Source organism: Bradyrhizobium sp. Arg237L (assembly GCF_029990105.1).
In the GTDB taxonomy this organism is placed as follows: domain Bacteria; phylum Pseudomonadota; class Alphaproteobacteria; order Rhizobiales; family Xanthobacteraceae; genus Bradyrhizobium.
In genome coordinates, this window is sequence record NZ_JAQMIL010000011.1 from 1 (window position 1) to 115,343 (window position 115,343).

General features: G+C 61.0%; 101 protein-coding genes and 3 pseudogenes (1 of these 104 running past the window's edge). 43 read left to right on the forward strand and 61 right to left on the reverse strand.

Annotated elements, in window-relative coordinates; genetic code table 11:
- Positions 1-423: 423 nt before the first annotated feature.
- From OZ411_RS08880 to OZ411_RS08930, 11 genes are all read right to left on the reverse strand, one after another.
- Positions 424-576 carry a hypothetical protein gene (locus tag OZ411_RS08880; protein ID WP_165421099.1) on the reverse strand — a complete coding sequence of 51 codons (153 nt, stop codon included), beginning with the start codon at positions 574-576 and terminating at the stop codon, positions 424-426.
- 165 nt (positions 577-741) lie between these two features.
- The gene (locus OZ411_RS08885; RefSeq protein ID WP_282527632.1) at positions 742-2,208 is read right to left on the reverse strand and encodes an NAD(P)/FAD-dependent oxidoreductase; all 1,467 of its coding nucleotides are present in this window, start codon (positions 2,206-2,208) and stop codon (positions 742-744) included.
- A 129-nt stretch (positions 2,209-2,337) separates the two neighbouring features.
- A complete protein-coding gene (ahcY, locus tag OZ411_RS08890) occupies positions 2,338-3,768 on the reverse strand; it encodes an adenosylhomocysteinase (protein ID WP_282527633.1) in 1,431 nt (476 codons plus the stop codon).
- Positions 3,769-3,858: 90 nt separating this feature from the next.
- A complete protein-coding gene (gene metK, locus OZ411_RS08895) occupies positions 3,859-5,055 on the reverse strand; it encodes a methionine adenosyltransferase (RefSeq protein ID WP_282527634.1) in 1,197 nt (398 codons plus the stop codon).
- 60 nt (positions 5,056-5,115) lie between these two features.
- Complete coding sequence (locus OZ411_RS08900; RefSeq protein WP_282527635.1) at positions 5,116-6,471, reverse strand: hypothetical protein; 1,356 nt, start codon at positions 6,469-6,471, stop codon at positions 5,116-5,118.
- Positions 6,472-6,721: 250 nt separating this feature from the next.
- Positions 6,722-7,840 carry a cobalamin-independent methionine synthase II family protein gene (locus OZ411_RS08905; protein WP_282527636.1) on the reverse strand — a complete coding sequence of 373 codons (1,119 nt, stop codon included), beginning with the start codon at positions 7,838-7,840 and terminating at the stop codon, positions 6,722-6,724.
- A gap of 24 nt (positions 7,841-7,864) precedes the next feature.
- Entirely contained in the window at positions 7,865-8,581 is a 717-nt protein-coding gene (locus tag OZ411_RS08910) for an ABC transporter ATP-binding protein (protein ID WP_282527637.1), read from the reverse strand.
- Positions 8,574-9,326, reverse strand: a complete 753-nt coding sequence (locus OZ411_RS08915; RefSeq protein WP_282527638.1) for an ABC transporter ATP-binding protein — start codon at positions 9,324-9,326, stop codon at positions 8,574-8,576. Before OZ411_RS08915 ends, OZ411_RS08910 begins: the two co-directional genes overlap by 8 nt.
- A complete protein-coding gene (locus OZ411_RS08920) occupies positions 9,323-10,354 on the reverse strand; it encodes a branched-chain amino acid ABC transporter permease (protein WP_282527639.1) in 1,032 nt (343 codons plus the stop codon). Before OZ411_RS08920 ends, OZ411_RS08915 begins: the two co-directional genes overlap by 4 nt.
- A 7-nt stretch (positions 10,355-10,361) precedes the next feature.
- Positions 10,362-11,231, reverse strand: coding sequence for a branched-chain amino acid ABC transporter permease (locus tag OZ411_RS08925; protein WP_282527640.1), 870 nt, complete (start codon positions 11,229-11,231; stop codon positions 10,362-10,364).
- 133 nt (positions 11,232-11,364) lie between these two features.
- Positions 11,365-12,537: an ABC transporter substrate-binding protein gene (locus OZ411_RS08930; RefSeq protein ID WP_282527641.1), complete on the reverse strand. Its 1,173-nt coding sequence runs from the start codon at positions 12,535-12,537 to the stop codon at positions 11,365-11,367.
- Positions 12,538-12,835: 298 nt separating this feature from the next.
- Between OZ411_RS08930 and OZ411_RS08935 the strand changes: the two genes are divergently transcribed.
- The gene (locus tag OZ411_RS08935) at positions 12,836-13,114 is read left to right on the forward strand and encodes a hypothetical protein (protein ID WP_282527642.1); all 279 of its coding nucleotides are present in this window, start codon (positions 12,836-12,838) and stop codon (positions 13,112-13,114) included.
- A gap of 22 nt (positions 13,115-13,136) precedes the next feature.
- Here OZ411_RS08935 and purU read toward each other — a convergent pair whose 3' ends face one another.
- Entirely contained in the window at positions 13,137-14,000 is an 864-nt protein-coding gene (purU, locus tag OZ411_RS08940) for a formyltetrahydrofolate deformylase (protein ID WP_130578667.1), read from the reverse strand.
- A gap of 154 nt (positions 14,001-14,154) precedes the next feature.
- Between purU and OZ411_RS08945 the strand changes: the two genes are divergently transcribed.
- The gene (locus tag OZ411_RS08945; protein WP_282527643.1) at positions 14,155-14,997 is read left to right on the forward strand and encodes a uroporphyrinogen-III synthase; all 843 of its coding nucleotides are present in this window, start codon (positions 14,155-14,157) and stop codon (positions 14,995-14,997) included.
- Between the two features lie 106 nt (positions 14,998-15,103).
- Here the strand turns inward: OZ411_RS08945 and OZ411_RS08950 are convergent, their stop codons facing one another.
- From OZ411_RS08950 to OZ411_RS08960, 3 genes are all read right to left on the reverse strand, one after another.
- A complete protein-coding gene (locus tag OZ411_RS08950) occupies positions 15,104-16,060 on the reverse strand; it encodes a GDP-L-fucose synthase (RefSeq protein WP_282527644.1) in 957 nt (318 codons plus the stop codon).
- The gene (gene gmd / locus OZ411_RS08955) at positions 16,041-17,126 is read right to left on the reverse strand and encodes a GDP-mannose 4,6-dehydratase (RefSeq protein WP_282527645.1); all 1,086 of its coding nucleotides are present in this window, start codon (positions 17,124-17,126) and stop codon (positions 16,041-16,043) included. Before gmd ends, OZ411_RS08950 begins: the two co-directional genes overlap by 20 nt.
- Before the next feature lie 146 nt (positions 17,127-17,272).
- Positions 17,273-17,947, reverse strand: a complete 675-nt coding sequence (locus tag OZ411_RS08960) for a Crp/Fnr family transcriptional regulator (RefSeq protein WP_282527732.1) — start codon at positions 17,945-17,947, stop codon at positions 17,273-17,275.
- Positions 17,948-18,280: 333 nt separating this feature from the next.
- Here OZ411_RS08960 and OZ411_RS08965 point away from each other — a divergent pair, with 333 nt between their 5' ends.
- The 6 genes from OZ411_RS08965 (at position 18,281) to OZ411_RS08990 (ending at position 25,525) form a co-directional block, all read left to right on the forward strand.
- Positions 18,281-19,102: an ABC transporter ATP-binding protein gene (locus OZ411_RS08965; RefSeq protein WP_282527646.1), complete on the forward strand. Its 822-nt coding sequence runs from the start codon at positions 18,281-18,283 to the stop codon at positions 19,100-19,102.
- Positions 19,099-21,027: a long-chain fatty acid--CoA ligase gene (locus tag OZ411_RS08970; RefSeq protein WP_282527647.1), complete on the forward strand. Its 1,929-nt coding sequence runs from the start codon at positions 19,099-19,101 to the stop codon at positions 21,025-21,027. Before OZ411_RS08965 ends, OZ411_RS08970 begins: the two co-directional genes overlap by 4 nt.
- A 223-nt stretch (positions 21,028-21,250) precedes the next feature.
- Complete coding sequence (locus tag OZ411_RS08975; RefSeq protein WP_282527648.1) at positions 21,251-22,144, forward strand: branched-chain amino acid ABC transporter permease; 894 nt, start codon at positions 21,251-21,253, stop codon at positions 22,142-22,144.
- Between the two features lie 2 nt (positions 22,145-22,146).
- On the forward strand, positions 22,147-23,220 hold the full coding sequence (locus OZ411_RS08980) for a branched-chain amino acid ABC transporter permease (RefSeq protein ID WP_282527649.1): 1,074 nt from the start codon (positions 22,147-22,149) through the stop codon (positions 23,218-23,220).
- 51 nt (positions 23,221-23,271) lie between these two features.
- A complete protein-coding gene (locus tag OZ411_RS08985; RefSeq protein ID WP_282527650.1) occupies positions 23,272-24,555 on the forward strand; it encodes an ABC transporter substrate-binding protein in 1,284 nt (427 codons plus the stop codon).
- 130 nt (positions 24,556-24,685) lie between these two features.
- Entirely contained in the window at positions 24,686-25,525 is an 840-nt protein-coding gene (locus OZ411_RS08990; RefSeq protein ID WP_165421098.1) for an ABC transporter ATP-binding protein, read from the forward strand.
- Between the two features lie 14 nt (positions 25,526-25,539).
- On the opposite strand, the gene OZ411_RS08995 is transcribed toward OZ411_RS08990, so the two are convergent.
- The gene (locus OZ411_RS08995; protein WP_282527651.1) at positions 25,540-26,697 is read right to left on the reverse strand and encodes an AGE family epimerase/isomerase; all 1,158 of its coding nucleotides are present in this window, start codon (positions 26,695-26,697) and stop codon (positions 25,540-25,542) included.
- A gap of 93 nt (positions 26,698-26,790) precedes the next feature.
- On the opposite strand from OZ411_RS08995, the gene OZ411_RS09000 reads away from it, so the two are divergent.
- Entirely contained in the window at positions 26,791-28,017 is a 1,227-nt protein-coding gene (locus OZ411_RS09000; RefSeq protein ID WP_282527652.1) for an AMP-binding protein, read from the forward strand.
- Positions 28,018-28,109: 92 nt separating this feature from the next.
- Positions 28,110-28,658 (forward strand): HAD family hydrolase, encoded by a 549-nt coding sequence (locus OZ411_RS09005; RefSeq protein WP_282527653.1) that lies wholly within the window; start codon positions 28,110-28,112, stop codon positions 28,656-28,658.
- Here the strand turns inward: OZ411_RS09005 and OZ411_RS09010 are convergent.
- The 4 genes and pseudogenes from OZ411_RS09010 to OZ411_RS09025 form a co-directional block, all read right to left on the reverse strand.
- Positions 28,655-29,317, reverse strand: coding sequence for an N-acetyltransferase (locus tag OZ411_RS09010; protein WP_282527654.1), 663 nt, complete (start codon positions 29,315-29,317; stop codon positions 28,655-28,657). The genes OZ411_RS09005 and OZ411_RS09010 overlap by 4 nt on opposite strands.
- Before the next feature lie 200 nt (positions 29,318-29,517).
- Positions 29,518-29,685 (reverse strand): annotated as a pseudogene (locus OZ411_RS09015) (UDP-glucuronate 5-epimerase); the annotation flags it as partial.
- 162 nt (positions 29,686-29,847) lie between these two features.
- On the reverse strand, positions 29,848-30,633 hold the full coding sequence (locus OZ411_RS09020; RefSeq protein ID WP_282527655.1) for a class I SAM-dependent methyltransferase: 786 nt from the start codon (positions 30,631-30,633) through the stop codon (positions 29,848-29,850).
- Positions 30,634-30,759: 126 nt separating this feature from the next.
- Positions 30,760-33,129, reverse strand: coding sequence for a hypothetical protein (locus OZ411_RS09025; protein ID WP_130578652.1), 2,370 nt, complete (start codon positions 33,127-33,129; stop codon positions 30,760-30,762).
- 455 nt (positions 33,130-33,584) lie between these two features.
- On the opposite strand from OZ411_RS09025, the gene OZ411_RS09030 reads away from it, so the two are divergent.
- The 6 genes from OZ411_RS09030 (at position 33,585) to OZ411_RS09055 (ending at position 38,699) form a co-directional block, all read left to right on the forward strand.
- Positions 33,585-33,914, forward strand: coding sequence for a hypothetical protein (locus OZ411_RS09030; RefSeq protein ID WP_282527656.1), 330 nt, complete (start codon positions 33,585-33,587; stop codon positions 33,912-33,914).
- A gap of 313 nt (positions 33,915-34,227) precedes the next feature.
- Positions 34,228-34,995 carry a glucose-1-phosphate cytidylyltransferase gene (rfbF, locus tag OZ411_RS09035; protein WP_130578651.1) on the forward strand — a complete coding sequence of 256 codons (768 nt, stop codon included), beginning with the start codon at positions 34,228-34,230 and terminating at the stop codon, positions 34,993-34,995.
- Between the two features lie 2 nt (positions 34,996-34,997).
- On the forward strand, positions 34,998-36,080 hold the full coding sequence (rfbG, locus tag OZ411_RS09040) for a CDP-glucose 4,6-dehydratase (protein WP_282527657.1): 1,083 nt from the start codon (positions 34,998-35,000) through the stop codon (positions 36,078-36,080).
- Positions 36,077-36,628, forward strand: coding sequence for a dTDP-4-dehydrorhamnose 3,5-epimerase family protein (locus OZ411_RS09045; protein WP_282527658.1), 552 nt, complete (start codon positions 36,077-36,079; stop codon positions 36,626-36,628). Before rfbG ends, OZ411_RS09045 begins: the two co-directional genes overlap by 4 nt.
- Positions 36,625-37,851, forward strand: coding sequence for a class I SAM-dependent methyltransferase (locus OZ411_RS09050; RefSeq protein ID WP_282527659.1), 1,227 nt, complete (start codon positions 36,625-36,627; stop codon positions 37,849-37,851). The genes OZ411_RS09045 and OZ411_RS09050 overlap by 4 nt, the downstream gene beginning before the upstream one ends.
- Positions 37,848-38,699 carry an NAD-dependent epimerase/dehydratase family protein gene (locus tag OZ411_RS09055; RefSeq protein ID WP_282527660.1) on the forward strand — a complete coding sequence of 284 codons (852 nt, stop codon included), beginning with the start codon at positions 37,848-37,850 and terminating at the stop codon, positions 38,697-38,699. Before OZ411_RS09050 ends, OZ411_RS09055 begins: the two co-directional genes overlap by 4 nt.
- Before the next feature lie 3 nt (positions 38,700-38,702).
- Here the strand turns inward: OZ411_RS09055 and OZ411_RS09060 are convergent, their stop codons facing one another.
- The 11 genes and pseudogenes from OZ411_RS09060 to OZ411_RS09110 all read right to left on the reverse strand — a co-directional run.
- Entirely contained in the window at positions 38,703-39,437 is a 735-nt protein-coding gene (locus OZ411_RS09060; protein WP_282527661.1) for an SDR family NAD(P)-dependent oxidoreductase, read from the reverse strand.
- A complete protein-coding gene (locus OZ411_RS09065; protein ID WP_282527733.1) occupies positions 39,434-40,789 on the reverse strand; it encodes an FAD-binding oxidoreductase in 1,356 nt (451 codons plus the stop codon). Before OZ411_RS09065 ends, OZ411_RS09060 begins: the two co-directional genes overlap by 4 nt.
- Before the next feature lie 11 nt (positions 40,790-40,800).
- The gene (locus OZ411_RS09070; protein ID WP_282527662.1) at positions 40,801-41,748 is read right to left on the reverse strand and encodes a glycosyltransferase family 2 protein; all 948 of its coding nucleotides are present in this window, start codon (positions 41,746-41,748) and stop codon (positions 40,801-40,803) included.
- 332 nt (positions 41,749-42,080) lie between these two features.
- Positions 42,081-47,651, reverse strand: a complete 5,571-nt coding sequence (locus tag OZ411_RS09075; protein ID WP_282527663.1) for a glycosyltransferase — start codon at positions 47,649-47,651, stop codon at positions 42,081-42,083.
- Positions 47,644-49,011, reverse strand: a complete 1,368-nt coding sequence (locus tag OZ411_RS09080; RefSeq protein ID WP_282527664.1) for an ABC transporter ATP-binding protein — start codon at positions 49,009-49,011, stop codon at positions 47,644-47,646. The genes OZ411_RS09075 and OZ411_RS09080 overlap by 8 nt, the downstream gene beginning before the upstream one ends.
- Positions 49,001-49,819, reverse strand: a complete 819-nt coding sequence (locus OZ411_RS09085; RefSeq protein ID WP_130579469.1) for an ABC transporter permease — start codon at positions 49,817-49,819, stop codon at positions 49,001-49,003. The genes OZ411_RS09080 and OZ411_RS09085 overlap by 11 nt, the downstream gene beginning before the upstream one ends.
- A gap of 561 nt (positions 49,820-50,380) precedes the next feature.
- On the reverse strand, positions 50,381-51,508 hold the full coding sequence (locus OZ411_RS09090; protein ID WP_245476272.1) for a hypothetical protein: 1,128 nt from the start codon (positions 51,506-51,508) through the stop codon (positions 50,381-50,383).
- Positions 51,471-52,340, reverse strand: a complete 870-nt coding sequence (gene rfbA, locus OZ411_RS09095; RefSeq protein ID WP_130579470.1) for a glucose-1-phosphate thymidylyltransferase RfbA — start codon at positions 52,338-52,340, stop codon at positions 51,471-51,473. The genes OZ411_RS09090 and rfbA overlap by 38 nt, the downstream gene beginning before the upstream one ends.
- 513 nt (positions 52,341-52,853) lie before the next feature.
- Positions 52,854-53,900, reverse strand: coding sequence for a dTDP-glucose 4,6-dehydratase (gene rfbB / locus OZ411_RS09100; protein ID WP_282527665.1), 1,047 nt, complete (start codon positions 53,898-53,900; stop codon positions 52,854-52,856).
- Positions 53,901-54,491, reverse strand: a complete 591-nt coding sequence (gene rfbC / locus OZ411_RS09105; RefSeq protein WP_282527666.1) for a dTDP-4-dehydrorhamnose 3,5-epimerase — start codon at positions 54,489-54,491, stop codon at positions 53,901-53,903.
- 223 nt (positions 54,492-54,714) lie between these two features.
- Positions 54,715-55,317, reverse strand: a pseudogene (locus OZ411_RS09110) (integrase core domain-containing protein); the annotation flags it as partial.
- Positions 55,318-55,412: 95 nt separating this feature from the next.
- On the opposite strand from OZ411_RS09110, the pseudogene OZ411_RS09115 reads away from it, so the two are divergent.
- Positions 55,413-55,774, forward strand: a pseudogene (locus OZ411_RS09115) (transposase); the annotation flags it as partial.
- Between the two features lie 267 nt (positions 55,775-56,041).
- Here the strand turns inward: OZ411_RS09115 and OZ411_RS09120 are convergent.
- Positions 56,042-56,977, reverse strand: a complete 936-nt coding sequence (locus OZ411_RS09120; protein ID WP_130579474.1) for a glycosyltransferase family 2 protein — start codon at positions 56,975-56,977, stop codon at positions 56,042-56,044.
- Between the two features lie 953 nt (positions 56,978-57,930).
- On the opposite strand from OZ411_RS09120, the gene OZ411_RS09125 reads away from it, so the two are divergent.
- From OZ411_RS09125 to OZ411_RS09150, 6 genes are all read left to right on the forward strand, one after another.
- A complete protein-coding gene (locus tag OZ411_RS09125) occupies positions 57,931-59,160 on the forward strand; it encodes a hypothetical protein (RefSeq protein ID WP_282527667.1) in 1,230 nt (409 codons plus the stop codon).
- Between the two features lie 66 nt (positions 59,161-59,226).
- Positions 59,227-60,405 (forward strand): glycosyltransferase, encoded by a 1,179-nt coding sequence (locus OZ411_RS09130; protein WP_282527668.1) that lies wholly within the window; start codon positions 59,227-59,229, stop codon positions 60,403-60,405.
- 118 nt (positions 60,406-60,523) lie between these two features.
- On the forward strand, positions 60,524-60,970 hold the full coding sequence (locus OZ411_RS09135) for a hypothetical protein (protein ID WP_130579477.1): 447 nt from the start codon (positions 60,524-60,526) through the stop codon (positions 60,968-60,970).
- The gene (locus OZ411_RS09140; RefSeq protein ID WP_282527669.1) at positions 60,967-62,088 is read left to right on the forward strand and encodes a DegT/DnrJ/EryC1/StrS family aminotransferase; all 1,122 of its coding nucleotides are present in this window, start codon (positions 60,967-60,969) and stop codon (positions 62,086-62,088) included. The genes OZ411_RS09135 and OZ411_RS09140 overlap by 4 nt, the downstream gene beginning before the upstream one ends.
- Positions 62,085-62,858 (forward strand): class I SAM-dependent methyltransferase, encoded by a 774-nt coding sequence (locus tag OZ411_RS09145; RefSeq protein WP_282527670.1) that lies wholly within the window; start codon positions 62,085-62,087, stop codon positions 62,856-62,858. The genes OZ411_RS09140 and OZ411_RS09145 overlap by 4 nt, the downstream gene beginning before the upstream one ends.
- Entirely contained in the window at positions 62,855-64,072 is a 1,218-nt protein-coding gene (locus OZ411_RS09150; protein WP_282527671.1) for a glycosyltransferase, read from the forward strand. The genes OZ411_RS09145 and OZ411_RS09150 overlap by 4 nt, the downstream gene beginning before the upstream one ends.
- A 15-nt stretch (positions 64,073-64,087) precedes the next feature.
- On the opposite strand, the gene OZ411_RS09155 is transcribed toward OZ411_RS09150, so the two are convergent.
- Complete coding sequence (locus tag OZ411_RS09155) at positions 64,088-65,545, reverse strand: polysaccharide biosynthesis C-terminal domain-containing protein (RefSeq protein ID WP_282527672.1); 1,458 nt, start codon at positions 65,543-65,545, stop codon at positions 64,088-64,090.
- A gap of 440 nt (positions 65,546-65,985) precedes the next feature.
- Between OZ411_RS09155 and OZ411_RS09160 the strand changes: the two genes are divergently transcribed.
- Positions 65,986-67,179: a CoA transferase gene (locus OZ411_RS09160; protein WP_282527673.1), complete on the forward strand. Its 1,194-nt coding sequence runs from the start codon at positions 65,986-65,988 to the stop codon at positions 67,177-67,179.
- Positions 67,180-67,183: 4 nt separating this feature from the next.
- Here the strand turns inward: OZ411_RS09160 and OZ411_RS09165 are convergent, their stop codons facing one another.
- The 4 genes from OZ411_RS09165 to OZ411_RS09180 all read right to left on the reverse strand — a co-directional run bounded on the left by OZ411_RS09165 (position 67,184) and on the right by OZ411_RS09180 (position 71,301).
- Positions 67,184-68,695 (reverse strand): tripartite tricarboxylate transporter permease, encoded by a 1,512-nt coding sequence (locus OZ411_RS09165; RefSeq protein ID WP_282527674.1) that lies wholly within the window; start codon positions 68,693-68,695, stop codon positions 67,184-67,186.
- 22 nt (positions 68,696-68,717) lie between these two features.
- Positions 68,718-69,260, reverse strand: a complete 543-nt coding sequence (locus OZ411_RS09170) for a tripartite tricarboxylate transporter TctB family protein (RefSeq protein ID WP_282527675.1) — start codon at positions 69,258-69,260, stop codon at positions 68,718-68,720.
- Between the two features lie 68 nt (positions 69,261-69,328).
- Positions 69,329-70,429 carry an S-methyl-5-thioribose-1-phosphate isomerase gene (mtnA, locus tag OZ411_RS09175; RefSeq protein ID WP_282527676.1) on the reverse strand — a complete coding sequence of 367 codons (1,101 nt, stop codon included), beginning with the start codon at positions 70,427-70,429 and terminating at the stop codon, positions 69,329-69,331.
- Positions 70,426-71,301 carry an S-methyl-5'-thioadenosine phosphorylase gene (locus tag OZ411_RS09180; protein ID WP_282527677.1) on the reverse strand — a complete coding sequence of 292 codons (876 nt, stop codon included), beginning with the start codon at positions 71,299-71,301 and terminating at the stop codon, positions 70,426-70,428. Before OZ411_RS09180 ends, mtnA begins: the two co-directional genes overlap by 4 nt.
- Before the next feature lie 99 nt (positions 71,302-71,400).
- Here OZ411_RS09180 and OZ411_RS09185 point away from each other — a divergent pair, with 99 nt between their 5' ends.
- The gene (locus OZ411_RS09185) at positions 71,401-72,042 is read left to right on the forward strand and encodes a class II aldolase/adducin family protein (RefSeq protein WP_282527678.1); all 642 of its coding nucleotides are present in this window, start codon (positions 71,401-71,403) and stop codon (positions 72,040-72,042) included.
- 30 nt (positions 72,043-72,072) lie between these two features.
- Here the strand turns inward: OZ411_RS09185 and OZ411_RS09190 are convergent, their stop codons facing one another.
- The 3 genes from OZ411_RS09190 to OZ411_RS09200 all read right to left on the reverse strand — a co-directional run bounded on the left by OZ411_RS09190 (position 72,073) and on the right by OZ411_RS09200 (position 75,319).
- On the reverse strand, positions 72,073-73,014 hold the full coding sequence (locus OZ411_RS09190) for a tripartite tricarboxylate transporter substrate-binding protein (protein ID WP_130577105.1): 942 nt from the start codon (positions 73,012-73,014) through the stop codon (positions 72,073-72,075).
- A 278-nt stretch (positions 73,015-73,292) separates the two neighbouring features.
- Complete coding sequence (locus OZ411_RS09195) at positions 73,293-74,090, reverse strand: enoyl-CoA hydratase/isomerase family protein (protein ID WP_282527679.1); 798 nt, start codon at positions 74,088-74,090, stop codon at positions 73,293-73,295.
- 29 nt (positions 74,091-74,119) lie between these two features.
- Positions 74,120-75,319 carry an aminotransferase class V-fold PLP-dependent enzyme gene (locus OZ411_RS09200; RefSeq protein ID WP_282527680.1) on the reverse strand — a complete coding sequence of 400 codons (1,200 nt, stop codon included), beginning with the start codon at positions 75,317-75,319 and terminating at the stop codon, positions 74,120-74,122.
- Between the two features lie 178 nt (positions 75,320-75,497).
- Between OZ411_RS09200 and OZ411_RS09205 the strand changes: the two genes are divergently transcribed.
- A complete protein-coding gene (locus OZ411_RS09205; RefSeq protein WP_282527681.1) occupies positions 75,498-78,497 on the forward strand; it encodes an FAD-binding and (Fe-S)-binding domain-containing protein in 3,000 nt (999 codons plus the stop codon).
- Positions 78,490-78,918: a heme-binding protein gene (locus OZ411_RS09210; RefSeq protein ID WP_130577091.1), complete on the forward strand. Its 429-nt coding sequence runs from the start codon at positions 78,490-78,492 to the stop codon at positions 78,916-78,918. Before OZ411_RS09205 ends, OZ411_RS09210 begins: the two co-directional genes overlap by 8 nt.
- A 46-nt stretch (positions 78,919-78,964) precedes the next feature.
- Here the strand turns inward: OZ411_RS09210 and OZ411_RS09215 are convergent, their stop codons facing one another.
- The 8 genes from OZ411_RS09215 to OZ411_RS09250 all read right to left on the reverse strand — a co-directional run bounded on the left by OZ411_RS09215 (position 78,965) and on the right by OZ411_RS09250 (position 86,684).
- Complete coding sequence (locus tag OZ411_RS09215; protein ID WP_282527682.1) at positions 78,965-79,747, reverse strand: enoyl-CoA hydratase/isomerase family protein; 783 nt, start codon at positions 79,745-79,747, stop codon at positions 78,965-78,967.
- Between the two features lie 68 nt (positions 79,748-79,815).
- The gene (locus OZ411_RS09220; RefSeq protein ID WP_282527683.1) at positions 79,816-81,912 is read right to left on the reverse strand and encodes a molybdopterin oxidoreductase family protein; all 2,097 of its coding nucleotides are present in this window, start codon (positions 81,910-81,912) and stop codon (positions 79,816-79,818) included.
- A 116-nt stretch (positions 81,913-82,028) separates the two neighbouring features.
- Positions 82,029-82,298, reverse strand: coding sequence for a hypothetical protein (locus OZ411_RS09225; protein ID WP_282527684.1), 270 nt, complete (start codon positions 82,296-82,298; stop codon positions 82,029-82,031).
- A 118-nt stretch (positions 82,299-82,416) separates the two neighbouring features.
- Positions 82,417-83,151, reverse strand: coding sequence for a Crp/Fnr family transcriptional regulator (locus OZ411_RS09230; protein ID WP_130577104.1), 735 nt, complete (start codon positions 83,149-83,151; stop codon positions 82,417-82,419).
- Positions 83,152-83,479: 328 nt separating this feature from the next.
- Positions 83,480-84,028, reverse strand: a complete 549-nt coding sequence (locus OZ411_RS09235) for a flavin reductase family protein (protein ID WP_130577087.1) — start codon at positions 84,026-84,028, stop codon at positions 83,480-83,482.
- Positions 84,029-84,038: 10 nt separating this feature from the next.
- Complete coding sequence (locus tag OZ411_RS09240; RefSeq protein ID WP_207234382.1) at positions 84,039-85,196, reverse strand: acyl-CoA dehydrogenase family protein; 1,158 nt, start codon at positions 85,194-85,196, stop codon at positions 84,039-84,041.
- A 305-nt stretch (positions 85,197-85,501) separates the two neighbouring features.
- Positions 85,502-86,464, reverse strand: coding sequence for a phage terminase large subunit (locus OZ411_RS09245; RefSeq protein WP_349016991.1), 963 nt, complete (start codon positions 86,462-86,464; stop codon positions 85,502-85,504).
- Positions 86,427-86,684, reverse strand: coding sequence for a hypothetical protein (locus OZ411_RS09250; protein ID WP_282527685.1), 258 nt, complete (start codon positions 86,682-86,684; stop codon positions 86,427-86,429). Before OZ411_RS09250 ends, OZ411_RS09245 begins: the two co-directional genes overlap by 38 nt.
- Before the next feature lie 1,067 nt (positions 86,685-87,751).
- Here OZ411_RS09250 and OZ411_RS09260 point away from each other — a divergent pair.
- Positions 87,752-88,012, forward strand: coding sequence for a hypothetical protein (locus tag OZ411_RS09260; RefSeq protein WP_282527687.1), 261 nt, complete (start codon positions 87,752-87,754; stop codon positions 88,010-88,012).
- A gap of 165 nt (positions 88,013-88,177) precedes the next feature.
- Positions 88,178-88,363, forward strand: a complete 186-nt coding sequence (locus OZ411_RS09265) for a hypothetical protein (RefSeq protein WP_028164894.1) — start codon at positions 88,178-88,180, stop codon at positions 88,361-88,363.
- Between the two features lie 27 nt (positions 88,364-88,390).
- Here OZ411_RS09265 and OZ411_RS09270 read toward each other — a convergent pair whose 3' ends face one another.
- From OZ411_RS09270 to OZ411_RS09280, 3 genes are all read right to left on the reverse strand, one after another.
- Complete coding sequence (locus OZ411_RS09270) at positions 88,391-88,615, reverse strand: hypothetical protein (RefSeq protein ID WP_245474541.1); 225 nt, start codon at positions 88,613-88,615, stop codon at positions 88,391-88,393.
- Between the two features lie 99 nt (positions 88,616-88,714).
- Positions 88,715-89,848 carry an alpha-hydroxy acid oxidase gene (locus OZ411_RS09275; RefSeq protein ID WP_130577080.1) on the reverse strand — a complete coding sequence of 378 codons (1,134 nt, stop codon included), beginning with the start codon at positions 89,846-89,848 and terminating at the stop codon, positions 88,715-88,717.
- Positions 89,849-89,993: 145 nt separating this feature from the next.
- The gene (locus OZ411_RS09280) at positions 89,994-91,013 is read right to left on the reverse strand and encodes an AraC family transcriptional regulator (RefSeq protein ID WP_282527688.1); all 1,020 of its coding nucleotides are present in this window, start codon (positions 91,011-91,013) and stop codon (positions 89,994-89,996) included.
- Between the two features lie 62 nt (positions 91,014-91,075).
- Here OZ411_RS09280 and OZ411_RS09285 point away from each other — a divergent pair, with 62 nt between their 5' ends.
- The 5 genes from OZ411_RS09285 (at position 91,076) to OZ411_RS09305 (ending at position 94,455) form a co-directional block, all read left to right on the forward strand.
- Positions 91,076-91,789: a hypothetical protein gene (locus OZ411_RS09285; RefSeq protein WP_282527689.1), complete on the forward strand. Its 714-nt coding sequence runs from the start codon at positions 91,076-91,078 to the stop codon at positions 91,787-91,789.
- Entirely contained in the window at positions 91,789-93,081 is a 1,293-nt protein-coding gene (locus tag OZ411_RS09290) for an MFS transporter (protein ID WP_282527690.1), read from the forward strand. Before OZ411_RS09285 ends, OZ411_RS09290 begins: the two co-directional genes overlap by 1 nt.
- 40 nt (positions 93,082-93,121) lie before the next feature.
- On the forward strand, positions 93,122-93,862 hold the full coding sequence (locus tag OZ411_RS09295; protein WP_282527691.1) for a YqcI/YcgG family protein: 741 nt from the start codon (positions 93,122-93,124) through the stop codon (positions 93,860-93,862).
- Positions 93,859-94,179, forward strand: a complete 321-nt coding sequence (locus OZ411_RS09300) for a cupin domain-containing protein (protein WP_130223626.1) — start codon at positions 93,859-93,861, stop codon at positions 94,177-94,179. The genes OZ411_RS09295 and OZ411_RS09300 overlap by 4 nt, the downstream gene beginning before the upstream one ends.
- A gap of 117 nt (positions 94,180-94,296) precedes the next feature.
- Positions 94,297-94,455, forward strand: coding sequence for a hypothetical protein (locus tag OZ411_RS09305; protein WP_282527692.1), 159 nt, complete (start codon positions 94,297-94,299; stop codon positions 94,453-94,455).
- Between the two features lie 96 nt (positions 94,456-94,551).
- Here OZ411_RS09305 and OZ411_RS09310 read toward each other — a convergent pair whose 3' ends face one another.
- Both OZ411_RS09310 and OZ411_RS09315 read right to left on the reverse strand, forming a co-directional pair.
- Positions 94,552-95,814: a CoA transferase gene (locus OZ411_RS09310; protein ID WP_282527693.1), complete on the reverse strand. Its 1,263-nt coding sequence runs from the start codon at positions 95,812-95,814 to the stop codon at positions 94,552-94,554.
- Positions 95,815-96,016: 202 nt separating this feature from the next.
- Complete coding sequence (locus OZ411_RS09315) at positions 96,017-97,069, reverse strand: hypothetical protein (RefSeq protein WP_282527694.1); 1,053 nt, start codon at positions 97,067-97,069, stop codon at positions 96,017-96,019.
- 275 nt (positions 97,070-97,344) lie between these two features.
- Here OZ411_RS09315 and bamA point away from each other — a divergent pair, with 275 nt between their 5' ends.
- Positions 97,345-99,657 (forward strand): outer membrane protein assembly factor BamA, encoded by a 2,313-nt coding sequence (gene bamA / locus OZ411_RS09320; RefSeq protein WP_282527734.1) that lies wholly within the window; start codon positions 97,345-97,347, stop codon positions 99,655-99,657.
- Here bamA and OZ411_RS09325 read toward each other — a convergent pair.
- Both OZ411_RS09325 and OZ411_RS09330 read right to left on the reverse strand, forming a co-directional pair.
- Positions 99,638-100,213: a hypothetical protein gene (locus OZ411_RS09325; RefSeq protein WP_282527695.1), complete on the reverse strand. Its 576-nt coding sequence runs from the start codon at positions 100,211-100,213 to the stop codon at positions 99,638-99,640. The two genes, bamA and OZ411_RS09325, sit on opposite strands and share 20 nt — an antisense overlap.
- Positions 100,214-100,311: 98 nt before the next feature.
- A complete protein-coding gene (locus OZ411_RS09330) occupies positions 100,312-100,845 on the reverse strand; it encodes a GcrA family cell cycle regulator (RefSeq protein WP_282527696.1) in 534 nt (177 codons plus the stop codon).
- Between the two features lie 133 nt (positions 100,846-100,978).
- Here OZ411_RS09330 and OZ411_RS09335 point away from each other — a divergent pair, with 133 nt between their 5' ends.
- The 3 genes from OZ411_RS09335 (at position 100,979) to OZ411_RS09345 (ending at position 103,333) form a co-directional block, all read left to right on the forward strand.
- Complete coding sequence (locus OZ411_RS09335; protein ID WP_130577070.1) at positions 100,979-101,617, forward strand: S24 family peptidase; 639 nt, start codon at positions 100,979-100,981, stop codon at positions 101,615-101,617.
- Between the two features lie 109 nt (positions 101,618-101,726).
- The gene (locus OZ411_RS09340; RefSeq protein WP_130577102.1) at positions 101,727-102,002 is read left to right on the forward strand and encodes a hypothetical protein; all 276 of its coding nucleotides are present in this window, start codon (positions 101,727-101,729) and stop codon (positions 102,000-102,002) included.
- Positions 102,003-102,178: 176 nt separating this feature from the next.
- A complete protein-coding gene (locus tag OZ411_RS09345; protein WP_282527697.1) occupies positions 102,179-103,333 on the forward strand; it encodes an OpgC domain-containing protein in 1,155 nt (384 codons plus the stop codon).
- A 24-nt stretch (positions 103,334-103,357) separates the two neighbouring features.
- Here OZ411_RS09345 and cyoD read toward each other — a convergent pair whose 3' ends face one another.
- The 5 genes from cyoD to OZ411_RS09370 all read right to left on the reverse strand — a co-directional run bounded on the left by cyoD (position 103,358) and on the right by OZ411_RS09370 (position 108,808).
- Positions 103,358-103,747: a cytochrome o ubiquinol oxidase subunit IV gene (gene cyoD, locus OZ411_RS09350; RefSeq protein WP_282527698.1), complete on the reverse strand. Its 390-nt coding sequence runs from the start codon at positions 103,745-103,747 to the stop codon at positions 103,358-103,360.
- Entirely contained in the window at positions 103,744-104,394 is a 651-nt protein-coding gene (locus tag OZ411_RS09355; RefSeq protein WP_130577067.1) for a cytochrome (ubi)quinol oxidase subunit III, read from the reverse strand. Before OZ411_RS09355 ends, cyoD begins: the two co-directional genes overlap by 4 nt.
- Positions 104,395-104,397: 3 nt before the next feature.
- On the reverse strand, positions 104,398-106,395 hold the full coding sequence (gene cyoB, locus OZ411_RS09360) for a cytochrome o ubiquinol oxidase subunit I (RefSeq protein ID WP_282527699.1): 1,998 nt from the start codon (positions 106,393-106,395) through the stop codon (positions 104,398-104,400).
- Positions 106,385-107,218 (reverse strand): cytochrome ubiquinol oxidase subunit II, encoded by an 834-nt coding sequence (locus tag OZ411_RS09365; RefSeq protein ID WP_282527700.1) that lies wholly within the window; start codon positions 107,216-107,218, stop codon positions 106,385-106,387. The genes cyoB and OZ411_RS09365 overlap by 11 nt, the downstream gene beginning before the upstream one ends.
- Before the next feature lie 288 nt (positions 107,219-107,506).
- Entirely contained in the window at positions 107,507-108,808 is a 1,302-nt protein-coding gene (locus tag OZ411_RS09370) for a glycoside hydrolase family 3 N-terminal domain-containing protein (RefSeq protein ID WP_282527701.1), read from the reverse strand.
- A 186-nt stretch (positions 108,809-108,994) separates the two neighbouring features.
- On the opposite strand from OZ411_RS09370, the gene OZ411_RS09375 reads away from it, so the two are divergent.
- Genes OZ411_RS09375 through OZ411_RS09385 form a run of 3 tightly spaced genes read left to right on the forward strand, consistent with a single transcriptional unit; the run spans position 108,995 to position 112,799 of the window.
- Complete coding sequence (locus tag OZ411_RS09375) at positions 108,995-110,485, forward strand: DUF4173 domain-containing protein (protein WP_282527702.1); 1,491 nt, start codon at positions 108,995-108,997, stop codon at positions 110,483-110,485.
- A gap of 20 nt (positions 110,486-110,505) precedes the next feature.
- A complete protein-coding gene (locus tag OZ411_RS09380) occupies positions 110,506-111,210 on the forward strand; it encodes a response regulator transcription factor (protein WP_282527703.1) in 705 nt (234 codons plus the stop codon).
- Entirely contained in the window at positions 111,207-112,799 is a 1,593-nt protein-coding gene (locus tag OZ411_RS09385; RefSeq protein ID WP_282527704.1) for an ATP-binding protein, read from the forward strand. Before OZ411_RS09380 ends, OZ411_RS09385 begins: the two co-directional genes overlap by 4 nt.
- 9 nt (positions 112,800-112,808) lie before the next feature.
- Here the strand turns inward: OZ411_RS09385 and OZ411_RS09390 are convergent, their stop codons facing one another.
- Positions 112,809-114,041, reverse strand: a complete 1,233-nt coding sequence (locus OZ411_RS09390; RefSeq protein WP_282527705.1) for an acetyl-CoA C-acetyltransferase — start codon at positions 114,039-114,041, stop codon at positions 112,809-112,811.
- 188 nt (positions 114,042-114,229) lie between these two features.
- On the opposite strand from OZ411_RS09390, the gene dctP reads away from it, so the two are divergent.
- Positions 114,230-115,261, forward strand: a complete 1,032-nt coding sequence (gene dctP / locus OZ411_RS09395; protein WP_282527706.1) for a TRAP transporter substrate-binding protein DctP — start codon at positions 114,230-114,232, stop codon at positions 115,259-115,261.
- A gap of 29 nt (positions 115,262-115,290) precedes the next feature.
- Positions 115,291-115,343, forward strand: the 5' portion of a protein-coding gene (locus OZ411_RS09400) for a TRAP transporter small permease (protein ID WP_130577058.1). The gene runs 496 nt beyond the window's last position; 53 of the gene's 549 nt are visible here — the first part of the coding sequence; the start codon lies at positions 115,291-115,293; its stop codon lies beyond the right edge, outside the window.

Sequence of the window (115,343 nt, forward strand, 5' to 3'; positions counted from 1 at the left end):
CATCGCGCAGGGAAAGCCGGAATGCTTCGGTTGAACCTGTGGTCCTACCCCCGTGCTTTTTGTTGCACGGGGCCCATGGGTGCAACCGGCACCCGGCTTTCCCTGCGCCCTCTGTTCAATGAGAGGGCGAAAAACGACGCAAAGCTCGGACGCAACGCGCCGCGAGAACGCGAACTCACATCCCCTCCGTTGTTTGAAATTCAAATCCGAACCCATCCCCGTCATTGCGAGCGCAGCGAAGCAATCCATCGCGCCGCGTGTGGAGGCATGGATTGCTTCGCTGCGCTCGCAATGACGTCGAGAGAGCATGCCAAGCGCGCGGGTGCGTAGGATGGGTAGAGCGGAGCGAAACCCATCATTCACGCCGCTTGCACCATCGCGATGGGTTTCGCTTCGCTCTACCCATCCTACGGGACTGCACCGTCAGGCGCGCATCGCCTGCAGGCCCTTGAAGGTCAGGCGCTTGGGGTCCTTGATGCCGGCGAGGTAGAGGCGGCGGATGAAGGCAACGGCGGCGTCGCGGTCGCAATCGGTCAGCGCCACGAGGGCATCGACGGCAATTCGCTGGGCGTCCATGGGCTTCCTCTTGCTATCAGCAGCCACAGGCCGTGCAGCGTAGGGCATCTCGGTTAATCCGGCGTTAACCGTCGCGGCAGAATGGCTGATTCGGCAGGAAGCCCGAATCCGCAAAACTACCCATGGGACGTTAAGGCGCAGGTTTCGCGAGAACAGCGAGGATTGTCACGAATACTGCATCACGCCGTCATCCACCTTGCCATAGCGCAGGGAGACGATGTCGAGCGCATAGTTCTGGTAGAGCCGCCACGGCCGCTTCGAGCCCTGCTTGGGCAGTTTGGCGATCGAGCGCTGGACATAGCCGGATGAGAAATCCAGCGCCGGCAGCGCCTCGATCGAGGGATCGAGATTGTGCGCCACGCATTGCCTGAAGCCGTGCCGGTCCATGTAGTTGATCAGACGGCAGGCATATTCGCAGGAGAGGTCGCATTTCAGCGTCCAGGACGCGTTGGTGTAGCCGAGCGTCGCAGCGAGGTTCGGCACATCCGAATACATCATGCCCTTATAGCTCAGCGTATTCGCGAAATCGACCTTGCGGCCATCGACGCTGACCTCGACGCCGCCGAGCACCTGCAGGATCAGGCCGGTGGCGGTGATGATGATGTCAGCCGGAAGCTCGCTGCCGTCCTCCAGGCGAATCCCGTTCCTGATGAAGGTGTCGATCCGGCTGGTGACGACGGAGGCGCGCTTCTCGCGGATCGACTTGAACAGGTCGCCGTCAGGCACAAGGCAGAGCCGCTGCTCCCAGGGATTGTAGCGCGGCGTGAAATGCGTGCCGATGTCGTAATCCGGACCGAGCGCCATCTTGATGCCGCCGAGGATGAGCTCTTTGGCGCGTTCCGGCTTGCGGCGGCAGAGCTGGAAGAAATACATGCCGAGCAGCACGTTGCGCCAGCGGATCAGATGATAGGCGAGCTTGGCCGAGAGATTGCGCCTGAGCTTGTTGGCGAGCGCATCCTCCGCCGGACGCGCCACCACATAAGTCGGCGAGCGCTGCAGCATGGTGACATGCGCGGCCGTCTTGGCGAGCTCCGGCACCAGCGTCACCGCGGTTGCCCCCGAGCCAATCACGACGACGCGCTTGCCGGCATAGTCGAGATGCTCGGGCCATTTCTGCGGATGAACGATCTGGCCCTCGAAGTCGGCGGCACCAGCAAATTCCGGCGTGTAGCCTTCCTCGTATTTGTAATAGCCCGAGCACATGAAGAGGAAATTGCAGGTGAAGCGCACGATCTCGGCCGCGCCCTCGCCTGCCCTGCGCTCCGCCTCGACGGTCCAGCGCACCTGTTCGGACGACCACGAGACGCGCTTGACGCGATGGTTGAAGCGGATCTTGCGGTCGATCCCGTTCTGCGCCGCGGTCTCCCGCACATAGTTCAGGATCCGCGGCCCGTCGGCGATCGCCTTCGGTTCGGTCCAGGGGCGGAACGAGTAGCCGAGCGTGTACATGTCGCTGTCGGAGCGGATGCCGGGATAGCGGAACAGATCCCAGGTGCCGCCGATGCAGTCGCGGCCCTCGAGGATGACGTAGCTTTTGGTCGGGCACTTCTGCTGCAGGTGATAGCCCGCGCCGATGCCGGACAGCCCGGCGCCGACGATCAGAACATCGAAATGCTCGATTGCCTCGGTCATGACCTTCTCCCTGCCGAAGTATTGAGCAGGCGGGAACCAATTTGCAACTCGCTTCGGTTGGCCGCACCAAAGAAAAAGGCCCCGGACTGCGCCGGGGCCTTCCAATATCTCGCTGAGGAGAACTGGGGGTCAGTAGCGGTAGTGATCCGACTTGTACGGCCCTTCCGTCTTGACGCCGATATAGTCGGCCTGGTCCTTGCGCAGTTCGGTCAGCTTGACGCCGATCTTGGCGAGGTGCAGGCGGGCGACCTTCTCATCCAGCGACTTCGGCAGCACGTAGACCTTCTTCTCGTACTTGCCGTCCTTGTTGTTGGCGAACAGCTCGATCTGCGCCAGCGTCTGGTTGGTGAAGGAGGCCGACATCACGAAGGACGGATGGCCCATGGCGTTGCCGAGGTTCACCAGGCGGCCTTCTGACAGCAGGATGATGCGGTGCTTGTCGGCGAATTCGATCTCGTCGACCTGCGGCTTGATGTTGGTCCATTTCAGATTGCGCAGGGACGCGATCTGGATCTCGTTGTCGAAGTGGCCGATGTTGCAGACGATGGCGCGATCCTTCATCGCGCGCATGTGTTCGATGGTGATGATGTCCTTGTTGCCGGTGGCGGTGACGAAGATGTCGGCGCGCGGCGCGGCATCTTCCATGGTCACGACCTCATAGCCCTCCATCGCCGCCTGCAGCGCGCAGATCGGATCGATCTCGGAGACCATCACGCGGCAGCCGGCCTGGCGCAGCGAAGCGGCCGAGCCCTTGCCGACGTCGCCGAAGCCCGCGACCATCGCGACCTTGCCCGACAGCATCACGTCGGTGCCGCGGCGGATACCGTCGACCAAGGACTCCCGGCAGCCATAGAGGTTGTCGAACTTCGACTTGGTGACACTGTCGTTGACGTTGATGGCGGGGAACAGCAGCGTGCCCTTGTTCGCCATCTCATAGAGGCGGTGCACGCCCGTCGTCGTCTCCTCGGAGACGCCCTTGATGTTCTTGGCGATCTCGGCGAACCAGCCCTTCGGCTTCTCCTTCAGCAGCCGCTTGATCAGCGCGTAGAAGATCTCTTCTTCCTCAGAGGCGGGCTTGTCGAGGAACGCAGTGTCGCCCTGCTCGGCGCGGTAGCCGGCATGCACCAGCATGGTGGCGTCGCCGCCGTCGTCGAGGATCATGTTGGGCGTGCCGCCGCCGTGCCAGTCGAACAGCTTGGCGGTGTAGTCCCAGTATTCGGTGAGCGTCTCGCCCTTCACTGCGAACACCGGAATGCCAGCCGCAGCGATCGCGGCCGCGGCGTGGTCCTGGGTCGAATAGATGTTGCAGGAGACCCAGCGGATGTCGGCGCCGAGCGCGGCCAGCGTCTCGATCAGGACTGCGGTCTGGATCGTCATGTGCAGGGAGCCGGCAATACGCGCGCCCTTCAGGGGCTGCTTGGGGCCGAACTCCTCGCGTGTCGCCATCAGGCCGGGCATCTCGGTTTCTGCGAGCGAGATTTCCTTGCGGCCGAAGTCGGCGAGCGAGATGTCCTTGACGATGTAGTCGGTGAAGGCAGGCTTCTTGGCGGCGGCGGTCATGCGATTGATCCCTCAAAAAGCGTATTCCGAAAAGCGATCTCAGCTTTCCGGAATACGCGACACGGTTACGGACAACAATTACGGAGAAAGTCAGACTGCGCGCTTGAGCGGCTCGACGAGATCGGTCTTCTCCCAGGAGAAGCCGCCCTCATTGTCGGGCGTGCGGCCGAAATGGCCGTAAGCCGAGGTCCGCGCGTAGATCGGACGGTTGAGGTCGAGATGGCTGCGGATGCCGCGCGGGGTCAGGTCCATCGCCTGCGCCACCGCCTTCTCGAGTCTGTCCTCCGGCAGCTTACCTGTGCCATGGGTGTCGATGTAGATCGACAGCGGCCGCGCCACGCCGATCGCGTAAGCGAGCTGCAGCGTGCAGCGGTCGGCGAGACCGGCCGCGACGATGTTCTTGGCCACATAGCGCGCGGCATAGGCGGCCGAGCGGTCGACCTTGGTCGGGTCCTTGCCGGAGAAAGCGCCGCCGCCATGCGGGGCCGCGCCGCCATAGGTGTCGACGATGATCTTGCGGCCGGTGAGGCCGGAATCGCCGTCGGGCCCGCCGATGAAGAACTTGCCGGTCGGGTTGATGTGCCAGATGGTCTTGCCGTTGATCCAGTCCTTCGGCAACGCCTCGCGCACATAGGGCTCGACGATGTCGCGAACCTGAGTGGAGGAGAGGTCCTCGACCAGATGCTGGTGCGAGACCACGATCTCACGCACGCCGACCGGCTTGCCGTTCTCGTACTGCACGGTCACCTGGCTCTTGGAGTCCGGCCCCAGGACCTTCTCGCGGCCCGAGTGGCGCGCTTCGGAAATCAGCCGCAGGATCTTGTGGGCGTAGAAGATCGGCGCCGGCATCAGGTCAGGCGTCTCATTGGTGGCGTAACCGAACATGATGCCCTGGTCGCCCGCGCCCTCTTCCTTCTTCTCGCCCGGCTGCAGCGCGTCGACGCCCTGTGCGATATCGGCCGACTGCGGATGCAAGAGGATCTCGATGTCGCAGGTCTTCCAGTGGAAGCCTTCCTGCTCGTAGCCGATGTCCTTGATCGCCTCGCGGACAGTGCTTTCGATCTGGTCGTTGGTCACCGACTGCGGCCCGCGGGTTTCGCCGGCGATCACCACCTTGTTGGTGGTGGCGAGCGTTTCGCAGGCAGCGCGGATCTGCCACGGGTCGATCCCGGCTTTCGGGCCTTCCCGGTAGAACAGGTCAACGATCTCGTCGGAAATCCGGTCGCAGACCTTGTCGGGATGACCCTCCGAGACCGACTCGCTGGTGAACAGGTAAGACGCGCGCATCTAGCAAACCCCTTTTTTCGTCGAGCTCCGACGTTCGTTCCTGAATGTGTCCCTGGAATGTCAGTCTCTACGACGCGAGATGACGTAGGATTCGTCGTAAAACCACAGCCCATTGTGCTTGCGCAGCACTTCGCGGGTAGCCTCCAGAGTTCGGCCGCTTTCCGTCATCTCGGTCAACCGGTCATCCTCGATCTGGGCGACATACACTGCCGCGTTCCACGCTGCAAAAGCCGTCGAGGTTCCGATCGACCCGGTGACCTCGTTCGGCAAGGCTTCCATATCATAACGGAAGATCGAACGGTTATCGGCGTAAGCGTTAAAGTTAAGGTCGCGCCCGGCCGATCCGAGTTCGTACTTGACCGCGCGCAATATCTCATGGCGGCTGACGGCGAAAGGATTTTCTCCGGGCCACACTGCCTGAATAATTTCCAGGCCCGGATCGTGGCCATGGGAGTGGATACCGATCAAGCGCCCACCGGCGCGCAAGGCCCGCGCCAGCGGCGCGATGATGCGCTTGGCGCGGAAATTCACAGACGATTTTGCCCGGTATGGCTGGGATGCGATGACGAGGTCGAAATTGGCCTCCGTCTTGCCGGCCCGCGGAATGATCGAATCGAGCAGGAACCTTTGGTCCTCCCGATAGAGCGCCAAAACCACCGGGCGCTCATAGATGGGCATCCCGGATCGTGGGCTGACGCTGGCCCGCCAATTCTGCTCAAGAAATGGGCCAAGTTCCGCGATTTGGGCCTCGAATTCGCCCGACGATGCCCCCCGCAGCGCCACTTCATGCCAGAGCGTGCCGGCGGCGGCCGCGGGCGATTTCGGGGTCAGCCAGGGCGCCTCCGCGTAATACATGTTGGTCAGCACGAAGACGGTAGCGGGGTGTTCGAACAGCCGGTCCGGCACCTTGTCCAGGGTCAGCCGGACGTCCTCCAGGCTCAATTCCTTGCCGGCGACGTAGAACGGCATATGCGGAAAGCGGCTATGCATGGAGCGCAGAACTCGCGCCAGCACAGTACCGTCGCCGATACCCGCGTCGAATACCCGCAGCGCCGGCGGCCGGGGATGGAGGGCGGACAGTTCCAGCGCGACGCGCTGCGCGATCACCCGCTTCTCGCCGCAGGTGTGGACAAACAGCAGGTATCTCTGCCGGTTCTCGAAAAAGCGGAAGTTTTGCCGCGGATCGCGCTTTTCGGGCGGCACCACCAGGCCGCGCGGCGGCGCCACCCCGCCGGGCGTGGAGGTGGCGATGAAGGCCTGGATACGGTCCAGCGTGTCGATGGTGATCCGCTTACCCTCCCGCAGCCGGTGCACCAGCTTGCCGTCATTCACGGCGCGGCGGCCGAACGTCGTCTCGGCCATATCCGCCCGGCGGCAGAAGTCGGTGATCTGGCTGAGGATCTCGTCGTTCTTCATTGGGCCAGGACGGTGGGACCGCTGTGGGCAGGGAGTGGACGGTGGACACCCCTATCACCATCTGCCCACTACTTGAAGCCCTCTCCTCCTCTCAATCAAAGCGAGCATGAATGAACAACACTACCGACCACCGCGCGCGGCGACTTGTCGGCCGCAGCCGACGAGCGAAGGCGGAAGCAACCCATCTTCCTTCGCGCTTACGTGGAGATGGATTGCTTCGTCGCTTCGCTATTTCGCAATGACGGCGAGGTTATCTGCCCCACACCTCTTCGGCGACTTCCACTGCGAGCCTGAGCTTCGCCCACTGCTCTTCTTCGGAAAGGACGTTGCCTTCCTCGGTCGAGGCGAAGCCGCATTGCGGCGAGAGAGCAAGCTGGTCGAGCGGCGCGAATTTCGAAGCCTCCTCCAGGCGTCGCTTGATGGCGTCCTTGCTCTCGAGTTCGCCGAACTTGGAAGTAATGACGCCGACCACCACGACCTTGTTGCCCTTCGGCAGATAGCGCAGCGGCTCGAAACCGCCGGCACGATCGGAATCATATTCGAGGAAATAGCCGTCGTAGTTGGTGCCGCCGAGCAGCGTTTGCGCCACCGGCTCGTAGCCACCAGAGGAGATCCAGGTGGAGCGGAAATTGCCGCGGCAGACATGGGTCGAGATCACCATGTCGGACGGACGGTCCGCGATCGCGTAGTTGATGACGCGGGCGTAGATCTCCTGCAACCCATCGGGATTGTCGCCGCGCTCACGCGCCTTCTGCAATTCCTCCTGCGAGCAGAGATAGGCCCATACCGTGTCATCGAACTGCAGATAGCGGCAGCCGGCGTCGTAAAACGCCTTCACGGCCTTGCGGTAGGTCTTGCCGAGGTCCTCGAAGAACGGCTCAAGCTCGGGATAGACCTCCTTCGAGATCAGCTTGCGGCCACCGCGGAAGTGCAGCACCGACGGCGCCGGGATCGTCATCTTCGCAGTGACGTGAGCCTGGTCGGCGTATTTCTTCAGAAACCTGAAGTGATCGAGCATCGGGTGGTTGTCGGGGAAATCCAATTTGTCGATCACGCGGATCGCGTCATGACGCGTCTGCACGCCCGCGAACTGGATGCCGGCGTCCGGGTGGAACAGTTCGCAGCCGGTCAGCTTGGCGAGAAAATCGAAGTGCCACCAGGAGCGGCGGAATTCACCGTCGGTCGCGAGCTTCAGGCCAGTGGAGGCCTGGCGGTGTATGACCTTCTCGATCTCGATGTCCTCGATCTTGCGCAGATCCTCGGGCGTGATCTCGCCCTTTTCAAGCTTGGCGCGGGCCTCCTTGATCTTCGGTGGCCGCAGCAGGCTGCCGACCTCGTCGGCGCGGAAAGGAGGTTTTGTTCGTTGCATGGTTTCGACTCCCTAGGGACGGAACTAATGCGCTTTGGCGCCGGAGACCCCAAGATGCCGCTCGAGCACCGTGGGATCGGCCTTCAAGGTATCGCTTGCCGCATCGTGCACGATTGTGCCGCGTTCCAATATCACGACGCGGTCGGCGAGCCCCAGAACCTTTTGCGCGTGCTGTTCTACGATGATCGAGCAGATACCACCAGAGCGGGTGATCGTGCCGAGCGCCTTCAGCAATTCCTCAACGATGATCGGCGCCAGCCCTTCCGTCGGCTCGTCGAGCAGCAGCACCTTCGGATTCAGCGTCAGCGCACGCCCGATCGCCAGCATCTGCTGCTCGCCACCGGAGAGCTGGTTGCCGAAATTGTTGCGGCGTTCTTCGAGCCGCGGAAACATCCGGTAGATTTGCTCGACTGTCCACGGTCCCGGCTGGGCCACTGCGGTCATGTTCTCCTCGACCGTGAGGGAGCGAAAGATATTGCGTTCCTGCGGTACCCAGCCGACGCCAGCGCGGGCCCGCTGGTCTGGGCGCAATGCCGTGATGTCTTGCCCACCCAACGACACGGTGCCGCCGAAACGGCGGGTGACGCCGACGATGGAATTGATCAGCGTGGTCTTGCCGGTGCCGTTGCGCCCGAGCAGCGCCAGCACCTGGCCTTCGGGGAGCGACAGCGTCATGCCCGGCAGCACCACCGCCTCGCCATAACCGGCACGCAGGCCCTCGATCGCGAGCAGGTCAGGCATTGGCTGCCTCGCCGAGATAGACCGCCTTCACCTGCGGGTCGCGCGCTACGGCATCCGGCGGACCTTCGGTCAATAGCGCACCATTGACCAGCACCGAGATGCGGTCGGCGAAGGAGAATACGAGATCCATGTCGTGCTCGATCAGGAGCACGGTCACCTCGCGCGGCAGCGCCGCGACTGCGGCCAGGATGTCGTGGCGCTCGATTTCGGGTACGCCGGCCGCCGGCTCGTCGAGCAGCAGCACGCGGGGTCTGGCGGCGATCGCGACCGCGATCTCGAGCAGGCGCTGCTTGCCATAGGGCAAAGTGACGGTGAGCTCGTTCATGACGTCGAGCAAATGAAACCGCGTGAGGATATCCGCGATCTCGGCATTGACGTCTGCCCGCGTCCCCATCCGCCGCCACCAGTCGCCACCGCGGCCCATCCGTTCGGAGACCGCGAGCCCAATGGTCTCGAGCGGCGTGAGATCGGGATAGAGCTGATTGATCTGGAACGTACGCGACAGGCCGCGCAGCACGCGCCTGTGCACCGGCAGGCTGGTGATGTCGTTGCCTTCGAGCAGGATGCGGCCGGCATTGGGCCGCAGCACCCCGGTGAGCAGGTTGATCACCGTGGTCTTGCCGGCCCCGTTCGGCCCGATCAAAGCGTGGCGGGCGCCCTGCTCGATCCGAAGCGAAAGCTCGCGCGTGACACGCAAGCCGCCGAAGGATTTATCCAATCCCCTGGTTTCCAGCGCGATCGTCATGACGGGTCGCTCTCAGGGACCACGACAACGGCCCGGCGGCCGGCAAATTGCCGGATGATGAGGTTCGGCAGCCAAAGCACCCAGCGATGGATGCGGGCGCGGCCGACCAGAACGATCGCGACCAGCACCAGCCCGATCCAGAACAGCCAATATTGCGGCGTGATGGTCGAAAACAGCTCCTGCAGCATCTTGAACACGACGGCACCGATCAGCCCGCCATAGAGATAGCCGGTTCCGCCGATGACAAGCATCAGCATTAAATCAGCCGAACGCTCGAACGAGAACACGTCGAGCGAGGCGAGCGCCGTCGTCTGTGTGAACAGCGCGCCGGCGATGCCGGCATAGAACGCCGAGACGGTGTAGATCGCGATCAATCGGCGATTGACGGGAATGCCGATCGCGGCGGCGCGCAGCGGGTTGTTCCGGATCGCCCGCAGCGACAGGCCGAACGGCGAATGCACGATCCGCCGGGCGAGCAGGAACAGGAGGAACAGCACGATCAGCGAATAGAAAAAACCAGTCTTGCCGAAGATGTCGAACGTGAAGCGGCCGAGGATCGGCTGCATCTCGATGCCCTGCAATCCGTCGGTGCCGCCGGTGATATCGGAGAAGCGTTCGGCGAGCGCTTCCAGGAGCAGCGCGATGCCGAGCGTCACCATCAGCCGGGTCAGATCGACGCCGCGGATGACAAGGAAGCTCGTGAAGAAGCCCAGTACCATCGCAGCAAAACCTGCGACCACGAGCGCAAGCACAGGCTCGCTGATGATGCCATGCAGCGCCAGCAGCCCTGCGGAATAGGCGCCGACGCCGAAGAACGCGGCATGCCCGAGCGAGACGATGCCGGCATAGCCGAGGATCAGGTCGAGCGACAGCGCGAACAAAGCGAGCCGCACGATGTCGGTCATGATCAGGTAGCGGGATGGAAACAGGAAGCCACAGGCGACGACCACGATCCAGAACGCAATCTCGCCCGGCCGCCAGCGGGCACTGGCAACCGCATGCGTGGAGACGTCAGGAAGCGTGGTCATCGCGCCCTCAACGCGCGGCCGTGCGGCCGAACAGGCCGTTCGGACGCCAGATCAGGATCACGATCATGATGGTGTAGATCACGAAGGGTCCCATCTTCGGGACATAATACTTGCCGGCGACATCGCCGATGCCGAGCAAGAGCGAGGCCAGGAATGGCCCGGTGATCGAGGAGGAGCCGCCCACCGTCACCACGATCAGAAAGTAGATCATGAATTTGAGCGGGAAATACGGATCGAGACCGAGGATCTCCGCGCTCAACGCGCCGCCGAGCCCGGCCAGCCCACAACCGAAGGCGAAGGTAAACGCAAACACCTGCGGCACATTGATGCCGAGCCCGATCGCGGCGCGGGGATCATCGACCGCTGCGCGCAGGCGGCTGCCGAAGCGCGTGCGCGCCAGGATCAATTGCAGCGCGACCGTGAGGAAACCGCAGATCACGATGATCATCAGCCGGTAGCGGCCGATGCCGACCCCGAACAAATCGAACTGCCCCTCGAGGGCCGCCGGCAATTTGATGAAGACCCGCGTCGAACCCATGATGTAGTCGACCGCTGCGACCGACATGAAGACAAGGCCGATCGAGAACAGCACCTGGTCAAGATGGCTGCGCGCATAGAGATGACGGTACAGCGCTCGCTCCAGGACCACGCCAATCGCAGCACTCGCGACGAAGGCAAGCGGCAGCGCCACAAAGAACGGCCAGCCGGAATTGTTCACCAGCACCGCGCAGATGTAGCCGCCGGCCATCGCGAAGGCGCCGTGCGCGAGGTTGACGAAGTTCATCAGCCCGAGCGTCACCGCGAGCCCGCAAGCGAGCACGAACAGCAGCATGCCGTAGGCGACCCCGTCGAACAGGATGGTGAAGAGACTGGTCATTGGAGGTCGGAGAACTCTAACAGGAACTCGTCATTCCGGGGCACGCGAAGCGTGAACCCGGAATCTTGCTCAGTAACCTCGGGATTCCGGGTTCGCTGGCTTCGCCAGCGCCCCGGAATGACAGCGGGGAGCGTCACTTCTTGGTCTTGCCGGGGTCCTTGACGGCCTCGAACGTAGCGAACTCCACATTGTAGAGTTCGCCGTCGACCTTCTCGACCTTGCGGATATAGATGTTCTGGACGATGTCGCGTGTCTCGGGGTCGATCGAGATCGGCCCCCGCGGGCTCTCCCACTTCATTCCCTTCATCGCCGCGATCAGCTTGTCGCCGGTCGCGTCGCCGCCAGTCTTCTTCAGGGCTTCATAGATCAGATGGATGCCATCATAGCCGCCGACCGCCATGAAGCCGGGCCGGTTGTTGAACGCCTTCTTGTAGGCGGCCACGAATTCCTTGTTGGTCTGCGAGGGATGCGCGGCGGAATAGAGATGCGCGGTGACCGCGCCGAGCGCGGCGTCGCCCATGTTGTTGAGGAGATCGTCGTCCATGACGTCGCCGGGCCCGATCACCGTGATGCCGCTCTTGTCCAGCCCGCGCTCGGCATATTGCTTCATGAAATTGCCGCCCTGCCCGGCCGGCACGAACACGAACATGGCGTCCGGCTTGGAATCCTTCATCCGTTGCAGGAATGGCGCGAAGTCGGGATTGGCGAGCGGCACCTTCACCTCTTCGACGATCTCGCCGCCGCCGGCCACGAAATGCTCCTTGAAGGAAGCGAGCGCGTCATTGCCGGGCGCGTAATCCGAGGTCAGGGTCGCCACCTTCTTGATGCCGTTCTTGACCGCCCAGTCGCCGATGATGGTGGAAGACTGCGGCAGCGTGAAGCTGGTGCGGACGATATAGGGCGAGCGCTCGGTGATGATGGAGGTGCCGGCCGCCATCACGATTTCCGGAACTTTCGCCTGCGTCGCCAGGGGCGCCGCAGCGAGCGCGGCCGGGGTGACGCCGAAACCGGCAATGATGTTCACTTTCTCGTTGACGATCAGCTCCTGGGCGAGCCGCTTGGTGTTGTCGGGAACCGCGGCGTCGTCCCTCAGGATGATCTCGATCTTCTTGCCAGCGACCGTGTCCCCCTTCTGCTGCATATAGAGCTTGATCGCGTTGTCGATCTGCTTGCCGGTCGAGGCCTGTCCGCCGGTCATCGGCACGATCAGGCCGATCTTGACCGTTTCCTCCGCCTGGGCGGGCACGACTGCCGCTGCGGCGGCAATGGCGCCTGCAGCCAGCAACAATTGACGGCGAATGAACATGAACGCTTCTCCCCCTCATCGTTCTTGCGGATCGAACGGCCCTTGCCTCACCATAGCCCAGATTGTTCGGCGGTGTAGCGCGGCGAAAGGCGTTGTCCGGCACCGGTTTGTCAAGCCAACGTAAGGATGGTGCCGGCGCAATGACCGCCAGGAGCTGCCGATAGCTTAAGGTTCTATAATACCTCCAACAAGACCTGATAAGGCTATCTTACCATTTCGAAACTAGGGTCCGCTGACCCGCGCCAACGGTTGGCGCAGTTCGGTCCAAATCTTCAAGCCCACGACACCCTGCATTGCGATGCCAACCAGCGCCCGCCCTCTCGCAACCCTCTTCGCCCTAGCTCTGACAGGCTGTGCCTTGGGCGGATGCGGTACCGTCAACGAGAAGCTGTCTGCCGGCACGGCGGACCTCATTCCGGCCTGGGCGGGCGGGCTGCCCGCGGACGCCCCACCCCGGCCCGGCACCGCCAAATATGACGAATTCATGCGCGAGCGGGAACGCAAGCGGATGATGCCGGCTGCCGAGCGCGGCGACGATAACAAGCCGGCACCGACCTCGCAGGACACCGCTCATTGAGGACGGGCGAGCGCCACTCCGCTCAGTCGACGAACACCACCGTCTTGCGTCCGTTGGGGATCACGCGGTCCTCGAGATGGTAGCGGATCGCGCGGGCCAGCACCCGGCGCTCGATATCCCGGCCCTTGCGGACGAGGTCGTCGGGCGTATCGCGGTGGCTGATGCGCTCGACGTCCTGGTCGATGATCGGCCCTTCGTCGAGGTCACCGGTGACGTAATGGGCAGTGGCGCCGATCAATTTGACGCCGCGCTCATGGGCCTGGTGGTAGGGGCGCGCGCCCTTGAAGCCCGGCAGGAACGAATGGTGGATATTCATGCAACGGCCCGCGAGCTTGGCCGACAGCTCGTCCGACAGGATCTGCATGTAGCGTGCGAGCACGACGAGGTCGGCGCTCGTGTCCTCGGCGAGCTTCCAGAGCGCGGCTTCCTGCTCGCGTTTGGTCTCCCTGGTCACAGGCAGGTAGTGGAACGGGATTTCACCGAAATCGAGATGGCTGTAGGTCTCGCGCGGATGGTTGGAGACGATCGCGGTCGGGATCATCTGCAATTCGCCGGTGCGCCAGCGATAGAGGATATCGACCAGGCAGTGATCGGATTTGGAGACTAGCAGCATCACACGGCGGCGACTTGCGCGGTCGCGCATCTGCCAAACCATGCCGAAACGCTCGGCGATTGCGGTAAAGCCGGTCTGCAGCGCCGACAATTCGACCGCGAGGTCGGCGGCGGTGAACACCACCCGCATGAAGAATTTCTTGGTTTCGATATCGTCGAACTGCTGGGCGTCCAGGATGTTCTGACCATTATGCGCGAGAAAGGTCGAGACCGCCGAGACGATACCGGGACGGTCGGGGCAGGACAGAGTCAGGACAAATTGGGGGTCGGACATGGCGATGGATCGAGACTTGGCCGATGACGGCTTGATTGACTAAGGCTTGGGCTGCCGCAGGAACGGCTGATTTGCGGGCCCTGCTCTACCACCGCCGTCGCCCTTGCGCCAATCCCGCGGCAGGGGCCAAATTAAACTCTACGAGAGGCACATCATGGCTGACCGGCTGAACGGCTACCGCATCCTGATCCTGGAGACGCGCGAGGAGGCGCAATTCTCCCGCCTGCTCGCCGAACAGGGCGCCGACGTGCTGCAATGTCCGATGTTCGCGATCCACGATGCGCCGGATCCGGCGCCGATCGAGGCCTGGATCAAGCGTTGTATCGAAAACCCCTTCGACGATCTGGTGCTGATGACCGGCGAGGGCCTGCGGCGCTTGATGAAGGTCGTGCGCCGCGTCGGCGTCGAGCAGGAGTTCATTGCAGCGCTGACCAAGGCCCGCAAATTCGCCCGTGGCCCAAAGCCCGGCCGTGCGTTGCGCGAAATCGGGCTCGAGCCGCAGGTGACGACGGAGAAACCGACCTCGGAGGGCGTCATCGAGATGCTGTCCCGGATCGATCTGAAGGGCCATCGCCTCGGCCTCCAGCTCTATCCGGACAAGGATCACGGCGCGTTGATCGGCGCGATCGAAGCCCAGGGCGCGGAGGTCGATACCGTGCTGCCCTATGTCTACGATCCCAAGGCGGCCGACGCCAACATCGTCGTCGCCATCGACGAGATGGCGGAGGGCCGGATCGATGCGATCGCGCTGACCAACCTGGGCCAGGTGCGCCGGCTGTTCGAAGCCGCGCAGGCGCGCGGCTATGAGGACAGGCTGCGTCAGGGCCTTGACCGAACCTCGATCGCCTCAGTGGGGCCGGCGGTCTCCGGCGAGCTCGCCTCACACGGCCTGCGCACCGATATCGCGCCGGCGAACGACGCTTACTTCATGAAGCCGCTGATCTCGGCGATGGCGGTGGCACTGGCGAAGCAGCCGCCGCGGATGGGGACGAAATAATTCACTCTCCGCGTCATTGCGAGCGCAGCGAAGCAATCCATCTCGCCACTTGTGGAGGCATGGATTGCTTCGCTGCGCTCGCAATGACGAGTGGTAGGGCTGGGTGCTATTCCGCGGCCTGCTGGCTTTCGCTGAGATAACCCTGATAGGCGAGCCCGATGCCGTCTTCTAGCGATGTCTTCGCTTGCCAGCCAAGTGCGGCCAGCCGGCTGACGTCGAGCAATTTGCGCGGCGTGCCGTCGGGCCGCGAGGTGTCATAGCTGATCTCGCCGTTATAGCCGACCGCGGCCGCGACGACGCGGGCGAATTCCGCGATCGTGATGTCCTTGCCGGTGCCGATATTGACCAGGCCGCTGTCGGAATAGACCTTCATCAGGTGGATGCAGGCGTCAGCGAGATCGTCGACATAGAGGAATTCGCGCCGCGGCGTGCCGGTGCCCCAGACCACGACATTCTTCGTCCCGGACGCTTTCGCCTCATGGAAACGGCGGATCAAGGCCGCGACGACGTGGCTGTATTCGGGGTGATAATTATCACCGCGACCATAAAGATTGGTCGGCATCACGCTGATGAAATCCGCGCCGTACTGGCTACGATAGGTTTCCGTCATCTTGATGCCCGCGATCTTGGCAATCGCGTAGGGCTCGTTGGTCGGCTCCAGCGGCCCGGTCAGCACCGAGTCCTCGCGCAGCGGCTGTGGCGCCAGGCGAGGATAGATGCAGGAGGAGCCGAAGAACATCAGCTTCTCGGTTCCGTTGACGTGAGCCGCGTGGATCACGTTGGTTGCGATCGCCAGATTGTCGTAGAGGAACTCGGCGCGCAGCAGGTCGTTGGCGGCGATGCCACCGACTTTCGCCGCCGCCAGGAACACCGCCTGCGGCCGCCTGGCGGCAAACCACCGGTTGACCGCGGCCTGGTCGCGCAGATCGACCTCGCCGCGCGGCGCCGTCAGAAGCTCGACATCCTCCTGTGCAAGCCGTCGCACCAGCGACGAGCCGACCATGCCGCGATGGCCGGCGACAAAGACCGTCTTGCCTTTCAGCTCAAACGGCTTGCTTGCCATTGGCGGCCTCCTGCCTGGCCTCGGCGAGGTCGCTCGCCACCATCTCCTTCACGAGCTGGGCAAAGCTGGTCTTCGGCTTCCAGCCGAGCTTCTCGCGCGCCTTGCTGGCGTCGCCGATCAAGAGGTCGACCTCGGTCGGCCGGAAATAAGTCGGGTCGATACGGACCACGGTCTTGCCGGATTTTGTGTCGACCCCGATCTCGTCAACGCCCTTCCCGCGCCACTCGATTCCGCGCCCGACTTCGGCAAACGCAAGTTCCACGAATTCGCGCACCGAGCGCGTCTCGCCAGTCGCCAGCACGAAATCGTCAGGCGCATCCGCCTGCAGGATACTGTGCATGCCCTCGACATAATCCCGCGCATGACCCCAGTCGCGCTTGGCCTCGAGATTGCCGAGATAGAGCGTCTCCTCGAGTCCGACCTCGATGCGGGTGACGCCGCGGGTGATCTTGCGGGTGACGAAGGTCTCGCCGCGAATCGGGCTCTCATGGTTGAACAGGATGCCGTTCGAAGCATACATGCCGTAGGCCTCGCGGTAGTTCACCGTGATCCAGTAGCCGTAAAGCTTTGCCACGCCATAAGGCGAACGCGGATAGAATGGCGTGGTTTCTTTCTGCGGCACTTCCTGGACCAGGCCGTAAAGCTCCGATGTGGAGGCCTGATAGAACCGCGTCTCCTTCTCCATGCCGAGGATGCGGATCGCCTCCAAGAGGCGCAGCACGCCGATGGCATCGGCATTCGCCGTATATTCCGGGCTTTCGAAACTGACCCCGACATGGCTTTGCGCGGCGAGGTTATAGATCTCGGTCGGCCTGATCTGCTGCATCAGCCGGATCAGGTTGGTCGAGTCCGTCATATCGCCATAATGCAGCAGGAACGGCACGTTGCCGACATGGGGATCCTGATAGAGATGATCGACGCGCGCCGTATTGAACGACGACGAGCGACGCTTGATGCCATGGACGGTGTAGCCAAGGCCGAGCAGATATTCAGCGAGGTAAGCGCCGTCCTGACCGGTGGCGCCCGTGATCAGCGCGACACGTCGCTTGGAGTCCTGAACCGCCATATCCTCTCCGAGGGCACGGAACTGCGCCGGGTTGCGAATGGCCCGGTCTGTAGCATCCGTCCTCCGCGAAGTCTAATGCCATAACCATTTGGAATCAGGCCGTTAGCCTCGAGCTTTCGGGCAGACACGGCGCCGGGCCGGCTGGACTATTCGCCGTAGTGGCGGAGACGTTCGAGGTCGACAATGGTCACGCCGCCATATTCCAGCCGCAGGAGGCCCTCCTTCTCCAGCCGCTTCAGGCACTGGTTCGCATTCTGCCGCGAGATGCCGGAAAGCGCCCCGATTTCCTCCTGCGTGATCTCGAGATGGCGCGACAGCTCGGGGTAGAGAATTGGGTTGAACAGGGAGGCGATGGATCGCGCCAGCCGCGCGGTCGCATCCAGGGTACGGCCATATTCCAGGAGCGCAATGAACTGGCCAAGCCGCTCGTTGAGCTGCGCCACCAGGAAACGGTTGAACGCCACACTGTTCTCGAACAGCCAGACGAAGGTCTTGCGGTCCATCATGGCCAGCCGCGTGTCGCGCAGCGCCACCACGTCGTAACGCCGCGCTTCGTTCTTCAGCACCGACCCCTCGCCGAACCAGGCGCCGGCAGTCAGTCCGGCGAAGCTTGCGGCCTTGCCGCCGCGGGAGACGATGCCCATCCGCGCCAGCCCCGTGACCACGCCGGTCCAGTAGTCAAAACGGTCGCCGCGCATGAAGATGAATTTATTGGCGCCATAGGATTTCTCGGTGATGCCGCTGCGCGCGACCTCGATCTCGCGGTCGTCCAGCTCACGCGACCAGGCCGCGATGCGCTTCAGGTAATCGGCAGCAATCATGATCTCGTTGACTGTCGTCCGTCTCGCCATGCTGCACCGCAACAACACGCAGGCCGAACGAAATTTGCCGGCCAATTGTCGGGCACAAGACATTTCACCGTACCGCTTTGCCCTATGGAGGGCCACCGGCGCAATGTCATCTGCACGACACGCGTGGAAGCACGAACGGGCAAGGTGCCGGGTGCGGCGTTACCGCGCATGAGCGGTCGCGTTCGCAAGCGGAACGAGGCACCATTAGTCGGATGGCTTAGCCGGAACGGCCGATGTAAGATTATCGCTGTCTTTGCAACAAGAGACAAAGAGCGCGTGAAGCGCCGCTTCTGGAGGGAATAGGTGGATTACACGTTGGAGGTGCGCGGGGTGTCGCTGCGCTTTGGTGGCGTCCGCGCGCTGACCGAAGTGAGCTTTGGCGTCAAGCCCGGCGAATTGTTCTCCATCATCGGCCCGAACGGCGCCGGCAAGACCTCGATCGTCAACTGCATTTCCGGCCGCTACAAGCCGACCGAAGGCCAGCTTTTCTATCGTGGCAAGGATATCACGGGCCTCAATCCGAACGCCCGGCCCTCGCTCGGCATCGGCCGCACCTTCCAGAATCTCGCGCTGTTCCACCACATGAGCGTGCTCGACAACATCATGGTCGGCCGCCATCACCTGCTGAAGAATAATTTCATCACCGGAGCGCTGTACTGGCTGACCGGCGCGCGGCGCGAGGAGCTCGATCATCGCCGCAAGGTCGAGGAGATCATCGATTTCCTCGACCTGCAATCGGTGCGCAAGGCAACCGCCGGCACGCTTCCCTACGGCCTGCGCAAGCGCGTGGAACTTGCCCGCGCGATGGCGCTCGAACCGCAGTTGATCCTGCTGGACGAGCCGATGGCCGGCATGAACTTCGAAGAGAAGGAGGACATGACGCGCTACATCGTCGATCTCAACGAAGAGTTCGGCATGACCGTCGTGATGATCGAGCACGATATGGGCGTGGTGATGGACATCTCCCACCGCGTCATGGTGCTCGATTTCGGCCGCAAGATCGCCGAGGGCGATTCTGCGACCGTGCTCGCCGATCCCCACGTCAAGCGCGCCTATCTCGGCGAAGAGGACGAGGCGCTGGTCGATCCCGACGACGTGCCACTGCCGCGGGAGAGCGCGGCATGATGGATTACGCCGGGCGCGCCGCACAGGCCGACACCTTTCCCAAGATGCTGCGGCTGAATGCCAGGGAAAATGGCCGCGAGATCGCGCTGCGCGAGAAGGATCTTGGTCTGTGGCGTGAATTCACCTGGAACGACTACCAGGCCCGCGTGCGGGAATTCGCGCTCGGCATGATCGAACTGGGTCTTGGCCGCGCTGACGTCATCGGCATCATCGGCGACAATCGCCCGGACTGGGTCGCCGCCGAGATCGCCAGCCACGCAATCGGCGGCATGAGTCTTGGGCTTTATCGCGACGTGCTGGATGAGGAGGCGGCTTATCTCCTGAACTATGGCGAGGCGAAGCTCGTATTCGCCGAGGATGAGGAGCAGGTCGACAAGCTGCTGGGGCTGGCCGACCGCGCGCCGCACCTGAAGCACATCATCTATTCCGATCCGCGCGGCATGCGGAAATATGACGATCCACGCCTGATGGAGGCAAGCAAGCTCGCCGGCCTCGGCCGCGAGCGCGCGGCGCGTGAGCCCGGCCTCTACGACACGCTGGTCGATGCCACCAAAGGCGAAGACGTCGCGATCCTCTGCACGACGTCAGGCACGACAGCCAATCCGAAGCTGGCGATGCTCGCCGCGGGCCGCGTGCTCAAGCACTGCGCGACCTATCTCTTCTTCGATCCGAAGGGACCTGACGACGAATATGTGTCGGTGCTGCCGCTGCCCTGGATCATGGAGCAGGTCTACGCGCTCGGCAAAGGTCTGCTCTGCCGGATGAAGGTCAACTTCGTCGAAGAGCCCGACACCATGATGCACGATTTCCGCGAGATCGCGCCGACCTTCGTGCTGTTCGCGCCGCGGGTATGGGAGGCAATCGCGGCAGACGTGCGCGCCGACGTGATGGACTCGTCGCCGTTGAAGCAAAGGCTCTACGAGCTCGGTATGAAAACCGGGCTTGCGGCGCTCGAGCAAGGCAAGCGCTCGGTGGTCGCGGACCAGCTTCTGTTCCGTGCACTCCGCGACCGGCTCGGGTTCACGCGACTGCGATCGGCGGCCACCGGCGGCGCCGCGCTCGGCCCCGACACCTTCAAATTCTTCCGGGCAATGGGCGTGCCGCTGCGTACGCTCTATGGCCAGACCGAGCTGCTCGGCGCCTATACGCTGCATCCGCCCGGCGAAGTCGATCCCGATACCACGGGCATCGCGATGGCCGAGACGATCGAGATCCGCGTCGACAACCCTGATGTCAACGGCGTCGGCGAGATCGTGGTGCGCCACCCCAACATGTTCTTAGGGTATTACAAGAACCCAGAGGCGTCTGTGGCAGACATCCAGGATGGCTGGATGCGCTCCGGCGATGCCGGCTATTTCAACGATAGCAACCAGCTCGTGGTGATCGACCGCATCAAGGACCTTGCCGAGACCTCGCGTGGCGATCGCTTCTCGCCGCAGTATATCGAGAACAAGCTGAAGTTCTCGCCCTACATTGCGGAAGCGGTGGTGCTCGGTGCCGGCCGCGACGCGCTCGCCTCGATGATCTGCATCCGCTACTCCATCATCTCGAAATGGGCCGAGAAGAGCCGAATCTCGTTCACGACTTATAGCGACCTCTCCTCGCGTCCCGAGGTCTATGCGCTGTTGCGGAAGGAAGTCGAGACCGTCAACGCCTCGCTGCCACCGGCCCAGCGCATCTCCCGCTTCCTGCTGCTCTACAAGGAACTCGACGCCGACGACGGCGAACTGACCCGCACCCGGAAAGTGCGCCGCGGCGTCATCAACGAGAAATACGCCCAGATCATCGACGCGATTTATCGCGGCGACACCAACATTCCGGTCGATACCGTGATCCGTTTCCAGGATGGCACCACCCAGCGCGTGCGGACCACGCTGAAGGTGGTGGACATGGTGGGCGCGGCGACTGCGGAGGCCGCGGAATGAGCTATCTGCAACAGCAAGGCGCGATGCGAGTTGTGGTGCCCTCTCCCCTTGTGGGAGAGGGCCCCTCCGCCAGCAGACAAGGCCTCCATAGGGTGAGGGGTTCCCTCCCCGCACTCCCGATGCGGAGGCGAGCCCTCACCCGGCGTCGCTTCGCGACGCCACCCTCTCCCACAGGGGGAGAGGGTGCAGCGGCGTTCCCCTCTTTCGTTAGTCGCCAATCAACATGAACACCCAATTCCTGCTCCAGCTCCTCATCAACGGCCTCGTGGTCGGTACGCTTTACGGCGTGGTCGCGATGTCGTTCGTGCTGATCTACAAGGCGACCCAGGTCGTGAATTTCGCGCAAGGCGAACTGCTGCTCATCGGCGCCTGGGTGTGCTGGGCGCTGCTCGCCAAATACCAGGTGCCGTTCTGGCTGGGCATGCCGCTCACGCTGGTGTTCATGTTCATCTTCGGCATCGCAATTCAGATCGTGATCCTGCGGCCAATGATCGGCGAACCGATCATCTCCGTCATCATGGTGACGATCGGGCTCTCCACGGTGTTCCAGGCCGCGCTGAAATGGATGTTCGGCGTCAACCCGCAGCCGTTCCCCCGCGTATTCCAGAGCCAATCGGTCCACCTGTTCGGCCTCCAGATCCAGACCGTCTACGTGATGAGTCTCGTGGTTTCGATCGCGATGATGATCGGCATGGCCTGGTTCTTCCGCGCCTCCAAATACGGCCTGGCGATGCGGGCCACCGCCTTCAACCAGCAGGTCGCACAGTCGCTTGGCATTTCCGTGAAAAGCGTGTTCGCGATGGCCTGGGCGATTTCGGCGACCGTGTCGGCGGTCGCGGGCGTCGTCGTCGCCGTCGTCAACGGCGTCTCTTCCGGTCTCTCCGCCTATGGCATCAAGGTATTTCCGGCGGCGATCCTCGGCGGGCTCGATTCGGTCGGCGGCGCCGTGCTCGGCGGCATCATCATCGGGCTGCTCGAGAATGTCGCGCAATATGTCGACAGCCAGTACCTGCACTGGGGTAATCTCTACGAGATCGCGCCGTTCTACGTCTTGATCATCATCCTGATGATCAAGCCCTACGGCCTCTTCGGCACCAAGGATATTGAGCGGGTCTGACCATGGCGACGCGTTCCCTGATTCCCTCCGGCGACTTCCGTACGACGTACGGGGCCGACACCACGATCTTTCCGACCATCACCAGCCGCAATTTCGCGATCGCCGGCATCGTGCTGGCCTGCCTCGCGCCTTACGTCTTCGCGAACTACTGGCTCAGCATCTCGATCCAGATCGGCATCTTCGCGATTGCGGCACTCGGCCTCAACGTGCTGGTCGGCTTCACCGGGCAGATCTCGATCGGCCACGCGGCGTTCTTCCTGCTTGGCGCCTTCACTTCGGCCTATATCTCGAACAACGCGCCGATCCCGGTATTCTTCGCCATTCCACTTGCGGGTCTCGTCACCGCGCTGGTCGGCCTGATCTTCGGCGTGCCGGCGGCGCGGCTCAAGGGGCTTTATCTCGCGATCGCGACGCTCGCCGCACAATACATCCTGCTCGATTTCTTCTCCCGCGCCGAATGGTTCTCCGGCGGCTCGGTGCCGGCGAGCGCCGAGCCATTTTCGATCTTCGGCTACACGCTGCGCGGCGACCGCCAGTATTTTTATGTCGTGCTGGCTTACGTGGTCGTCAGCTATCTTCTGGTCACCAATTTGATGCGCACGCGCGATGGACGCGCGTTGATTGCGATCCGCGACCATTATCTTTCCGCCGAGATCATGGGCATCAACCTCACCAAATACCGAACGCTGTCGTTCGGCATTGCCGCATTCTTCGCGGGCATCGCCGGCGCGCTCTATGCGCACTATCAGCTTGTCGTCTCGCAGGAAGGTTTCGGCATCGAGCGCTCCGTGCTGTTCCTGGCCATGGTCATCATCGGCGGCACGGGCTCAGTGGTGGGCACGCTGATGGGCACAGCCTTCGTGGTGCTGCTGCCGGAGGCAATGGAGTGGCTCAGCCTGCAATTGAAGGGAAGCGCGATAGACAGGGCGCTGGAGCTCAACAACAACATCACGTTTCTGCGCGAGATCGCGATCGGGCTGATCATCATCGCGTTCCTGATGTTCGAGCCGGACGGGCTTGCGCATCGCTGGCGGCAGATCAAGGCATATTGGAAACTCTACCCGTTCTCACATTGAGGTCGGGGCAAAGACTTACAAACGCATCAACGAATAACAGGAGGAAAGACCATGACGATTAGATCTCTTTTGAGCACGGCTTCGCTGGCGCTGCTGATCGGCGGCGCATCCGTGGCCGCGCAGGCCCAGATCGCGATCGGCCACCTCGCCGACTATTCCGGCGGCACCTCGGACGTCGGCACGCCCTACGGCCAGGCCGTCGCCGACACCTTTGCCTGGGTCAACAAGAACGGCGGCATCGGCGGCAAGAAGCTCAATGTCGATACCAACGACTACGGCTATCAGGTGCCGCGCGCGATCGCGCTTTACAAGAAATGGTCGGCGCCCGACAGCAAGGTCGCGGCGATCATGGGCTGGGGCACCGCCGATACGGAAGCGCTGACCGGTTTCCTCGCCCAGGACAAGATCCCCGATATTTCCGGCTCCTATGCGGCAGCGTTGACCGATCCGGAAGGCACCAGCGGCAAGGCCAAGCCCGCGCCCTATAATTTCTTCTATGGTCCGAGCTATTCTGACTCGCTGCGCGCCATGCTGATGTGGGCAGCGGACGATTGGAAAGCCAAGGGCAAGCCGGGCAAGCCCAAATTCGTCCATATGGGCGCCAACCATCCCTATCCGAACGCGCCGAAGGCGGCCGGCGAAGCCATGGCCACCGAGCTCGGCTTCGAGGTGCTGCCGCCGCTGGTGTTCGCGCTCACCCCCGGCGACTACTCGGCGCAATGCCTCAGCCTGAAGAGCTCCGGCGCTAACTACGCCTATCTCGGCAATACGGCGGCCTCCAACATCTCCGTGCTGAAGGCCTGCAAAGCGGCAGGCGCCGACGTACAGTTCCTCGGCAACGTCTGGGGCATGGATGAGAACGCGGCCAAGACCGCCGGCGATGCCGCCGACGGCGTGATCTTCCCACTGCGCACCGCGGTCGGCTGGGGCGGCGATGCGCCCGGCATGAAGACGGTGATGGAAATCTCCAAAATGTCGGATCCTTCCGGCAAGATCTACCGTCCCGTGCACTATATCGCAGCCGTCTGCTCCGCGCTCTACATGAAGGAGGCGATCGAGTGGGCCAACAAGAACGGCGGTGCGACCGGTGAGAACGTCGCGAAGGGCTTTTATCAGAAGAAAGACTGGGTGCCGGCAGGCATGGAAGGCGTCTGCAACGCCTCGACCTGGACCGAAAAGGATCATCGCCCGACCACGAAGGTCGATCTCTACCGCTCCAAGGTCACGGGCTCGACCGACGGCGATCTCAACGACCTCATGGCCAAAGGCACGATCAAGCTCGAGAAGGTCAAGACCGTCGAACTGCCACGCAAGCCGGAATGGCTGGGGTGGTGAGGGAGCGGTCCGTCCCACGCACACGAATTGTCATGCGCGGGCCTGACCCGCGCATCCATCAAGAAACAACGCTTTTCGAGCGATGGATTGCCGGGTCAAGCCCGGCAATGACATCCGAGGGCATTACGAGATGACCCAAACCGTCGAAGCAACTCACCCGGCACCGAGCGCGGTCCCCGCGCCGCCCCTCCTCAGTGTCAACAACATCGAGGTGGTCTACGACGACGTCATCCTGGTGCTGCGAGGCCTGAGCCTCGAAGTGCCCAAGGGTTCGATCGTAGCGCTGCTGGGGGCCAACGGTGCGGGCAAGTCGACCACGCTGAAGGCGATCTCGGGGCTGCTCAAGACCGAAGACGGCGAGGTGACGCGCGGCGAGATCATCTTCGACGGCGAGCGCATCAACGGCATCGATCCCGACAAGATCGTCCGCCGCGGCATCTTTCAGGTGATGGAGGGACGCCGCATCATCGCCGACATGACGTCGCTGGAGAATTTGCGGCTCGGCGCCTTCACCCGCAGCGACGGCGAGGTCAATGCCGACATCGACATGGTCTTCAACTATTTCCCGCGCCTGAAGGAGCGTACGGGGCTGGCCGGCTATCTCTCCGGCGGCGAACAGCAGATGCTGGCGATTGGCCGCGCGCTGATGGCGCGCCCGAAGATGATCCTGATGGACGAGCCGTCCATGGGACTGTCGCCGCTGCTGGTCAAGGAAGTGTTCGCCATCATCAAGGAGATCAACCGCGACCTCGGTGTCACCATCCTCCTGGTCGAGCAGAATGCGCGGGCGGCGCTGTCGGTGGCGAGCCACGGCTACATCATGGAACAGGGCAAGGTGGTGCTCGACGGAACCGCCGACGAATTGCGCGACAACGAGGACGTCAAGGAATTCTACCTCGGCGGCGCCGGCGACCAGCGCAAGAGTTTCAAGAACCTCAAGAGCTTCAAGCGGCGGAAGCGGTGGCTGTGAGCGTAGCCGGGTGCCTATTGCAGCACCTGCTCCGCTTCCGTAACCGCGCAAAGAACATGATAGAACGAAGACGCAGGGATGGTGTCGACCAGCGACTTGCCGTCGCGGTCGAACTGATCGTACCAGCCGCCCGCAACAGGGTGGCTCAGATAATGCCGCTCAAGGCGCGCCAATGCGGCGCGCGCCTCGTCGGCGGCACCCGCCTCGCCGGCTTCAGCTTGCGCAATCCAGGCCTTTGCGATCTCGCTCTGCGGCCACAGGCGCCGAGAGTGACGCCGGATACGGCCCTCAACATTGCCCTCATCGGTGAGGCAACCGGTCGCCTCGTCGCGGTAGCGCAGCGCCGACGCCAGCAATTCACCGCGATAGCGTCCCGTCGGGCAGCCCGTGATGCGCTCAAAACCCTTCAACAGCCAGACCCATTCGGCCAGGTGCCCGGGTTCGACGCTGATGGGCGAAATCCTCGACCAGTCGTCTTCAAAATATTCGCCGAGCACCTGGGTCTGCTTGTCATAGAGATTGGCAAGAAACAGCGCAAAGAACTCGCCGGCGCGCTGCTGAAACGCCAGATCATGTGTTGCATCGAATACGGCGATCATCGCCTCGAACAGATGCATCTGCGGATTTTGCCGCCGCGGCAGGGACGCCGGCGTCCCCTCGAGAAAGCCGCCATTCGGCGAGCGCAGGTGCCCATCGAGATAGGCGAGCAGCGCATCGATCTCCGAGCGCACCTGCGCGTCGCGATCAAGCCCGTAAACGGTGGCGAGCGCGAGCAGCACGAAGGCGTGGTCGTAGGTGTCGCGCCGCGCATCGAGCACCCCGCCGTCGGCCGTCAACCTGTGGACAAAGCCCGGCCGGCCGTCCGGCGCCTTCGCCTTCGTCAACAGGTGATCGAGCCCCTTCAGAGCGATCTCACGGCCTTCCGCGTACCAGCCCATCTGCGCGGCTTTGGCGTAGCAGTAGATCTGCCGGGCCTGAACGAATATGCGCCGCGGCGCGAGCCGATCGGCGCGGCCGTCGGGATCGAGCCGGTCGACGAAGCCCCCTGCCGCATCGTCCCAGCCTTCTGTGCACCACAACGGCAGACAGTGATCGATGACGCGACGCTTCAACCTGCCGACGACATCGGCATCGGAAGGGCCGCTCGCTGCGGCGGTCTGCATATCTGCCATTGCATTTCCCGGAGCATCGCCAGTTCGGCGGGAAGCCGTCTGATAGCACGTCGAAGGCGGAGCGCAATTGGCGCGAACCCGTGAGGATGACCCATGACGGATCACTATGACGCCCGCGAAACCCGCGATCCCGCCCAGCGCGAGGCGGAACTCTTCGCCCGCCTGCCGGAGGTCCTGCGGCGGGCCATGGCGGCTCCGGCCTATGCCGAGCGCCTCGAAGGCGTCGATCCTGCCACCATCACCAGCCGCGCCGCGCTGGCGCGCCTGCCGGTGCTGCGCAAGTCGGAACTCCCGGCCCTGCACAAGGCCGCCCCGCCCTTCGGCGGCCTCGTTGCCGGGCCGCCAGGATCGTTTGCGCGCCTGTTCACGTCACCGGGACCGATCTTCGAGCCTGAGGCCGCCCAGGCCGACGCCTGGCGCGGGGCGCGGGCGCTGTTCGCGGCAGGCTTTCGTCCGGGCGACGTGGTGCTCAACACCTTCAGCTACCACCTCACCCCCGGCGGCTTCATCTTCGATACCTCCGCCCGCGCGCTCGGCTGCGCCGTGATCCCGGCGGGCCCCGGGAATACCGAGCAGCAATTCGAGCTGATCGAGGCCTACCGGCCGATCGGCTACAGTGGCACGCCCGATTTCCTGAAGATCCTGCTCGATGCAGCCGAGAGCGCCAGCCGCGATGTTTCCTCGATCAAGCGCGCGCTGGTGTCGGGGGCGGCTTTTCCGAAATCGCTGCAGGAGGAGATCAAGTTGCGCGGCATCGACGCCTATCAGGCATTCGGCACTGCCGATCTGGGCATGGTCGCGTTCGAGACCGAGGCCCGCGACGGCATGGTGGTCAACGAGGACCTGATCCTCGAGATCGTCAGGCCCGGCACCGGCGCCCCCGTGGCGGAGGGTGACGTCGGCGAGATGGTGGTCACCTCCCTCGACCCGCACCACCCCTGGATCCGCCTCGCACTTGGCGACCTTACCGCGGCCCTGCCCGGGGCAAGCCCGTGCGGGCGTACCAATATGCGCATCAAGGGCTGGATGGGGCGCGCCGATCAGACGACAAAGGTCAAAGGCATGTTCGTGCGCCCCGAACAGATCGCCGAGATCGGCAAACGCCATCCGGAGCTCGGGCGGCTGCGCCTGGTCGTGACACGTTCCGGCGAGACCGACGTGATGACGCTGAAGGCAGAAACAGCCGCGGCGAGCACAGCCTTTCAGAGCGAGCTCGCAGCGACCTTGCGGACGGTGACCAAGCTTGGCGGCAATGTCGAACTGGTCGGCGCCGGCGCGCTGCCGAACGACGGCAAAGTGATATCGGACGAAAGGAGTTGATAGAGACTTCGAGGAAATATGGACTTGCGACAAGTTATCGGCAAGAAAACTCTGATTGGCGTTAGGCACTGAGCATCGATAGGCAGAATTGGATGGCCGCAAGAAGACCAGCAGTCTTTTTCGATCGTGACGGAGTGCTGAACGATGATACCGGCTATGTATTCGAGATCGGCAAGTTGAAATGGATAGAGGGCGCACGCGAGGCAGTAAAAGCCGTCAATGATGCGGGATACTTCGCCTTTGTGATCACCAACCAGTCGGGCGTCGCCAGAGGGCTATACGACGAAACTCAAGTGACCGCGTTACATGAGTGGATGGCAGCCGAGTTGGCGAAGATCGGAGCCCGTATAGATGCGTTCGAATATTGCCCATATCATCCTGAAGCTACGATAGAACGCTATCGTCAGATCAGTGACCGACGCAAGCCTGCACCGGGCATGATAACCGATCTATTGAAGCGCTTCCCGATTGACATCGACCGGAGCATTCTTGTCGGGGACAAGCCTACCGATCTAGAGGCGGCGCGCGCCGCCGGGCTGAAAGGATACTTGTTTTCAGGTCAGAATTTGGAGCGGTTCGTGAAACCGCTCCTGCAATCGAAAAAGACCAAAGCTGATCAAGATGACGGACGAGACGCCTAGCGGACCTCCATGCGGATCAGGCGTTGGCCCAGCTCATATTTGAGGATGTCCTTAGGGCCAGGGTGTCGTACCAGTTCCGAGCCGTTCAGAACATAGAGGTCATCGGTATGCTTGCAGCGCCATTCGCCCTGACCGCTTAGCGGCAGATCGATCTTCTCGCCAAACGCACTCACCCAGCCGACCTGCCGCGCAGGCGTTCCCACCATCATTGACCAATCCTTCGAGCTCTTGGTCAGCGTTGCGCCTGCAGCGAGGAAAGTGCCGACGCCACAGGTAATATCGGGAACCACGGTGGAGTTTGCGCCAAGCGTGGTGCCAGTTTTCACCAGCGTCTTCTTGAAGACAGCATGGCGGTTGACCGCGGCACGGGGAAAGGAGATGTGGGTAAACACCATGTACGGCGCACAGAACACGAAATCCTCGAGCTCGACATGCGAGAAGATCGAGACCGAATTGCCAAGCCGGCACGCATTGCCGACGATGGCATTGCGCTCGACATAGGTGTTTTGGCCGAGGCTGCAGTTCTCGCCGATCACCGCACCTGGCGCGACGTGGGAGAAATACCAGACCCTGGTGAACTTGCCGACCTTCGCCCCCTCCTCGACCACGGCGCTCGGATGGATAAAGGGTTGTGGATCATCTGATTCCGGCGTCCTCATGCAGGATGCTTCTCCTCCCTGGCGCGTTCACAGCACCCCATAGTCGCTGCTGATGCGCCCCTTGACCGCTCCATCCTATATTAAGAAAATCCTTTGCGGATCAAGGCGGAAGTGCAGAAAACCGGCTGAACCCCGAGCCATCTATCCCGATCTTCTGATTAAGACGGATCCCGGACAGGTGAACGGGGGGCAGTCCTCGCTCAGACCTTGCGATATTCGCGATACCAGTTCACGAATCGTTCGATGCCACCCTCAATCGTGGTCGCAGGCTTGAACCCGATGTCGCGCGCGAGATCGTCGATATCGGCGTAGGTCGCGGGCACATCGCCCGGCTGCATCGGCAGCATTTCCTTCGTTGCCGTCCGGCCTTTTCTCAGCCGGCTCGTGGTTGGAATCTCTTTGGGGGGTAGCTCCAATTGGACCGTGAGAATGAGCACCCACACGAGTGTGGAACAAAGGTTTTCTAATAGCGGTGCCGGAAACGGTGTCGGCACCGCTTCGATGAGCAATATGACTGCGTAGCGTCTTGATTAGCGCTTGCGCCGTAGAATAGTCGCGTCTTGCCCTCCCTTTGGAATATCGAAGTATCCGGACCATTGACCAGGAAGAACATCACCAACGACCTCCAGTCCGGACGAAGCTACAAGCGCTTGCATCTCGGTGTCTATATAGGCGACGGCGCCCATTGGCGATTTTGGATCGTTGATCAAACAGCCTTCTTCTAGGACGTGCTCGAAACGAAGATTGAACGGCGTGAGATTGACCGTTCTTGCCTTCGCGAGGATTTCGTCGTTCACGATAAACCACGTCGCAAAGGCGGTGCCGGTGGGCTTCAACACGCGGGCAAATTCGCGCAGATAGTGCGCGATATCCACCTTCCTCATGTGCGTAAAGACCGACCATAGGATAATTCGATCGATGGAGGCATCTGGCGGTGGAAGCCTCACGTCGGTCGTTCTCATCGTGCCACCAGGATTATGAAGCTGGTCGCCAATATCGAAATGGACAAATTTGAAGTTTGGATGCCTTACAGTGATGTTGTCGCTGCACCACCGGATCGAATCCTTAACGATATCAACGCCGATATAGCTGCCCTTCGCGCTGAGGACATTTGTAAGCGGGATCGCGTCCCGTCCGATGCCGCAACCGATCTCTAGAACAGCATGATCTGGATCGATCGGGGTGTGCTCTTTGAGAGCGGCCATATGGAATTCGCACATCGGCTCAAACGTGTCAGGGCCCCCTCCGGTAAGGTTCATCAGGCGGATTGGAATGTCATAGCCAAAATGGCGCGTTATTGGCTCTCTTAGCGACATTAGGATCCCCTCGTTACCCAGACCATGATGTCTAGCAGCCTAACCTGATTGTAAGCAAGTCGCCCTTCGGACCGGCTTGGCGCCGCCTATCGATGCGGTTGGACCTATCGTTTTCGGCACAAGCACTTAATCGCCATAAGCTCGAAAATCGAGGTCCTGGGCGGTCTCAGAACTCTTCCAGGCGGCTATCAGTCCCTGGCCGACCGGTTCATAGGACAATTGCAGCAAGGTCTTTCCGCCGCTGATTTGAATGATCGGTTCGAAGGTGAACATGGCATAGTTGTTGTCGCGCACAAGTGCGGCGTTCAACCGTGACTTGCCCAGAACGTTCCCGTTGTCGTCGAGCACTGAAAGGGTCAAGAGCCCCTTGTTGATTTGTCCGTAGGTGGATAGACGAACGTCAATTGCTCGGATGGTGTGAGCCGGAGTGGGAATTTCCGCGGTGATCGTGGTCCGAATGAGGGATGGGACACCTTTCCGCCCATCAGCGAAAGTCGAAACAAATCGCGAAGACGCCGGTTGGCACGGAGTACCCTCGTCGCAGTCTATCTTCTCCCAGGACACGGAGAAGGGCTCGTTGTAGTCGCTAAGGTTCTCGCTCTCGAAGCGGATCGCAACGACCTTCGGTCCTTCCCAATCGAGGCCACCGAGGAATTTATAGAGCGTGGAATAATTCTCAAAGAGCGGAGCTATCCAGACGCCGGTCATCAGGTGCGGCGGCATCAGCCGATATCTTTGCTCGGTGCCGTCCGAAAGGATGTAGACGAGGTGTATCGGGCTGAGGCGGAAGAGTGCCTCTTTGAGTTTCGAGGAAAGAGATTTGGTGAGATCAACCTTGACCCGCAGAATTGCCGAGGTCGGCGTCGGAGGCAAATAAATCGTTTTGTTCCAGCGCGCCAGTTCCGACTTGAAAGGCGTCGGCTCGCTAAAACCTCGCTCCGCGTCCGAGAGGCGTTCCAGCAAGCCAACCTGAAGTTTTGAAGGGTCATTCTCCACGAACACTGTTCGATAGTGTCGCATCACCTGCAGGAACGCGATCGGATCATCGAAAAGTTGGTGACGGTCGTCGACTCCGGCGATCGAGTCTCTCGGATGATGCATGATCAGAAAGCTTGGCGCGTTTGGACCCCGCAAAAAATCGGCGTTGAGGCTATCGAGATGTTCCGTAAAGGCATTGAAATGCTGAAAAACCGGCTTGAGGCGCCAGTTCAGTTGGGGATTGGCAGCCACAAGGCTGAGTTCATAGGAATATGCGTCGACCGTCTTTTTGCCGATGCGATTCAGAGTATCGGCCTCGAGCCGAGAACCCGCCAATTGTGAGTCTGAGACCTGCCGGAGGTACAATCGATACTGCGAATAGTGACGGAGGTGAGCCAACGGCTCCAGCCCGCCAGCAATTCTAGGCGTGAACTTGAGATTAGCATTGTCAAGTGCTGTTGCGGCCAGGAGTGTGATGGCAGTCGCCCCGAGGATGCCGATCGTAGGTCGGTAGAAGGCAAGGGTGAACCAACCATTTATTGTGTTACTCGCCGAGGCTGGCGATTTGCTCAGATGCAAGATCGAGACGCAGAACGTCGAGAACGCCAGGATGATAACGAGCGCGAAAACGTGAGCGTCGTATCGAACGACGCCATGTTTCCAGGCGATGGCGACCAATGGAATTATGGTTGCCAGCGCATGCAAGTTGCGCCAGCGGGGCAGCAGTCCAGCGAAGATCGCGAGCAGCGCCATAGCCGACAAGAACAGGCTTAAGCTTAGTCTCTCGTTTGCTCGAGAGGCGCTCATTGACGCGGTATATCCGGCGGACAATTGCAGTGAGTTGTAGAAATATGAGGAAATTCCTTCGACGGATCCACTGAGGATAATCCAGGCGACACAGAAACTCACCGCGGTTGATATGATTGCGACAGCGGCGCGTCGAGAGATCTGGCGAATTGAGGTGAACGGTACCAGCGTGCTTGCGATTATGGCACCGAGGCAGCTGACGCCAATCGTCACCTTCATCAAGAGCCCGACAGCAGCTATCAGTCCGCAGCATGCGATGATCGGGGTCCTAAACCGAGGTTCTTCATACCCCAGAAATAACAGCAGCATGACGAAGCACGACGGCAGTCTTTCGATATCGATGTAGCCGGATACAACTGCGCCGAGGGCAAGTCCCAGGATCGCGCTCCAGGCCTGTGTACGGCTGACGACGAAGTAGCTCATTGCCGCCGCAAAAGCTGAATACACGATGGTCCAGAAGACGTACCCCACCGTGAAATTGCTGCCGACGTCTTCGATTGCGAGGAGAAATCCGAGCGGTCCGTAGGTATAGATGATATCGGTTCCAAACCGCGCCCCGGTGGAAGCCCCGAGGTTCAAGATGTAAGGAAATGACTCGTCCAGCCCCGGGAGCATCGGTATAACCGGCACTCGGTATGCCTGCAGAAAGATGATCAGCGCGCCGATCCAAAAAAGAAGCGGGTACCTGCGGCAAATCCCGATATCAACCAATATAAGCTCCCCCACGTATCATGACCATTCCGCGAGAAAGCCTCGTATCATTCGCGCAAAACTGGTGCAACCCGCGCTGCACAAGCAGTCCGTGGCATCTAACTAAAGTGACCTGCTCCCCTGTTTGCCCTCGTTTATAAGGGGAGAGTCTGTTCTGAGTTTGGCCCCGGTTGGGGCGAGTTGCGAACTCGGGGTCGTCTACGGACTTGATCGATTCTCTCGGTCCCGCGCAGCAATCCGAAACAACTAGTGCGTGGGATTGCGTGGTATTCGAAAGGTTTTCAGCGACAACCGCTGTTCGACTTTCGCGGCGCGCCGGCGCGACAAAGAAGAGCCAGTTTGTTGCCTGGCTTTCCGGCAGTGATGCAGTTGTCCATATCAATCGGAATGACCGCCAAATCTCCCTGAGTAGTGGTGTCTGACCAACTCGCCCGCTCCCATGGGACGACCTTGACATGGTCAAAGATGCGGCGCGCTATATCGAGCGTTCTCACCCGGCCAAGCCAGGGAGTTGCGCGCTTACCCGTCATTGCCTCCAAAACCCTTCTTATGCACGCACGCTCGAGGCGGTCGGCAGCAGCCAACTCGCATGCCGCGACACCGCGCAGTGGATAGGGGCGTTGGATCAATTGATTGGCAGCGAGGAAGCTCCTGCCCGAGCTTACACACTAGGCCGCCAGTATGTTGAGCGCGTGTTAACGAAAGCAGCTCAACTCCAGGCTTGGGATGACGTGCTCACCTCGATCGGGATCGATATATCACACGCCATGCGGCCAGAATCTTGAAGGATCAAAATCGATTCCCTGCGCGAGCCCAGTGCCGATCGGCTGGCCCGACAGCGCGGAGCTAGTCCCCTTGGGCGCGCGGCCTGACCGCAATCACGACGAGCAATCCGAAATTGCATCTTTACGGCCGATTGGATACTCAATCGGTTTGGGGTTAGGGGCGAGAGATTTTCTCCAGATAACAATAGCTTAAGAACGTCGAAGCATTGAGGGCGCACAGCAGGTATTGTAAACTGGTCGACGCGGATATTTTCAGCGCAAAAGATCGGCTGAACGTCTATACAAGGCTAGCTGAACGGGGACAGGACGGCGGATGAAAGTTGTTATTTTGGCGGGCGGCCTGGGAACTCGCATCAGCGAGGAATCTCATCTGAAGCCCAAACCCATGATCGAAATCGGCGGCAAGCCGATTCTCTGGCACATCATGAAAATGTACTCGCACTACGGCATCAACGAATTCATCGTGTGCCTCGGCTATAAGGGCTACGTGATCAAGGAGTATTTTTCGAACTATTTTCTGCACACGTCGGACGTGACGTTCGACATGCGCGACAACAAGATGGAGATCCACGAGAAGTTTGCCGAACCGTGGAAGGTCACGCTAGTCGACACCGGCGAAGCGACGATGACTGGCGGACGGCTGAGGCGTGTCGCGCCGTATCTCCGCGACGAGACGTTCTGTTTCACCTATGGTGACGGCGTATCGGATATCGATATCGATGCGCTGATCAAGGTGCATAAGAAGACAGGACGGCAAGCAACCGTCACGGCGATCCAGCCACCCGGACGATACGGCGCGCTTCGCATCGACGACGGCAAGGTCGAACAGTTCCAGGAAAAACCCGCCGGCGATGGCGCCTGGATCAATGGCGGCTTCTTCGTGCTCGAACCGTCCGTGATCGACTACATCGAGGGCGACGCTACGGTCTGGGAGCAGGCGCCTCTGCAGACGCTTGCGGCAAAGGGGCAACTCACCTCCTACCAACATGATGGTTTCTGGCACGCGATGGACACGTTGCGCGACAAGAACCAGCTTGAGGATATGTGGGCCAAGGGCCGCGCGCCCTGGAAAAGCTGGTAGAGATGTTTTCTGACATCTATAGCGGCCTGCACGTCCTCGTGACGGGTCACAGCGGCTTCAAGGGAAGCTGGCTGACGCTCTGGCTGGAGACGCTGGGCGCGCGAGTTACCGGCATTTCGCTGCCGCCGGAAACCAGCCCAAACCACTGGGACATCCTGCGCCTCGACATCAATTCGAACTTCATCGATATCCGCGACCAGGAGGCGCTGGAGGGCGCCATTCTGAAGACACGGCCCGATATGGTCTTCCACATGGCGGCGCAGCCGCTGGTGCGCCGGTCCTATTGCAGCCCGGTTGAGACCTGGGCTACCAACGTGATGGGTACGGCCCACGTGCTCGAGGCCTGCCGCAAGCTGTCCGGGCTCAAAGCGGTGGTCGTGGTGACCACGGACAAGTGCTACGAGAACAAGGAGTGGGTTTGGGGCTATCGCGAAATCGATCCGCTGGGCGGTCACGATCCCTACAGCGCCTCGAAAGCCGGTACAGAGTTGGTGGCAGCGAGCTTCCGACGGTCCTTCTTCCACACAGCGGGCAGCCCGTTGCTGGCAACGGCGCGTGCAGGCAACGTGATCGGCGGCGGTGACTGGTCGGAAGACAGGCTGATTCCTGACGTAGTACGGTCGATCGGCGCCGGCCAATCGGTCGAGATACGCTCGCCCAACGCCACGCGGCCCTGGCAGCACGTGCTGGAATGCCTGTCCGGCTATCTTCTGCTTGGCGAGCGTCTGCTCAAGGGTGATCAGTCGTGCCTCGGGGCCTGGAATTTCGGACCGGACCGCGACGGCAATCGAACGGTCAAGAATGTTCTCGAGCAGATGCAAGACGCCTGGCCGGCCGTTGACTGGCACCGCACAGATCAGGAGCAGCCGCATGAAGCCAGACTGCTGCAGCTTGATACCAGCAAGGCGCAGAGCGAACTGGGTTGGCGGCCGGTCTGGAACTTCCAGGAGGGTGTCGCGGCAACTGCCGAGTGGTATCGGGCTTGGCTCGAGCGCAATGAAGCGCTGAGCCGGATCCAGCTCGAGCGCTATATTGCTGCGGCCAGCGCGCGCGGCCTTGTCTGGACGAGGGGCCGCGGGGCATGAAACTGGTCCAAACCGATATCGCCGGGGTCTGGATCGCCGAGACCAGCGTACTTTCGGATCACCGCGGTTCGTTCCAGCGTCTGTTCTGCGCCAATGAGGAAAGCTCCATCATCGGCACGCGCAAGATCGTCCAGATCAACCAGTCGATCACCCGCGCTGTCGGTGCGGTCCGTGGCCTGCACTATCAGAAGCCGCCAATGGCGGAGATGAAGATCGTGCGCTGCTTGCGAGGTCGGGTGTTCGATGTCGCGGTCGACCTTCGCAAGGACTCGCCCACCTTCCTGAAATGGACGGCAATCGAACTTGCTCCGGACAACCGTTGCTCCTTCGTGATCCCCGAAGGATGCGCGCATGGCTTCCAGGTGCTGGAGGAAAACTCCGAACTATTGTATCTGCACACGGCATTCTATTCGTCGCCGGACGAGGGTGCCATTCGATTTGATGATCTGATGGTCGGGGTCGCCTGGCCCCTGCCGCCAAGAGACTTGTCCGCACGTGACTCCTCACATCCCTATCTTGATGCTGGCTTTAAGGGCATAGAGCTATGAAGTGCCGTCACTGTCACGCGCAACTGCAACACGTGTTCCTCGACCTCGGGCACGCGCCACCCTCGAACGCCTATCTGTCGGAAGCGCAGCTCCGCGCGCCGGAGACGACCTTCCCGCTGAAAATCCTCGTCTGCGACACGTGCTGGCTGGTGCAGACCGAGGATTATACCGCAGCGGACGAGTTGTTCTCCAGCGACTACGCCTACTTCTCCTCGACCTCGCAGGGATGGCTGAGACACGCCAAGGCCTATTGCGACAAGATCACTGAAGCGTTGCACCTCACGCGCGACAGCTTCGTCATCGAGGTGGCCTCCAACGACGGATATCTGCTGAAGAACTTCGTTGCGGCGGGCATCCCCTGCCTCGGCATCGAACCGACCGCAAGCACCGCGGATGCCGCCGAGAAGATCGGCGTGCCGGTGCTTCGCGCGTTTTTTGGCGCGGCCACGGCGACAAAGCTCGCTCAAGGCGGACGGCAGGCCGACCTGATCTGCGGCAACAATGTCTACGCCCACGTACCTGATATCAACGATTTCACTGCGGGCCTGCGGATCGCGCTCAAGCCGGGCGGCACGATCAATCTTGAGTTTCCGCATCTCAAGAACATGATCGCCTGCAACCAGTTCGACACGGCCTATCACGAGCACTTCTCGTATCTGTCGCTCACGGCGGTCGCCCGCATCTTCGAAAAGGCCGGCCTGCGCGTGTTCGATCTCGAAGAGCTGCCGACCCATGGCGGTTCTTTGAGGATCTATGGGTGCCATCAAGACGATCCGCGGCAGACGACGGCGGCCATGACCGCCATGCTGGCTGAGGAGAAGCACTTCGGATTGCAAGACCTCCGCCTGTACCAAGCGTTCCAGCAAAAGGCCGACAAGGTCAAGAACGACTTCCTCGGCTTCCTGATCGAGCAGAAGCGCGCCAGCAAGTCGGTCGCCGCCTATGGCGCCGCCGCGAAGGGCAATACGCTGATGAACTATGCCGGGCTAAAGCACGACCTCATTAGCTTCATCTGCGATGCGGCACCCTCCAAACAGAACAAGTTCATGCCCGGCAGCCACATTCCCATCCTGCCTCCGGACGAGCTTGCCAGGCGCAAGCCCGATTGGGTTGTAATCCTGCCCTGGAACATCTCCTCCGAAGTCCTGCAGCAACATGAGCAGATCAAGTCATGGGGCGGCAGGTTCGTGGTGGCAGTTCCGGAGCTGAAAGTTCTGCCATGAAGGTCGTGGTGACCGGCGCGACCGGCTTCGTCGGCCGGCATGTCGTTGCCTGTTTCCTGCGCGAAGGGCATACCGTTGTCGCCGTGGCCCGCGATGCCCAACGCGCCGCGACGATGCCCTGGCGTAAGCAGGTGAAATTCGTCTCCTGTGACCTTGCGGCCGATTTCCAGCTCGTCGTTGAGCATTCTGGAGAGGCCGATGTGCTGGTCCATCTGGCGTGGCCCGGCCTACCGAATTATCGTGATTTCTTTCACATCGGCCGTAATCTGCCGGCCGATCTCGCTTTTTTGGAAGCCGCCGTCGCGGCGGGAACACGCCAGTTGATGGTGGCCGGCACCTGCCTCGAATACGGCATGCAGCATGGACCCTTGACCGAGGAGATGGAGACTAGGCCCCATACGCCCTACGGCTTCGCCAAGGATGCGCTGCGCAAGAGCCTGGAGATGTTGCAGAAGCAGCGGCCGTTCACGCTGCAGTGGCTAAGGCTGTTCTACATGTATGGCGAGGGACAGAATCCGAACAGTCTCCTAGCCCAGCTTGATCGCGCGATCGAGCGCGGCGATGCCGTCTTCAACATGTCTGCCGGCGATCAGCTGCGGGATTACCTGCCGGTCGAAGAAGTCGCCGCCGACTTCGTCCGGGCAGCGACTAACCCAGAGCGCTGCAGCGGTGCGATCAACTGCTGCAGTGGGCGCCCAATCTCGGTTTTCGATCTGGTGCGGCAGCGATGCGAGAGCCGCGCCAGCCCGATCCAACTCAATCGCGGCCACTATCCCTACCCCGACTACGAACCGATGGCTTTCTGGGGCGTCCCCGCCAAGCTCGCTCCTTTGCGCCAGGCGACTTGAGGGTTAAAAATCGAGCTTCTTGTAGATCCGCCACGGAAGCCAGGCGACCGCAAGCGCGATCAGCCACCAGAACCGTGGAAAAAAGCACGCGCCGAAATCGCGCCCTTCCGTCGCAGAGACATAGCGCGCGACCTGTTCCGGCGTCACCACAGGAAACAGGAGCCGCTGGCCAAACGACTGCTGCGTCTCGATATATCCAAGCCGATACAGCTGCACGATGACGCCGGCACCCGCAGTGAGATGACGCAAACTCTCGAAATAGCTTTCCAGTCCACGCTTCGCCGCCGAGTAGATCACATTGGCCTTGCGGCCGCGCACGGCAGCGATCGATCCGAAGCCGACGATGCGCGCTTTGGGTCGCCGCAGCAGGCCCGGCAAGAATCGCGCCGTGACGGCAGTCACGACAGTCAGGTTGCTGTTGAGAATGGCAAGGGAAGCGTCTGCATCCAGTTGCGCTCCATCGTCCCGCCGCGAGAATCCGATCGGAAAGTAGAGTTCATCGATATCGTCGATCTCAGTGGCCGCGGCGGAAATCCGCTCGGCAAAAGCGTCGGGATCGCGGGCGTCCGCGGCGACCGTGACGACAGTTGCGCCATAGACGAGGCGCAGATGCCGGGCCAAGGCATTGAGGTCTTCTGCGTCGCTTGCTGCGAGAAGAAGCCGCTTGCGGTTGGCCGCAAGCGCTTCCGATAGCGCCCGGCCGACGCCGGCTGAAGCTCCGACCACGAGGGCGGTCACAGCTTCAACCGTTCCGACAGATCCGAGCGGAACAACCGCTTCGAATCGAACGCGCGCAAGGCCTCACGAAACCGGTCCGCTTCGGGGTAACACACGTCGACGACCGCGCGCGGCAGCCGCGAGTCTTTGATGATGTTCGGGATTCCGCCAAGCTCGATCATCCGCTGGTCCAAGAACGCCATGAACATGTCGGCGTCGGCGCCGGCCGGCATGTTCAGCGCCAGCGAAATGCCGTCGCCCGTATAGCGCAGCAGCTCGCGTGAGCCAGCAAAAAACTTGGCGGAGGACAGCGTGATCGGCAGCGGCTTCTCACGAAGATAGCCGTGGATTGCATCCACATAGTTCGTGGCGGCAGCGTGGGGCAGTATCGCCTGATATTCCCGGAAGCCGGCGGCGCCGAAGAACTGGAAATAGGCTTGCGCCTTGTGGGTTGGAAACAGCGCGTCGGCCAGCGCCACGACTTCCCCGTTGCGCGCGAATCGCTGCTGCCAGCGATAGAAGAAGTTCAGCATCCGCGTCGAGAGCCGGTTCAAGAGAGACACCGGTAACCTCGCGCGACCATCCGCCGACAGGACCGGTGCCTCCGATAGGCCGGGCGTTGTGGCTGGCGCTCGGTCTTGCGACACGAAAGTTCCTTGAATCAGGAAACCCTCGCCAAAGCCGGCGCCGGCCGTGCTCATGTCGTGCCATGTGTACGAAAAATCTGCATTTCGGGCCGCCTCACGTAGGCAATTGAACCCCTGCTCCGCGCTCGAGAACGGCGCAGCGCGGATCTCCACCCATGGGATTGGCGCGGCACAGGCCCGCAGCCGGGCGCGAACGATGTGGCCGGTCAAGCCGTAACCGCCGCAGGTCAGCCTGAACAATTCACCGTCGCGCTGCGGGGACAGCTGCAACGTTCCATGCGCCGGATGAACGAGCGTGACCTCTTCGACCTGGTTGATAAAGGTCCCGTCCCGGGTCTGGTTCTTGCCGTGAACGTCGGCTGCGATGCATCCGCCAACGGAAATGCGCCCATGACCCGGCTGGACCGGCAAATACAGGCCGCGCGCGGACAGAAAACGATGCAGGGCGTACAGCGTGATGCCAGTCTCCACCTCGACCACGCTGCGGCCAGTGTCGAAATCGAGTACCCGATCGAACCAGCGGTGCGAGACCGAAAGCCCGTCGGCGAGAAAACTCGCGCCCGCATAGGAAAGGCCCGCTCCTCGCGAAATTCGAGGGGTCTCGTCGATCACGCCGCGCCAGAAGCGATAGCGGTCCGGCTGCTGCAAATAGCCGCGCGCCCGCACGCCGCCGTCGAAGCTGACGAAATCATGGACCGCCTGCGGTACGCCGTTGCGCGATTGCATGGCGGCTTCGTTCAAGGCGTCACGACGGGCGGCTGCGCATGCGTATGGCGCCGGTTCATGACATAGTTCGGCCGTCCCAATCCGTTCTTGTAGGATCGCGCCACATAGAGTGCAGTGAACGACGCGGTCAAACCCAGAAAAGTACAGCCGCTCAGCACGTTGAGCAGCATCAACCATGGATTTCCGCTCAGAATCTGTATGACGCCGAGCACCCCCGTCAGCAAAAGCCACATCGGAAATACATAGATCGGTAGACGCAGCGGCAGCGTCGTCGACGAAAGAATTCCGGCGATCGCAAAGATCGTCATCCCCAACAGATTGTAGTTGGTCTCGCCCGCGATACGGCGCTCCCGCTTGTAGGGCAGACCGATGCGATTGAATCCGACCCGCGAGATCGAGGCACGAATGAAGGGGAAGGAGTTCTGTTCATTGACGATGGCGTCACGGACCTCCGAGGTCATCAAGGAAAATTCAGCCATGTAAAGAATGATATCGTCGTCTGCGAGCAGACGGACGACGTGATAGAATGCCTTGCGCATCATCTTAATCGGCCTCGCCTCCGCGCGGTCAACGCGCGCGCCATAAACGATATCGAAACCCTTCTCGTAATAGCTCACGAAATCGAGAAGCATTTCCGGCGGATCTTCGCAATCCACATCAATGAACGCGATGATGTCGCCCTCGGCGTTTCGCAGTCCGCATTCCAGCGAGCGTTGATAGCCAACATTCGAGCTGAGCGTGATCACATAGACAAAGTCGTATTGCGCGCGCAGCTTGCAGATCTCGCTGTAGGTCCCATCTCTTGAAGCGTTGTTGAGAAATAGCAGTTCAACATGATAGTTCGCCAGCAGCTGCTGTATCACCGGCAGGGCGCGCGAAAAAAACAGCGGAACAGTTTTCTCCTCGTTATAGACGGGACAGATAATCGTAAGCCGGAGACGCTTCCTGCCCTGTGTCACTTGCCATACCCCATGGTTGATTCCAATCTCCGTGCCCGGCCGCGTCCCGCTCGCATCCAAGATGATAGTTAGCCAATGGCTGCGGATAACTTGTTCTTATAGCCGCAAAAAGTGCCTGGGCACGTCCGCTTCGATACCCTGAAATAAGGCAACTTGAGTTGAACCGCTTCTCAGTATTGCACTGCTCTCCCTTCAAACAAGCTGCTGACGTTAGCTTCGGTATTCATCATCCCCTATTCGCAGTTGGCTCTCCATTTGCGGCAGCGAAGTTGGCATTGCCTGTATGAACGGCATCGGTCGCATTTAACACCGGCACCTGTCTTTTGCCATATCTACACTCTGCAGCTAAGCGCCGTTCCATATCTCACGAGCGCGTGGCTTTCGCGCCGGACATTAGGCACTAAGCGAGTGACGACTGCGTTCCCTTGAGCTGCGCGGCCCATGCGCGCGCGGACGAGCGGCGAGAACGCCGTGGTCCACCCGTCCTTCGCTAAGAGGAGGCAAATGTCACGGGCGAGATACGACGAATGCTCGCTCATTTCCAACGGCCAGAGACCAGCGCGTTTCAAGGCCGAAACCCTAAACAAAGCGAGCAAATCGCCCGTTGTCACCACGGTCTGCGGTTTCAATGCCAATGCGTAGGGGCCAGCCCAGCCTACCTTTCGACCCACCCACGGCGATTCCAGCACACCAGCCCGATTAAGCATGTAGCATCCGTCCGAGACAAAGTCGTCGGATCCGACTACAATGCCTCCAACGGCACCGATCGTGGGATGCAGTTCAAGCAGGCGGGCCACTTCCGTTGCAGCTTCTTGTGCCTGAATAGTTAACCCGTTAGCGGCGAACAGCACAACAGCATCGGAATCAACCTTCTCCATGCTGGTCGCGTCGCCCATCCAGATCAGTTGAGGCAGATAATCGGTCTTGCGCGCAATATACAGCTCACGCGCACCGCGATATTCCGGCCAGTCCGCAACGAAGAACTGGTCGGGCTTCGCCTGACGTGCGATCTGTCGCTCGAGGACATACTTCACTGACCCTATCGAGCGGTCGTCTCCTTTCGGCTTATGGGTTGTCGAATCGGCATGTTGCCGCCAATGATAAAGCACTTCGGGAACGTGCTCGATCCGGCCGTCCGCATTGGCGATCCGCATCACGCTGTCCCAATCGTGACACCATGTGGCGCCGGGATCAGTATAGAGCCTCAGCGACAGGGCGCGCTCCCGGTTGATAGCACACAGGTGCCAAATATACGAACTGTCGAGGTTGAGTACGGGATCGAACGCAGCACGAAGATAGGGCGACACCGGCTTGCCTTCGACGAGCGCGTCTTCGTCGGAAAAAATCATGTCCGGCCGGTCCAATCGCTCGATCGAACTCGCCAAGATCTGAACGGCATCCACCGTGAGCAGGTCATCCGCATCTACCGGCACGATGTAGTCGCCCTGGGCTTTATCCAGTCCGCGACGCATGGCACCCATGATACCGAGCGACGCCGGCTCAACGACGATCGTTGCGCGCCAATGATCGGCGCCCTCGCGTACGATGTGAGCAAGCGCGTCCGGCGCAATCGGCCCGTGTGCGACAATGACCCACTCCAGCGGCTTTAAAGTTTGCGCCACAACTGACGCCGCCAACGCGTCGAGTAGGTCGATTCTCGTGCCTTCATAAACCGTCGTAATGAGCGAAACCGAGACCGTCTGAGCCGGGAGTTGGTAGCGCGACTGCCGCCGGGCAATATGCATGTCGAGCCAGTCGGAGTAGCCGAGAAGCCCGGCGTGGAGGCGCGCCAGATGCTGGAGATTGGCCTCGGGGTGGACTTCCCGGTAGGCGAGTTCCCGCTCAAGACCGAGCCTCGGGGAATAGACCCGCTGGTCGGGGATCATTGACCAGAAGCGCGACAACCAACGCGCCATCCCTTTGTGGGAAGCAACCGCGGTGTAGGTCCTGTCGACACGTGCGCGCATGAAGGGCGAATAGACCACTCTCCTGCCCCCTTCTGCCGCCATCGCGCCCAGCCAAGGGCCGAGCATTTCAATCGCGACATCTTCGCGCCGCAGTTCACCTAAGCACTGCTTCAGAAACGACGTCCTGACGACGCAATGTGCTGTCGAGACTGCCGAAGCCGTATGTGGCTTCCACATCCGCGCGCCGTAGCCAGGATCGGTCAGCGCGCGCCCCTGATCCGGACAATCGCAACCATCGCCGTAGCCAAAAACGCGGGGACCATCCACGACTGCGGAGCCGTCGTGCAGCATGCCGCCGACCATCACCGCATCAGCGAACAATTCGAGGAGCGCCATCGCGTCCCAGCGCCACTCGTCGTCGAGCGGCAAAACGCCGTTCCATTGCAGTTGGACGAGATCGCTGTCGATTCTCTCGATCGCATCGGCGATATCGGAAACGTTTCCGCGCCCCAGCACGATGGTCGCAGCGTCCGGCAGCGCGTCCGAGGCGTCATTCGCGCCAATCAGGACCGTCTGAATCGATTGCGCATCCAATCGCTTTCGCCGGAACCACCAGTCCACATTGTACTGGAACAGTGGGCTGTTCACGAGTTCGACATTTGTTGCGCCGGAGCGATCAAGAAATCTCTGCAGCGTCCGCCGGTGGGACTCGGTGATGTAGGACTTCGATTCGATGTTTCCAGACGTCGATGCGGTATGCATGCGCCAACTGTAAAGCACTTCCGGAACATGCGTCGGCTTTTTGCCGGCGAGCATGAAACGGATAAAGCTGTCCCAATCGTGGCAGCCTTCGGCAGAGCCGTCGCTGTATAAGCCAAGCTGAATCGCCAGTTCGCGATCGATGGCACAAAGATGCGCAATGTAACACGAGTGCGGGAACAGCACGGGATCCCAGTCCGGCTTGAAATACGCCGAATGAAACCGCCCCGAGTCCAGCTTGTCTTCGTCGGTAAAGAGCAGCGCAGGATAATTGTTATCCTCGATGAAGCGAGTGAGAACGCGGACGCAATCGGGCTCGATCAGATCGTCGGAATCCAGCGGCAGAATATAACGCCCAGACGCCCGTTCAAGACAGTACCGCATTCCGCCGATGATACCTAGATTGCTCTCGACGCGCTCGAGCCGCACGCCGGGATGGCGTGCGAGCCTTACAAGGGTGCCGCGGGTGCCCTCCTCTGTGGAGCCGTTGTCGAGGATCAGCCATTCGAAATGCATTCCCCCGTCCTGAAGAAAAACACTGTTGCCAAGCTCTTCGAGGAACCGAGGATCAGTGTTGTAGGCCGTGGTTACGAACGAAAGCAGGCCGGGCGTCTGATGGTACATTCCATCCCGTCGACGACGGGCGAGACTCGTCTTACGGTAGGCCTCGTAGTCGCTCTTCGCCACCGACGGCAGGCCCGGCGCCACCGATCGCGCGGTTTCCAGCGCTTGCTCGCGCATCCCTTCCAGGCGCGCAAGCAATTCCGTGACGATTCCGTTGAGGCTCTGATCCCAGTCCGTCGGCAATGCGATCGCGCCGGAGGAATCGTAACTCGGCAGCCCGCAATTGATCCGCCCTGCTGCGTTCTCGATAGCCTGCCCGACGCTTTCGGCATTCGGCTCCGCAACGATAATGTTCGGCGAGAACGCCCGCATGCGATCCGCCGTCTTTACCGAGAAGCTGTTGGTAACGACCAGCTTGCCCGACGCAGCCATTTCCAGCGGCGGATAGCTTGGATGCGGCGACAGCATCAGCGACAGCAACAGATCGGCCGTGCGCACACGCTTGGCGTAGTCGTCGAAGCTCATCCATGGCAGCGGATTGAGCATGACGCCTTCGCCGAGTGCAATCGGCGAAAGCTTTTCGCCCATCGACCAGACTTCCCAATTGTCCTTGTCGATCGCGCCGGAGGCAACGGCGCGACGCAGCGCAACGAGGCCGAGTTCGAACAGGTTGCGGCGGGCAATGCTGGGGCGAGCGTAGAACAGCAGCACCTTCTTTTTGGATTGAGAGGCGACGGGAAAATAGTGGGTGCGATCCAGGGCAGGATTGAACCATAGCGCATCGGCAACAAATGCCGGGTCTGCGAAGCGCCCCGCACCTTCCCGGACCAAATGGTCGAGCAAGAGTTGGGTATTGATCAGTGGGATATGGGGCAGGCCATAGGTTTCGAGCGCACGGGCCTGAAAGGTGGAGCCCTCGTGCAGAATTGGCTCGAAATCCTGAATCAGGTAAATGAATGCCTTATTAGCAGTATCGGCGACGGCGTACTTCGCAATTTGAGCGGTCCACCAGGCAGTCGCGAAAAATACATCGCGGATCCCGATCGAGATCGGCTTGGTGCGGTCGAATCCATCGACGATCTCGATGCGGTCCCGGGCGACCGGCCGGTTCAACAGTCGCTCCATGTAGGGGAATAGCGCGGCCTCTTCACCCTCCAGCGATGCATCGCAGGCGATCATCCGGATCCGTTCGCCGCGTTCCGCCAACATGGACGCGAGCAGCAGCGCGGTATTGGGACCGCCGGACATGCTTTTCAGGCGCAGACTCGGCAGCAGTACGTTGACGGAGGGACGATCGGCAAGGTCGTCCTCCACCTCGAGATTTAGCGGAGGGCTTAGGTGGTAGCCTGGCACTTGCGAACGGGCCTCGACATCAGAGGCGCGCGTCGGTTCGGACGCAGCGATCTCCAGGCTGCCTAGCGGAAGCGAACTCGAATGCAGGTCGAACGAACTGATCAGCCCACGATCACGAACATATTGACCGATGGCGCGCCCCAGCTGGGTGTCCCTCATGTGCTGTCGATAAAAAGCAAATCCATGTCGCAAGACAAACCTGCGAAGACGATCGGCGATCTTCGGATTGCTCCTTGAAAAGGACCGCCAGGGCGACTTCACGCCTGCGCTGAGTATCCGACGAAGACTGCCGGTCCGCGCGTCGGACGCCAGACTTCGCATGCGAGTTGCCAAGAGCCGCGGGATCGCCATTATTCGCCAACTGGTTGATCTGCGGATTTCATCGAGCTCGCGACTTAGCTGTTCGTTTCGCTGCTTCAGGTCCAAGAGCTCGCGATTCAGATCCGAATTGATCCCGGCCGAAGTGGCAAGGTCGCGCACGATCTCGGGGAACATCTCGTCGGGCGGCGCAGATCGATTGGTCCAGATATTCTTGCTTTCGTCGAAGAGCGGATCCAATTTGTACGGAGTGCCGCTCCATTCCTGGTTGGCCGGAACCACCGACTCCACGGTGCCGGAAATAACGCGCAGACCGAGGCCGTTGTTTGCGGCGGGCGATTTTCTCACCACGCACATCGAATTGATGAATTCGACCGAATGAACCAACGCCAGACTTTCTTCGGGTAGCTCGCAGCCGTATTTGCCAAAGATGCCGCGCAGAATTTCGCCGCGGGCCTTGGGCACCCCCCAATGCTCATGATTGATGACATCCGCAAGGCGCTTGAAAAACGTGATCGAGGAATAGGGATAGTAGAGCCCGCCTTCGAACTTATCCCAGTAACTGCAATGCAGATCCTCGGCGACGAAGATTCCACCCTCCGCAAGATGTGGAAAATACAGCGCGAAAGTCCTAATGATCTCGCTGGACAGATGGGACCCGTCATCGATCACGATGTCGAACTGTCCGGACCTCTGCAGTATCAGCTCCTGAGTCTGCGGATCATTCGCATCGCCGACAATGATGCCGATGCGCGGATCATCATACGTCAGGCGCTCGCAATTCGGATTGATGTCACAGCCGACGATCGCTTGCGCCTTCGGAAAGAATTGCGACCAGATGTCCAGCGAACCGCCGTTCTGGACACCAATCTCGAGCAGCCGGACCGGATGATCCCGCATCGACGCGAACAGGCGCTCATATTCATCGAGATAGAGCGTCCACTTGTCGGACATCTTTCCGGTGTGGTTGGCGTAGAGCTCGTGGAGCGTTCGTTTAATCATTCGTAACCTTCAACTCTACCCGCTCGAACGGAATGCCGACGAGCCCGTAACGAATCTTGCTTGAAGCCACGTTGACGATTAGCGCGTCATGCATCCAATGATGCTGAATGTTTTCGTAGCAGTCGCCGTCCGCGACTGATGCCATGACGGCGTACTGCCCGTTGGGAAGCATTGGCAGACGGAACTCGAACACACCCTCGAACGTCGCTCCGGGCTTGACGCGAATCGGCGTTCTATCGGTGAACGGAAGGGTATTCTCTCCGAACAGATCCTGTCCCAACCGATCCCGGATCAGAAATCCCAGGATCGGCTTCTCCAGTGGACTATGCGCCTTGGCGCGGACTGTCATGCGAACGCGCTCGCCGCCTTCATATATCCCCTGCTGACCAGCCGACAATTTTGTCAAAGAAACGGATTGAATTTCAGCCTGTCCGGTCTTCCAGCCGGTCGCGACGGCGGTATTATCGCGCACCTTGGCCACGGCCCCGTAATCCACAGCCAACGCCGTGTGCGGATCCTCCGGCGATGTTTCGGACGCTGGCCCGCCAACCGTTTGGTCCGACGCGACCGAAATCAACTTGGCCTCTTCGCCGTAAACTTCCTGGAGCGTGAACTGAAGGTAAGTTTCAGAGACCTCTTTGGACGGGCCGGTCATCCGGACCTGACCGTGGGACAGCCAGATCGCGGATTCGCACAGATTCTGCACGGCGCCGGTATCATGGCTGACAAACAACAAGGTGCCGTGTTTTTGAAACTCTCGGATGAAGCGCATGCATTTTTGAGTGAACACCGCATCCCCGACTGCGAGCGCTTCGTCGACCACAAGAATGTCGGCGTCGACATGTGCAATCACGGCAAACGCCAGCCGAACATACATTCCGCTCGAGTAGGTCTTCACCGGCTGCTCGATGAATTCGCCGATGTCAGCAAATGCGGCTATCCGCTCAAAACGCTTGTCGATCTGCGGCCGCGTCAACCCATAGAGCGTTGCAGCCATATAGACATTCTCGCGACCGGTGAATTCCGGATTGAAGCCCGCTCCGAGCTCGAGCAGCGCAGCCACACGACCGTTTATCTTGATCGTACCGCCGCTCGGATTTAGAGTTCCGCAGATCATCTGCAATAGGGTCGATTTTCCGCTGCCGTTGCGCCCGACGATACCGACCGTTTCGCCCTTCTTGATCTCAAACGAAACGTCTCTCAGCGCCCAGAACTCACGAAAATACTGCTGCGGCGCCTTGCCAATCAGCGCCTGCAACCGCGGGAATAAGGACTGCTTCAAACGGTCGTGCGGCTTGTTGTAGATCTGGTAGCACTTACTGAGGTTCTCTACCTTAATCGCGGTTTCGTCAAAGGACATCGGCGAATCCCCGGCGCGTCTTTTGAAACCAGACAAAACCACACCACGCGACGAACGCCCCGCCCAGAAGATAGATCAGAAACATGGATAAGTCCGGCACCTTTCCCCAGAACAACACATCCCGCGTCTGCTCGATCGCGGGCGTGATCGGATTGAGGAACAACAGGCTGCGATATTTCTCCGGAAACGCACTCACTGGATAGAAGATCGGCGACAGGAACATCAGGACCGTGGTGATCATGCCCATGAATTGCGCGACATCGCGCAAATAGACACCGAGCGAAGCCAGAAACCAACTCACCCCCAGGATAAGAAGCAGTAGCGGCAGCAAAACCACCGGGATCAGCACGACCGTGAGATGCGGCACTCCAAACAAGAACAGATACGCAATAAACCACACGCACAGGCTCACCGCGCCATGAAAGATCGCCGAACCGAGCGCAACACAAGGAAGTATCTCCAGCGGAAAAACCACCTTCTTGACGTAGTTTACGTTGCTCAGGATCAGGCTGGGCGCGCGGTTCAGGCATTCCGAGAAAAGCGTGAATACGATCAGTCCGGGAAACAGCACCATCGCAAACTCAGTCTTCGAGTCGCTCCCGACATTCCAGCGCATCTTGAAGACGGCGCTGAAGACGAAGGTGTAGATGACGAGCATCAGAATCGGATTGAAAAACGACCAGAAAAGCCCAAGCACCGACCCGCGATAGCGCCCGACAACTTCCCGTTGCACCAAAGCGCGCATCAGGTCACGGTTGCGCCACAGGCGTGCCAATATTTTCACAGGAGAAATCGAAAAAACCTGCATCAGGCAACCGCTGCAACTGCAAATCGCACGACCGACGATTCGTTACTGAGCGACGCCTGGTAGTGGACGATCCGCGTCACCGCAACATCAAGATCGCACCCAATGATGCCGCGCACGGGCGCCGACGCGGTTAGGCGTTGCCCTGAATACCCGGACGGGTCAGGCGGCGTATCGCCACGGTGAACATTCTCGGGAACGTGCATTTGCTTCTCACTGGGAACTTTGGAATCGGCTCAGACATAGGCGAAAAGCGGCTGTAGCGCAGCGCGCCCCCGTTCGCCCTCCGTTCGCCCCCTTCGGCGGCCTATTTACCAACCAATGCAGTGCAGCACAATCTAACCCCAGTCTACCGCGGGCAATTCTGCCCCCGAAACAGCTCCGCAATAAGGGTTAATGGTCCGACGGCGAATAAACGTCGCGGACAGTCAAACCGACGAATAAGGTTCCGGGGAGCGGGTTGCGGCAGAACATGCTCCATATAGCGTTCCCACCCTCCCAATCGGGTTCAAGCCGTGGGCATCGCTAACGGAGCGCGGGCGGCCGTCTCAACGGTCCGCAAGCCTACCTGGATTCATCGCCCCAGGTCATCGTCGCGAAGGCGCGCTGCTCGGCGGCGTTCATATCGTCAAACGCTCGGGTCTGGTTGTCCCTGACGAGTAGGTTATGCTGGCTGCCAAGGCGAAACGTGCCGCTTTTGGCCCATCTGTCCATCTCGTAAATGCATCCATCGCCACCCACCACGACAACCTTCAGACCGCGTTGGAGCATGCGTTGAGTCAGGGAGTCCGGGCCGCTCTCGAACAGATATGAGTCGTTCTTGGTGTCGATCGAACCTGGCAGCGCATCGAGAAAAATCTGCCGCTCGATCATAAATGCATTCGACCTGATGTGTGGATTGGGAAACGCCGGAATCTCATTCAGGCGTGCCAACCTGCCACCAGGAGCAATTTCGCCCGCCCAGTACGCTTCGAACTGGTCGTCAAGCGCGTGGTCGCGATCCGGATTGGTCGTGCGCGCCGCGAAATAGGAAACCACCCTGACGACCAGCTTGATGGCAAGCCGCTTCGGCAAGCGCGTCCTGATCACCTGGAACAACCAGTTGAAGCTGGCAAGCTTGGGAAACCCCCGATTCTGAAGCTGCCATACTCCCTTTCGGACGCGCTTCATGGTGCTAAGGGGGCTCTCGTAGGAACCGGTGGCACCGGCGATTCCAACCGTAGGATCAGCGAACGCCGAATGAAGTTTACGAAGCCAGTTATCCGATGCGATTTCGGAGAACGTGTTGAAAAAGACCACGTGCTTGTGCGGCAATTGCCTCGCCGCCTTCGCATAGGCGTTGATGTCGAAGCCGTCATCTGACACGGAGACGGCGTGCGAGAATGCGCGTTGCAGGATTTTGTCTTGCGCGACTTTTCCGTCCGGAAATCCTTTCCGTATGACCACACGGTCATGCGCGATCCCGGGCGGATGCCGCTCCCAGGATTCAACGAAATTCGCGACCGGCTTTACGCCTTCCGCGTAGCGCGCCAGATAAACGACCGCCAGATCGCTGGAAAATGCGGAAGGGGATCCTGGCATGTCGTTGTCCTTGGCTGCTGGATCTCCGGGATCATGGTAGACTACGTTGTTGCTATGATCGGCGAGCCTACGTTTACGTTTTCTTTGCAAGGTCGCTAACGTAGCGTGCATAGGCGCTCTTTCCCAGCGCGGCGCCCAAACGTTCCAACTGATCGCGATCAATATAACCCTGGCTAAAGGCCACCTCTTCCGGACAGGCAATCCGAAAACCCTGCCGTCGCTCAAGCGTGCCGACAAAATTGGCAGCTTCCAAAAGGCTATCTGACGTTCCAGTGTCCAGCCAGGCAAAGCCGCGTCCCATTCGTTCGACTGCCAGCTCCCCCCGGGCGAGGTACGCGCGGTTCACGTCGGTGATTTCCAGTTCCCCGCGCGGCGACGGCCTGATATTGGCAGCAATATCGACGACGCGGTTGTCGTAGAAATAGAGTCCAGTCACTGCGAAGTTCGACTTAGGCTGCAGTGGCTTTTCCTCGATCGAAGTGGCGTTTCCCTGTGCGTCAAATGCGACCACGCCATAGCGCTCGGGGTCGGTGACATGATAGGCGAAAACCGTCGCGCCTGTGGTTCGCGACACGGCATTGGCGAGCAGCGCCGGCAAACCATGCCCAAAGAAAATATTGTCACCGAGGATAAGCGACGAGGGACCGCCTTGCACAAATTGTGCGCCGATGATGAACGCTTGCGCCAAACCTTCGGGGCGAGGCTGAACGGCGTATGACAGAGACAGTCCCCAACGATTGCCGTCTCCCAGCAGAGCCTGAAACAGCGGCAAATCGTGCGGCGTCGAAATGATCAGGATCTCCCGGATGCCGGCAAGCATCAACGTGGTCAGCGGATAGTAGATCATCGGCTTGTCGTAAACCGGCAATAATTGCTTGGAAGTGACCAATGTCATCGGATAGAGGCGGGTCCCACTACCACCGGCAAGGATAATGCCTTTCATATGCGGCCCCAATTCAACGCGGACTAAGTCGATCCAAGCGATTCGCCAACGAACTTTTCATCGGCTGGATACGTATATCAAAAACGGCTTCCAGCCTCGCCCTCGACAGCCGCGAATTCGCCAGCCTCCTGACTGGCGCGGGATAGTCGGAACTGGTGATCGGGTCAACCGGAACAGAGCGCCCGCCGCGCTCGGCGCTAGGCCGAATAATCTCGCACGCAAATGCATACCAAGTCAGCGTATACCGTCCGGCAAAGCGCTAACCCCTGCAAAATCTGAAAGCCGGCCTGAGTTCACAAGCTGGCTGTGCCATATCGACGATAGCACTCGCGATATCGGGCGCATAGGTCGGACATCCGATCTGATCGTCGACCACGCGGGACCGATCGCCTTCACCTGCTAAGCGAAGCATGGTACGCACGAAGTTGCTGCCAAAAGGACAGCCTAGCCGCTTCACGCAGAGACCTTGCCACCTGGCCCTGGGCCCCAATTACGTACACCCGCATTATTGCCTTACGCCTTTACGAGACCAAGACGCTCACCGCTATAAACCTTGTCACGCAAGGGCTTCCACCAGTCGGCGTTATCGAGATACCAACGGACGGTTTTTTCAATACCGGTCTCAAAGGTCTCCCGTGCGCGCCATCCCAATTCGCTTTCCAGTTTGCTTGCATCGATCGCGTAACGCCGATCGTGGCCCGGTCGATCAGTGACAAAGGATACGAGGTCGTGGTGCGAATGATTGATCGGCCGGAAATTATCCATCCAAGAACAAATCTGACGAACCACATCGATGTTCTTCCGCTCGTTGCGGCCGCCGATATTGTAGGTTTCGCCAGGACGGCCCTTGACGAGGATTAGCCCGAGCGCGCGCGCATGGTCTTCCACGTGAAGCCAATCGCGCACGTTGGAGCCATCACCGTAGACTGGTAAGGGCATGCGATCGAGGGCGTTGAGAATGATGAGAGGAATCAGCTTCTCCGGGAAGTGATACGGGCCGTAGTTGTTCGAGCAATTCGATACGATAACTGGCAAGCCATAGGTCCGCTGCCACGCCTTTGCGAGATGATCGGAGGCGGCCTTCGTGGCTGAATAGGGAGAACTCGGATCGTACGGTGTTGTTTCGGTAAACAATCCGTCGTCGCCAAGAGAGCCATAGACCTCATCAGTCGAGACATGGATAAAACGGAAATCAGCTGCCTTGCGCGACGATGCGAGATAGCGGCGCGCGGCCTCGAGAAGCGTAAATGTGCCCATGACATTTGTTGTCACAAACACGTCCGATCCGGAAATCGAACGATCAACGTGGCTCTCGGCAGCCAGATGAACCACGGCATCGGGTTGATATTTGGCAAAGATCGCATCGATCGCGGCGACGTCGCAAATGTCGTGCCTTTCAAAAACATACCCATCACGAGATGCAACCGGCGCGAGCGATGCAAGATTTCCAGCGTAGGTCAGTTTATCGACGATAACAACTTCATGTTCCAGATCTGCGATGAAATGACGGCTAACAGCCGATCCAATGAAGCCAGCCCCACCCGTCACGAGTACGCGCATTTATAGATTTCCTACTGACCAAAGTGAAAGGCTGGAGGCGCATCTTGCGAGGCCCGGATGCTTTCGATCCTTGTCTGACAGAGTGATGTCAGCGTGTGCGAGCCGCCAATCTATGCCCAGCGCCGGATCATCCCACGCAAGGCCACTGTCGCACTCCGGCGTGTAATAGTCCGTGACCTTATAGATAACTTCGCAATTTTCCTCGAGCGTGACGTAACCATGGGCAAAGCCCGGCGGGACCCATAATTGGCGCCAGTTTTCTGCAGATAGTTCAACCCCGACATGGCACCCATAGGTCAGCGAACCGACCCTGATATCAACGCCGACGTCGTAGATCGCCCCGCGCTCGCACCTTATAAGTTTACCCTGGGCATGTGGAGCCAACTGAAAATGTAACCCCCGCAGCACTCCTTTCTGCGCGGAGTAAACATGGTTATCCTGAACGAACGCTACTTCCAGCCCGTGAGCCGCAAAGCTATCCGCGCGAAAGGTTTCGGAGAAGAATCCACGCTGATCGCCATGTTTCTTCGGCGACACCAGCAACAACTCGGGGATCTTCAATCGCTCAAATTGCATAAGGCGTGCCGCCATTTTAGAATATGTAATCGGCCGCCTTTACAACCTTACTCAGGACCTGAGGTCAATCCGATATTTTATGCTCGTTACATCCAGGGGACGTGTTCGATAGCAAGGGCGCCAGCCAGCTGTTGTCGACCTGACGGGCTTAAGATTTCTGCATCTCATTGATATCTAAGCTTTTATGCCTTTTGAGCTGAGCCCCGCCTTTCGTCCAGCTATGGCAAGAATCGTTGCTTCATTTTGAGCCCTGTTGGCTCGGTGGTGCAACGGGACGGGGCCCTCCGGTGTAGCGCAGCGTCCCGTCCGTCCCTTTGCATGGCGGGGCGCTGATCTTGGCGTGAGCCGCAGGCGTGAGATTGCCGAGGCCACTGTGTGGTCTGATCGTATTGTAGTCATCCTTCCAAGGCGAGAGGGCCTCGCGGGCATGACCAAGTGAGCTGAACAGCGTCTCGTTGAGCAACTCGTCGCAGCTGTCCATTGAAGCTCTCCACGAAAGCGTTCTGCTGCGGCTTGCCAGGCGCGATGTGGTGCCACTCGACGTGCCAGTCCTGTGATCAGCGCAGGATCACCATGCCGGTCAGCTCGCTGCCGTTGGCGGCGACAATCAGAGTGGGTCGGCCGCGAACTGTGATGACGGTATCGAGTTCGCGCACAACCCGCAGAGCAGGCAGCGAGGTATCGGCGACCAACGCCAGACACTCTCGCGCGAAGTCGTCGACGATTGCCAGGATGAGGAAGCGACGGCCGTCAGTTATCGCATAGGGTAGGAAGTCCAGGCTCCAACGTTGATTAGCAACCTGCGGGATCGCCACCGGGGACCGTGTTCCAGCGCCCGTTTGCACCTGCGGGTAAGCGGAAAGCTGTCGTCCATCGGCGGCTGCATGTTCTGCTCAAGCGGGAGGGCTATCTGATCAACCACAAGAAGCTCTTCCGGCTCTCCTGACATGGGCCGATCACAGCCGCGTCGAATGGCATCTACATCGCGCCGGGCAAAACCTATGCAGAGTGCCTTCATAGAGAGCTTCAATGGGCGCTTGAGGGACGAACTCCTGAACGAGACGTTGTTCACGTCACTGGCCCAGGTTCGCATTGCCGCCGGATTCTGGCGGGCGCGATTACAACGACACACGACCACACTCGCAACTCGGATATCGAACCCGGTCCGAGTTCGCCTTGACCTGCCACTCGCGCCGGATCTGGCGCCGCGCTATGCTAAGGGCGCCACGCCAGCTCCCGTCGCTACCACCGCCCATCCGAGCAAACCCAACGCCCGGGACGAACTCAGGCCTGAATAAACTTGGGGGCAAGGTCAAGTCCATCACCTCGGAGAGGAGCTGGACGTGAATCTGAGGCTGCAATCAACTTCGACTCTGCTCTTCTCTGGATGCAAGAAGGAGCTCAGGTCAGGCTGGCAATAATGGTACTGGCTTCGCACACCGCCGACATTTGCCGGCGGTGCTGCACCAAGACCATCTGGATGGACCGAGCGCACGTTACGAAGGCCCGCGAGATCGAAGTCGTTCTGCAAACCTACTCCGCGGCAACGCGGTCGCTTAGATAGACTATATCAACCCGAAGATGGCTCCGAGGAACACTCCAATGGTCTCCCGCGCGTTCTGGCGATAGATTCCGGATCGGTGCAGCAGGTAAATGCGGCGCGGCAGCGCGCTCCGCCGTGCGAGCGCGAAACGGTCCAGGGTGGTCAAAGCGGGCTGAGAAAGCTGGCTCCGCATCCTGTCCAGGGCTTCCAAGTTTACATCATTCCAGCTCTTCATCCGGCGATTTGCAAAAGCCATGGCCCTTACAAGACGCTGCCGTGGCCCCCTGTTTGACCCAATTAGATTGCGTTCATGCTGCCGGTACTTGAGGCTCGGAACGGGGTCATAGAAGGCTTTCCCGCCGGCCCCGGTCACGATCTGGTAGGTCCACCAATCGTGAGCAATCAAGTTCACATCGTGTGGAGTTTGAGCCAGCAGATGCATGGCCGCTCGGTTCATAACCATAGTATTGCCGCCCCCCATGTTCTGCACGAGCGCATTTTGGAAGCTCGGCGGGCGTCGAAATAGAGGCGATAGCCCCACCGGCGTTCCATCCTCTTCGATCAGGGCCGTCCGGCTAAAGTAAAGACGCGGCACTTCCGATGGCCCATTGACCGCCAACCATTTCGCGGCTCTCTCTAATTTTTCGGGCAACCAAATATCGTCCTGATCACTAAAGGCAAAGAGATCGCCGTCCGATTGCTGCGCCCATCTCAGGAGAGACAGGAAGTTTTGCCAGAAACCCCGACGAGGCCCCTCGATAAGACTAACCTTCTGAGGTACGGCACATCCGAACCGCCGAACTACATCGATCGTCTCGTCGGTCGAACCATCATCCGAAACCACGAGCTCCCAGTTTCGGTGTGATTGCGCAACGAAGGATTCTAGCTGCTCAGTGATGTGCTCTGCTCCGTTGAATGCTGCGAGCAGGATGACAATTTTCTGGTCCCTAGCGAGCATGTTGCGTCCAACGCTTCCCATGGCCAACCGCACAACCCGACATGTGCTCGTCTCCAAGGTTCTTGAGGCAGGTTATTGCTGTTCTCGGCACACTCCCCATGCTCCTACAAGCAACTTCCGGGCTTGACGAGGAGAGTTTGAGGATCATTTTCGAATCGGCGACGTCGCTCGCGGTTTATTGCTTTTCATCCACATTGTTGGCCTGCCGCATATCGCTGGTCTTGCCCGCCTCGGCCACTAGCTTGAACACCGCCCCTCCAACCTTTCCTATTTTTTCAGGTCAAGCGACTTCCCATTTGCGATCGCTATCATTCCGGCTTACGCGCTTGTCGGAATCAGCTTCACTTTCGCACACCTACGATCGGATATTTTGTAGGCTTCCACCTGAAGACAGCGGTATCGAGTATCTCTGGCTCAATTGCTTCACAGACCTGAACTACGACCCCTTCTGTCGGGAGAGTCGGCCTTCGCATCTCACAGTTTGCCCCGTTGAGATTGCTCCTTTCCCTACTCAGATCACATGGCACAGACAATTTTGAAAGTTACCCCCTACAGGCGGGCGAGTTCGGAGACGATTGTATGCCTACTCACATGGTTTCTCCATCTGGAACGACGGCGATCGAGGTGGCCGTGCGCGTATACTCTAGAACCAAAGCTCCGCCTGATTGCACTGGTATTTGCTCCGACCTACCGGTACAGTTCTTCAGTATCCATCGGCTCACATCAGAATACTTGAGCACACCTAGAAGCTTACTCCATCTTCTGCCGTGTTAGCGAAGCTGATAGGATGCAAGAACGACACTAGTTCGACTGCTAGCCACTCGCAACCGATTGCTTTCAAGCTCATGCTCCATGGTCAGACCAGAATCAGCAAAGTTCATTTGGTGCTCACTCATAAGTGCGCTTTCTATGGTTTGTTTGTCCTATTGTGCGCTCAAATCGCAATTCAATGCTTGAATCTCGTTGCTATCGCAAAGGTCAAGTCGATTGTCCCGTTACTTGATCCGGCCAAATTAGATCCCGCCGCCTTTCATATACGGTATGATGCGAACAACTTGCTGACCGCAATTCTTTGCGTAGGGATTCTGGCACCCTTCGCGATTCTTTTTTGCCTGGCGCGTATCAGCTTTGGCTACGTCATCGCATTCTACCTTTACATGATGGCGCTCGGGTACATGTGGCTGAATTCTTTTTCAGACCTAAACTATGACCACATACTGTACGGGGCCTCTGTTGCGGCCTCCACATTTGCGTTTGTTCTTCCTGCCTTATTCATTTCGTCGCCCATCAAACAGACGTTTGTGCTCTCAAAGCGGGGTAGCGACACGGCATTAACTTTCATACTCCTGGTCGCCGCAGTCACAGTGGCGGCTGGCGCCTACTACAACTTCAGGCTAGTGAGCGTTTTATCAATTTATGACTTCCGAAACGATCTCAATTTTCCCAGCCCACTAAGGTATCTACTTTCGATCAACTCGACCGTCCTTCTACCATTCGCGTTCGCGGCTTTTCTCGAGCGCAGGAACCGTTGGGGCGCGACAGCTGCTCTATTGCTCTTGCTTCTTCTTTATCCTATCACTCTGGCAAAGGTGGCCTTGTTCGCGCCATTTTGGCTTATCTTCATGGCGCTGTTGGCCTCGCTCCTCGAAGCCAGAACATCTATAGTCCTTTCGTTGCTTCTGCCGACGCTCTCCGGAATCCTCCTTGTGATGTTCGGAGCCACGTCCTACTTTCTGCTTGTGAACTTTCGAATGATTGCGATACCGTCCACGGCCTTGGACTTCTACAGCCACTATTTTTCAACCCACGGCTTTACCCACTTCTGCCAGATTTGGATCATCAAACCTTTTGTGTCATGCGCGTATCAAGAGCCGCTGTCCGTGCTGATGCAGCAAACCTATCACCTTGGTTTCTTCAATGCCTCGTTGTTTGCTACTGAAGGCATTGCGTCGGCGGGCCCCTATCTTGCTCCAGTTGCCATTTTCCTGTGCGGATTGATCATTGCTCTGGGGAGCCGGCTGTCTGCGGGATTCCCGCCGCGCTTTATTCTCACCTCAAGCGCGATCGTGGCTCAGGTCCTGCTCAACGTCCCGCTGTCGACTGTCTTGCTAACGCATGGTCTGGCGATCCTGTATCTGCTTTGGTACATTACGCCGCACAACCTTCATTCCGTCAGCGAATAGTGCTGAGGAGAAACTCGATTCCGCGCGACCGGCTCGACGCGTCGTGTCCCGCGCATCCAGCAAATCATGCGTATCCTGATACTCAATGCGGACTACCCGAGCTTCCTGGCCTGGCTCTATCGCCGCGAGGCTGGCCTTGCGAATGCGTCCTACGCCGGCCAAATGAGCGCGCGCAACCGGAGCCTGTTCGGTGTCGCCGACTTCTACTCGAGGAATTTCGCCGCGCTGAGCCACTCCGCAGCGGAGATCCACGTCAATAACCCCTGGCTGCAGGCAGCCTGGGCGCGGGAGCATGGCATGGCCGTGGCAGTCTCCGAGCCGGCCATGGGCGCCAGCAACAGGCTTCCTGCTTGGCTGCTGCAGGCGGTCGCGCCGTTCAAGCCGATGTTGAGGCCGTTCGCTCGCAAGATTGGACTCAGCCCAAAGCTCGACGCGCAGGCGGAAAAAATCCTGCTCGCCCAGATCGAGGATTTCAGGCCGGATCTGGTGCTGAACCAGGACACGTTTCACATCGATACCCCGCTGATGCGTCGCATCAAGGGAATTGGCAAGCCTAAACTGGTCGGCCAGATCGGGATTTCGCCGACCCGTGGCGAGGACTGGCGGGTTTATGACCTGTTGATCTCCCAACTGGTCGCCACGGTCGAGTTTTTCCGAGGCCAGGGCGTCCGCGCCGAGGTCAGCCATCTCGCCTTCGAGCCCGCCATCCTCGATGCGTTACCTCCGGTGCCGGCGCAGGATGTCGACGTCTCCTTCGTCGGCACCGTCTCAGCCGATCATCAGCAACGGATCGCACTATTGGAGGCGGTTGCCGCGCGCTACGACCTCAAACTGTTCGGCAATATCGCGCCAGGCCTCCCCGCCTCCTCTCCCCTGCATCGCTGTTTTCAAGGCGAAGCCTGGGGCACTGAGATGTATCAGGCGCTACGGCGCTCGCGCATCACGCTGAACTCCCACATCGACATGGCCGGCCAGGAGGCCGGAAATGTGCGGCTGTTCGAAGCGACCGGCGTCGGCACGTTTCTGCTCACCGACCTCAAGGAGAATCTGCACACGCTGTTCGACCCGGGCCGCGAAGTCGTGGCGTGGCGCTCGATCGACGACTGCATTGAAAAGATCGAGCGATATCTCGCCGACGATGCGGCACGAAAGGAGATCGCTGCTGCCGGTCAGCGCCGCACGCTGACGGCGCACAATTACCGCGAACGAACCCGCGGAATCCTGGCAGCCGTCGAAAATTCGTGACCCCTCCGCCGCGACAGGATGGACGGAATATTTCCTTGACGCCGGGGGGCAAAGCAGCCACATTGCCCTCAAAATAGCCGCTTTGCGGTTGATTTTACTCACCTTTTTCGGCCGGCCGATGGATAGCGTCGAACACTGTCGCTTTAACGATCAGCTTTACGCGATCATTGTTCGCGCCTCCTTTCGGGAACCGGGGATCACATTTTTCTCCACGCCTGAATTGTCGCAGCAGCTTGCCTATATGAGCCACCCCAAGGGCAAGAGCATTGCTCCGCATCGGCACAACAAGGTGACGCGCGAGGTTCACTACACCCAGGAAGTGCTGGTGATCCAGAAAGGCAAGCTGCAGGTCGACTTCTACACCGAGAGCGAAGAATATCTGGAGAGCCGCGTGCTCTCGGCCGGAGACATCATTCTTCTTTGCAGCGGCGCCCATGGATTCGAAGTGCTGGAACCGCTTGAGATGATTGAAATCAAGCAGGGTCCCTACGCGGGCGAAGGCGACAAGACGCGCTTCCCCGAGGCGCCGGCTGTGGTGAAGCGGATCAAGGGTCCGATTGCGTGACGCAGGATTTCGTTCCAGTCAACACGCCGCTCCTGAACGGAAACGAAGCTGAATATCTGGCCGAGTGCGTTCGCACCGGATGGATATCTTCGGAAGGTCCATTCATTCCGCGGTTTGAGGCGGCGATGGCGCAGATCGCGGGACGCCGTCACGGCGTCGCCGTCACCAACGGATCCGTTGCGCTCGATATTGCCGTCCACACACTCTCGCTCGAGCCGGGCAGCGAAGTCATCATCCCGACGTTTACGATCATCAGTTGCGCATCCGCGGTGATCCGCGCCGGACTTGTTCCCGTCGTGGTCGACTGTGATCCGAACACCTGGAATATGACTTCGGACGCAGTGGAAGCGGCGATCACGCCAAGAACCCGCGCGATCATGGTGGTGCATATCTATGGCCTGCCGGTCGATCTCGACCCGATCCTTGAGCTTGCGCGCAAGCATGACCTTCGCGTGATCGAGGACGCCGCCGAGATGCACGGCCAGACTTATCGCGGCCAGCCCTGCGGCAGTTTTGGAGACGTGAGCACGTTCAGCTTCTATCCGAATAAGCACGTCACGACAGGCGAAGGGGGGATGATCCTGACCGATGACGCGCAACTCGCCGACCGGCTGCGCAGTCTCCGCAATCTCTGCTTCAAGCCCGAGCAGCGCTTTGTCCATGACGAGCTTGGATGGAACGCGCGCATGACCAACCTGCAGGCCGCTCTCGGCGTCGCCCAGACCGAGCGGCTAGGCGAGATGATCGACATCAAGCGCCGGACCGGCCGACGCTATGACGAGCTTCTGGAAGGGGTCGATCTGATCCAGCGCCCTATCCCCCGTACCAACTACGCTGACAACATCTATTGGGTGTATGGCGTCGTCCTGAAAGACGCGGTCGAGTTCGACGCCAAGGAAGCGATGCGCCGGCTCGCCGGCAAGGGCATCGGCACCCGTCCCTTCTTTTGGTGCATGCATGAACAGCCCGTCCTGCGCAGAGCCGGCCTGTTCGCGAGCGACTCGCATCCTCACGCGGAACGGATCGCGCGCCGCGGCTTCTATCTTCCGAGCGGCCTTGGATTGACGGACGACCAGATGGTGCGATCCGCACAGGCGCTGAAGGAGATCCTTGCTTGAGCGCCTTCGAACGCTACGCGCCGTGGTATGACCTGCTCTATCAGGACAAGGATTATGCCGCGGAAGCATCCTTTGTGGACGTGCAACTCCGTCGTCATGGCGCTACGCCCGGTACGTTGCTCGATCTCGGTTGCGGCACCGGCGTGCACGCCCATGAGTTCGCGCGCATGGGATGGACAGTCACCGGTGTCGACATCAGCGCAGACATGATCCGCCGGGCCGAGGCGCGTACGGGAGGCGGTTCGGAACACGTTCGATTCCGGCAGGGGGACGTCTGCGAATCCGGCCCGGAGCGGGATTTCGACGCCGCGGTCGCCCTGTTCCATGTGGCGAGCTACCAGACCAGCCGGGGAAGACTTCAGAACATGCTGGCGAGTGCAGCCATCGCACTCAAGCCGGGCGGTATTCTCCTGTTCGACTATTGGTATGGCGGCGCCGTACTCGCGCAAAGCGTTGAAACCCGCGTCAAGGTCGTTGAACGCGCGCCGCTGCGCATCACCCGGATCGCCCAGTCCAACCATAATGAGGCCAGCGCGACCGTTCAGGTCAACTACACGCTGTTCTGCGAGGACATTGCGCAATCGACGATCCATCGGATCGACGAAGCACACTACCTCCGCTACTGGTTTCCGTTCGAGGTCGAGGCGCTTCTCGGCGCGACCGGTTTCGAGCCAATCGGTCACTATGCGTGGCTGTCGACGACCAGCCCGCCGAACTCGCGAGACTGGGCGGCTTATTCCATCGCCAGGAAAAAGACGGTTCAACCGTGAAGCAGTTTCACGTTGGCGTCGTGCTGGAGTTGCCACTCGAGGTCGGCGGCGGCTTCCAGCAAGGGCTTAGCGATATCGCATGGCTCCGCGGCTGGGCGAAGACAGTCGATATTGACGTGACCGTCTTCACCACCCAGCCCAACAACATCGCCATCCTGTCCGAACTCGGCATCGAGGCCACGCTGTTGCGGATTGGTTGGTTCGACCGGCTGTTCCTGTTCCTGAAATATTGCGGGTGGTTCGACCTCCTGCAGTACGCGTTGCACTTATGCCCGCCCTTTGAGAAGCGGCTGATCCGGGAGCATGTCGATATCGTCTATTTCCTGACGACATCGAACTGGCAACTCGTGCTCTACAAGCTGCCTTTCATCATCACGATATTCGACGGTTGCCATCGCGATTCGCCGGAATTCGACGAGGCGCGTGAATTCGCCGAGTTCGAACGTCGCGAAATCGTCTTTCGCAGCGCCAGCACCAAGGCGGCTTTGGTCGTCGCCAACGCCAAAGAGGTGATTGATGCGCTGTGCCGTCGCTACGCGATGGAACAGGATCGCGCGGTTTGTATCCCGTTTTCGCCATCGCCCTATGTGGCACGCTCGATTTCGGCTGGCGAGCAAACGGACGCGGACGCCGCGATCCTGCGAAAGTACGGCCTAGAGCCCGGTTATCTCTTCTACCCCGCCCAGTTCTGGTCTCATAAGAATCACGCAACCATCCTGCTGGCGATGAGTTTGCTGCAAAAGCACGGGATACAGACAACGCTGGTGCTATGCGGATCGGATCGCGGTTCGCGTAACGCAATCGAAGCCTTAGCCGCGCAACTCGGCCTTGGCGACCGCGTGCGTATCCTCGGCTTTGTTCCCTCTATCGAACTCGCCCCGCTCTATCGCAACGCAGCAGCACTGGTGATGGCAAGCTACTTCGGTCCTACCAATCTGCCGCCGCTCGAAGCCTGGTCGGTTGGCACGCCCGTGATCTATCCCGAAGACTTCGAGGCGCAAGCCGGCGATGCCGCCATTCTGTTCGATTACGACAATCCCGCTTCGCTGGCAGAAGCCATCGTCAAGGCCAGCCTACCCGAGGAACGTGCCCGGCTCGCCACCGCGGGCAAAGAGAGGCTCGAATATTTTGCGCGCCAGATCGACGACGGACATCGCGAGTTCGCGCAACACCTTCTGAGACTTCGATACCGCCGCTACCCTCGGATCTATTGAGGACCGCACGCGTTCCTATCGGGGAATAATCGCGATTGTCTTTGCGCGGATATTTCCAATCAGCAGGGGGATCGCCGCCACTCCTGCAACCGCCAGCCAGATCGCACATTCCGCGACGAAGCGCTGCATGCCAGTCCAGGGTATCGTGGAACGGATCATAATTCCCAACCCCCATCCAGCCACTATCGTCGCACCCATGACCCCCGCCAGAAACATCAGGTGACGGAACGGGTGCTTGAGCGTTTGACGCATGATGACAAGCGTCAACAGGCCGAACTGAACCAGGAGATCGCTCGCTACGATCGCGGCCGCCGCGCCCAGCGGGCCCAGTTGCGGGATCAGCAGCAGCGATAAGACGAGAAAGACAACGAGCTGCAGCCCCTTGCTGCGTACAAGAAGATCGGCCCGGTTGCTGTAATTGGCATAGCTTAGCGCCAGGATCGCGGGCGCGGCCATGCTGGTGCCGATCAGCATCGTCTTTGCCAGCAACGGATCGTAGGGAATGGCGCCGCGGGTCCAGAGCACGAAGAAATCAGGCCAAAACGGCAACAGTCCCGACACGACCGCACTGGCGAGCACCGCCACAAATACCGAACCGCGGGCATAGAGCACGCGCAACCGTTCGGTCGCACCAACAGCATAGTCGTGGCCGAGTTCAGCAGCCAGCGGAAGAGTCACCTGCAGGCAGAGCGCCCGCAATAGCCCAGCCGCAACGCGGATCAACCCCCATTGTGCGACAGCGACGCGATCGGCCACCAGCGCGCTGACCAGGAGCACCGGGAGGTTCATCAGCGCCAGCTCGGTCGCGCCAGCGATTCCGAACGGCGCCGCCTTGCGTAGCTGACCGACCATCCAGCGTATCGGACGTCTGCCCCGCGCCTTGCGCAGGAATGGATGCAAGCGCGGCGCATCGATGGTGATCAGATAGACCGCAATCAATATCTGCATCGCGACATAGGCGAACGTGACGGCAAACAAGCTTGCTGTCGCAGCGATCGCAACCAACTGCGCGACCTGTCCGATCAGCGTTCCGAAGCTCTGCAACCAGACAGCGCGGCCGTACAGGCCCCGCGCCCGATAGAGTGCCGACACCAGACCCGCCGGAAGCGTGAGCAGCATACCCGCCGTCATCGCCACAAAGGCAGCATCGAAATTCTCGATCGCCTCGAACCGGAACACCGTGGACGGCGAAACAGCCAGCACCGCTGCCAGCACCAGACCGACGAGCACGACGCTAAGCCAAAGGTAGAGTCGCATTATCGCAGCATAGAATGTCGCGGTGCGGCCGTCGCAATCAACGCTGGACTTGAATGAGAAGAAGCGGTTGATGGCACGAAGCTGCAGGCCGCCATCTGCGACCAGCACAAGGTTGCCGATCGCATAGATGACGAACCAGGCGGCCAGCTCCTCGCCGCTCCAGAAATGCAGAAAGACAGGAACCAGCGCGACCTGCTGGATGATCCCGAGCACCATCTGGAAAATGCTGGCGGACCAACCCGCAAGCAGTCTTCGTGCCCGGGTCGGGGGCGAAATGCCCGCGGGGACATTCTCTCTGCCGCGCGCGTTTGGCTCTTCGATCAAGTCCGGGGACCTCTTTGGCGTACAGAGGGGGCTAGCAGCAACCCGATGGGATGTCGATACTTGGCCCTCGTGCCGAAACATGCGGCAAGCTGGCTCTCACAGCCCACAACGGGCCGCAGAAGCCAACTGGCGCGGAGTGGCCACCCGGATATGGAAAGTGCACCCAGCCTTGCGGGTGTCCCTAAAACGGATCCCGGCCGCTTTCCTGCACGATCCCCGCCAACCCACTCAAAACATCAAGTCCGCCATGCCGTTGCCGGCGGGAGGCGGACCTTGCCGGGAGGTTGTCCGGCGCTATTGTAGCGCCGCCGTTCGATCCGGAGCCCCCCGTAATGCCCGTCCCGCATGCATCGCAAGCCCTGTCCCGATTCACCGTTCTCGACCTCACCCGCGTCCGCTCCGGCCCCACCTGTGTGCGGCAGCTCGCGGACTGGGGCGCCAATGTCATCAAGATCGATGCCTTGACGGAGGACGCTGGCGGCGAGCAACCGGGCGGCCCACGGCATGGCTCGGACTTCCAGAACTTGCACCGCAACAAGCGCGCGATGACGCTCAATCTCAAGGATCCGAAAGGTCTCGAAGTATTCAAGCGGCTGGCCGAACAGGCTGACGTTGTGGTTGAGAATTTCCGGCCTGATGTCAAAGCCAAGCTCGGCATCGACTACGAGAGTCTCCGCCAAATCAATCCGCGCATTGTCTATGGCAGCATCTCCGGCTTCGGCCAGGACGGGCCCTACCACAAACGCCCGGGGTTCGATCAGATTGCGCAGGGCATGGGCGGACTGATGTCAGTAACCGGCGCGCCCGGCGGCGGCCCAATGCGGGTCGGTATTCCCGTTGCCGACCTTGCAGCCGGCCTGTTCTGCGCGATCGGCATCCTCACGGCGCTCCTGGAACGCGACGTATCGGGTGAGGGTCAATGGGTACAGACCTCGCTGTTGCAGGCGCAGATCTTCATGCTGGATTTCCAGGCCGCGCGCTGGCTGATGGAAAAGGAAGTGGCGCGGCAGGCAGGGAACAACCACCCGACGTCGATTCCCACGGGCGTGTTCAAGACGTCAGATGGTTACATCAACATCGCCACGACAGGCGGACGCATCTGGGAACGCTGCGCACAGGCGATCGGGGCTCCCGAACTCATCAGCGATCCCGACTATGCCACGGCGCCGGCGCGTTCCAAGAACCGCGACGCGCTCAATGCGAAGATCAACGAGCTGACACAGAAGAAATCCACCGAGACCTGGGTGAGCGAGCTGAACGCAGCCGGCGTGCCCTGTGGCCCGATCTATTCCATCGACCAGATGTTCGAGGATGCGCAAGTGAAACATCTCGGCATCGCCCGGGACGTGCCGAACACAGAGAACCGCCACATCCGACTGGTGAGCCAGCCGGTGACGCTCTCGCGGACGCCAAGCACCATGGCGGCGCGCCCGCCGGAATTTGGCGAGCAGACCGACGAAGTGCTGGCGGAGTTCGGCTTCAGCAAAGATGAGATCGCCGAGCTCAGACAGCGCAAGGTCGTATAAGGCTTTACGCCTTCGCCGGCCGCAGCCGTCGGGTGGCGCCGCTAAACGCCTTGTCGATCAAGGGCCAGAACAACAGGACGATTGCGAGCGTCGTGATCGAACCGACGAGCCCGTTCGACCAGAACACCTTCATATCGCCGCCGGAACCGATCATCGATAGCCGGAACGCATCCTCGGCACGGTTGCCGAGCACTAACGCGAGCGTGAACGGCGCCAGAGGAATGCCAATCTTCTTGAAGACGTAACCCACCACGCCAAAGCCCAGCATCAGCCAGATGTCGAACATCGCGTTCTGGATCGCGTAGGCGCCGATCGCGCAGGACACCACGATCATCGGCGCAACCGCCGCAAACGGCACGCGCAGGATCGAGGCGAAGATCGGCACCGTCGTCAGCACCAGGACTAGGCCAACGACGTTGCCGAGATACATCGAGGCGATCAGGCCCCAGACGAAATCCTTGTGTTCGACGAACAAGAGCGGACCCGGATTGAGACCCCACACCATCAAGCCACCGAGCAGGATGGCGGCGGTTCCCGATCCGGGAATTCCAAGCGCAAGCATCGGAAGCAGCGCCGAGGTGCCGGACGCATGCGCCGCCGTCTCCGGCGCGAATACGCCCTCGATACGGCCCTTGCCAAAACTGTCCTGGTCCTTGGCAAAGCGTTTGGCGAGGTTGTAACCCATGAACGAGGCGGCGATCGCGCCACCCGGCGTGATTCCAAGCCAGCAACCGATGAAGGACGAACGCACCAGCGTCACCCAGTATTTCGGCAGGTCTCTCCAGACCGACAGCACCACGCGCAGGCTGATGCCGGCGGCGTGGCCGCGCAGCGCCAGACGCTCTTCCATTGTCAGCAGGATTTCGCTGATGCCGAACAGGCCGATGACCGCGACCAGGAAGTTGATGCCGCGGAGCAGCTCGGTAGAGCCAAAGGTCATGCGGAGCTGGCCGGATACGGTGTCCATACCGACGCCGGCCAGCAGGAGGCCAAGCGACATCGAGATGACGGTCTTGTGCTTGGCCTCGCGGCCAAGGCCGACGAACGAGCAAAACGTGAGGAGATAGACTGCAAAGAATTCCGGCGGCCCGAACTTCAGCGCGAATGACGAGATCATCGGCGCCAGGAATGTGATCAGGAGTACCGCGACCAGCGAGCCTATGAAGGACGAGGTAAAGGCGGCTGTCAGTGCTTCCGCCGCCCTGCCCTGCTGCGCCATCGGATAGCCGTCAAACGTGGTCGCCACAGACCAGGCTTCGCCGGGAATGTTGAAGAGGATCGAGGTAATGGCGCCGCCGAACAGTGCGCCCCAGTAGATGCACGATAGCATCACGATGGCCGAGGTCGGGTCCATCGTGAACGTCAGCGGCAGCAGGATCGCTACGCCATTCGGCCCACCAAGCCCAGGCAGTACGCCGACGAAAATTCCGAGCACAAGCCCGACCATCATCAGTAACAGCGTTTTCCAGGTGAGGAGAACGGCGAAGCCGTGAAGGAGCAGGCCAAAAGCTTCCATGACCGAAAGTCCCGCCGATCGATTAGTAGCCGAGAGCCGCCTCGAGCGGCCCCTTCGGCATGATGACGTCGAAGGCGATGTCAAACGTCACGAACATCGCGGCGGTGAAGATGAAAGCGGTGAGCAGAGACTTCCACGCCGCGATCTTGCCGACAAAGCGCATGAAGCCGGAGATCAAAAGGAAGCTCGCAACATAGAGCCCAAGGAATTGCGTGGCGAGGCAGAACAAGACCGTCGGCACGAACACCACCATGACCCGGCGAAGCTGTGCTTGCGTCACGAAGGTCTCGGAATCCTCCCTGCGCGAGAACATCGCCGCAAACAGACCGTAGAGGCTGGCGCCGCCAAGAATGATCGAGAGGTAGAACGGGAAGTAGCCCGGCTCAGGGCCCGTCGCATCCCAGGCCGCGCCGGTGCACAAATTATCCCATCCGAGCGTGACGGCAAGCGCGAGCAACACGAGCGACACGACAGCGTCCACGGCGCGATTGCTGGTCACCGCAGGCGAATTAGCTTCGGGCGCAGTCGGATCGTCGACGACGATTTCAATATCGGTATTAGACATGAGGCGGACGGCTCAGGCAGGCGCTCCAGCGTGGATACGTGCTGACGCAACCGGCGTCAATGCAGCGCTCAGCGCGTACCAGTCCGCTCCGGGAACGCGCTCGCAAGTGCAGCATGATCGGGCCGGAGCACGCCGCGTTCGGTAATCAAGCCAGTGACGAGGCGCGCCGGCGTGACGTCAAAGCCGTAATTGGCGATCGGCGAGCCCTCTGGGACCACACGCACGATCTCAATTCGCCCGTCCGCCGTGCGCCCGCTCATATGCGTCACTTCGCTTGCTGCACGCTGTTCGATCGGAATCTCTCGGCCATCCTTGATACTAAAGTCGATGGTCGGCGACGGCAGTGCAACATAGAATGGCACGCCGTTATCGCGCGCGGCGAGCGCCTTCAGGTAGGTACCGATCTTGTTGCAGACATCGCCATTGGCTGCGACCCGGTCGGTTCCAACAATCGCCAGATCGACCATGCCGTGCTGCATCAGATGGCCCCCGGTGTTATCGGGAATTACGGTATGCGGGACGCCATGGTGACCCAGTTCCCAGGCCGTGAGCGAGGCCCCCTGATTGCGCGGACGCGTTTCGTCGACCCAGACATGGACATTGAGCCCCATGTCATGAGCCCGGTAGATCGGCGCCGTCGCCGTCCCCCAGTCGACGGTAGCCAGCCAGCCCGCGTTGCAGTGCGTCAAAATGTTGACGGTGTCGCCGGCTTTCTTGGTGGCAGCAATCGCCTCGATCACTTCGAGGCCGTGGCTGCCGATCGCCTGGTTGATCCCGACGTCCTCATTGGCGATCTCGCCGGCACGCTTGTAAGCCGCCTCGCCGCGGACGGAAGGCGCAAGCGGACGAAGCGCAACCGCCATCTGGTCGAGCGCCCATTTCAGATTGATCGCGGTTGGCCGCGTCGCGATCAGCAGCTTGTACGCGCGATCCAGGGCCGCGTCAGACGGATCAGCGTGCATGGCCAGCGCCATGCCGTAAGCGGCGGTGGCACCGATAAGGGGCGCACCACGGACCAGCATGGTTCGGATCGCGTCCGCAGCCTCCTCGGCGCTAACTAAACGCGTGATGATAAATTCATGTGGCAGCCGTCGCTGATCGATGGCGCCGACGGACCAGCGGTCAGGCTCAAGCCAGATGGTGCGAAAATGTCGGCCGTCGACCTTCATGAGCGCAGTACCCGTGCCGCCACCGCATCAAGCTTCTTGAGCAGTTCCGGATCGCGCGCCTCGGGGGCCGTGATCAGCGCGGTCTCGAGCGCGCGATCTGAGCCGATTGGACACGGCTCATGCTCGCGCGGAAAATCCTTTGCCAGCCGCGCCACTAGCGCCTTGGCCTTCTCGGCATTCGAACTAAACACGCGAATGATGTCCTGCACGGTCACCGCATCGTGATCCGGATGCCAGCAATCGAAGTCGGTCACCATCGCGACGCTCGCGTAGCAAATCTCCGCTTCGCGAGCGAGCTTCGCCTCAGGCATGTTGGTCATGCCGATCACCGAGTAGCCGAGTTCCTTGTACGTCAGACTTTCGGCAAGGCTCGAGAACTGCGGACCTTCCATGCACAGATAAGTGCCGCCGCGCGCGAAGGGAATGCCTTCGGCCTCTGCGGCGGCGGCCAAATGAATGCGCAGGCGCGGCGACACCGGATGCGCCATCGAGACATGGGCGACGCAGCCTTTGCCGAAGAACGAGCTTTCGCGCTTATAGGTGCGGTCCACGAATTGATCGATGATCACGAAAGTGCCAGGTGGCAGTTCCTCCTTGAACGAGCCGCAGGCCGACAGCGATACGAGGTCGGTGACCCCTGCCCGCTTCAGGACATCGATATTGGCCCGGTAGTTGATGTCGGAGGGAGACAGGCGGTGCCCCTTGTCGTGCCGCGGCAGGAACACGATCGGCAGGCCGGCAATGGTGCCAAAGCGAAGTGGCGCGGAGGGCTCGCCCCAGGGGCTCCTGATCGCCTCCTCGCGGACGTTTTCAAGACCCGGCAAGTCGTAGATGCCGGATCCGCCGATAATGCCTAGCACAGCGCTGGTCATGGCCTCTCCCGATCAGACTTTCGAGGCAATGTTCGACTATACTGCGACGCAATAATCAAGCATTCTCCGAGGCCATAAACGGCGTTTGATAGGTTAACCATGAACGACAAGGAAAAACGCCAATCCATCATAGATGCCTGCCTGCGCATGAATGCGCTCGGCATCAACCAGGGCACCTCGGGCAACATCAGCCTGCGGCACGAGGGTGGCCTGCTGATCACCCCGACCAGCGTACCCTATGAGACGATGCGGCCCGAGCAGATCGTCTATATGGGCCTCGACGGTTCATTTGATCCAGAGCAGCGGCCATCGAGCGAATGGCGCTTCCACTTGGATATCCTGCGCGCTCGCCCGGACGTGAACGCCGTGGTTCATACCCATCCCGTCTATTGCACGGTCCTCGCCATCATGGGCCTGGAGATCCCGCCGATCCACTACATGGTCGCCTGCGCCGGCGGCGACACGATCCGCTGCGCGCCATACGCGACATTCGGCACGCACGAACTTTCGGCGCATGCCGTCAAGGCGCTTGATGGAAGGCTGGCCTGCCTGCTCGAACATCACGGCATGATCGCCGTCGGGCCATCGCTTGCGAGAGCCATGTGGCTTGCGGTCGAGGTCGAAACGCTGGCGCGGCAGTATCACGGCTGCCTGCAGATCGGGAAACCGCGCCTGCTGCCTACCGAAGAGATCGAAAATGTCCGTATCCGCATGGCCGGCTACGGCCATGCGGAGAAATGAGACCGGAAATCCGACTGCTGCCGAGACGCGCTACTTCGCGACGAAGCCCGCTTCGTTCATCAGCGAGGCATTGAGCTTGTCGTCTTCCTCAAGGAACTGCACCATGTCCTTGCCGGTGAGGAAGATCGGCTTCAGCGCCTGCTTTTCCATATAGTCCTTATATTCTGGCGTTTGCGTCACTTTCTGGAACAGGTCGACATAGAATGCCTGCTGCTCGGCCGTGACCTTGCCGGGCAGGAACATCGCCCGCAGCATCAGGTATTGGACGTCGAGCCCCTCTTCCTTGCAGGTCGGGATATCGTTCCAGGATTGCGTTTCGGTGACCTTGGTCTTGTAGGAGATGCGCTCCTTATCGAACACGCAGAGCGCGCGCACCTGGCCGGCGCGCCAGACTTCCAGATTCTCGGAGGGATTGTTGACGTTGGATTCGGTGTGATTCCCGACCAATTGCGTCGCCGCCTCTCCGCCGGACTTGTACGGCAGATAAGAGAACTTGGCGCCGGTCTTCTGCTCCATGAAGACGGTGAGTACATGATCCTCACGCTTGGAGCCGGTGCCGCCCATCTTGAACGGTGAAGATGCAGCCTTCGCCGCCGCAATGAACTCCTTCACTGTCTTTGGACCCGACGCGTTGTCCCACAACACGAACTGATCCATCGCGACTACCGATACCGGAGTGAGGTCACGCCAGTTGAACGGAATTTTGGCCGACAGCGGCAGCATGTAAATCAGGGAATAGGCGATCAGCACCTTGTTTGGATCACCCTCGCTCGATTTCATGTACATCAGCGCTTCGGCACCCGATGCGCCGCCCTTGAGCGAGACCACTATCGGCTGCTTCATCAGATTGTTCTTCTGGATCGCTGCCTGCATCATGCGCGCCATCTGGTCGGAGGCGCCGCCGGCTCCGGCAGCGACGACGATCTCGACCGGTTTGGTCGGCTCCCAGGTAGCAAGTGCCGGCGCGGTCATAAGAACGGCCGCCAAAGCGGTCGCGGCTCCTGCAAAATGTCTCACGTCTCTTCCCTATGTCTTTATTTGGATTTGGCACATCAGGGGCATGCCTGCGGACGCCATTGTGCGGACTGGGAACGCGAAGTTCAAGCCGCGAACCGCCACATTGCTACTGACTTTGGGATGAGATTGTAAGAGCCATCGCGAGGAATCGGTCCTCTCCGCGAGCCCGCCCAGCGCACACCGCGCTCGTGGCAGCGTCCGCCTAGCGTCGACCGTAGAAAAGACGATGATACCTACTTGCCCTTCCAGTTCGGCGAGCGCTTGTTGAGGAAGGCGTCCATGCCCTCGCGAAAATCCTCGCTCATATAGGCGCGCAGGATCAGATCCTCTCCCTCATCGCGCGACAGCGTGCGGCGGATGCGGCGCACCGCCTCCTTGGTCACCTCAAGCGTGATCGGCGCGTGGCTCGCAATGAGCTTTGCGGTCTCGTCAGCGCGGCGCTGCAGGGTCGCGACGTCGGGTACGACTTCATTGAGCAAGCCGAGCGCCAGCGCTTCCGGTGCCTCAACCAGGCGCGCCTTGAAAATCATATCCTTGGTGCGCGCCGGACCGATCAGCGCGACGATGCGTGAGATATTCGACATCGACAGGCAATTGCCGAGCGTGCGCGCAATTGGAAACCCAATCCGCGTCGCTTCGGTACCGATCCGGATGTCGCAGCAGGCCGCGATCCCGGCGCCGCCGCCCGTGCAGGCTCCGGCAATCGCCGCAATGACAGGCACCCTGCACTGCTCAAGAGCGCCGAGCACACGGTCGATCCGCGCTTCATAGTCAAGCGCGTCCTGCGCGGTCTTGAAGGCGCGGAATTGCGAGATGTCGGTACCGGAGGCAAAAGCCTTGTCACCGGTGCCGGTCAAAATCAGCGCCTTGATCGAGCGGTCCCCATTGATGCTCTCGCAGATCGAGGCCAACTGCTCGTACATCGCAAAGGTCAGGGCGTTACGCGCCTGGGGCCGGTTGAACGTGATCTTGGCGAGCCCGTCCTCGACGGAATAGATCAGGTCTTCGCTGGCGGTGACCGGGGCGTTCATGGCGATCTCTCTGTTGTTATTGGACCGGCTCAGGCGACGGCGGCCTTCGGCATCTGCAGGACATCGCGGCCCTTGAGCACCTCCATCGCCGCCAACACGCCGCCGCTCCGATGCGGCACCTTGGCCAGGTCCAGCCCCATCTCGACGCCCGACAGCGTTCCCATCAGCATCAGGTCGTTGAAGTGCCCGATATGGCCGATCCGGAAAACCTTGCCCTTGATCTTGTTGAGGCCGGTACCAAGCGACATGTCGAAGTTTCCCAGCACCACCTTGCGGAAATTGTCGGCGTCATGGCCTTCCGGCATCACCACGCCGGTCAGGGCCGGCGAATGCGCTTGGGGATCCTGACACTGGGTCTCCAGCCCCCACGTCTTCATCGCCGCGCGCGTTGCCGCACTGTGGCGCTTGTGGCGGGCGAAGACATTTTCGAGACCCTCCTCTTCCAGCATCTTCACGGCCTCTCTCAGGCCCATCAGCAAGTTGGTCGCCGGCGTATAGGGCCAAGTGCCCACCTTGTTGATGGCGATTACGTCCTGCCAGTCCCAATAGGAGCGCATCGCCGGATTGGCCTTAGCCACCGCCAGCGCCTTCTCCGAAACGGCGTTGAAGCCGAGGCCCGGCGGCAGCATCAATCCCTTCTGGGAACCCGCGACCGACACGTCGATGCCCCAGGCGTCATGTTCATATTCAAGCGAACCGAGGCCGGAGATGGTGTCGACCATCAAGAGCGCCGGATGGTTGATCCGATCCATGATCTTGCGAACCTCGAGGGGGTACGTAACGCACCCGGTGGAGGTCTCGTTGTGGACGATCATGACGGCCTTGATCTTGTGCTGGCGGTCGGCGGATAGCCGCGCGTCGATCTGCTCAAGATCGGCCCCGTGGCGCCAGTCACCGGGAACGAAGTCGATGTCGAGCTTGAACTTGTCGGCAATGCCGCGCCACAGCACGGCGAACTGGCCAGTCTCGCACATCAACACCTTGTCACCGGGGGCGAGCGTATTGACGATCGCGGCCTCCCAGGCGCCCGTCCCCGAGGACGGATAAATGATCACCGGCTGCTTGGTCCGGAATACCCGTTGCATGGCCGCCAGCACCGCATGGCCGAGCTCCGCAAATTCGGGACCGCGATGGTCCAGGGTCGGCATGTCCATGGCACGCAGAACCCGATCCGGCACGTTGGTCGGTCCCGGAATCTGCAGAAAATGCCGTCCAGTATGCAGGGTCATGAGGCGTCCTTCCCGGTCTAACTTGGCGTCGCGAGCCGCTCGAATATCACCATTTTGCGGGCTTGTCCCTCGCTCAACGGTGCCCATCAATGCATAAGAAGCAGGGCTTTGCCTTGCCAAGCCGGTCCCTGGGAGGCAAGAGAATGGTGCAATGCACGAGAACCGACCGGCGCCGGCAATGAAAGCCGAACAGACCAAAAAAACGGCTGGCAGCAGCGCGCTCGCTACGCGCCTGGCCCGGGAGATTACAGGCGACGTCCTTTTCGACGCCTTCAGCCGCGGACGCTACGCGACCGACGCCTCGTTCTACCAGATCGTGCCCGAGGGCGTGGTGGTTCCCCGAACCATGGACGAGGCGCTACGGGCGCTGACGATCGCGCGCGACGCCGGCCGGATCGCGACTCCCCGTGGAGGCGGCACCTCGCAATGCGGCCAAACCGTTAACCACGGCATTGTGATCGATTTCTCCCGGCACCTGAACAGAATCCTCTCGCTGGATGTCGAGAACCGAACCTGCGTGGTCGAGCCGGGCATCGTACTCGACGATCTCAACCGCCAGCTCAGGAAGCATGGGCTGTGGTTTCCGGTCGACGTCTCGACCGCCTCACGCGCCACCATTGGCGGCATGGCCGGCAACAATTCCTGCGGTGGGCGTTCGCTGCGCTACGGCACCATGCGCGACAATACGCTGTCGATGGATGCTGCGCTTGCCGACGGCACGCTCCTGCATTTCGGCGAAGTGCCGCGGGATCTCGCGCGCGTGAATTCACCGGACAGCGGGCTTGCGCTGTTTCGCGACATGCTTGATCTCGGCAGGCGTGAGGCGGCCGAGATCGCGGACAAATTCCCGAAGGTGCAGCGCCGGGTCGGCGGCTACAATCTCGATGCGCTGGTGCCGCGCAATGCGCCGAACAACTTGGCGCATTTGTTAGTGGGATCCGAGGGTACCCTCGCCTTCACTACCAAGGTCGAGCTCAAGCTGTGGCCGACGATCCGCAACAAGGCGCTGGGCGTCTGTCATTTTGGCAGCTTCTACGAGGCGATGGACGCGGCCCAGCATCTGGTCAAGCTGCGGCCGATCGCAGTCGAACTGGTCGATCGCACGATGATCGCGCTCGGCCGCGATATCGCGATGTTCAAGCCAGTCATCGCCTCTGCCGTGCGCGGCGATCCCGATGCCATCCTGGTCGTGGAATTCGCCGAGGAAGATCAGGCTGAAAATCTCGCGCGGCTGAAGCAACTGGGCGAGTTGATGGGAGATCTCGGCTTCGGCTGGGACAAGCCGCCGCGCAAATGGGGCGGCGTGGTCGAGATCGTCGAACCCGCCCTGCAGAGCGCTATCGCCGACTTCCGCGCCGCCGGCCTCAACGTCATGATGTCGATGAAGCAGGAAGGCAAGCCGGTCTCCTTCGTCGAGGATTGCGCGGTGCCGTTGCCGCATCTCGCTGAATACACCGACCGGCTCAACGCCGTCTTCGCCAAGCACGGCACCAGCGGCACGATGTACGCTCACGCCTCCGAAGGCTGTCTGCATGTCCGCCCTGTGCTTAACCTCAAGCTCGAAAAGGACGTCAAGGCGATGCGCGCCATCGCCGAAGAGGCATTTGCCCTGGTGCGCGAATACAAGGGCTCACATTCCGGCGAGCATGGCGACGGCCTGGTGCGGTCGGAATTTCACGAGACGATGTTCGGCTCGCGCATTGTCGCCGATTTCAGGGAGATCAAACACCGGTTCGATCCGAACAATGTACTCAACCCCGGCAAGATCGTCGATCCGCCAAGGATGGACGATCGTTCGTTGTTCCGCTACTCGCCGCAGTACAAGGTCAACGAGCTGAAAACCGTACTCGACTGGTCGGCCTATCCCGGCGCCGGCGGAGGTTTCCAGGGCGCTGTCGAGATGTGTAACAACAACGGCGCTTGCCGGAAGCTCGAGGGCGGCGTGATGTGCCCGTCCTATCGCGCGACACGCAACGAGAAGGACGTTACGCGCGGACGCGCCAACACGTTGCGGCTGGCCATCTCCGGGCAGTTGGGACCTGACGCGCTTTCATCGGACGAGATGATGGAGACGCTGAAGCTCTGCGTCTCCTGCAAGGCCTGTCGTCATGAGTGTCCGACCGGGGTCGACATGGCCAAGATGAAGATCGAGGTATTGGCTGCGCGAGCGGCGAACCACGGACTCTCGCTCCGCGACCGGCTGGTTGGCTATTTGCCCCGCTATGCAGGTCTGGCGTCGCGCTTCGCGCCGCTAGCCAATTGGCGCAACAGCAGCCGCTCGTTACGGGCGCTGTTCGAGAGGTTCGCGGGCATCAGTTCGAAGCGATCGCTGCCGGCATTCCGGCGCGATGTCTTCAAGATGGACGCGGACGTCTTTGGTCCGGAAGAGGGCCATGAAGTGGTTCTGTTCGCCGATACCTTCAACAGCACCTATGAGCGCGAGAACCTCGATGCCGCGCTGCGTGTGCTCGTGGAGGGCGGCTACCGCGTTCATCTCCCGAGGCCCATCGATCGCGCCCGGCCGCTTTGTTGCGGACGCACATTTCTCTCGGCCGGCATGGTGGATCAGGCTCGCATCGAATTGGATCGGCTGGTCGCCACCTACGCGCCTTTCGCAGCGCGCGGAGTGCCGATCGTCGGGCTAGAACCGAGCTGCCTCCTGACGCTGCGCGACGAACTCCTCTCATTGCGTTCCGACGAAATCGCAAGAGGCATCAGTGCCCATGCGCTGCTCTTTGAGGAGTTCTTGGTGCGCGAAGCGGAGGCCGGCCGCTTGCGGTTGCCGCTTGGCGCCATTGCCAACAAAGCCCTGGTTCACGGCCATTGCCATCAGAAATCGTTCGGCGCGTTCAAACCTGTCGAAAAGGTGCTGCGCCTTGTCCCGGACCTGAATGTCGAAAGCATCGAGTCGAGCTGTTGTGGCATGGCCGGCGCGTTCGGCTACGGCGCCGACACCTACCAGGCGTCGATCGATATGGCCGAACTCTCTCTCCTTCCCGCAATACGCCGCGCCGACGATGCAACGCTGATCGTCGCTGACGGCACTTCGTGCCGACACCAGATCAGGGATGGCACCACACGTTCCCCGCTCCATGCCGCGCGCGTGTTGGCCATGAGCCTGGATCGTGCGAAATCCGAAGGTCTGTCCTCTCCCGCAAAGGAACCCCTCCATGACTGAGCTTACGCTTGATGTTGCCCGAAAGATCCTTGACGCCGCGCTTGCCGAAGCGGTCGAGAAAAAGCTCAAGCCGCTTGTCGTCACCATTCTCGATGCGCGCGGCGCGGTCAAACTGACTGCCGCGCAGGATGGGACCAGCCTGATGCGCGCCGAAATCGCGCATGGTAAAGCCTATGGGGCGCTGGCGCTCGGCATGGGGTCACGGGCGTTGTTTCAGCGCGCGCAGGAGCAGGCCTATTTCATCGGCGCCGTGAATGCGCTGGCGCAGGGTCGCCTCGTGCCGGTGCCCGGCGGCGTACTCGTTCTGGATGGCACCACGCTGCTTGGTGCCGTTGGCGTCAGCGGCGACACATCGGATAATGACGAGATCTGCGCGATCGCCGGCATCGAAGCAGCCGGACTCAAGGCGAATCCGGGATAGTCGCAGTAGGCGCGACGAGCGCAGATTTCCTTATCCTGGATCGGCTCTATCGCCCGGGCCAGGATGGTTTGCGCTTCTCGCTGAACGCCTTGAGGCCTTCCTTGGCATCCTCGGTCATCGCCAATAGCGCGATCTGGCTCTCGGTATAGGCGATGCTCTCGTCGAACGACATCGAGGCGATCGCGCGCATGGCATATTTGCCGCGCCGGATCGCGGTCGGCGACTTGTCGACGATGCGATTGATCAACCACTCGACCTTCATATCAAGCTCGGCGGCCGGCACCACATAGTTCAGCAGCCCCGCGGCCTGCGCGGCCTTGGCGTCAAAAGGCTCGCCAGTCAGCGCCCATTCGCTGACAAGGCGTGGCGGCGCCATCGACTGCAAAAGGCTCATCACCTGCATCGGGAAGACGCCGACCTTTACCTCCGGAAGGCCGAAGATCACGTGATCGGCGGCCACGGCCATATCGGTCATACATAGCAGGCCCATGCCGCCGGCCATGCACACGCCGCCCACGCGCGCGATCGCGGGTTTGGTCGAATTTTGCGAGAGTCGTAGCAGATCAGCGTAATCGACGTTCGGCTTGGAATAGTCCATCGCGAAGGCGGCGCCGCTGTTCTGCAGGTCGGCACCGGCGCAAAAGGCCTTGTCGCCCGCTCCCGTCAGCACGATGATGCGGACCTCGCTGTCATCGTAAGCGTCGCGATAACCTCTTGCGATGCCCGCGATCACGTCACCATTGAGCGCATTGCGCTTGTCCGGCCGGTTGATCGTGATCCAGAACGCCTGGCCCCGCTTCTCCAGGATCACGCTGCTGCTCTCGGTCATCTGGCCTGCCTTTTCTTGCCGTTTCCGGCAACCATTTGCGGCAGGTGGCGGCCGACTGCAAGAGCGATTTAGGCTGAGACCCGAGCCTTCCGGACCCAAACCTTGTTGTCGTGGAACGCGGCGCCGCCGACAGGGGCGACCGTCTCGGCGCCCGTCAGCGTATTGATGCCGCGGCCACCGATATGGGCCTTATTTGGGTGGATGGATTCGGCGATCAGCACGCCGCGACGCACGCCGTCAAACAGCTTTGCCGTTAGCGTCGTTTCGCCGCGCATGTTGCCGAGCGTCACCGCATCGCCGTCGGCAATCGAAAGGCCCGCCGCGTCGTCCGGATGGATCATCACCGTCGGCCTACCCTCGCGTGCCTGGGATCCCGCCGTCTCATTGAAACTGGTGTTGAGATAGCTCCGTGACGGCGAGGTCGCCAGCCGGAACGGATGCTGCTCGTCGGCCTCTTCAATAATGGTCCAATGGTCGGGTAGCGACGGCATCTGATCCCACGGCCCCAGACCCGCGATCCCGAAAGGCGGATGCGCCCAATCGGCTTTGAAGTGGAACTTCTTGTCCGCGTGTGCAAAGCCGTCGAGGTAGTGCGAGGTCCGGAAATCCGGCTGGATGTCACGCCACAGATCCGCCTCCAGCCTCTCGATATCGCCATGGCCGCTCTTCTTCAGCGTCACGTCGATCAATTCACGCGGCGACATCTCAAAGCCGGGATGGACTGCATTGAGGCGGCGCCCGAGTGCCTGAATCACTTGATGGTTGCTGCGGCATTCGGCCGGAGGCTCGATCAGCTTGGGCCCAACTGAAATGTGCTGGTGACCGCCGCCGTAATAGAGATCGTCGTGCTCCATGAACATTGTCGCGGGCAGGACGATATCGGCCATGGCTGCGGTCTCGGTCATGAACTGCTCATGGACCGCCACGAACAGATCCTCCCGAGCAAACCCTTCGCGCACCAACGTCTGCTCCGGCGCCACCGTCACCGGATTGGTGTTCTGGATCAGCATCGCCTTGACCGGCGGTCCGCCCTTCAAGGCCTCGGCGTCGCCGGTCAGGATACGTCCAATCCTCGATTGATCGAGCCAACGCGTAGTGCGGTCGATCGCATCATGTCCCTCGATGACGGACTCGTTGAACTTCCAGATCGCGGCATTGTTGAAAAATGCACCGCCGCCTTCATATTGCCAGGCACCGGTCACCGCCGGGATGCAGAGCGCAGCGTGCATTTGCGCCGCACCATTTCGGCTTCGTGTGAAGCCGTAGCCCAGGCGGAAGAACGAGCGTTTGGTCTGGCCGACCAGACGGGCGAAAGCCTCGATCTCCTGCACCGGCACGCCTGATATCGACGAAGCCCATTCGGGCGTCCTGCTGGCGAGGTGTGCCTCCAATTCGTCCGGGCAGTCCGTATAGCGATCCATGTAGGCGCGATCCGCGTACCCTTCGCGAAACAGCACATGCATGATGCCGCAGGCGAAAGCAGCGTCCGTGCCGGGCCGCAGGATGATCTTCACGTCAGCCTGTTTCACCGTGTCATTGTTGTAGATATCGATCGCGGCAATCTTGGCGCCCCGCTCCTTCCGGGCGCGCATCGCGTGTGTCATGACGTTGACCTGGGTGTTCACCGGGTTAGTTCCCCAGATCACGACGAGGTCAGAGACGCCCATTTCACGCGGATCGACGCCAGCGATCTTGCCGGTGCCGACTGAAAATCCGACACGCGCGATGTTCGCGCAAATCGTGGAATAGAAGCGAGAGTATTTCTTGACATGCGCCAGGCGATTGATGCCATCACGCATCACGAGCCCCATGGTGCCGGCGTAGTAATAGGGCCAGATCGACTCGGCTCCGAATTCGCGTTCGGCCGCATTGAAGCGAGCGACGATCTCCTCGAGCGCCTCGTCCCAGGAAATCCGGTCAAACTGACCGGAGCCCTTCGGCCCGGTTCGCCGCATCGGGTGGAGCAGCCGCTCGGGATGATGGATACGCTCGGCATAACGCGCAACCTTGGCGCAGACGACACCTGCCGTATAGGTCTGCAACTTTGAACCGCGGACCCGGCCAATCGCGCGGCCCTCGATCACCTCGATGTCGAGCGCACACGCCGACGGGCAATCGTGCGGACAGGTTGAATGGCGAATGTCGATCTTGGCGCGCTCGTTCATGTCAAATAGGTAACATCAAATTCCGGTGCCGCCGAGGGGGATTGTCGGGAATTTGCGTGCGAAACAGGGCATAAGCCGTCCAGCGGGGCCAAGTCGGGTTCCGCCAAGCAGCGACATCAATCGCCGGGGAGCGTGCGGACTCGACTCGCCGGGAGAGCAAGTCGTGTCGGTCGCGGAGCGTCCGGTATGATGTCTGGGCCGACGAAGTCTGGGCCGACAGGCTCGGCCTGCGCCGTGTCCGAAACCCAATTCATGGCCGATGGATGACTAACCACCATGCCGATCAGGGCGACGACGATGAGCAACGGCAAAGCAATGAGCTTGATGCTCCAGCTTTGATAGATGCTCTGGTCGTCGTCAGGGGGCTGGTCGAATGAGTCGTGCATGGATCTCTCCACATTGCGGTCCCTGACCTGGGGTTACCGCAACGCGCGCCACCACCCTGTGAGCAGCTTCACAGGCCCGACGAACTCACTGCGTTGTGAAAGATGTCACGGAGCGATGCTATTCGCTGCCGTTTTCCGATCCAGAATCGACCAGCGTCTGTAGTTCTTCCGGCTTCAACACCACGATCGCGCCATGCTCGAGCCGCACCCAGCCGCGCGTGGCCCAAACCCGAAGCTGCTTGTTGATGCTTTCACGGGTCATGCCGACCATCTCACTGATCTCCTGTTGGGTGATGGCAATGACACGACCTTGTGGCTCAGGCTTGTGCTTTTCAGTAAGGCGAAGCAAAGCGCTGGCGACCCGACCTGGAAGGTCTTGAAGGATGACCTGTTCGACTTGATCGCTGGTCCAGCGTAGCCGTACGCACAGGAGCTCGATGAACTTCATCGCTAGCGCCGGCTGGCTCCGGACGAAGGGAATGAATTCGCGCTTATCGATGATGAAAAGTTCGCAATTGCTGTTCGCGGTCGCGTCGGCGGTCCGCACCCCCGAATCCAGCACAGCGATCTCGCCGAAGATTTCTCCGGCCTCGATCAAGTTCAGGATCGCATTGCGGCCATCGGGCGATGAGATGCTGATTTTGACCGTGCCCGATATTACGGCAAACAGGCTTGTGCCCGGATCTCCCTTCGAGAAGATCGCAGCTCCGCGCTTCAGCGTCGTGTGCTTGGCGTAACGACAAAGCTGCTCGAACGCCTCGGGTTCGAGATCGACAAAGTATGGATGCTTGCGGAGAACCGACAATTTGCTGGTCGAAAATCCGCGAGTCTCGCCCGTTTTATCCTGGGGCACGCTCGTTACAACTCCGAAAGCAAAAACTGCCTGGGATGTAGTTCTTCCGTAGTCAACCAAGACCGGCTTTTCAACTGGAAAGCGGCTTCATACGTTGATGTGAGTGTAACGCTCCGATCCTGACGTGGGAAGCCAGCCGTCCGGAGGCCCTCTCCTGTCTCGCCCAAGTAGCTCTCGCCTGCATCTGCCACCTGGACGGCACGTGCGACACATCCGACAACTCTACGACAAACTTAAGTAATTTCAGCTCCAGCTTCCAAAGTGACTGCGTCGATTTGGTCAAGCGCTGCCGTGCACCCGAGGCCACGTCACCCAGGGCTATCCGGGTCTATTTGCCGCCCTCGTCCGCGAGAAAGCGACCGAACGTCCCGAGCGCAAACAGCAAGGGCTCCTGCCGGTTGTAGGAATAGGCCTCAACCGCACCCAAGAATATGACGTGATCGCCGCCATAGTAGCGATTGACGGCACGACACTGAAAGTTGGCGACGCTGTCGGCGATGACGGGCGCATTGCCCAGTCCAGGCGTCCAGCTCACCCCGGCGAATTTATCGTTTGAGGATTTTGCAAATTGCGACGCCAATGCCTGCTGGGGCGCACCGAGCACATTGACCGTGAAGTGGCTCGCATTCTGGAAGATGGGCAGGCCCTGCGAGAACAGGCCAAGGCTCCACAACACCAGCGGCGGATTTAGCGATACTGACGCAAAGGAGTTGCAGGTGACGCCATATGGCCTGCCATCCGCGGCCATTGCCGTGACGATCGTGACGCCGGTTGCGAATGTGCCCAGCGCACTGCGTAAATCCCGAGGATCGATCGGTGAGTTGCCGCTGGCAAATTCATTGGCCGGATCGGCCGGATGCTTGGGTACATCAGACATCCGGTGAACCTCAGAGCGTCAGATTTTCGGACGGCAAGCCCAGCGCCACACGTCCATAGTTGGTCCCTGCCGCGTCGAAATTGAAGGCAAGGTGTGAATTGACCGCATGGGCGTCGCGGAACTGCCGCTGCAACGTACCTGCCGTGAAAAGGCTGCGCGCCCCGCTCGCGGCAAACAGCAGCGACACCGCCTCGCTGCAGAGATTGACCGAGAAAGCACCATCGCGCCGCAGCCTGGTCTTGGCGGCGATAGCGGGGATATGGCCGCTCCGTGCGTCCGCCATCGCGCCGATGCAGTTCGATCGCATGATCAGGCGCGCCGCGTCGATCTTGGCGGAAGCCTCCGCGATCTTGATCTGTGTGCTCTGCATGTCGCCAAGCTTGGCGCGATTGGAGGTCGAAACGCGGTGGCGCGCGATCTCGACATAGTCGTCGAGACAAGCCTGTGCATTGCCGAGGGCGACGCCTGACAGGACATATGGAAACAGCGCGAACACCGGCAGCGCGTAGAGCGGGTTCGGATTGACCGAACTGCCAGGCGTCGGCCCGCCCGTGAGATCGCTCACCGCGATCGACATCGCATTTGCGACAAAGGCTCCCTCAACCTCGACCTCGTTCGATCCGGTCCCACGGAGGCCGGTCGCGTTCCAGATGTCCTTGATCCTGTAGTCTCGCCGGTTGAGCAGGAAAATCCGATATTCGACTCCATCGGCCTCGTCATCGGAGGAGACCACGCTGCCAAGCATATTCCATTCGCAGGATTCGACACCCGACGAGAACGGCCAGCATCCGGTCAACACGTAGCCGCCGTCGACCTTCCGCGCCCGGCCGGCGGGGAATATGAAGGAGGACGCAATCAGGGTATTCAGTTCCTTGCTCCAGACCACATCCTGCGCCTGTGGATCGAACATCCCAAGCATCCAGTGGTGGCTCGCAAGATTGGCGAAATTCCACGCTGCGGAAGCATCGCCCTGCCCCAGCGCATCGGCACAATCGATCAGCGCGACATAGTCGAGCTCCGCGCCGCCGACGCGCCTCGGCTGGAGAATCCGGAACAGGCCGGCGTTATGCAGGTCGTACTCGGTCTCCGCCGGCAGGCGCCGTAATTCCTCGGTCCTTGCCGCCCGCTCGCGAAGTGCCGGAATGAGGGCCCTGGCGCGCGCGACCATGGCCACATAATCTTCTGCTTGCCGCTCGATAGGCGAGCTTCCATCGGGCCTGCGGCCGTCCGTTGCCATTGGCGTTTTCCCGCTCGGCCTTTCTGATCCCAAAGTGGCCAAGACCGCCCGCAGTTTATCGCTTGAACACCAGGGATCAAGACGCCTCACCGCATCCCGTCGTGAACGAACTGCCGCCTGGAATCAAAATAAGCCCGGCGGCCAGAACGGCCACCGGGCTTATTCGGAACTTCTCGCGGACCCGCGGGCCTCGTGCAGCCTGGCTGGGCTCCCATTCCGCTAGCTCGCTTCCAGCATCACCCCATGGTTTTACGCCAGTACAGGGTGTGCGGCCACGCCCAGGGAGCCTGCGGCTGATACAGTCGATAGCCGCGCGAGCGCAGCCAGTTGACGTGAAAGGCCAACACCTGGCCGACGCTCTCGTAATAGTCCAGGATGCGAATTTCAGCTCCCACCCATTGCGTCACCCAGATCGTGAATGCATCGGCGGTCGCGCCGGAGCCACCGATATCGATGAAGGCGCGCAAGGGCAGCAGCGGATCGGCGGAGACCTTTCCGATGCGTCCCTCTTTCCGCGCCTGCGTCAGCATCTCGGCAAAATAGGCGCCTTCGAACGCTCGCACGTAGTCTCCCTCCCAGATGTGATCATAGCGATCGGGATAGAGCGACAAGTCGGTCCGCCGCTCTTCCTCGAGCACGGCCGGAAACCAGGGATTATCGCGCCAGTTCGCGTGCACGACGATCGCGCCCGGCGGCTTTCGCCCGCGCAGGAAATCGTCAATCGCGTCGGTCTTACGCCGCGGATTCCAGCTCGCCCACAATTCGGAGCCTTCGGCGCGAATGGTCGGACGCAACAGCGCGAGGCTGCGTGCGCTCAATGACTGCGCCTCGTCGACCCAGGCGATGCGAAAGCCTTCCAGTGATTTGATCGAGTCCGCCGTGTGATCCTGAAGGCCGCGGAAGATGATGATGCCGTCGCCCGGCGTCTCGATCTTGTCGGCAAAGAGCTTGAAGCCGTTGCCGATGCCGAGCGAGGCGATCTTGCTTTCGATCAGGCGCTTTGAGGATTGCGCCAATGTCCGCTGCGCCTCGCGGATGCAGACCGCGAGCGTGCCGCGCTCGGCCTGGCAGGTCTCGACAAGAAGCTCTCCAAAGAAATGGGATTTTCCCGAGCCTCTACCGCCGAATGCTCCCTTGTATCGCCCCGGCTGCAGAAGCGGCTCAAATGCTTTCGCTGTTGGAATTTTCAGGATGGACAATGACGCGCTCTATTCGGTGGACGAGTTCTAGCTGGCCTTCACCGCCGTTCTCGATTGCCTGCGGGGCCTTGCCCCAGCCGCGGTCGAGAACGGCGTTGGCGGCGGATACGCGTGCGGCCGGGGTTGCATCTTTGCTGCGCATGATGCCCACCAGGACGTTCAGCGCCGTCCTGGTATGACTGCGGGCCAGCGAGCGGATCTCGGTAAGGGTTTTTGCCACTTAAGTCTCATGCAGATCGGGTGGTTCGTATCGCTTCGCTTGCGTGCGACGGCATATTGAATTTGCGGCAGATCGCTCGGAGACAGCGATCATTTCGGCGCGAACCTTATCCCCTTGACTGTCGGGGACCGCATGCGGCGGCGGCACGTTGGCGCCGCGCCGCGGGCCGGCGCGTTCGCGCGCGCCGGTGATCGATGGTGAAAGTGGTTCGGACGACGGCGCGGTTGCGACGCGCGGCGTCGGGCACGGAGATGTGGCGTCGTGACGCGCGGCCGTCGTCCGATTCGAAAAAGCGGAAAAGAAAAAGCCCGCGGCGGATTTCTCCGCGCGGGCTTCACAATGTTTGCGATGATGTCCTTATGCCTCTGATTTGCCCGACGTGTCAATGTCCGAGTTGACGTGGCACAAAGTCAGCGATCCGGCTGCGCATCATCGGTGGTCACATGCCGCGACAGCAAAATGCCCGCAGCGTTATTTCCGCTGCGGGCATTCACTAACTCGACGATGATGTCCTTATGCTCCTGATTTGCCCGACGCGTCAATGTTTCTGGAGCGTACTTCCTGCATGACCGCGGAAAGCGAAACCAGCCTCGAGGCTCATTGCGGGACTGTAGAGTTGGCAGGGTGCGCGGGCCGCGGTCCGGGCGGAGCAGGCTCGATCGGCGGCTTCGGCTCCGTCGGCATGACTGTGGCGCCGGCCGCTCGCGCAGCTTCCCCTGTTGTGGAGTAATTGGCCGTCGCAGCCGGCTGTACCTTCGGCTTGCTCCATGGACCATGATCGACCACCAATATGCCGAGCACGCCGGCTGCTGCTACCGCCAGTGCTACCAAGAGCGGCGCCCCGCCGTGCCGGTTCGAACGATTTCCGATCAAGGACTCTTCTCCATCGAATGCGTCTGGCCTGATGAACAAATCCTCCCGGGCTCCGAGGTTCCGCGCCCGCCAGAGCGAACGGACTGTCCGCAGGTGGAACAAATTGGCCGCTGATGCATTTGGTGGACTAGCGGCCGAAGATGACCCTTCGGCGCAGTGTGCGCAGCCAGACCAGATCTCGTGAGGTTCGAGCCGTGAACTTCGAAACACCCGAATCCCCGCTGCAGCCCAGCCTTGGCGAACGCGCGATCGATACCGCAACCGATGTATCGCGCACGATCACGGAAGTGTCCGATGGACTTCGGGCTGCGATCGACCGGCTCAGCGACGCGATCAAGACCTCGCGTCAACCCGGCGGCACGCTTTCCACGATCACTGCGATCACCCGCGAAGCGCCGCTAACGAGCCTGTGCGTCGCATTCCTGTTCGGCGTCGCGGTAGCACGGCGGCGTTGAGTGCACCGATCAGCTACGGCTGTCGGCACCTCCCTCGATAAATATTTTCTGGCCGCATCCACTTTGCGCGGATTCCAATGGTGGCAGCAATGTGGCACAGTGATTCGGTGGGTTGTTCGCCCACAGGTCAGTGGCGTTGCGTCTCTTTGGGCGAGAGGGGATTCAATGCTGCGCACATTCCGGCCAACGCCGACCTGCACGCGATTCAAGACCGGCATCGAAATGCCATGCATGAAGTGCGGCGCGCAGATGCGCCTCGCTTCGATCGAGCCGCGAGATCAGGTTTACGACGTGCTGACCTATCGCTGCACGCCGTGCGACTCCGGCGAGAGCTTCCTGCAGGCCCGCTAAACGGTAGGCTGCGGGCACAAGCTTGCATCAGCCGCTCAGCACCGCCATGCCGGCCTGGGTCAGAACGGGACTCTCGTCCTGTAGCTCGACCAGACCGAGCTCGCTCAGGACACGCAGGTCCTCGTCGCTGACAGGGGATATCTTCAGGCGGCGAGCCTGGATGTCCCGCAGCGCCCAGCGGAGCGCAATGGCTCGTTCGAGAGAGAAATCTGCGAACGGGTTATCTGCCATTCGCGTCGACCATTCCGGCATTCTCGTTTCCCGCTTCTCGGATGCGGCGGCGATGGTTGCGATAACGCGACAGGCGCCTTCGCGTTCCCTCGTCCCTTCGTCGATGGGAAATCGCTGCCGCTAATAGCGATACGGGTCAATGTCCAACAGCGGAAACGCGCTGAACACGCCCGGCGGGTTGGTCGCCGTCGCCGGATGCAGGTAGGACTTGTCGAGTTCGGCGAAGCTGGTCACGCCGAGCAGGCCGAGGCAGCGGATCACCTCGTCTTCCAGCAATTCCAGCATGCGGGCGACGCCCCTCTCGCCATCGGCGGCCAGCGCCCAGCATTGCAGGCGACCGATGCCGACGAGATCGGCGCCCAAGGCGATCGCCTTCACGATGTCAGTGCCGCGGCAGAACGAGCCGTCCACCATGATCTTGGCGCGCCCCCTCACCGCCTCGACGATTTCCGGCAGGACGTGCATCGCACCGCGGCCGTGATCGAGCTGACGGCCTCCATGGTTGGACACGTAAATCCAGTCGACGCCGTGATCGAGTGCGATGACTGCGTCCTCCGCGGTAGCGATCCCCTTGACGACCAGCGGGATCCTGAACTTGTCCTTGATCAACTTCACTGTTCGCCATTCCAGCCCTTTCTGGAAGTCGCCGCCGGTGGCGCGAATACGGCTTTCCCGGACGTACCGCTTGGCAATGTCGCGCTCGCGACGGCTGTAATGGGCGGTGTCGACGGTGAGGCAGAACGCGGAATAGCCGTTGGCAACACTGCGGCTGACGACGTCCTCCACGAAGGCATCATCCCCGCGGACATAGAGCTGGAAAATGCGCAGCGCGTCGGGCGCGGCCTTCGCGGTATTCTCGAGCCCGGGCTCGGACACCGAGCTCAGCATGTGCGCCGCGCCGAATGCGCCGGCACCGCGGGCGACCGCCGCTCCCGCCGCAGGATCGAAGATCTCGAGCGCACCGACCGGCGCAAGCATGACCGGCAATCGCAATTTGCGCCCGAACACCTCCGTCGAAGCATCGACGTGAACGACATTGCGCAGCACGCGCGGCCGGAACGCGATCTCATCCAGCGACATCCGGTTGCGCCGCAGCGTGGTCTCGGTCTCAGCGGCGCCGACGATGTAATCCCAGGCGTTCTGGTTCAGCCTGGCGCGGGCTTTGCGGACAAATTCGTGCAGGTTCTGGTATTCTTCGCCGCTGGCCCCGAGTTCGACATTGCGCGTCGGCCGGATGGAGGTCCCGTCATTCATGGTGGTTCTCTCCCGTTTTGGCCGGCACATTAGCCGCAGATGAGCGGCAAAAGCTACCGCCTTGAAGGGATAAACCCCGGACGCGAACGAAAGGCTGCCATTCGCTTACGACGACCCGTCTGCCGACAACAAAGAACTCCAGCGCTCAACCGCCCGAAAAGCGGTTTCTATATTCGGTCGGCGATACGCCGAGATGCCTCAGGAAGGCGCGCCGCATCCGCTCGTCGTCACCGAAGCCGGCACGTTTTGCGACCTCCACGACACCGTGTATCTGCCGGCTCTCCAGCAGCAGCCGGGCGGTTTCGACGCGGAGGGCCTCGACGCCGCTTGCCGGGGTCATGCCGGTGCGGCTGGCATAGGTGCGTGCGAAGGTGCGCGGCGTCATGCCGGCCTTCGCGGCCAACGTCTCTACCCGGAGATCGCTGGCGATGTTTTCGATGATCCAGGCGTGCAGCGCGCTGAAGCGCCCTTCGACGTCGGAAGCCTGCGCCGCAAGCACTGTCGAGAATTGGCTCTGACCGCCCGGCCGCTTCAGGAACACCACCAGTCGCCGGGCGACGTCGAGCGCAATCGTATGGCCGAAATCCTCTTCGATCATGGCGAGCGCGAGGTCGATGCCGGCGCTGACGCCAGCCGATGACCAGACATGCCCATCCTTGACGAAGATCGCATTGGGTTCGACGCGGACATTTGGAAAGCTGTCCTGCAGCCGCGGGCAATAGCGCCAATGCGTCGCAGCGCGCTTGCCGTCCAGCACACCGGTCCAGGCGAGCGCGAAAGCCCCGAGACAGACCGAGGCGATCCGGCGTACCTGCGGCAGCGCCTGCGAAATCCATTTCATCAAGCGAGCGTCCTTGCGGATCTCCCAAATGCCGGGGCCGCCCGGAATCACCAGCGTGTCGATCTGGTGCGGTCGCACGCTGCTGATCGGAGCCGTGTCGATCATCATCCCCACATCCGTCGAAACCAGTCCGCCCGAGGTGGACAGATAGGAAAGCGAATATCCGGGGCCCGGTAATTCGATCGCCTCCAATTCGGCGAACACCTGCGCCGGTCCGGACATGTCGAGCAGCGTCACGCCGGGGAAAGCGACAATCGCAATCCGCCGCATCGCGGCCTGCGGGCGCGGGGGGAGCCGTCGGGATTTGGCAGATTTCGAGGGCATATTGTCCTTTAAGCCATTCGAGCCTCGCCTGTATAGCTGTCTACGGACAGTGGAGTTCTGCCATGGTGCGAAAGCTCGGCAGCCAATACCAGGCGATCAGCTCGCCCTGGACCGGTTATGCAGTCTACAGTTTTCCGGATGCGTCCTGCATCGGAGCTTCCGACCGCCAGTCGCTGATGGATGCCATGAATGGCATCATCGCCGTAAACTGGAAGGCGACCGAACCACACTGGACAGCAAGCTCCTCCCCCTTCGACGGCAAGTACAGCCTCATCCTTGTGTTTGACAGCTTGGGACTGGCGGCCTTTTCCGTCTATCGCATGCTGCAGATATCATGCGGACCTGCGGTCTATCGCAGCGGCACCGAGGTACTTCCGGCCCATCAGGGGCGCGGTCTGTACGGCTTCTTCACCCAGGAAGTGCTGACGCGCGCAAGCTCTGCCGCAAAGGGGATTGGCGGCCTGTTCTACGGATGGCGGACACGCAATCCGATCGTCTGGGCGGCCAATGCCAAGATCTGCGAGAAAGTGACACCCTCGCTGCTCGACGACATCAGGGATTCCGCGCTGCAGGCAGCCTGCGTCGAGATGTGCGCAACGCTCTATCCCGGCAAACCGCTCGAGGTGCCGGAAATGATCATGCGCGGCGCCTACGGCCACATTAAGCACCACCGGCAGGCTTACCGTGGCACCGCATCACTGGTCGATGCGGCGATGTCCCGCAGGATTCCGGATTCAGCGGACGCGTTATTCTCGGTTGGATATGCGAGGGTGTGATGTCGATGCTGGGTCAGCAGACCGCATACGCCCAGACGGCCTCACGGCTCGGTGACCGCGCCTATTGGGCCTGGGCGACGGTAGCTGTCGCCTACGCCATCGCCTTCCTGCAGCGCGTCTCGCCGCAATCGGTCAATCTGAGCCTGATGCATGACTTCGGCACCGACGCCGCCGGCGTCGCGATGCTCGCCTCCGGCTACTTCTGGGGCTACACGCTGATGCAGATTCCGGCCGGCCTTCTGGTCGACCGTTACGGCGTCAGGTGTGTGGTGCTGGCCAGCATGGTCGCTTCGTCGCTGGGCAGTGCAGCCTTTGCGCTGGCACCGAACCTGCTTGATGTCTTCGCCGCGCGGCTGATCGTCGCCTGCGGCGATGCGCTGGTGTTCACCGCGCTGTTGAAGCTGGTCGCGCAGAATTTCTCCGACGAGCGGTTCGGCATCATGTCGGGCATCTCGCAGGTATCAGGCTATGTCGGAGGCGTGATCGCCACGACGCCGCTTGCAGCCGCCGTGACGGGCTTCGGGTGGCGCGCCTGCTTTCTGTTCATCGCCGCGATCGGCCTCGCCAATCTGGTTGCCGCCAAGTTTGCACTGAGGCCAAATCGGGTGTCATCCAGCAACAAGACGCTGAAGAGCGTCATCGGCGCCGCGCGGCAATCGTTGTCGCATGTGGCTAATTGGGGATGCGCCATGACCTTTGCGTCCCACTTCGCAGTGGTGACGACGCTGTCGGGCGTATGGGGCATTCCGATGGTGGCGCACTTTTTCAACATCTCGCCGACCGCCGCCGGAACGCCGCTACTTGCCTTCATGATCGGCAACGCCATCGGCTCCATCTTCCTCGGTCACGCGGCCGACCGCGCGGCGGCACTCGACACTGTCCTGATCCGGATTTGCGTGCTGCGCATGATCCTCGTCGCGATGCTGCTGCCGCCGGTCGCCAAGGCGTTCGGTCTTGTTTACGTTACCGTGGTGTTCACCACCCTCGGCCTGGTCGCCGGCGGGACAGTCCCCCTCGTGCTCAAATGCACCAAGCGGCTTTACACCGCCGATCTCATCGGGGTCGGTGCATCCGTAAACACGACGGCGGCTGGGATCTTTGCCGGCATCGCGCAACCGATCATCGGGTTCGCCATGCTTGTCGCGAGCCAGTTCGCCGGAACCGATACCGCACACGGTGCTGGTGCGATCGGTGACGCCGGCTACGGCACCTTGATCGCAATTCTGCTGCTCATGTCGCTACCCGGAATTGCCGGACCGCTGTTGATGAGAAGCAAACTGATAGTTCAGTAGTCGCGTTAACCGTATAGGGGGCGTTATGGAGCGTTTGTTCTTGAGACGAGGAGAGGTCGCGTCGAAATTCGCGGTGAGTAGCTGGCAAAGCGTGATGTTCGCCGAGTTCGAGGCCCAGATGAGCAGCGAAGCGAGGCCGTTCCCCTGCGTGTTCGGCGTAGCCGGTTATCGCCAGGATCAGCTCCGCTACCTGTTCCTCGATCCCTACGATGTCGAAGTTCTCGGAGAACAGCTAGCGCATTATGTCTCGCAAGCCCGCTCGTTCGGCCCCAATACTTCACTGATCATGTTTACGCGGCCGCGCCCGGTACAAACGCTTGACGCCTATTATCGCAAGATGTGGTCGACGCTCGACCAGCTTGCGCGGCTGGACAAGTCTCCCTGGCCAACCGACATTCCTGAGCAGTTGGACGATCCGATGTGGGAATTCTCCTTCGCCGACGAACCGATCTTCGTGGTGTGCACCACGCCTGCGCATGTGATGCGCCAGAGCCGCCGCTCCAGCGCGTTCATGCTGACCTTCCAGCCGCGATGGGTGTTCGAGAAGATCCTGGGAACGGAAAAAGCGGCCAATGCGGCATTCGCGGAAGTGCGCAAGCGGCTCATTCCCTACGACAGCACAAGTCCCTCGCCTCTGCTCGGACGCTACGGCGCGACCGACGGGCGCGAGTACCAGCAATATTTCCTGCGAGACGACAACCATTCTGTCGGGGGCTGCCCCTTCGCCAAGCTCGCGCAGAACAAGTCGGCTCACACTGGCAACACGGAGCAAGCGGCATGACCAGGATTGTGACAGGTCAGAAGACCGAATTCGCGATCGATCCGGCGATCCTCAACCTGCTTCCGGAGCAGGGCTCGATCGAACTGCAGCATGACGTTGCGGGCAAGGTCCATAGCTTCCACACCCATCCGGTCGACGAGATCCTGATGATCATCAGCGGCAGGCTCAATTTCACCTGGGATGGCGGTCAGCGCATCGTCAGCGCCGGTGACACCATCTTCCTCCCGGCCGGCACGGTCCACCAATCGGAAGCGCTCGAAGGCGGTGCGGTCTATGCAATCGCGACCCAGCCACCCGCCAACATGGCGCGAAACTGATCGTTTCGCTCGATGGAGCTCCGAGCTATCTACTGCAGCTCCGCAACACAACTTGGATTGTTAATCCACTTATTAAGAGAGGAAGAATTTATGGCATATCCAGGCAAACGCGACGGCTTGGCGAAGAAGGTTGAAACCGCAGCCCAAGAGGCCGAACGCCTCGGTCTGACCACGGCCACCTTGATACTGCGGATGGCGCGTCTCGAGATCGATCGGGCCGAGCACAAGGAAGCGGACGAGAGGCCAAACAACAAACTCCACAGCAAGCCGAACTGAAGCTATAGCTTGGCCGGTTTGCGGAGCCGAGACCGGTAAAAGAATAGAGATCGCCGGCGGAGCGTGCCCAGACCGATCCGCCAGACGATGGTCCGCTCAGTCCGTATTTCCCGTCTTCCCGAACGCTCCAGCTTCCTTCAGCGCCGCGATACGGCCGTCGTCATAGCCGAGCGTGTCGCGCAGCACCTCCCTCGTGTGCTGGCCAAGCAGCGGCGCGGCGACTGGATCGACCGTCGGCGTAACGCTCATCCCGATCGGCGTCTCGATATTGGGAACGAAGCCCGCGGTCGGATGCGGAATCCTGCTGAGGCGATCGCGGTCGCGCACTTCCGGGGCATTGAACCCCTGCTCGACCGTGCGCAGATAGCCGACGGGAATATTGGCCTTCTTCATCTTCGCCATCCAGTTTTCGAGCCGGTCGGTGGCAAAGATGCCGGCAATGATCGCGCGCAGCTTCTCCTTGTTTGCTGTTCGGTCCTTGCGGTGTGCAAAATCGGGATGGGTGATGAGATCCGGCCGGTCGAACACTTCGGTGACGAGGCGGCGGTACAGCCGATCGTTGGCGCAGGCCATGTAGAGCGGACCATCGGCGGCCTGGTAGAGACCGACCGTTGGCGAACCGTTCGGCGAATTGCCGAACCGACCGGGATTCTGGCCGCTGATCAGATAGGCCATACCGTAAAATCCAGTCATGGCTACCGCCATGTCGATCAGCGCGATCTCGACATGCTGGCCGCGGCCAAGCCGGTCGCGTGCCAGCAATGCAAGCAGGATCGCATTGCAGGCCGACATGCCGGTTGCCATGTCGACGATCGGCGGCCCGGTCCTTACCGGCTCGCCGTCGGGAAAACCGTTCAGCGACATGAAGCCGCTTTCGGCCTGCGTGATCGGATCGAACCCCGGCCGCAAGGCAAATTCGCCTTTGCGGCCATAGGCCGAGATCGAGCAATAGATCAGCCGCGGATTGCTCGGCGCGACCGAAGCATAGTCGAGGCCGAACTTCTTCATCACGCTGCCGGAAAAATTCTCCACCACGACGTCCGCCTTGGCGATGAGCTCGCGCACCACCTCGCGTGCGGCGAGATTGGTGAAGTCGAGCGCAATACCACGCTTGTTGCGGTTGAGGCTGAGATACGCCGCGCTCTCGCCGCCGATTTCCGCATGTTCATAGGCGCGCGTGTCGTCGCCGCCATCCGGGTTTTCGATCTTGATGACCTCGGCGCCGAAGTCGGCAAGCGTCTGCGTACAGGCGGGACCGGCGACCACACGGGTGAAATCGATAACCAGCAGACCATCGAGGGCGGTCGGTTCGCCCTTTGCGCGCAGCGCGCGCTCGGGCAGTTGTGGTCCAACAGTCATGGTTGGGCGCTTCCTTTTATTATTGTCGGTTAATGGGCAAACGCCCACCGTTGTCGCCAGAAGCGACGTCACGACTTTCTAGCGGAAGTACCAAGGTGAGGCCAAACCCGGATTTTGCAGGGCGGGATATCAGGCTGACATGGCTACCGGCCCAGATCGGCGATATTCCGCAGCAAGAAAGAGCACCACGCCCGAACGAGGCTCACTGTTGCTTTTCCCAGAACTGCAACAGTCCCTGCGAGGCCGAGCCGCCGATCACGCAGGGGATGCCAATAGCGACCTGCCCGAGCGCCGCAGCCGACACGCATCCGAGTGAAAGCGCGCCGACGCCAACCTGGCCCCAGAAGTCCAGATTGCGCCGGCTATCGGATCCCTTGGCCTTGAGTTCGTCGACGGCACCAAGGGCATCCTTGCGCAGTGCCGCGATCTCCACCGTATCGGCCGCGTCGACGACCTCCGCGAGCGGCGCCTTGATGGGCGGCTTCTGCCGCGCCAGTTCGTTGCGAAGGAATTCACGCAGGCTGGCGTCGCGGATCGCATAGCTCGCCAGCGTATAACGCGCCATGCTGCCGACGGTGAGCTTGTCGACCGTATCGCGGCTCCTGCTCCACGGCAGCATCTCGATGATGCGCTGGATCGGAACATGAGAGCCGGTGGCAAAATAATATCCCCACAGCGTATCCAGGAGATCCTGATCGGTGGCAAAGGTCAGCTTCGTGTTCAGCTTCCTCTCCTCCTTGGCGAACGGATTGCGCGCGAACGCGACGCGTAGCTTGTCCATCATCCCGGGCGTCGCCTCCTCGAGCGGAATATCGTTGAGTGTCGGCAGCCTGCCGGAAAGGTAGCTGTCGATCATCACCCTGCGCCCCGGCATGCGCGGCGCGAGCCTGCGCAGAATATTCCGCCAGTCAGCCAGCCCGGAATAGGCAACGGCGCGCACGATCACCCATTCATCTTCCGGCGCGACGGGGAAGAAACTCGCAACCAGTTGCTCGGCCTTTTCCGGATTGGAGCCGATCGCGCCGGCGATGAAGCCGAGATAGATGCCGGCATTTTCCGGCTCCTTGAAGCTTTGCGAATGGAAGAGAATGCGCACCGCGGCCGGCACATGGGCGTAATCCGGCTTGGCGCGATAATTGTAAATCCACTGCTGGACCACGGCGAGCGAGGCGCGCGGGTCAATGTCCGGCGTCTTCTCCGCATGCGCCGATTGCATCAGCAACAGGGAGCTTACGACGAGAACTGCGTAACGCATCCGGCACTCCTGGCGAGCGTTGATGCATCACCGCACCAACATCTCGGACTTTGTGCTGCAAAGCATGATGCGGCCATTGCGACAATTCTGAGAACGCGCAGGTTAAATAAGCGCGCTTAAATTATGGCGGGCGGCCGATTCCGGCCTGCAACTCACCCCAGATGCGACATCCTTTTGCCCGGCGCCGGCAATTCGATATCGCCGGTCAATGGGAGACCGTAAGGGAAGTGAAGCTCGAGCGCATCACGCTGCGTTGGCGGCCGTCGAAGCCGCGCATGACCGGCTTGTCACTTGTCGCCACTGCAGTTCTGTTGAACGCGGTCGCATCACTTGCCGCAGAGAGCGTGCCGGTGCCGACTGCGACGATCATCGTCGAAGGCAACCGCCGGGTCGAGGCCGATACCGTGCGCTCCTACTTCCATCCAGGGCCAGACGGCCGGCTTGATGAAGCCGCGCGCAATGAAGCCCTGAAGGCGCTGGTCGCAACGGGTCTGTTCGAGAAGGTCTCGATCGAGCCCGCCGGCGATCGCCTGACCGTGCATGTGACGGAAGCTCCAACCCTCGACCGCGTCGCCTTTGAGGGCAACAGGAAGATCAAGGATGCCGATCTGGCCGCCGCGATCGAATCGAAGCCGCGCGGCAGCCTGCAGCGCTCAACGGTACAGGGCGACATCGGCCGTATCATCGAAGCCTATCGCCATGTCGGACGCGACGATGTCCGCGTCGCGCCCGAGATCATCGACCGCGGCAACGGCCGCGTCGATCTCGTTTATGTGATCACAGAGGGTACCAAAACGCCCGTACGCCGGATCAGTTTTGTCGGCAATCGGGCCTTCGGCGCACGCCAGCTCAATGCCGTGATCAAGACGTCGGCCACCAATATGCTCAGTTTTCTGACCGGCGGCGACGTCTACGATCCCGACCGCATCGCGCAGGACCAGCAGCAGTTGCGTCTCTACTATCGCAGCAAGGGCTATGCCGATGCCACCGTCCGCTCGGCAACGGCCGAATACGATCCAGCGGCCAAGGGATTTGCAGTCACTTTCGCGATCGATGAAGGCCCGTTGTATCACTTTGGAGATATCAGCGTCGCCTGCAATATTCCCGGGCTCGATCCGCAAAAGCTGCGCGGCGTCGCACTCGCCCACGTCGGCGCGGTGTTTGACGGCAATGCGCTTGACAAGAGCACCGAGCTGCTGGCCATCGAGATGGCCAAGCTCGGCTATCCCTTTGCGCAGGCTGTGCCGCGCATCGCCCGCGATGCCGCCGCACAACGAATCGACGTCGCATTCGTCATCGACCAGGGCCCGCGCACCTATGTCGAGCGTATCGAGATCCATGGCAACACGCACACCCGCGACTACGTGATCCGGCGCGAGTTCGACATCGCCGAGGGCGATCCTTATAACAAGACGCTGATCGATCGCGCGGAGCGGCGGTTGAAGAACTTGAACTACTTCAAGACCGTCAAGATCACCAATCGGCCCGGCTCGACGCCCGATCGCGTCGTCCTCGATGTCGAGACCCTGGAGCAGGCGACCGGCGAGTTCAACATCTCCGGCGGCTACTCGAGCACTGACGGCGCGCTAATCGAGCTCAAGGTGGGCGATCGCAATTTCTACGGGACCGGAAAGAACGTTCAGGCCTCCGTGACCTATGGCCAATATGCCCGCGGCATCGACCTCGCAGCATCGGAGCCCTATTTCCTCGGCACCAAGGTATCGGCCGGGATCGAGCTGTTCGGCCGGCAGAGCGAGGCGAACAGCTACCAGTCCTACAACAGCACGACCTATGGCTCGACGCTGCAATTCGGCACGCCAATCACCGAGCAGCTCGGCGTGCAATGGCGCTATTCGATCTACAATCAGGACATCTCGCTTGGCCCGACCAATTCCGGCTTGACCCCTTCCCTTGCAGTCCAGCAGGCGGCCGCTAACGGACCGGCCTGGGTCTCCGCCGTTGGTTCCACCTCGACCTACAGCACGCTCGACAACAACAAGAGCCCGACCAGTGGATTCAGGTCGCAACTCAGCCAGGATCTGGCCGGCCTCGGCGGCGACGTGAAGTTCCTGCGGACCAGCGAAGACGCGCGCTATTACCAGACACTCACGGGCGACCTCGTCGGCATGGTCCGCGCTCAGGGTGGCTACGTCACCGGCTGGGGCGGTCAGCAGGTGCCGCTGATGAACAGCTTTTTCGGCGGCCCGACCATGGTCCGGGGGTTTGCCACCAACGGCTTCGGCCCACGCGATCTGACGCCCGGCACCACCATGGATAATATCGGCGGCAGCGCCTATTGGGCGACGACCGCGGAATTGCAGAGCGGAATTCCCGGCGTACCGGACGAATACGGCCTCAAGGCATCGGCTTTCGTCGATGCCGGAAGTGTGTTCCGTTATACCGGTCCGACCAGCGTGGGCGGCACCGCGCTGCAGGTCGCTGGCAAAAACGTCGTGCGCTCCTCGGTCGGCATGGGCCTTACCTGGGCGTCCCCGTTCGGAGCCCTCACCGTCGACTATGCGGTGCCATTGACCAAAGCCGCCTATGACGTGGTGCAGCCGCTCCGCTTCAGCGCTGGAGGCTTTTGATGGGAACGGGATGCGGCGTCGCAAAGCCGTAGATCAGCGCCAGCCGGTCGAGACATTCCTTGAGCCGCCGCGCAAAGTAGTCGTTCCAGCGCTGGGTTCGCAGTCCCCGCCGCTCGCCGACCTGCTCCATGGTCATGCCGAGGATCAGGACCTCGTGCACCAGGGCCGAACCGTCGGCGCCGAGCTCGCGCTCGACCCGGTTGAGCCGCGATACCGCCCTGCGCTGGGCCTCCGTGATCGGCTCTCGCCGCGTGCCGCCATCGACATATTCCCTGGTGGGGTCGACCGCGCGCGGTCCACGCTCAGCCTTCTCCCAATCACTCTGGAACGCGCGGCCGCCTCGCAACTGGGTATCATCGATCTGACGGTGCGAATGCAGGCGTCCGAGCGGATCGTTGCGGATCGAGCGCAGCGCAACGACTTTGTCTCCAGGCTCGAGCGCAAGGGGATCATCGACCTCAACAGTGGCGACCTCGGCGTTGTACGGCAGATCCTGTGCGCGGCGGTCATGCGCTCTCGCGGGATGATATGGTTTCTTGCGTTTGGCGCGCGGCATGGCTTGGCTCCTTCGAGGCAGAATTCGACCGGGGACCATCTCACCGGTGGCAAGATGGGTCGTTTGCAAGATGGATGAGGTGGGAGGCGCGTACGCCGCTATGCCGGCTCGCTCAGGGGCAGCAGTGCGGTGCTCGGTGACGGCTCCGTCTCGAGCTCCGGATTGCGGCTCAAGTGGAAATGAGGCGTGCAGTAGCTTGAGCCTGGCCGCCTCCGATGACCGCAAAACGTGATGGGTTCGCCATCGCTGTCACCGCCATAGGGATATCGGCAATCTTCATATTCAAGCTCCACCAGCGAAAGGTGGCGCGGCTCGATCTCGGCGCAGCGAAGCTGAACCTGCGGCGCCTTCTCGAACACGGGCATCGGCCAATTGAATTCGATCGACCTTGGCGCGCGCGGCTCGTTCGACCGGTTCAACTGCGGCACTGGCGTCAGCCGCGGCGGTGCTGGCGGCGAGCTATCTGACATCGTCAGACCAAGCCGTCTGGCACGGCCGATCGCGGCGCTTCTCGTATAGTCGGTGTTGAATCTGGCGTTGATCGCCTTGGCGATCTTCGCAAAGCTCATGCCTTGGGCAATATATTCCCGCAGCGCGTCCGAATGTTCGGGCGCCCAGCCTGTCAGTTCCATTGTTGATTCTTGTCCTTCCCTTCGGCGCCCGATGCCTCACCGTCAATTTCTGATATTCCGAAATGAAAGTCAAGCTTGATTTCTGATTATCCGAATTGCTATGCTTTCTGGGGATTCGAAAGAGGGATGCGCCATGCTGGACACCAGATTGATCGAGCGGGGCCTGCAGAAGCCGGGCAAGACAAAGGGTGGGCTTGCGCACGCGATGGGTGTTCGCCCCGGCGCTGTTTCCGAAATCCTCTCCGGGATACGCCAAATCAAGGCATCCGAGATTGCGCCTATCATGGAATATCTCGAGCTCAACTCGGTGCCGGTCATGGGCCGGGTCGGCGCCGGAGCCTCCATCGAGCCGGAATATGAGCAGGTACCGCCGGAAGGGCTCGGTGAAGTCGAGTTACCCTTCCCGATCGCGGAAGAAACCATTGCATTTGAGGTATCAGGCGATTCGATGCTGCCGAAATACGAGAATGGCGACATCATTGTCGTCTATCGCGAGCAGCGACACCCTCTCTCGAGCTTCTATGGCGAAGAAGCGGCGGTTCGTTTGAAGACCGGCGAGCGCTATCTGAAGACGATCGAGCGTGGAAAATCGCTGACGCTGGTCAACCTCACGAGCTTCAACGCCAAGCCGATCAACGGGGTGAAGCTCGAATGGATCGGCGAGATCTGCGTGACCCTGCCGCGAGGCCAGATCGAGCGGTTGCGCAGCAAGGCGGCCGCGCGGTCCCGCAAAGCCGCCAAGGCGCACGGTCCTCGGACGCCGGAGAAATAGCCAAGGTCCCGACTTCTGATTTTCAGAAATTATACTTGACAAATTTCCGATTTTCGGAAATTATGCGGCCATCCGACTCCTGTCGAGAGAGGTGGCCGGTTTGGCCGACATGCAGTATTTCGTCGTGATGATCGATTACGGCCGGCGCGGCCGCGAGGCCGTGGTTGATCCCGAAATCACAAGGCGCGGGGTCATCGCGCGGGTTGTATCGGGCGAATACAGGAACATCAGCTTCATCCACGAAATCTCCGATTCGGCTGTCGAGGACGTGACGGCCGATATCCTCGCCGAGGCTGCCCTCCCCGGCATCAGCGCGGCCGAAGCCGACCTGCAAGCGAGCGTCTTCGACCATCGCCGCGATCTGCGCAAGCACGAGCAAGCATGATCGGCCCTTCACATGAATCGCGGTGAATCACATTTCAATTTCGAAAACGTGATCGTCGGCGGCTTTAATTCATCAGCAGCGGATCAAATATTCTCGGCGAAACGTCTATTCGGAGTGGCGGCGGGGCGCGATGGATTCGCGATTCGCTGCTCCGAACGTGGGAAGTTTTGCTCTCAATGAATCCATGTGTGAAGGCTGAGATCGCGGCGCGCGACGGCGATCTACGCATCTTCCTTCTGCTCGGCATCGCGACTTGGTCCCTGTTCCTGGATCACATTCCGCACAACGCCGTCAGCGTGTTGACCTTGCGGAACTTTGGATTCAGCGGGGCGACCGAGCTGTTTGTATTTGTCATCGGCTATGCCGCGGCGATCATGTACGGGAAGATCGTTGTGGAACGCGGCTTCGTCGTTGGGGCGACGCGTGTCTTCAAGCGGGTATGGCGGCTCTACGCAGCCTATATGGTGCTGTTCGTCGTCTACGTCGACCTGATCGGATATGTCGCGGCTCAATCCGCAGCACCCGATCTGTTCGCGGAATTCAATATCACCGACTTCATCGAGCATCCGATTCGCGTAATCGTCCGCGGCCTGCTGCTGCAGGCCAAACCGCTCAACCTAGACGTATTGCAGCTCTTCATCGTCCTCATGGCGTTCCTTCCCGCCGTGCTGTTCGGCATGATGCGCTGGCCGCGCCTGACCATGCTTGGATCCATTGCGCTCTATCTGTTGGCGCGGCACTTCGACTGGAACCTGACCGCTTTTCCGGACGGGGGCTGGTATCTCAATCCGTTCTGCTGGCAATTGCTGTTCGTGCTGGGCGCCTGGTTCGCGGTCGGTGGTGCAGGAGACGCGCACGTGGTTCGCGCGATGCAGAAGCTTCCGGCCTTGCGCGTCACCGCGTTGATCTACCTGCTCGTCGCCCTGACGATCATGTCGGCTGGAAAATCGCCTGCGCTGGCGGAGATGATACCCAGTTCGGTGCTCGATGCCTTTCCGGCCAACGACAAGGAGAACCTTGCTCCCTATCGGGTGCTGCACCTGCTCGCACTGGCGTTCTTTTTCACCATGCTGATACCTCGTGACTGGTACGGACTTCAAATGCAGGCCATGCAGCCCCTCATCAAATGCGGCGAGCAATGGCTCGCGGTGTTCTGCTCCGGCATCTTCCTTTCATTTGCCGGGCACCTGGTTCTGATCACGGGCCCCAAGTCGCTGGCGATGCAGGTGGTCGTCAGCGTCGCCGGCATTCTCGGCATGACATGTGTCGCCTATTATGTGTCCTGGTCCCAGCGGCAGGACCACAAATCCGCGGTCGGCGCGCGATCCTGAAACCGCTTCAGGGGTCGTGCAGCGCTAGCGCTGCATCTGCATGATCTGGTCCATCGGCATCATATTCTGATTGAGGTTCGCCATGATCCATAGCGAGCCGCCAATCACCAGGAAAACGATGAGCACGCCGAAGGCAAGCGCCATCACGTTGTTGGTGTTGTCAGGCCCGGTCGTGATGTGGAGGAAGAAGACGAGATGCACGCCCATCTGGGCGATCGCCAGCACGATGATGGCAACGGGAATGCTCGGCTGCCAGACCAGGTCGGTGCCGGCAACAAAGAACGAGGTCGCCGTCAACAGGAGTGCAAGGCCAAGGCCGGTGACATAGCCGAGTACGCGCAGGCCGACGCCGCCCTCGCCTTCGTCGCCTGGTGCCAGATCGACACGGTGCTGTTCCAAAGCTTGATCGCTCATGGCTTGCTCCCGAGCAGGTAGACCACCGAGAATACCGCGACCCAGATGATATCGAGGGCGTGCCAGAACAGCGCAAAGCACATGATGCGTCGCCCAATGTCGGCCCGAAAGCCCTTGGCGACCACCTGCGCCATCATCGTCAGCAGCCAGAGGATGCCGGCAGAGACATGCAGGCCATGGCAACCGACGAGGCTGAAGAAGGCGGTCAGAAACGCGCTGCGCGTCGGCCCCGCACCGCGTGCGACCAGGTCCGCAAACTCGCGCGCCTCAAGGTACAGGAAGGCCAGGCCGAGAACGCAAGTCGCCGCCATGCCCACCTGGAACCAGAACCTGTTTCGAATATCGGCCGCGATGTTGGCGAGCCCGCAGGTGAAACTTGACAGCAACAGGAAGACGGTCTCGACCGCGACTCTCCTGAGATCGAACAGTTCGGCCCCCTTCGGCCCCCCTGCGGTCTGGTCAACCAGGACCGCATAGGTCGCGAAGAAGCACGAGAACATGACGATGTCGCTGAGCAGGAATATCCAGAAACCGAAGCCTGTGACGATCCGCTTCGGCGCCGGTCCCGCGTGCGCGACCGCGGCATGCGCGATCCCGCGCAGACGGTGCGGATCGGCTTGAGCATATGCCAGCGTCGTGTCGGCCATGGCTCAGGCTCCCGCCAGGCTGGTCAGGGCGCGCCGCTCTTCGAGATTTGCGCGGTCGATGCGCGCCACCTCCTTCGCCGCGATGACGTATTCGTCATGGTCCCGCCATGCGAATGCGACGAAGGTGGCGAAGGCGCCGATCGCACCGGCCGCGACCATCCACCAGATGTGCCAGATCAACGCAAAGCCCATGATGGTCGCGAAGAAGGCGCACACGAAGCCGGTCGGGGAATTGCGCGGCATCTCGATGTCCTTGTAGTCGAGCTCGCGCTTCTCGAGACCCTGCTGCTTGGCATGCGCCTTCAATGACCAGTAAGCGTCCTCCCCGGTCACATCAGGTGGAATCGCGAAATTGAATACCGGCGGCGGCGAGGCCGTTGCCCATTCCAGCGATCGCCCGTCCCACGGATCGCCGGTGCGGTCGCGCAACTCTTCGCGATGACGAATGCTGACGGTGAGCTGCATGATCTGGAAGATGATCCCGATCAGGATAATGACGGCGCCAACCCCTGCGATCAGGAGCCACGGGCGCCATTCCGGGACATCGTAATGCTGCATTCGCCGCGTCATGCCGAGAAAGCCGAGCGCATAGAGCGGCATGAACGCGACGTAGAACCCGATCAGCCAGCACCAGAACGCCGCTTTGCCGAGCCCCTCATGCAGGCGGAAGCCGAACGCCTTCGGAAACCAATATGCATAGCCCGCGAAAGCGCCGAACAGCACGCCGCCGATGATCACGTTGTGAAAGTGAGCGACCAGGAACAGGCTGTTGTGAAGCAGGAAGTCCGCGGGCGGCACGGCGACCAGCACGCCGGTGAGGCCGCCGAGGATGAACGTCACCATGAAGCCGATCGCCCACAGCATCGGCGTGTCGAACCGCACCCGTCCACCATACATCGTGAACAGCCAGTTGTAGATCTTCACGCCGGTCGGCACCGCGATGATCATGCTGGCGATCCCGAAGATCGCATTGACATAGGGACCGGCGCCCATGGTGAAGAAATGGTGCAGCCACACCATGAAGGAGATGACGCAGATCGCCATGGTGGCGAGCACCATAGACCGATAGCCGAACAGCGGCTTGCCCGAAAACGTCGAGACCACCTCAGAGAAGATTCCGAACGCAGGCAGCACAAGGATGTAGACCTCGGGGTGACCCCACGCCCAGATCAGGTTCATGAACATCATCACGTTGCCGCCGGCCTCATTGGTGAAGAAATGGAAGCCGAAATAGCGATCGAGAATCAGCATCGCCAGCGTTGCCGTCAGGATCGGAAACGCCGCCACGATCAACAAACTCGAGGCGAGCGTGGTCCAGCAGAACATTGGCATGCGCAAATATGTCATGCCCCTGGTGCGCAGCTTCAGCACCGTGGTAACGAGATTGATGCCGGCAACCAGCGTGCCGACGCCGGAGATCTGAAGCGCCCAGAGGTAATAGTCGACGCCGACACCCGGCGAATAAGTGAGTCCCGACAGCGGCGGATAAGGCAGCCATCCGGTGCGCGCGAACTCACCGACCACGAGCGAGATGTTGACCAGCAGCGCGCCTGTTGCAGTGAGCCAGAAGCCGACGGAATTCAAGGTCGGAAACGCCACGTCGCGCACGCCGAGCTGCAGCGGCACCACCAGATTCATCAGCCCGATCACGAACGGCATCGCCACGAAGAAGATCATGATCGTGCCATGCGCGGAGAAAATCTGGTTGTAGTGCTCGGGCGGCAGATAGCCTTGCGACTGGAAGGCAACTGCCTGCTGGGACCGCATCATCAGCGCGTCGGAGAAACCGCGCAGCAGCATCACCATCGCGAGCAAGGTGTACATGACGCCGATCCGCTTGTGATCGACGCTGGTGATCCATTCGCGCCAGAGATATGGCAGGTGGCCGGCAAGGACGACCCAGGCGAGGACCCCGAGGATGACGAGCGCGACCACGCCCGAGGCGATCATCGGAATCGGCTGATCGATCGGAATGGCGGACCAGTTCAGCTTACCGAACATCTTGGCCTCCGATATGCGACTGCGCGCTTTCCGACGTCAGCTTCGGTCCCGGGCCCGGGGGGATCTCCTGGGTCACGATGGCGTGGAACAGCCGCGGATCCTCGAGCCGATAGGTGGATGTCACGGTCTCGACCGATTGCTGGGCGAGCTTTCCGTACTTTTCCGCGTTCAAGACACGATCGGTCTGGGCGGTGCGTGCCACCCAATCAGGAAACTGGAGCTGCGGTACGACCTGGACGTCGAACTTCATGTCGGGAAAGCCATCCCCGCTGAAATGGGACGACAGGCCCTGAAGGGTGCCCTGATTGTCGGCACGCAGCTTCAGCCGCGTCACCATCCCGTTCATCGTGTAGATCATGCTGCCAAGCTGCGGGATGAAGAACGCGTTCATCACGCTGCCGGAGGTCAGTTCAAGATCAAGGGGAGAGCCGACCGGCACCGTCAGCGTGTTGACGGTCGCGATCCCCTGGTCCGGATAGATGAAGAGCCACTTCCAATCGAGCGACACGACCTGGATGCGGACCGGCGCGCCGGTCCCATCAATGGGCCGGGCAGGATCGAGCTGATGCGATCCGATCCAGGCGACCCCTCCGAGCAGAATGATCGTCAGGGTCGGTATCGACCACACCACGAGCTCGAGGCGACCGGAATAAGCCCAATGAGGCCGATAGGTCGCCCGTGGATTGGACTCTCGGAACCAGAATGCAAAGGCAAAGATTGCCGCGATCGTCGGCAGGACGATCGCGAGCATGATCCCGACCGAGTCGATCAGAATTGTCTTCTGCGCAGCGGCGATCGGACCTTGCGGATCGAAGATATTCATCGCGAAGCCGTGACGGTGTTGTTGCTACAGCGGGGTGTTGGAACGACACTTCGGCGGACAAGATCGGCTTGGTCGGAAGCCAGGCAACGGTTCGCCGCGGCCGAGGTCCCGACAGGAAGACTGTCACAGTAACTCTAAAGGTTCATCCCCGGATTGTCCGATCAAATTTCACCCGCGCGGCAACGATCCGCGAGCGCGATCGTTCATTTTTGAAAAAAGCGGCGCAGTTTGCTATCGCAGCATCTGGGCTCGTTCCGGGCATCCGCGTCGCCCGCCCCACGAGCGTCCTCAATCTCCCGGAAATGCGCCTCTCAAGCGCGCCTCGCTTTGGCGGAGCATGGCCGGATCCAGCTTTCCTTGTCGGGATGCGTCTAGCGCGCAGGCAAAGATTCGATAAAATTGCGCGCCGTCGAATGCGACCAGGAGCATGTCGACGCCGGCATTCAGCGCCTCGACGACGGCATCGCAGACATTGTGCTGGTAGATCGCTCCCATCACCAGATCATCCGTCATCACGATGCCCTGGTAGTTCCACTTGTTTCGGATGATCCCGTCGACGACGCGCTTTGAGTGCGAGGCCGCATGATCTGGATCGATCGCGGTGAGAGTCACATGGCCGACCATGAGCTGCGCCTTTGAGTGCGTCAGCACATCCCGGAACGGACGCCAGTCGGATGCTTCCAGTTCGTCCACTGATGTTCCGAGCTCCGCACTGAAGTGATGGGTATCGGCACGCACGCGGCCCAAGCCGGGAAAATGCTTTACGGTTGCGCCGACGCCGAACGCTTCGAGGCCGCGAACATAGGCCTGCGCGATCTCGCCGACGATGGCGGGATCGGCTGAGATTGCCCGGCGGCCGATCAGCGTATTGAAATCAAATCGGTTACGCCCCGACTCGGGCCGCAGGTCGAGCACCGGGGCAAAATTGAGATTGACCCCGAGCGCCGCCAATTCCTGTCCGTGAATACGGCCGAATTCTTCGGCCTTCGCCTTCCGCAGGTCCGGCGTCATCTCCGCCAATGTGGCCAGCGCCGGCAGTTTGGTCAGTGGCGGCGACAGATGAGAAACGATGCCGCCTTCCTGGTCGGCCGCGACGATCAGGGGTGGGAGCCCTGCAGCACGCCGCTTGTCCTGAAGCGTTGCGATCTCGGCTTTCAACGCCTCCGCCGACTTTCGCCGCAGATTGTGCTTGCTGACATAGATGCCGCCGATCAGCCCCTTCTCCGCCAGCACCGTCACCGCTGAGACCGACGAATAGCCGACCATGAAGTGCGGCCCAAGGCTGCGCGCCTGCGCAGCGTCGGCCTGCAGCACCTCGCGCTTGCGCAGCTCGAACGTAAGATGCGCGCCCAGCATCAGAAGCGGCGGCAGGCACCACACCAGGACCAGCAGTCTTCTCGAAAGCCCTCGCCGCCAGGAGCCGCGAAGCAGCAGGACGACGACCACCACGCCGCTCATGACCACGAGCCCGATGTTTCCCGTCCCACGGAGCACAGCGAGATAGGGCTCGTTCTTGTTGGCGGCGACAAGGGCGAGCACCAGCCCGATGAACCAGAGCCCGATGATAACGACACGATTTCGAAATTTCATGGTTGGCGACGCCGCGTGTGAAACGAGAGACCTCGCCCCTATCAAATGCGCACACGCCGCGCGAGCACTTAAACAGGCTTGCACGGAAACTGCACAAAACTCCTGAAGTCGTGCAGACGACCATTTCGAGATTTGCACAACGTCAGTTCAAGGTCCGCCGCGTTCGACATCCGCAAAGGAATTGACATGACGAGTCTCGCTTCGCCGGCCGCCGATATCCGGCCCGTCCAAAGCTTATCCCTGTCGGCCAAGCTCGCGATCGCGGTCGCGCTGGCTGCACTTGCCGACTTCCTGTTCTACGGCGAGCGAGTCGGAATATCGGTTACTGTTTTCGCCCTCGCGCTGGCCTGCGGTTCGCCGCTTGCCAACATCGCCAAGCTGGACAAGCGTCGGGCGATGCTCGGCGGCCTCCTCGTGATCGCCGGCCTTGTGCCGACCGTGGAGGAAGTAAATGCGGCGTCACTTGCAATCATCTTGCTCGCGCTCGGCGCTGGTCTCCTGCTCACGACCAACCCTGGTCTCACCGGCCTTGGCGAACGGGCGGCGGCGCTTTGCGACCTCTTCCTGGTCAGTCCTTTCAGGTTCTTTGTGGACGCACTCGGGATGTTCAACCTGCCGGCGCTGACCAGCGGCTTCATCCTGTGGTTCGTACCGGCCTTGCTCGGAACAGTATTCCTCGCCTTATTCGTCGCTGCCAATCCTGTGCTCGAAAACTGGATCAGCCTGATCAACCCCGGCAGCGCCGCTTCGCATCTGAGCATCGGACGCGCGTTGTTCTGGATCGTGGCGATATCCCTTGTCTGGCCCTTTATCCATGTCAGGTGGCGACGCAAATCCGGTTCGGTCGCTGCCGCGGCCGAATCCCCCACGCCGGCCGCGGACACACCTTCCGATGTCGTCGATTTCCTCGGCGCACCGACCATCCTGCGTTCGCTGATCCTGTTCAATCTGCTGTTCGCGGTTCAGACGATCCTGGACGTGCTCTATCTCTGGGGCAACGCGACGCTCCCGGCCGGCGTCACCTATGCCTCATATGCCCATCGCGGCGCCTATCCCCTGATCGTCACGGCCCTGCTAGCGGCGGGCTTCGTTCTCGTCGCAATTCGGCCTGGTGGTCCCGCCGAAGGGTCCAAGGTGATACGACCCCTGGTCTATCTGTGGGTGGCGCAGAACGTCCTCCTGGTCGCTTCCGCCATCTACCGGCTCGACCTCTATGTGCAGATCTATCTTCTGACCTATTGGCGCGTGGCCGCTTTCATCTGGATGCTGCTGGTCGCCGCCGGACTTCTATTGATCGTCGCCCGCATCATGCTGGACCGTTCCAACGCCTGGCTGGTAACAGCAAACCTGGTCACGTTGACGGCCGTGCTCTATGTCTGCTCGCTCGTCAACTTCGCTGCGATCATCGCCGACTACAATGTCACCCACAGCCGGGACGTGTCCGGCAAGGGCTTGCAGGTCGACACAAACTACCTGGCTCAGCTCGGGCCGCAGGCGCTGCCCGCGATCGAGAAGGTCCTCCAGCTTCGCACCAGCGATCCGTGCCTTGTTTCCCGCCGGGATTCGCTTGTAGAACAGCAACGGCAGGACATGGCGTCCTGGCGTTCCTGGGGTTTTCGAAACTGGCGCCTGCAGCGCTATCTCGACGGCGAACAGAAGAACAAGGTCACGGGCTGACCAGCGGGCTGGAGGGACGTTTGACGCACCGTATTCTTATCGTCGACGACGACTTGCACATCCGCGAAGTCATCCGCGTCGCCCTCAAGAAAGCCGGCATGAACGTGGTCGAGGCGCGCGACGGCAAGGAGGCGCTCGCCCGATTTGCGAGCGACCGGCCTGACCTCATCGTGCTCGACATCGGGATGCCAGAATTCGACGGGCTCGACGTCTGCCGGGAGGTACGAAAGACTTCCGACGTACCGATCCTGTTCCTGTCGGCGCGCGACGACGAGATCGATCGCGTGCTGGGCCTCGAGATCGGCGGCGACGACTACGTGACAAAACCGTTCAGCCCGCGCGAGCTCGTCGCCCGCGTCAACGTCATCCTGCGGCGCATGAACTCGCGCAGCGGCGACGCCAAAGCCGGCACCACGGTTCTCACGCAAGGCAGACTGACTGTCGATCCAGAGCAGCATGTTGCGTCGTTTGCCGGCACATCGCTCCGGCTGACCGCCATCGAATTCGGAATCCTGCGCGCCTTCCTGACACGGCCGACGGCCGTCTTCAACCGCGAGCAGCTCATGCGCGCGGCCTACCAGCTCAACATCCAGGTCTCCGATCGCACCATCGACAGCCACATCCGCAACATCCGCGCCAAGCTCGCCGCGCTGAATTGCGACAACGTCATCGAGACCATTCACGGCGTCGGCTTCAAGCTCGGGCGATGCGAGCCGCAGGCATGAGTGGTCCGAATGCGCCAAACAAATGGCGGCCATCGCTCGGCCTGGTCATCTTCACCGTGCTGGCGACCGTCGCCATACTGCCTCTGGTCGGCCTGTTCTTCTTCCGCCTTTATGACAACCAGCTTATTCGCCAGACCCAGGCCGAACTGATCGCCCAGAGCCGTGTCCTGGCAGCAATCTTCGCACAGGAGGTGCAGGCGCGGCTCGACCATGGGATTCCTCTCGGCGCCGAGGTCCCGCCCGGCGTCTTGCCCGATCCTGGCGATCAGGTCACGCCGATCCGGCCCGCGCTCGATCTCGCCGGCAATGATCTGTTGCGACGGCGGCCCGTTGCCTTGCCCGCGAGCGCGTCGGCCGATCAGGCCTATGTCGAGATCGGCGCGCGACTGCTGCCGATCGTCCGCGAGACGCAGAAGGTGACGCTTGCCGGATTCAGGATCCTCGATCCGCAGGGCGTCGTGATCGCCGGACGTCAGGAAGTCGGACAGTCGCTCGCCCATATCGAGGAAATCGCCGCGGCCCTCCATGGCGAATATCGGGCCGCGCTGCGGATCCGCGTGCCGGACAAACCTCCGCCGCCGATCTATTCCATCAGCCGCGGCGTCGGCGTGCACGTGTTTTCCGCGATGCCGGTGATCGTCAACAACCGCGTGGCCGGCGTGATCTATACGACCCGGACGCCGAGCAACATTTTCGACCATCTCTATCAGGAACGCGTCAAGTTCGTGCTTGCCGCGCTCGCCGTGATCCTTGCGACGATGGCGATCGGGCTGTTTTTCTCCCGCACCATCACCCAGCCCATGCACGAACTGATCGGCCGCGCCGCGCGCATCGGCAAAGGCGATCGCACCGCATTCCGCCCGTTGCGGCACTACGGCACGCGCGAATTCGCGCAGCTCTCGCACAGCTTCTTTGGCATGGCCGAACAGTTGGCGCGGCGTTCAGACTACATCGCGACGTTCTCGGCACATCTCACGCACGAGCTGAAATCGCCGCTCACCTCGATCAAAGGCGCGGCAGAGCTGCTTTTGGATTCTCTGGATGGCAAATCGGACAGCCTGACCCGCTCCGAGCAGAAGACCTTCGTGTCGAATATTCTTGGCGACACCGAACGCCTCGAAGCGATGGCTCAGCGGCTACGCGAACTGGCGCGTGCCGAAACCGTGCCGCAGAACGAGCGCACCGAACTGGCGTCCGTGATCGGCGATCTAAAAAGCCGGTTCCCGGCTTGTGTTATCACGGCGCCCGGCAGTCTCGACCGGCCGATCGGGATGTCCGCCGAAAAGGCGCTGATCGTCCTCTCACACCTCGCCGACAACGCCGTACGGCACAACGCCAGGACTATACGGCTTGACGCCGTGGACGAGCGTACGGCCGTCAAGCTGATCGTGAGCAATGATGGCGATCCGATCTCGGAAGCCAACCGGGAACGGATCTTCGACGCCTTCTTCACCACCCGCCGCGATGCCGGCGGCACCGGCATGGGCCTTGCGATCGTGCGCGCCGTGATGACAAGTCACGGCGGCTCGATCCGGCTCTTGCCGACCAGTGAAGGCGTGACCTTCGAGCTTAGGTTTCCCGCCGCTTGAACCCTGCCCTCACACTCGCTCGATGATGATCGCGGGCGCCATACCGCCGGCGGCACACATCGTCACCAGACCTCGCTTGAGATCCCGCCGCTCCAACTCGTCCAGCAGCGTCCCGATCAGGATCGAGCCGGTCGCGCCGATAGGATGACCGAGCGCGATCGCGCCGCCATTGACGTTGACCTTCTCGCGATCGAGCTTGAGGTCACGGATGAACTTCTCCGTGACCACGGCAAAGGCTTCGTTGATCTCGAACAGGTCGATATCGTCAAGCGTCAGCCCGGCCTTGGCCAGCACCTTGCGCGCCGCCGGCACCGGCGCGTTCAGCATCAGGGTCGGCGAGTCCCCCATATTGGCCATCGCGACCACGCGTGCGCGCGGCTTCAGTCCGTGCTTCCTGGCGTAGTCGGGCGATGCCAGCAGGATCGCGGCGGAGCCATCGACCACGCCGGACGAATTTCCCGCGTGATGGACAAAGTCGATGTTAAGATCGGGATATTTTTCCAGGATCAGCTTGCGATAGGTCGTGCCCTTGTCGTCGAGCGCGTAGTCGGCGATCGCTGGGAAGGCCGGCTTCAGCGCCGCGAGCCCTTCCAGCGTGGTCTGCGGCCGCGGATATTCCTCCTTGTCGAGCGCGAGCGTGCCGTCCTCGCGATAGACCGGAACCAGGCTCTTGTCGAAATGGCCGCCCTTGATCGCGGCCGCCGCTCGCTTCTGGCTCTCCAGCCCGAGCGCATCGACATCCTGCCGCGTGATGCCCTCGAGCGTCGCCACCGCGTCGGCGCAAACGCCCTGGTGCGATTGCGGATGCCTTGCGCGCAGGCGGAGATTGCCGGCGTCCATCATGAACGGCCCCTCGCCGCGCCGGCCTTCCATCGACATCACCTCGGTGCCACCGGGGATCACGAGATCCTCGGAGCCCGACATGATCGAAGCGGCGGCCATGCTGACGCTGGTGATACCGGAACCGCAGAAGCGATCGAGTGTGACGCCGCTCGCCTTCACGTCATAGCCGGCATCGAGCGCCGACATACGGCCGAGATCACCGCTCTGCGCGCCGCGCTGGGAACTGGTGCCCCAGATGATGTCGTCGACATCTGCGGTATCGATGCCGGTGCGATCGGCCAGCGCCCGCAGCACGGTGGCGCCGAGCTGCTGCGGATGAATGCCTGACAGCGCGCCCTTGCCCGCCTTGCCAATGCCTCGCGGCGTCCTGCATGCATCGATGATCAGCGCGTCAACCATGGTGTGTTCCTCAGACAATGTTGCTGCGGCGCATTTGCAGCCGATCATCCGGCAAAGTCAATTCGCGCCCGCACAAGCCGCGCTCTCCGGTTGTGGCGCCTCGCGGCTTCAGCCTGCGCGCCGTTCTTGACGATCAATTTCGTTTATGCGCAGCTACTTCCAACAACAATACGTCCCAGGGAGGATCTATGGTCGCGATCGGGCGGACCCTTGTCGGCTGCGCTTTTTTGGCTGCATCGACAGTTCTGGCGCAGGCCGCCGAACCGCTTCACCTGCGGGTGGCGGATTCGTTTCCGAAGGGCCACTATCTCGTCAAGCTCGTCCTCGAACCCTGGATGGAGGAGGTCAAGAAGCGCACCAACAACGCGGTGACCTTCGACCACTATCCGGCGCAGCAGCTCGGCAAGGCCGCCGACATGCTGAAGCTGACGCAGACCGGTGTTGCCGATATCGGCTATGTCGCGCCGGCCTATGTCTCCGACAAGATGCCGGTGTCCGAAGTCGCGATGCTGCCGGGCGCGTTCGAGCATTCCTGCCAGGGGACGCTGGCCTATTGGAAGCTGGCGCGGAACGGCGTCATTGCGCAGCAGGATTATACCGCCAACAATATCCGCCTGCTGCTCGCGGTCAGCCTGCCGCAATATCGCATTTTCACCGTCAAGCAGCCGGTCAAGGATGTCGGCGATGTCACCGGCCTGAAGCTGCGTTCCACCGGCGGCGCGCAGGATCTTACGCTGCGCGCGATTGGCGCCGTGCCGGTGCGCATGGCAGCGCCCGATGCCTATGAATCGCTATCGCGGGGCACCATGGACGGGCTGTTGTTCCCGCTCGAAAGCGTGGTCGCCTATGGCGCCGACAAGCTCGTGAAATACTCGACCGATGGACTGGGCTTTGCCAGTTTCATCGTCGCCTATTCGATCAGCGAAACGGCCTGGAAGAAGCTTTCGCCCGAGGTGCAGAAGGCGATGGTCGATGTCGCCGAGGAAATCATCCCCTCCGCCTGCCAGCAGGTCCAGAAATCGGACGACGAGACCAAGAAATCGATGGAAGCCACAGGCGTCAAGTTCGAGACGCTGTCACCTGACGCCAATGCGAAATTCAAGGACCTGATGAAGGGCGTCGCCAAGACCTGGTCCGAAGGCCTCGACGCGCGCGGCAAGCGCGGCAGTGACGCGCTGAAGGAGTTTGACGCGGCGGTGGCGGCCATTCCGGCCAAGTAAACTGTTCAAGTGAACTGGGGGAGCTAATTTTGCTTGACGGAATATTGAAGGCGCTAGCGACGATCGAGAAGATCGCCTCCAC

Bases quoted from the DNA above. Each gene is read 5' to 3' on its own strand.
- OZ411_RS08880 (WP_165421099.1), bottom strand. From the start codon at position 576: ATGGACGCCCAGCGAATTGCCGTCGATGCCCTCGTGGCGCTGACCGAT.
- OZ411_RS08885 (WP_282527632.1), bottom strand. From the start codon at position 2,208: ATGACCGAGGCAATCGAGCATTTCGATGTTCTGATCGTCGGCGCCGGG.
- ahcY (WP_282527633.1), bottom strand. From the start codon at position 3,768: ATGACCGCCGCCGCCAAGAAGCCTGCCTTCACCGACTACATCGTCAAG.
- metK (WP_282527634.1), bottom strand. From the start codon at position 5,055: ATGCGCGCGTCTTACCTGTTCACCAGCGAGTCGGTCTCGGAGGGTCAT.
- OZ411_RS08900 (WP_282527635.1), bottom strand. From the start codon at position 6,471: ATGAAGAACGACGAGATCCTCAGCCAGATCACCGACTTCTGCCGCCGG.
- OZ411_RS08905 (WP_282527636.1), bottom strand. From the start codon at position 7,840: ATGCAACGAACAAAACCTCCTTTCCGCGCCGACGAGGTCGGCAGCCTG.
- OZ411_RS08910 (WP_282527637.1), bottom strand. From the start codon at position 8,581: ATGCCTGACCTGCTCGCGATCGAGGGCCTGCGTGCCGGTTATGGCGAG.
- OZ411_RS08915 (WP_282527638.1), bottom strand. From the start codon at position 9,326: ATGACGATCGCGCTGGAAACCAGGGGATTGGATAAATCCTTCGGCGGC.
- OZ411_RS08920 (WP_282527639.1), bottom strand. From the start codon at position 10,354: ATGACCACGCTTCCTGACGTCTCCACGCATGCGGTTGCCAGTGCCCGC.
- OZ411_RS08925 (WP_282527640.1), bottom strand. From the start codon at position 11,231: ATGACCAGTCTCTTCACCATCCTGTTCGACGGGGTCGCCTACGGCATG.
- OZ411_RS08930 (WP_282527641.1), bottom strand. From the start codon at position 12,537: ATGTTCATTCGCCGTCAATTGTTGCTGGCTGCAGGCGCCATTGCCGCC.
- OZ411_RS08935 (WP_282527642.1), top strand. From the start codon at position 12,836: ATGCCAACCAGCGCCCGCCCTCTCGCAACCCTCTTCGCCCTAGCTCTG.
- purU (WP_130578667.1), bottom strand. From the start codon at position 14,000: ATGTCCGACCCCCAATTTGTCCTGACTCTGTCCTGCCCCGACCGTCCC.
- OZ411_RS08945 (WP_282527643.1), top strand. From the start codon at position 14,155: ATGGCTGACCGGCTGAACGGCTACCGCATCCTGATCCTGGAGACGCGC.
- OZ411_RS08950 (WP_282527644.1), bottom strand. From the start codon at position 16,060: ATGGCAAGCAAGCCGTTTGAGCTGAAAGGCAAGACGGTCTTTGTCGCC.
- gmd (WP_282527645.1), bottom strand. From the start codon at position 17,126: ATGGCGGTTCAGGACTCCAAGCGACGTGTCGCGCTGATCACGGGCGCC.
- OZ411_RS08960 (WP_282527732.1), bottom strand. From the start codon at position 17,947: ATGATTGCTGCCGATTACCTGAAGCGCATCGCGGCCTGGTCGCGTGAG.
- OZ411_RS08970 (WP_282527647.1), top strand. From the start codon at position 19,099: ATGATGGATTACGCCGGGCGCGCCGCACAGGCCGACACCTTTCCCAAG.
- OZ411_RS08975 (WP_282527648.1), top strand. From the start codon at position 21,251: ATGAACACCCAATTCCTGCTCCAGCTCCTCATCAACGGCCTCGTGGTC.
- OZ411_RS08980 (WP_282527649.1), top strand. From the start codon at position 22,147: ATGGCGACGCGTTCCCTGATTCCCTCCGGCGACTTCCGTACGACGTAC.
- OZ411_RS08985 (WP_282527650.1), top strand. From the start codon at position 23,272: ATGACGATTAGATCTCTTTTGAGCACGGCTTCGCTGGCGCTGCTGATC.
- OZ411_RS08990 (WP_165421098.1), top strand. From the start codon at position 24,686: ATGACCCAAACCGTCGAAGCAACTCACCCGGCACCGAGCGCGGTCCCC.
- OZ411_RS08995 (WP_282527651.1), bottom strand. From the start codon at position 26,697: ATGGCAGATATGCAGACCGCCGCAGCGAGCGGCCCTTCCGATGCCGAT.
- OZ411_RS09000 (WP_282527652.1), top strand. From the start codon at position 26,791: ATGACGGATCACTATGACGCCCGCGAAACCCGCGATCCCGCCCAGCGC.
- OZ411_RS09005 (WP_282527653.1), top strand. From the start codon at position 28,110: ATGGCCGCAAGAAGACCAGCAGTCTTTTTCGATCGTGACGGAGTGCTG.
- OZ411_RS09010 (WP_282527654.1), bottom strand. From the start codon at position 29,317: ATGAGGACGCCGGAATCAGATGATCCACAACCCTTTATCCATCCGAGC.
- OZ411_RS09020 (WP_282527655.1), bottom strand. From the start codon at position 30,633: ATGTCGCTAAGAGAGCCAATAACGCGCCATTTTGGCTATGACATTCCA.
- OZ411_RS09030 (WP_282527656.1), top strand. From the start codon at position 33,585: ATGGTCAAAGATGCGGCGCGCTATATCGAGCGTTCTCACCCGGCCAAG.
- rfbF (WP_130578651.1), top strand. From the start codon at position 34,228: ATGAAAGTTGTTATTTTGGCGGGCGGCCTGGGAACTCGCATCAGCGAG.
- rfbG (WP_282527657.1), top strand. From the start codon at position 34,998: ATGTTTTCTGACATCTATAGCGGCCTGCACGTCCTCGTGACGGGTCAC.
- OZ411_RS09045 (WP_282527658.1), top strand. From the start codon at position 36,077: ATGAAACTGGTCCAAACCGATATCGCCGGGGTCTGGATCGCCGAGACC.
- OZ411_RS09050 (WP_282527659.1), top strand. From the start codon at position 36,625: ATGAAGTGCCGTCACTGTCACGCGCAACTGCAACACGTGTTCCTCGAC.
- OZ411_RS09055 (WP_282527660.1), top strand. From the start codon at position 37,848: ATGAAGGTCGTGGTGACCGGCGCGACCGGCTTCGTCGGCCGGCATGTC.
- OZ411_RS09065 (WP_282527733.1), bottom strand. From the start codon at position 40,789: ATGCAATCGCGCAACGGCGTACCGCAGGCGGTCCATGATTTCGTCAGC.
- OZ411_RS09075 (WP_282527663.1), bottom strand. From the start codon at position 47,651: ATGATTAAACGAACGCTCCACGAGCTCTACGCCAACCACACCGGAAAG.
- OZ411_RS09080 (WP_282527664.1), bottom strand. From the start codon at position 49,011: ATGTCCTTTGACGAAACCGCGATTAAGGTAGAGAACCTCAGTAAGTGC.
- OZ411_RS09085 (WP_130579469.1), bottom strand. From the start codon at position 49,819: ATGCAGGTTTTTTCGATTTCTCCTGTGAAAATATTGGCACGCCTGTGG.
- OZ411_RS09090 (WP_245476272.1), bottom strand. From the start codon at position 51,508: ATGCACGCTACGTTAGCGACCTTGCAAAGAAAACGTAAACGTAGGCTC.
- rfbA (WP_130579470.1), bottom strand. From the start codon at position 52,340: ATGAAAGGCATTATCCTTGCCGGTGGTAGTGGGACCCGCCTCTATCCG.
- rfbB (WP_282527665.1), bottom strand. From the start codon at position 53,900: ATGCGCGTACTCGTGACGGGTGGGGCTGGCTTCATTGGATCGGCTGTT.
- rfbC (WP_282527666.1), bottom strand. From the start codon at position 54,491: ATGGCGGCACGCCTTATGCAATTTGAGCGATTGAAGATCCCCGAGTTG.
- OZ411_RS09120 (WP_130579474.1), bottom strand. From the start codon at position 56,977: ATGCTCGCTAGGGACCAGAAAATTGTCATCCTGCTCGCAGCATTCAAC.
- OZ411_RS09130 (WP_282527668.1), top strand. From the start codon at position 59,227: ATGCGTATCCTGATACTCAATGCGGACTACCCGAGCTTCCTGGCCTGG.
- OZ411_RS09135 (WP_130579477.1), top strand. From the start codon at position 60,524: ATGGATAGCGTCGAACACTGTCGCTTTAACGATCAGCTTTACGCGATC.
- OZ411_RS09155 (WP_282527672.1), bottom strand. From the start codon at position 65,545: ATGGTGCTCGGGATCATCCAGCAGGTCGCGCTGGTTCCTGTCTTTCTG.
- OZ411_RS09160 (WP_282527673.1), top strand. From the start codon at position 65,986: ATGCCCGTCCCGCATGCATCGCAAGCCCTGTCCCGATTCACCGTTCTC.
- OZ411_RS09165 (WP_282527674.1), bottom strand. From the start codon at position 68,695: ATGGAAGCTTTTGGCCTGCTCCTTCACGGCTTCGCCGTTCTCCTCACC.
- OZ411_RS09170 (WP_282527675.1), bottom strand. From the start codon at position 69,260: ATGTCTAATACCGATATTGAAATCGTCGTCGACGATCCGACTGCGCCC.
- mtnA (WP_282527676.1), bottom strand. From the start codon at position 70,429: ATGAAGGTCGACGGCCGACATTTTCGCACCATCTGGCTTGAGCCTGAC.
- OZ411_RS09180 (WP_282527677.1), bottom strand. From the start codon at position 71,301: ATGACCAGCGCTGTGCTAGGCATTATCGGCGGATCCGGCATCTACGAC.
- OZ411_RS09185 (WP_282527678.1), top strand. From the start codon at position 71,401: ATGAACGACAAGGAAAAACGCCAATCCATCATAGATGCCTGCCTGCGC.
- OZ411_RS09190 (WP_130577105.1), bottom strand. From the start codon at position 73,014: ATGACCGCGCCGGCACTTGCTACCTGGGAGCCGACCAAACCGGTCGAG.
- OZ411_RS09195 (WP_282527679.1), bottom strand. From the start codon at position 74,090: ATGAACGCCCCGGTCACCGCCAGCGAAGACCTGATCTATTCCGTCGAG.
- OZ411_RS09200 (WP_282527680.1), bottom strand. From the start codon at position 75,319: ATGACCCTGCATACTGGACGGCATTTTCTGCAGATTCCGGGACCGACC.
- OZ411_RS09205 (WP_282527681.1), top strand. From the start codon at position 75,498: ATGAAAGCCGAACAGACCAAAAAAACGGCTGGCAGCAGCGCGCTCGCT.
- OZ411_RS09210 (WP_130577091.1), top strand. From the start codon at position 78,490: ATGACTGAGCTTACGCTTGATGTTGCCCGAAAGATCCTTGACGCCGCG.
- OZ411_RS09215 (WP_282527682.1), bottom strand. From the start codon at position 79,747: ATGACCGAGAGCAGCAGCGTGATCCTGGAGAAGCGGGGCCAGGCGTTC.
- OZ411_RS09220 (WP_282527683.1), bottom strand. From the start codon at position 81,912: ATGAACGAGCGCGCCAAGATCGACATTCGCCATTCAACCTGTCCGCAC.
- OZ411_RS09225 (WP_282527684.1), bottom strand. From the start codon at position 82,298: ATGCACGACTCATTCGACCAGCCCCCTGACGACGACCAGAGCATCTAT.
- OZ411_RS09235 (WP_130577087.1), bottom strand. From the start codon at position 84,028: ATGTCTGATGTACCCAAGCATCCGGCCGATCCGGCCAATGAATTTGCC.
- OZ411_RS09240 (WP_207234382.1), bottom strand. From the start codon at position 85,196: ATGGTCGCGCGCGCCAGGGCCCTCATTCCGGCACTTCGCGAGCGGGCG.
- OZ411_RS09265 (WP_028164894.1), top strand. From the start codon at position 88,178: ATGCTGCGCACATTCCGGCCAACGCCGACCTGCACGCGATTCAAGACC.
- OZ411_RS09270 (WP_245474541.1), bottom strand. From the start codon at position 88,615: ATGCCGGAATGGTCGACGCGAATGGCAGATAACCCGTTCGCAGATTTC.
- OZ411_RS09275 (WP_130577080.1), bottom strand. From the start codon at position 89,848: ATGAATGACGGGACCTCCATCCGGCCGACGCGCAATGTCGAACTCGGG.
- OZ411_RS09280 (WP_282527688.1), bottom strand. From the start codon at position 91,013: ATGCCCTCGAAATCTGCCAAATCCCGACGGCTCCCCCCGCGCCCGCAG.
- OZ411_RS09285 (WP_282527689.1), top strand. From the start codon at position 91,076: ATGGTGCGAAAGCTCGGCAGCCAATACCAGGCGATCAGCTCGCCCTGG.
- OZ411_RS09290 (WP_282527690.1), top strand. From the start codon at position 91,789: ATGTCGATGCTGGGTCAGCAGACCGCATACGCCCAGACGGCCTCACGG.
- OZ411_RS09300 (WP_130223626.1), top strand. From the start codon at position 93,859: ATGACCAGGATTGTGACAGGTCAGAAGACCGAATTCGCGATCGATCCG.
- OZ411_RS09310 (WP_282527693.1), bottom strand. From the start codon at position 95,814: ATGACTGTTGGACCACAACTGCCCGAGCGCGCGCTGCGCGCAAAGGGC.
- OZ411_RS09315 (WP_282527694.1), bottom strand. From the start codon at position 97,069: ATGCGTTACGCAGTTCTCGTCGTAAGCTCCCTGTTGCTGATGCAATCG.
- bamA (WP_282527734.1), top strand. From the start codon at position 97,345: ATGACCGGCTTGTCACTTGTCGCCACTGCAGTTCTGTTGAACGCGGTC.
- OZ411_RS09325 (WP_282527695.1), bottom strand. From the start codon at position 100,213: ATGCCGCGCGCCAAACGCAAGAAACCATATCATCCCGCGAGAGCGCAT.
- OZ411_RS09330 (WP_282527696.1), bottom strand. From the start codon at position 100,845: ATGGAACTGACAGGCTGGGCGCCCGAACATTCGGACGCGCTGCGGGAA.
- OZ411_RS09335 (WP_130577070.1), top strand. From the start codon at position 100,979: ATGCTGGACACCAGATTGATCGAGCGGGGCCTGCAGAAGCCGGGCAAG.
- OZ411_RS09340 (WP_130577102.1), top strand. From the start codon at position 101,727: ATGCAGTATTTCGTCGTGATGATCGATTACGGCCGGCGCGGCCGCGAG.
- OZ411_RS09345 (WP_282527697.1), top strand. From the start codon at position 102,179: ATGAATCCATGTGTGAAGGCTGAGATCGCGGCGCGCGACGGCGATCTA.
- cyoD (WP_282527698.1), bottom strand. From the start codon at position 103,747: ATGAGCGATCAAGCTTTGGAACAGCACCGTGTCGATCTGGCACCAGGC.
- OZ411_RS09355 (WP_130577067.1), bottom strand. From the start codon at position 104,394: ATGGCCGACACGACGCTGGCATATGCTCAAGCCGATCCGCACCGTCTG.
- cyoB (WP_282527699.1), bottom strand. From the start codon at position 106,395: ATGTTCGGTAAGCTGAACTGGTCCGCCATTCCGATCGATCAGCCGATT.
- OZ411_RS09365 (WP_282527700.1), bottom strand. From the start codon at position 107,218: ATGAATATCTTCGATCCGCAAGGTCCGATCGCCGCTGCGCAGAAGACA.
- OZ411_RS09370 (WP_282527701.1), bottom strand. From the start codon at position 108,808: ATGAAATTTCGAAATCGTGTCGTTATCATCGGGCTCTGGTTCATCGGG.
- OZ411_RS09375 (WP_282527702.1), top strand. From the start codon at position 108,995: ATGACGAGTCTCGCTTCGCCGGCCGCCGATATCCGGCCCGTCCAAAGC.
- OZ411_RS09385 (WP_282527704.1), top strand. From the start codon at position 111,207: ATGAGTGGTCCGAATGCGCCAAACAAATGGCGGCCATCGCTCGGCCTG.
- OZ411_RS09390 (WP_282527705.1), bottom strand. From the start codon at position 114,041: ATGGTTGACGCGCTGATCATCGATGCATGCAGGACGCCGCGAGGCATT.
- dctP (WP_282527706.1), top strand. From the start codon at position 114,230: ATGGTCGCGATCGGGCGGACCCTTGTCGGCTGCGCTTTTTTGGCTGCA.